Here is a 96,367-nt window from a genome sequence, read left to right on the forward strand (position 1 = left end):
ATCACCGGGCAGTTTTACTGGCCACCAGCGGGCCGATTAACTGGCCGCCCGTGGGCAGAAACAAATGGCCATTGACAGCCGACCTTGCGCCCAGTAGGACTGCTCGCTGAGCCACAGGTGCACTCGGGCACGATCAATCCTGTCCGCGTCGGCGGAGAAAAAATATCGCTCAGTCATAACAACACCCTATGGGGAACGGACAACGTGGTTTCAACAAGAAACGCCCACCTTAAGGGCCGGGCTTTGGAACCAGAGTGGTCCGTGGCGACAGCAAGGGGTTTTCAGTGAAGGGAAACGCTTGGCGGTGCCGCCCCTGACACCGCCAAGCGATGAGACCCATCGGTTGCCCGACTCAAGGCCGCGGTACTACTGGACCCAGTCCCAGCCGCACCCCGGTGCGCCGCTGCCTTTCACGGACAACTCTGGGACACCCGCCTCAAGGAGGGCGGCAGATATCGTCAAGAACTGCCTAAGACCTCCTTCAGAGCCACAGCCGGAACAGCGCCTTGATTCAATCTTGAGCGTTAGGTCTTGTTTTTGATGGGACTTTGACTAACACCGACCGGGTTTCTTGATACGGGACGGGCATTGTTGGCGTTGTCGGAAGGGGAGCCGGCAGCCAATCGGGCCGCAGAAGGCGGTCCGTCCTCAGAGAAAAGGAAGTTTGTCATCATGGGTCTCAGCCTGAACACCACCACCGGTAAAGTCGTCGCCTCCCTGGCCCTGGTCGGCACCGCCGCCGGCGTCGCAGGCCTGGGCACGTACGGTGCGTTCACCTCCAGCACTTCGGCCTCCACCGCGGTATCCTCGGGCACCGTAGCCATAACGTTGGGCGCCCCAGGCGCAGCCAACCGCCTCAGCGTCGCCGCCAGCGGCCTGGTCCCGGGGGACACCGTGCAGCGCGCCGTGACGCTGACCAATGCCACCGGCAACCAGGCACTGGCGGGCATCACGCTAACGACGCTGGCTACCGCCACCTCCAAGCTGGACACCGACCCGGCCCTGGGCCTGCAGCTCGCGATCGACAAGTGCTCCGTGCCGTGGACCGAGGCCGGCACCGCCCCGGCCTACACCTACACGTGCTCAGGGGGCACCGTCACCCAGGTCCTGGCCTCCCGCGCCGTCATCGGCGCGGACCTCGCCCTGGCCGGCCTGAGCTCCACCGCGGCCGGCAACACCGATAACCTCCGGGTGACCCTGTCCCTGCCAGGTGCAGCGGACAACAGCTTCCAGGCCAAGAGCAGCTCCATCGACCTGTCCTTCACCGGAACCCAGCGCTCCGGCGCCAGCAAGTAACCACAGCTTCCTCCGCCGCCTGCCGAAACCGGGCGGCGGAGGAATACCACCCGGAACGGACACTGCCATGACGGCAACCCTCACCCACAGCACCCCTCGAGCCACCACTGCGATTGACACCGCCGCTGCACGGGCTGTAAGCCGCTGGGCCAAGGCGCTCCGATCCACGGCCAGAGCTGCATCAACGATGGCCTTGCTCGCGGCCGTGGCGGCGTTCCTGTTCCTGGCTGTCGGGCCGCGGGTTTTGGGGTACCAGACCAGCACAATGCTCACCGGATCCATGGCCCCGGTGATCAACGTCGGTGACGTCGTGGTATCAGTACCGAAACCGGTCAGCAGCCTCAAGACGGGGGACATCATCACCTATGGGATACCGGTCGAGGACCACCGCGTAGAAACCCACCGCATCATCGAAATTGTCAGGACCGCCGACGGAAACCCGGCCATCCGCACCAAGGGCGACGCAAACAACGGTGCCGATCCGTGGACCGCTACCCTGCAGGGCGGCACGGTCCATGTCCACGCCGCCACCATCCCCCACCTCGGGACGGCCATCCGCGCACTCCGCGAACCGGCGCTCCTGCATAGCCTGATGTACGGCGCACCGGCGGTCCTGGTCTGCATGGTCCTGCTCTCGATCTGGAAGAAGGAACCTTGCGTCAACTCCCCTGCCGTCACGGAGCACCCTCAATGAACACCTTGCCGCCGGGGATCCTGCCCACGGTGCTCGATGACCAGCGGCTGCGGAAGATGGCAGAGGACACCACGTGCGCCGTGGCCGAACAGTTCGCCACCGACTACGGCAGGATGCTCCCCTGCCGGATTCTGCGTATCGGGGGTGCGGTCCATGCCGGGGACCGGGAAGCCGCGCTGGACGCGGCCCTGAGCCTCAAGACGAGTTCCGCCCTCATCGGCGCACTCAGAATGGAACTCATCTGCACCCGCCTTCAACATGCGATCGAAAGGGCCGATAGCCACGAGGCCGAAAAGGCCTTACAGGAAGCACAACACCACCAACCCCAACTGGCAGCAGCCCTTGCCAACACTGCGCCGTCCAAGTACATCATGCTTCCTGCCTAGATGCTGCTTGCTACCTTTCTGGAAATGCCCGATCACGGGGCAAGGAGGGATGCAGACCCCGAGACTGACAAGGAGAGTCCAGACCGTGCGAAACAGCGGAAACACGGGGTCGGGACGACACGTCGGTTTCGCACGGTCCGCGGCGGTTCTGACAGCGGCCGCGGTCCTGATCCTTGCACCCGGGATCGCCCAGGCGAGCTTTACCACCGGCGCCACGGGCCACATGAGCACAGCAACGCTCAGCCTGACCCAGCCAGTCGGTACCGCGGCCACCTCCAGCTGCACCGGCAGGGACCTGACCATCACCTTCACCAACTACGGTTACGTACCCCGCGCAAGCGCCTTCCGCATCGAAATCTTCCGAGACCCCGCCGACACGGCACCGCAGTTCGTGGTGGACAAAGCCCAAAACGACCTGAGCCCGATCACCGTGAGACTCTCAGGTGCAAGGACGCCCAGGCCCTACAACGTTCGGGGACTCTATCCCACAGCGGGAGGAAACACCTGGATCGGGCAGCCCCTGCCAGGCACCACCGTCTCATGCTGAACTGCCAAGCCTTCCCAACAAGCACCATGCCCCCGGCAGCCGTGAACAAGTATCGGACATACCTGAGGAGGAACGGGCTGGCGGCGGAGGACCCATCCCCGCGGACACGCCAGCCTGGGACTTCCGGAACTTCACCGTCGTCCGGCCCCGGTGGCTCGAACTGACCACGCGTTTCCGATGGAGGGCTTGGCTCAAGGCCACACCGAGATATTAGCCGCTGGTCAGCGCGCTTTCACCATGCCGGGCCCCGTTGGTGACGGTAATCCACCCGGGACGCGTTGCACAAAAGATCGAGTACTCACTACTCGTGTTGTCTTCCCTCCGTGGCCCTTAGCGTTGAGGAAACGTCCCAATGGGGCAAAGACTTCGTTGCGATTAGGTGTCAGGGGGCAGGTTATGGATACAAACTAAGTGCGCGCCCGGTGCAGGAGAAGACCGGGGCCAGAGGCGAAGGCAGCTGCGCGGCGTGGTCCCGCGGGCAGTCACCGTCTCCGGCTGCGGCCGCACCCACCCTGCACGGTTCTCGCGTGAGGGAACAAATCCTCGGGGACCTGACAGCGTTGACCGGCTGAGGACGGCTACAGGTGCCGGTGCGTGCATCTCGGGGCACGTCATGGATCTCAGGGCGCTCGGTGTCGAAGGTTCAGGCCAGCTTCTCGCTGCCGCGGCCTCGTCCATTGTGTCGGAGCTAGCCGGGACGTGCCTTTGATGCGGTTGTATCTTTCCCTCACCCTGACGGGTGCCCATGACCGCGGGTTCGAGCCATCAGCCTGTCCCCCTGGTCCCCAGGAAGTTGCGGTCGTGTAGGCCCGCACGACATGCGGTCCCCGCACAATAGCTCGTTCCAGGTCCCCTGATACCGGACTGTTGGCTCCTCCAACCTCCGCGACAGTGAAGAGGTCATCAATGCTTAAACTCACTCGAATTCTTGCTCCCCTCGTTTTCTTGCCTGCGATGCTGCTGCCTGCTGGCGGGGCAACGGCCGCCCCCGCAGACAGGGACCGTTTTGATACATTTGCCGTTGATTTCACTACGTGCGGCGGCGTGTGGGAGTACGTTACGGGGCAAGGCACAAACCAGTATGTTTCGAAGGTGCAGAAGGACGGCACATATATCGAGCACTACAAGCTTCACGCGCAGGGCGTGGGTTCTCTGGGCACTGAGTACGTGATGAATTGGAGCATCACTTTCCGCACCTCCACGAGAAAAACCAAGATCAATCAGCGCATCACGGCGATCAGCAAGGGATCCGCGTCCAATCAGGTACTTGCCTTCCACTATGACTCCACCAGTGGAAAAGCAACCCTCACCGAAGACTGCCGGGGCTGAGTCCATCGAAGCAGCCTTCACTGCACACCGTCTGTAACACCGGCTATTACTCGGAACATCCGTCGCAGTTGACGCTTTACCGTTGAGTCCGAACATTACTTCACCAGCCGCAGCGACTGAGCATGACGCATAGGTAGCAGAGAGTCATCGTCTTCGCAGTGCGTACGACATTGATGCGGCGGAAATGTTCGCCGGACAGGCAGCTGGGGTTCTTCGGCCGGCACTGCGCATCGCCGAGCTCAAGGACACGGTGGAGAACCTTCACGCCGCCCTTGCCAGCAGAACCGTCATCGACACCGCGGTGGGCGTGGTGATGGCCCAGAACCACTGCGGCCACGACGCCGCGTTCGCCATCCTCGTACGGGCCGCCAGCACCAGAAACGTGAAGCTGCGGGACGTCGCGGCGGCCGTCGTCTCCTCGGTCTCCCAAGAGCAACTCACCGTGTACTTCGACCCCTGACCTTACCCTCAACACCGAGGGCACACCCGGCGCTCTTCAGGCAGGACCAAAGCCTCTGCATGCCAGCCCGGCCAAAGGTTGATCCTTGAACTAGCAGCCGGGGACGCGGCCGGGCTCAGTCCACACCATGGCCGGATTCATCCAAGGACGCCATCAGCATCACCAACCGCATTCAAGGGAGTATCAGATGTCTGCGTCATCAGCACACCCGGGCGTAGGTGCCGGCCACCACAGAACAACCATCGAGACCACAACGCTTGCAGCGGGAGCTGTTTTCGCCCTGGCAGGAATCCTCGGGTTCATCCCGGGCATCACCACAAACTACTCGGCAATGACCTTTGCCGGGCCCGACTCCGGCGCGATGCTCCTGGGCATCTTTCAGGTCTCCATCCTGCACAACATCGTCCATCTGCTCTTCGGGGCCGCGGGGCTGGTCATGGGCAGGAACGCGACCCAGTCGAAGTACTTCCTGATCGGCGGGGGCGCCCTTTACCTGGTGATCTGGCTCTATGGGCTCCTCATTGACCAGGCATCCTCGGCCAACTTCATTCCCGTCAACACCGCGGACAACTGGCTGCACGTCGCACTGGGAGCGGTCATGGTCGCCCTGGGAATCTTCCTTGGCAGGGGAACCGCCGGGACGCCAAGCACCCGGTAACAGGGGCGCGGGTCGGCCCGGCCCGACTACTTCCACACCGTGCTCAGGCCGCGCGGATGACCAGTTGCCGGTGGAATCGGCGACAAGGTTTATGCAGTTCCGACGCGGCCCCGTAACTGTTAGGGCTGAAATCTGTAGCCGATACCGGCTTCGGTGAGGAGGTGGCGCGGATTGCTGGTGTCGGGTTCGAGTTTGCGGCGGAGTTGGGCCATGTAGACGCGGAGGTAGTTGGAGTCTTTGGCATAGGCCGGTCCCCACACTTCGGTGAGCAGCTGGCGGTGTGTGATGAGCTTTTCGGGGTTCTTGACGAGGAGTTCGAGGATGTTCCATTCAATGGGAGTCAGGCGCACGTCGGCACCGTCGCGGGTGACGCGGTGCTTGGCGAGGTCGACCGTGAAATTGTCGGTTGCGACTATGGGGTCCGATGGTGGCAGGTCGACGGTCCGTCGTAGCAGGGCGCGGAGTCGGGCGAGGAGCTCGTCGGGTCCGAAGGGTTTGGTGAGGTAGTCGTCGGCCCCGGCGTCCAGGGCCTCGACTTTGTCGTCGGAGGTGTGGCGGGCCGAGAGTACAAGGATGGGGACGCGGTTCCAGCTTCGGAGCTTTCTTATGACGGTGTTGCCGTCGATGTCCGGCAGGCCCAGGTCCAAAATGACCAGTCCCAGGGGGTGCTGGGTTGCGGCGAGGAGCGCGGACCGGCCGTCGGCGGCTGTCGTGACACTGTAGCCGTTGGTCTCGAGGGCGATTTTCAGGATCTTGAGCAGGTGCGGATCGTCGTCGACTACCAGGACACCGGTCATGGCTGCTCCGTCCCTGACGGGTGCAGCGGCGTCCCGTGGATCCGTCCGGCCAGGAAGGACTGCGGGACCAGGGGTGCCTGCTCGTGGCTTTCGTCGGCTGGTGCGCCTGTGGACAGTGGCAGCCGGATGACCATGGTCAGGCCGCCGCCTGGTGTTTGTTCTGCGGTGAGGGTTCCTCCCATGGCTTCTGTGAATCCTTTGGCCACGGCCAGCCCGAGGCCGACGCCGGTGGTCTGCGGAATGTCGTCGAGGCGTTGGAAAGGCCGGAACATTGCTACCACGCTTTCTGCCGGGACGCCCTGGCCGTGATCAATGATACGGAGTTCCCCGGCGGGGCGGCCCTTAAGGGTTTCGGCGCTGAGGCCGCCGGCGGTTCCGACGAGGACGATGTCAGATTCGGGTGCGTATTTCACGGCGTTTTCGACGATGTTGGCGATGACGCGTTCAAGCATCCCCGGATCTGCTTCGATTTCGGGCATGTTGGGCGGTAACTCCGTGCGGACTCGACCCGCGGGGATCCCGTGAAGAGCCGCGGGGATGACCTCGTACCAGCGCAGCGGGCGCAGGAGCGGTGTGGCGGAGTCGGAGGTGATCCGGGACATGTCCAGGAGGTTCCCGACGAGCAGGTCCAGCCGGTCTGAACACTCGTCGATGGTCTGGAGCAGTTCCCTTTCCTGCTCCGGGGTGTAGTGCTGGCCGTTTTGAAGAAGCATGCCGACGGAAAGTTTAATCCCTGCCAGCGGGGTCCGCAGGTCATGGGACACGGCCCGGAGTATGGAGGTGCGCATGGTGTTGCTTTCGGCGAGGCGGAGGACCTGCCGGCGGCTGGCGGCCAGTTGCTGGCGTTCCAGTTGCGCGGCGAGGTGCACGCCGAACGCGCCGAGCAGCCGCCGGTCGCTGGCTGGCAGCGCGCGGCCGAACAGGACCAGGCGGGTGGCGGCGTCGATCTGCTCGGTGTTTTCGGTGCGGAATTCCGGGGGCACGGCGGCAGCATCGCCGCCCGCGGCCGGGCCGGGGATATCGCCGGCGCTGGCGAGGAGTCGCCAGCTCTCCCCGGCCCGGCTGTCCCGGATATCGGCGGCGCCGTACAGGGCGGCCCCACGGACGCCAAAGACGTCCAGGGCCTGGTGCAGGAGGTCTTTGACCGTGTCCTCCGAATTCGCCGCACCCCTGGTGAGGTCCGCCAGGGTGGTGGCTTCCGCGCGGGCGCGGGAGGCTTCTTTGGATCGGCGGGCGGAGAGGTCCACGACGACGGCCACGGCAGCGGACACACCGACGAAGACCAGGAGGGCCAGGACGTTTTGGGGGTCGCTGATGGTGAGGGTTCCAACCGGCGGGACGGAGAAGTAGTTGACGAGCAGGCTGCTGAAGAGCGAGGCGAGGATTGCCGGCCACAGTCCGCCGATAAGCGCCACCGCGATCGATCCGGCGAGCTGAACGAGGACGGCGGTGGCGACGTTCTGTTCCGGGTTCAGGGTTAGAAGCCATTGGAGCAGTACGGGCAGCACGACCGCGAGGATGAAACCGACGGTGACCCTGGTGCGTCCAAGGTCCCGTTGCCGGCGGGGACCGGTGCCGCGTCCGCCGAGCGGGTGGGAGACCATGTGGACGTCGATGTCCCCCGAGTCGCGGACCACCCTGGTGCCGATGCCTCCGCCGAGCAGGCCGCCGAGGATGCTGGCGAGTTTCCCGCGCCGGGAGGTGCCGACAACGATCTGGGTGGCGTTGACGCTGCGGGCGAAGTCCAGCAGGGCGGCGGCCGGGTCTTCCCCAGCCACGATGTGGTAGCTGCCGCCGAGGTCCTGGATCAGGCGGCGCTGGGCTTCCAGCGCCTGGGGCGACTCGCTTGCCACCCCGTCGGCCGCACGGACGTGCACCGCCAGCAGGTCTCCGCCGTTGACCCGGTTCAGGATCCTGGCCCCGCGGCGGATCAGGACCTCACCCTCGGGACCGCCGGTCAGCCCGATGACGATGCGTTCGCGGGCAGGCCAGGTGGCCTGGATGTCATTCTCTGCCCGGTACTTGGCCAGGCCTTCATCGACCCGGTCCGCGAGCCACAGGAGGGCCAGTTCGCGCAGGGCGGTGAGGTTGCCAAGGCGGAAGTAGTTCGAGAGTGCGGCGTCGATCTTGTCCGCGGCATAGATCTTGCCGTCGCCCAGGCGCTGGCGCAGCAGTTCCGGGGATATGTCCACCAGGTGAACCTGGTCTGCCCTTCGGACGACGTCGTCGGGCACCGTTTCGGCCTGCCGCACGTCGGTAATGGAGCCGACGACGTCCCCGAGGGATGCGAGGTGCTGGATATTGACGGTGGACAGGACGTTGATGCCGGCGTCCAGGAGTTCGTCGACGTCTTCCCAGCGTTTGGCGTGCCGGCTGCCGGGGATGTTGGTGTGCGCGTATTCGTCCACGATCGCCGTCGCGGGTTCCCGTGCCAGTACCGCGTCGAGGTCCATTTCCTCGAACTCGGTGCCCCGGTAGGGGAGGCGCCGGGGCGGGATGACTTCGAGCCCGTCGAGCAGCGCCCGTGTCTCGGCGCGGCCGTGGTCCATGACGAATGCGACGACGACGTCCTCGCCGCGCCGGCTGAGGCGGTGGGCTTCCTCGAGCATTTCGTAAGTCTTCCCCACCCCGGGGGCTGCCCCGAGGAAAATCCGCAGCGTTCCACGTCCCATCCCGTCATTCTTTCACTTGAAGCGGTCCGGTTATTGCGGCTGCCGGGACGAAGGCGAGGCTGCGGCCACGTCCAGGTTCAGGGCCGTGACGTTGACGGCGGGCTGCCCGAGGAAGGCCTCCAGGCCGCTGCTGGTGTTCCGGTCTACGAGGTCCTGGACGGTCGCGGTGCTGAGTCCGTTCGCGGCGGCCACGCGGGGCACCTGCAGCCTGGCGTACTGCGGTGAAATGTCAGGATCGAGGCCGGATCCACTGGCGGTCACGGCGTCCGCCGGAACCTCGGCCGGGGTGACGTTCTCGGTGGTGGCGACGGCGGCGCGGTTGGCCGTGACAGCGTCGCGGAGTTTGGCGTCGTTGGGGCCGAGGTTGCTGGCCGAGGACGACGCCGGGTCCCAGGTGACGGCCGAGGGCCGGACGTGGAACCACTTCGGGTCCTGGGCGCCGGCGTCGTCGGCTTTAGCCTGGGCGAGCAGCGCAGAAGCCGCCGGGGCGCCGCCCTCGTCCCTGCTGATGGAGCCGTTGGCCTGGTAGGGGGCGATGAGCTGCCCGATGCCGAAGACTGTTGCAGGGTATGCCAGACCGAGGATGAGGGTGGCCAGGACAAGGAACCTGGCGGCGGTCCCTGCCTGGCGGAAGTAGCCGGTGACAATGTTCATGGTGGGGTTCCTAGCCGATGCCGGGGATGAGCGAAATGATCAGGTCGATGAGCTTGATGCCGATGAACGGGGCAATGAGGCCGCCGAGCCCGTAGATGAGCAGGTTCCTGCCCAGGGCCTGGTTGGCCGACACAGCACGGTAAGTGACGCCGCGCAGCGCCAGGGGCACGAGCGCGATGATGATCAGGGCGTTGAAGATCACCGCTGAGAGGATGGCCGAGGCTGGGGTTGCCAGGCCCATGATGTTCAGCAGGCCGAGCCCGGGAAAGGTGGCGGTGAACAGGGCCGGCACGATTGCGAAGTACTTGGCCACGTCGTTGGCGACGGAGAACGTGGTGAGCGCTCCGCGGGTGATCAGCAGTTGCTTGCCGATGCCGACGATGTTGATGAGCTTGGTGGGGTCGGAGTCGAGGTCCACCATGTTCGCGGCTTCCTTGGCGGCCGGGGTACCTGAGTTCATGGCCACTCCGACGTCGGCTGCGGCCAGTGCCGGGGCGTCGTTGGTGCCGTCGCCGGTCATGGCGACAAGCCGACCGGCGGCCTGCTCTCGTCTGATGACGGCGAGCTTGTCCTCCGGGGTTGCCTCGGCGACGAAGTCATCGACGCCGGCCTCGCCGGCGATGGCCTTTGCGGTGATGGGGTTGTCGCCGGTGATCATCACGGTCCGGATGCCCATTTTCCGCAGTTCGGCGAAGCGGGCGTGCATCCCCGGTTTGACGACGTCGGCCAGGTGGATGGTCCCCAGGACGTCACTTGCCCCGTCGTTGCGGACCCGGGCGACAAGCAGCGGAGTCCCGCCCTGGGCAGAAATTTCCTGCACCCGGTGAGTCACCTCGGCCGGCGTTCTGCCGCCATGACCTGCAACGAAAGCTGAAATCGCGGCTGCCGCGCCCTTGCGGATCATCCGGCCATCCAGGTCCAGTCCGCTCATACGCGTGGTGGCGGTGAACGGGACCACGGTGACTTGGTTGGGGCCTCGTTCGAGGGCGGCGAGATCCGGCCCGGTCACGCCCTTGTCCGCCGCGAGGTCCACGACGGATCGTCCTTCGGGGGTGTCATCGGCCAGGCTGGAGAGCCGGGCTGCATCGATAAGTTCGGTGCGCTCGACGTTGTTGGCCGGGAAGAAGTTCACCGCCCGGCGGTTGCCGTAGGTGATGGTTCCGGTCTTATCCAGCAGCAGCGTGGTGATGTCGCCGGCGGTTTCGACGGCGCGGCCGGAGGTGGCCAGGACGTTGTGCTGGACCAGGCGGTCCATCCCGGCGATGCCGATCGCCGGGACCAGCGCCCCGATGGTGGTGGGGATCAGGCACACCAACAGCGCCACCAGCACGATCGGTGACGGTGTCGCCCCGGCCAGCGAGGCAAAAGGGGCCAGGGACATGGTGACGACAAGGAAGACGATGGTCAAGGACACGAGCAGCACGTGCAGGGCGATCTCGTTGGGGGTCTTTTGCCGGACGGCGCCCTCGACGAGCTTGATCATCCTGTCGATGAAGGTCTGCCCCGGCTCGGCGGTGATGCGGATGACGATCCGGTCCGAGAGAACCTTGGTGCCGCCGGTCACGGAGGACCGGTCCCCGCCGGATTCGCGGATGACCGGAGCTGATTCGCCGGTGATGGTCGATTCGTCGACGCTGGCCAGACCCTCAATGATCTCACCGTCGGAGGGAATGACGTCTCCGGCTTCGCAGATGACGACATCATTAAGGCGCAGCTCCGTGCCCGGGACTTCCTTGGCTGTTCCGTCGGGCAGCCGGAGTTTCGCCTGGACGCCTTTGCGGCTGGCGCGGAGGCTGTCTGCCTGTGCCTTGCCGCGGCCTTCGGCGATGGCCTCCGAGAGGGTTCCGAACAGGACCGTGAGCCACAGCCAGGCGGTGACGGTGATGCCGAACACCGACGGCCGGTACAGGGAAATCGCCGTGCACAGGGCCGCTCCCACCAGCACGGTGAACATGACCGGGGAATGGATCATCTGGCCCGGGGAGAGCTTCCGCACGGCCACGGGCAGCGCCGCGGCGACGCTGGATACCGTCAGTTTCGCGGGGGCCTTGGTGTGGTGCTTGTGTTCGCCGGGGGTTCCGAGGGGGTTGCCGTCCGCGTACGTCTGGGCGGCTTTGTCCGTGGCGGATGCCGTGTTGGACCGGGTCATTTCAGGAGTCCTTCTGCGAGGGGGCCCAGGGCAAGGGCCGGGAAGTAGCTCAGGGCGGTCAGGATGACGGTCACGCCGAGCAGCAGCGAGCCGAACATCGGCCCGTACGTAGGCACGGTCCCGGCGGAGGCCGGGATTCTGGCCTGCCGGGCGAGGGACCCTGCCAGGGCGAGGACCAGGACGATCGGCAGGAAACGGCCCAGCAGCATCGCGACGCCAAGCATGGCCGAGAGGTACGGGCCCGAGCTGGTGATGCCGCCAAACGCGGATCCGTTGTTGTTGGCACCAGAGGTGAAGGCATAGAGCACCTCGCTGAACTGGTGCGGTCCGGCCGCAGGGGCGTTCGCCATGGCGTCCGGCAGCAGCACGGTGATCCCGGCCAGGGCCAGCACCAGGACCGGGGTGACCAGGATGTACATGGCGGCGAGCTTCATCTCCTTCGGGCCGATCTTCTTGCCCAGGTACTCCGGCGTGCGTCCGACCATGAGACCGGCGATGAACACGGAAATGACGGACAGAATCAGCAACCCGTAGAGCCCGGAGCCGGTCCCTCCGGGGGCCACCTCGCCGAGCATCATGTTCACCATCGCGACCCCGCCCGCCAGCGGCGGGAGGGAATCGTGGGCGACGTTCACCGCGCCCGTGGACGTGAGCGTGGTGGACGCGGCGAAGATCGCGCTCGGGGCAGCCCCGAAGCGCTGTTCGAACCCCTCCCCGAGCCCCCCGGCGGCCGCCGTCGCTGTCCCCTGCGCGGAGGCAACCGCCCATCCCGTCAGGGCGGTGGACGCCAGCCAGAGGGTGCCCATGACGGCGGCGACGGTGTACCCCTGCTTCTGGTCGCCCACCATCCGGCCGTAGGCATAGGGCAGGGCCGAGGGGATCAGCAGAAGGAGGAAGACCTGGAACAGGCTGATGAAGACGCTGGGGTTCTCGAACGGGTGGGCGGAGTTGGCGTTGAAGTAGCCGCCGCCGTTGGTGCCCAGGACCTTGATCGCTTCCTGCGAGGCAACCGGACCGCCCGGAATTACCTGCGTGACCCCCGTGGCACTGTTGGTGACCTCGGTGGGCCCAAAGTTCTGCACGACGCCGCCGAGGACCATCACCACCGCCGCGAGGCCGGCCAGCGGAAGCAGGACGCGGAAGGAGGACCTGGTCAGGTCGACCCAGAAGTTGCCGAGCCGGTCGGTCCTGGTGCGGGCGATGCCGCGGATCAGTGCGACGGCCACGACGATGCCGACGGCGGCGGACAGGAAATTCTGGACGGCCAGGAGGAGCATCTGCACGAAGATGCCGACCGTGGTTTCCGGGACGTACGTCTGCCAGTTGGTGTTGGTGACAAACGAAATGGCCGTGTTCATGGCGACCCACGGGTCAACCCCGGAGAGTTCCCCACTGCCTGGCAGCAGACCCTGAAACCGCTGGAGCAGGAACACCGCCAGGATGGACACGGCGGAGAACGCCAGGACACTTCGCAGGTAAACCGGCCACGTCTGCTCCGTGTCCGCGTCAACACCGGCAAGCCGGTAGAACAACCGCTCTGGACGGGTCGAAGCCTTGCCTTCGAAAACCCGCGCCAGATAGGCGCCCAACGGTTTATGCAGGGCCGCGAGCACGGCGATGAGCGCCGCGACCTGGATGAGGAACGATGGGGTGTTAAAGGTCATGCTCCACTCACCACTTCCCGGGACGGATCAGGGCCGCCAGCAGGTACCCGAACAGGCACACTCCAGCTATCACCAGGACCAGCCACATCACCGCGTCGGCGCTCATTGACTGTCCTCCGCCCCGTCACCGGCACCGCCGACCATTCCGGTCAGGAGCTGACCGATCCACATCACCAAACCCATGGAGACCATGAGGATTCCAAGTACAGCCGCGTCGGCCATTGCAGGTTCCTTTCGAACGCACCCCGATGCGGGGCTGCTCCCAGTCAATCCCCGGGGTCGGTCCGGCCGACGCGATCCTGACGAATCCTTAATGCCTTGGCCCGCAATATTGATGCGTTCTTAACGCACCTTCACCGGCCCCGATCGCGCATGTCCGGGCCTCGGCCCGGCCATGCGAAACGGGCCACGGCTGTCACGGTCTATCGACGGACGCCATGGGTGGACTCCACCCGACAGCGGGCTAATCGGCAGGTCTATGATCCGGTGGGCGTCCGGACTGATCGGCGGCGCGTGCGAGGATGTCACGGGCGATGGTGTGCATTGTCTCCTCCGGTTGTTGTGCGGCCGAACTAAGGACCTTCAAGGCTTTGTCCTTGCTGCATCGGTGTTGCAGCATGACCAGGGCGACGGCAGCGTCGATCACCGACCGGGATTGGAGGACTTTGCGCTGATCCGCCGGGAAAGGCTCGGCAAAGTGGACCCGAAGGGCCAGGCGCAGGATGCCGGAGATCGCTGCGGCGTGCTCCTGGATTCGGGCTATCGTGGCAGGCGTAAAAACTCCGGTATCACGGGCGTAGCAGTTCAGGGCGGCCGCTGCGCCGTTACCCGCGGGAATGGGCATGGCCAGCACGGAGGCAATGCCGTTGTTGTCCATGAGGTTGGAGTAACCGCTCCAGCGTGTCTCGGTGCGGGTGTCCGCGACGAGGACGGTGGTGTTGGTTCTCAGTGCGGTGAGGCATGGGCCACGGTGGAGTCGGTACTGCAGGTCATCCAGCGCCCGCGCCGCGGGCGTGCTGCTTGCTACGGTGAATGCGTTTCCGACGCGTTCGACCGTGATGGCGCACAGCATGGGTTGCCTGCCTCCGAGCGCGGCGGCCGTCAGGGTTGTCAGGGACAGCAGGAACTCGGCGAAACCGGGACTTTCCAACAAGAGATCCTGGAGTTGTTCGGCGGAGGGTTCCGAGTTGCGCTGAGACACGCACGCCTCCTCCTGACCCGGACGGGTCCGTTTATGCCGGCAGCCCCGCCCGGGTATAGCAAAGAAGAGGACGGAGGGCGTCTTGCGGGTGGCTCGCGCTTGTCACATTACTCGAAAGGGCGGGCGATAGACACACGTGCCCTGAAGACTTCCCCTTTACATGATCCATCGGTTCCGTTTATCACAAACGCCCAGAGGCCCGGCAAAACGAAGACGATCACGTGGTGGGGCCCGACAACTGAGCCGCTTACGAGCCTAGCTGCGGAAAGAGCCATTTGTGGATGTTGGCGTTAGGTGGCGGCTTTTTGTGTTCGCTCTCTGTCGCTAGTTGCCGATGACGAGGATGCTCGCTGCTGCTTCTACGACGTCGTCGGTGATGGTTTCGAGTTGGTTGATTTTTAGGATGCGTATGATCTGTGGGAATAGCCGTTCGAGGAGCCGGAAGTTGCCACGGGTGATGCGTTCTACTGCAGCGATTGCCTGGGCGTCTGTGAAGTCGTCCGGGTCGAGGGTCCGGCCGAGACGTTTCCAGTGTCGGTCCAGAACGAAGAGGAGTTCGTCTCTGCCGAGGGCGCGGTATCGGTGGGAGAAGCCGAGTCGGCTGTATAGCTGGGGGTAGTGCCGGAATCGTTGGTCTATGCCGGGCATGCCGATGAGGATCATCGGCAGGTGGGTTCGCTCGTGGTTTTCACGGAGGAGTGATTGTGTCAACGTGATCGGAGCCCACTAGGACGGCCCGAACGGTACCCATCAGTCGGACGCCCGGGGACGATGTTGTGAAAGTGCCCAGGTGGTCTGCGTTCTGGCGCTCTGAATCCACTGCCGCGGGTCAAGACGAAGTCCGAGGTCGCGGAAGCTGGCGTCCGTTGGAGGAATGCGTCAGAGGTAGCTGCAGATGCGTCCGGGATCGCAGTTTGCGTCGGTCCCGGCAGCGGCGTTGGCGTGGAGGCCGGCGACGACGGATCGCAACGCCATTAGTTCAGAAATCTGGTGGTCCAGTTCGGCCAGCTGGTTGGAGAGAAGGCCCTGGACGTGGGCGCAGGGGGCTTCTCCGGCGTCACGGAGGCGAAGAATTTCGCGTATTTGCGTCAAGGCGAGGCCTGCGGCCCTTCCGCGGCGGATGAACTCGAGCCTGGCCACGGAGTCTTCAGGGTAGTCCCGGTAGCCGTTAGAGGATCTTTGCGCTGCCGGGAGAAGCCCGCTGTCCTCGTAGAAACGAAGCGTCTTGGTTGTCATCCCTGCCGCTGCCGCGGCCTCACCGATACGAATCATGAACCCATTTCTTAGCAGGCGACCAGGACGGCGATTCCTTGACATTCCAGTATAGGGGAAGGTCGAGAATGGGATGCAGAGCAGGTCTTCGGCTGAAGGCTGCAAATGGCGGTCGGTTGAGCAGCAGGTGTGCTGGCGGCTGCTTCCCTCCCATCTTCAGGAGTCCCTCGTGTCGGCAGCACCATTCGATTATGACCTGGCCATCATCGGTTCCGGCGGGGGTGCTTTCGCTGCGGCCATCCGGGCAACGAACCGCGGAAAGCGGGTCTTGATGGTTGAGCGCAGCACTGTGGGTGGCACGTGCGTGAACACGGGCTGCATCCCGTCCAAGGCCCTGCTAGCCGCCGCGGAAGCCCGCCATGTCGCCGTCGATGCTTCCGGACGGTTCCCTGGCATCAGCACCTCCTCCGCGCCGGTGGATATGCCCGAACTGGTCGCCGGGAAGCGCTCACTGGTCGAAGCCATGCGGTCAGAGAAGTATGTGGACCTCGCCGCGGACTATGGATGGAAGCTGCAGCATGGGACGGCGGCGTTCGCCGGAACCGCGGCCGCACCGGTTTTGAACATCACCGTCCCGGGCGGAACCACCGAGACAGTCAGCGCGGAACATTACCTGGTGGCGACCGGCTCCACCCCCTGGATCCCGGAAGTGCCGGGAATGGACGAGGTGGGTTATCTGACGTCGACGAGTGCGATGGAGCTGCAGGAAGTTCCCGCTTCGATGCTGGTGGTGGGCGGAGGGTATGTGGCACTGGAGCAGGCGCAGATTTTCGCCCGGCTCGGAACGAGCGTGACCATCCTGGTCCGCTCCAAACTCGCCTCGGCCGAAGAGCCCGAAGCCGGGCACGCCATCGCCGGTGTCTTCGCCGATGAGGGCATCCGGGTCGTCACCCGAGCGACAGTGTCCTCGGTCCGGACCGATCAGGCGTCGGGGGATGTGGTCGTGCACGCTTCCGTCTCAGGAGGACACGAGGAGTTCAGGGCCGCGCGCCTGCTCATGGCAACAGGCCGGCGCCCGGTCACGGAGGGTTTGAACCTCTGCATGGTCGGCGTCGAAACCGGGAACCGCGGGGAAGTCCTGATCAACGGGGGCCTTCGCAGTACTAATCCGAGGGTCTGGGCCGCGGGTGACGTGACGGGGAACCCCGAGTTCGTCTATGTAGCCGCCGCGCACGGGGCCCTGATGGTGGAGAACGCCTTCGAGGGTGCCCGGCGCGAGGTCGACTACCGGCACCTGCCCCGGGTCACGTTTACCAGCCCTGCCCTGGCCGCCGTCGGGATGACGGACAAAGAAGCGAACCAGGCAGGGATCCGGTGCACGTGCCGCGTTCTGCCGCTCAAATTTATCCCTCGCGCGCTAGTGAACCGTGACACCCGCGGCTTCATCAAGATCGTTGCCGACGCGGACACGGGTCGGATCGTAGGGATCACTGCCGTGGGTAAGGAAGCCGGGGACATCGCCGCCGCGGGGGTCTACATTCTGGAGGCCGGGATGACCGTTGATCAGGTCGCGAATCTCTGGAGCCCCTATCTGACCATGACCGAAGGCATCAAGATAGCAGCCCAGTCCTTCACTACTGATGTCTCCAAACTGTCCTGCTGCGCAGCATGATGTGGCCACCGACAACCTATGTGTTCGTGGGGGCGACAGCACCCGTCCGGGCCTCAGCGCGCACGGACACGTCAGGTGCTTTCAGTCTGACGCTGCCCGACGGCCGCTACGTCATTAGGGCGACCAATGTCGGCGGTTACGCCTCGACGGCTTCCGAGTCTGTGGTCGTCTCGGACAATCCTGTTCACATCACGCTGATAGTTGATAGCGGGATCCGCTGAGCCACCGGGCAACGCTCAATGTGTGGACCCCGCCGCCATTACCAGTGCACGGGTGACCGCGTTTCTATTGCCAAGAGGACAAGACACCATCTTCTGAAACGATCAGTCTGCAGTCGATAAACGTTCCTGCCGATATACCCGGACGCTGGCATTCAGACATTAGAAGCACCACGTCTAGTGTCTTGCTACAGCTAATAAAGCAGACATAAGTGTTGACACTGTCCACACCCGCTTTGGCAGGACAAAGCGAGAAGATACGGATTCCCGCGGATTCTAAAGTAGCGCTCAAAGAATAATTTCGCCCCGAATTCGGCGATGTCATGCAGTGGCCGCAGCCCCGGACCATGAATAAGTGTTGGCCACCCCCGGCCAACCCGACAGAACGGAACGAGGAAACACGCAACCCCACGACAGCAGGCGGAAGGCCCACCAGCCAGGGACTTGAACCCGCCACCCCACACACCTGAATAGGCTCCGCGGCAGCCAGGCCACAGCCCGCGCATCTAGCGTCAGAGGGACGCCACCACAAGTCATGTCAACACGTTAAAGCAACAACCCCTCTGACGAGGGGATATGCTGTGCCCGAGGTGGGACTCGAACGCGATTCCAGCCCTTGCGAACACTGGGAGCCCGCGAAAACATGCTGAATCCGGGGCAATCGGGCCCCAGTTCGACCCGGTCCGAAGCGGAAAGTGTGTACGTTGTACACACCCCGTTCCTGGCCCTCCAGATCGTCGAGACCAACAGCCGCACCCAAAGCGAACGGGTGCGGTTCTACTTTGTCCTGACATTCTGATTGCACATCGGCAAATTCTTTACCGGCCGAGGAAACCGATATAGACGTGACGCCGCTAGGGCTGCACGCCCCGACCCTGATTCACGGACACTCCGACTCGAGAGTGAGGTCTTGGCTCCTTGGGTGCTGACAGCCCGCGTCTGATTCACACCAAACAGTCGGCGCATCTGAAGTCATGCCGCTGATTTCCCGGGCATCGATGAACAGGCAGAAGTTCCAACGCTGCTTGTCATTCTGATATGTACCCATGATCGCTGGGCGGGACCTCCGCGCAACCAGGGCGCTACCGCGCCGGCCCCGGATCCGAAAACTTCCCAAAGCCAATTCGAAAGGCTCCGGGACGAAGTTTTCGCCCCCGGCGCCGGTCCCCCAAGTTGCACTCCGGCCCCTCAACCCAGCGGATGGTCCCCTACCAGAACGACGCCCACAACCAACAACCGCAGAAAGCACAGCACAACAACCGGTAAGGGGAATAGCTGGATCATGGAAAAGCTCACGATCAAAACACCATCAGATGTCCTCAGCTTCATCGGACACACCCTGGGCTTCTGGCCACAGGAGAGCCTGGTCTGCATCACGATGCACGAGAACAGCATCGGCGCGACCCTGCGCATCGACCTCCCCCGTCAACCAGGGCAGGAACTCCCCTACGCACGGACCGTCGCACACTGCCTGGCCAGCGACAGCACCGCAACCTCCGTTCTCTTCGCCGTCTACACCAGCGAAACCACCCACGCCGGCTCAGCCAGGCCGCAGGCTGGCACCATCGCTGCACTCACCGGGGTCCTCGCCGAACAGGGCATCACCATCCGGGACGGACTCTTCGTCGGCGACGACACCTTCTCCCCCTACGACGGCGAACCCGGCACCAGCCTCGCCCTGCCCGTCAGTTCCACACAAACCAGCGCGATCAACGCCGAATTCATCTACCGCGGCAGCTACGTCGAACCAACCGACCGCATCACCCTCCCAACCACCCGCCAGGACGAGGCCAAAGCAGCCGCCGTCGAACACCACATCGAAAGCATCAGGTCACAGCAAACCGATACTGCACTCGAGCAGGGCAGGAAACTGTGGGCAGACATGCTGGACTCCAAAGACTTCCCCGCCGACGCGGACTGCCACGCCTTGGTGGCCAACCTGCAATTCCCCGCCATTCGCGATCGGCTCATCGCAGACATCCCCGGCGTCGACGAACCCATGCAGCACATCCTCTTCGCCCAAACTGAAGAGGCACCGAAGTGGTCACGCATCGAATGGGCGCAACAACTGCTCCTCCACGCCTACACCCGCACCAGCCCCCAACACGCAGCACCCGTCCTCACAGCCATCGGCTACATCAACTGGTGGGAAGGCAAAGGCAGCAAAGCCCACCAATTCCTCCAACTCGCACTCGACAACGACCCCGCCTACCGCCTCGCCCGCCTCAGCGACCAAATGATCGGCTCCGGCCTCGTCGCCGGCTGGAACATGAACAAGGAAACCGCCTACAAAGCACTGCCCTTCGACTAGACACGGAACGTTAGAGACGCCATAGTTCTGACCGCGTGTGCCCTGGACGAGGTTCCGCGAGAGGTTTACCGCGACGCGTCAACTCGAAAGGGCCACCCGATTGTCCGACAGGCTGTTGGACAATTGCCGTTGAGGAGCACCGGCTTCGTGTGGTGAGACTGCAGGACGATACGCCTTAACTGGCGCCCCTCGGCCGGGCTACTTCGGACCTCCTGGTGCCGCCAGCAACTCCACCTGCTGAGCACAGCTTTACGGAACGTCGGTTATCGGCCTTTTAAAATAGGCGGGGGAGTGCCCCGAAAAGTGGCTGTTCCTGCCCGTCACTTACCGCGTTTTTCCCCAGGCAGCGTACGTCGGAACTTTTCAGCCAGCGTCCGGTTCACGGTGGGAATGTCGAGGAATGCAGGGTCAAAAGGCGCGTCGGAGCAGGTTATGTCCGCGACCCAGGCTGAGTGCTCGGCGTGGTCAGGATGCGTCGGGTCGGCCAGCGCATCCATGATCTCTTCGTACCCGGGAAAACCGCCGGAGTCTTCCAGCGGGCCGCGCCGCGCGCTGTCAATCAGCCGGGCCGTTGGACTGTCTTCGTCCGCCGGCCGGCGGGAAACCAGCTCAAGCCGGTGAAGCCAGCTGTCACCAAAGTCGTACTCGTAAAACGCCTCGGCAGAGCCCAGCGCGAGCAATTGATCCAGGGAGCAATCCTCCTCAGGCCTGTCCGCCGGTTCTTCACATTCCTGCCTTGGGAGCCACTGCAGGACTTCCGGGAGTTCGCCGTCGACCGGCCGCAGCGGCGCGAACGGGTCGCTTGCTACAAACCTGTGCAGGTGCGCGTCCTCCCAGCCAAAGGCTGTCTGCAGCACCTGGTGCACCTGATTCAGAGCCAAGGAGTTCCGAAGCTGGAATAGGCGCCAAATCTCAGGCTCGCTGTCGACCAGCACCACGCGCACCTCCAGAATCGAGTCCTGGTCGGCCCCCGCCCCGGCGTTGAAGATATACATTAAATCCATTCTTACAGGGGCCGCTGCCCTACTTGTAAGTCGGAGTGACCTCTACCCCACGGGGTTTGCCGGCTTGACGACAGGTCGGTTATTGACGTTTTTCACCTGCCGATGAGGGATCTGTCGGCTGGCGGCGGGACTGCCCCCGGGTCCGCGTCGATGCTGTAGATGGTGTCGAAGGTATCAGTAATCCTGGTGATGTCCTCGAGCGTGATGTTGATAAACGCGGACCGTTTCTTCAGGTGCCGGACCAGTTCGGTCTGCGGCCACATCAGCTGGTCGAAGTATGTCCCGAACGATCGTCCGGTGGCCTTGGTGTAGTCCGAGAGCGCCTGCCGGTCTGTAATTCTTCTGCCGTACGTGAGCTCGATGTCGACGTCACCGAGTCGATCGATGCCCGGGCTGAGGTAGCTACCGAAAACCCTGAGCGTGCCGATGAACAGGGGTTTGCCCGGATCGCCGTTGTAGGCGTGCGCCCGTTCCACCAACCCTGCTACCAGGCGGTCTGCGGTTTTTCTGCTGATCGGTTTCCCGAAGCTTGCCATCGCCAGGGCATTGCCCTGGATGGTCGAGTCCCACCAGACGTCGCCGTCAGTGTCGACCCGGACCTTCTCCATGTACCCGGCAGCTTCCAGTTCCGCAAGGACGGCTTCATATTCGTATCCGGTCCCTTCGAGCAGATCCGCCACGGCCTCCGCCACCATTTCACGGCCTCTAAATTTGCGGACAATCGAGCGGGCCAGCACGGCCGGCAGCCCGTCGACGGTGTCGTTCTTTGCAACCCTCATGCCCAAAGCCTAAGCATCAAAAGCGGAAGCATCGACCGGGATGACGGTCCGTGATGCCCTCGAGAACCGCTCACCCTTCCCAGCCAACTTCAAGGTTCAGCCTGCAGGATGTGGAATGGAACTCCGGCCAACCGCTATTTGGCCGGAGTTTCGCCATTTCCGGTACCTGCCACAAGATGCGGAGTGATTCGGCGCGACCCCGTTCTACAAATGCTCCCCCTGCCGGGGCAGCACGGAACCCTGCGCGCTCCCCTTGACCGGCCGCAGTCGTCAAGTTAGCTTGACTTCATGAAGGATGACGCGGGGTCGGTCGAGCAAGCCCTCAGCGGCGGAGATGTCCACGAGCTGCTTAGAGTGTGGGAAGACTTTAACCGCGGTGAGACCTGGCGGGAAGTTTCTGCCACCGGCAGAGACGAAGCCCGGGTGGCGGCCGCGCAGTTCCTCGCGGAGGTAAGGGAAGTCGCAGCGCTGGAGGCGCTGCGTGCAAACGCGAAGGCCGTCGAGCTGCTCACCGCCCGGCGCTGGTACGTCATAAAATCCGCCCGGGAGGCCGGCGCGACGTGGGCCCAGATCGGCGAAGCGCTGGGGATCACGAAACAAGCCGCCCATGACTTCTACCGCCGCAAGATCGAAGAGCAGGAGAAGTCCCTGCCGGACCTTCAAGACGCCGCAGCCGCACGTGCAGTCCTAGAGGAAGCGAAGGAAGACTAGCGGTGTAGACCGCAAAGGCAGTCCGTTCACTGGCCGTGAGCCCCTTCCAAACACTCCCCCAACTCACCAGCTTTACAGAATCTCCATTAACGGCGTTCGGTCAGAGAGCTCATTAGATGAGGGAAACGCTCCTCTGCTCGATCGAGGGGTTGTACTGTCTGGTTACGGCAATTCTTCGATCTATCCGCCTCCATTGCCTTCCAGGCATCTGACGGCCCGTGTCCATGGTGAATGCGGGTCCACGGCTACCGTCCCCCGCCCACACCGCCCCGTCTCGGCACCGGCCTGCCGCGCGGCATCCGCCGCCATCGTCATGGTCAGTACCACCAGCACGGCGACGACGACAAGTGTGCGGCGAAGACGGAGGCGGGATCAGGACCTTCACACTTCCATTACAGGCTCACTACAGTAGTGTGATGGCACTGAATATTTCGCAGCTCTCCGAACGGTTAGGCGTCTCCCCAAACCGTGCACGCAATCTGGTCGCGCACGGCGTCATCAAAGGAGAACGGGTCGGCAACCAATGGGTGATCGAGGAAGCTGAAGCAGCCAAGTACCAGCCCCGTATGGGCCGGCCGCTGTCCTCGGTGAACGCATGGCGCCTAGCGCTCTACTCCTCGGGCGATCAGATCCCCGACGCGCACCCGATGGAACGGTCCCGCCTCCGCGAACACCTCGCATCCCTGCGGCAGGCGCCCGACTCGGCCGCCAAACTCCGCTCGCTGCTTGCCCGCCGTGCAGACAAGGCGGAGTACTCGGTGAGTCCGGCAGACCTTGCGGACCTCCGGGACGACCCGCGGATCCGCCTGTCAGGGGTTTCCCATCCTGACTCGGGGCTGCTGGCTAGCTCAGAGATCGAAGGGTACGTAAACCGTGAAGACCTGGGCTTTCTCGTTCGTGAGTGGTTCCTCGTCAAAGCCCGACCGGGCCAGCGGCCCAACGTGTTACTCCACGTCGCCGAGGATCTCCCCCAGAGTCTTCCTGCCCTGTTCATTGCCGCAGACCTTGCCGAGCGCCCCGGAGTCCGTGAACGGCAGGCGGCGCGCGATCTCATCATGAGGAGTGTTCTCCATGCCGGTTGAGCTGCCCGCGATGCTTGCCGAACAGGAGGAGGCGTGGCAGGCCGTCTTCGAGATCCACGAGGCGATGCCCACAGGCTGGGTGATGATCGGCGGCCAGTCTGTCTAACTGCACGCCGTTGAACGAGGGGCCCCCATCGTCCGAGCCACCAAGGACGCCGATGTTGCCCTGGACATCCGGGCCGACTCGAAAATGCTCTACAAGTTCACCGACCTTCTCCTAAAGCTAGGCTTCAAGTCGGACGGGGAGACCTTCAAAGGGCAGCAGCACCGGTGGGTACGGGGACAGGCGCAGCTGGACGTCCTCATCCCACGGCACCTCGGGGAACACTCCGACAAGCTCAAGGGGGCGACGGGAGGAAGTACTATCGAAGCTCCTGCAACGCAACAGGCGCTCGACCGAGCAGAGACTGTCCACGTGATCGCCGGCCAGTCCTCTGGCAAAGTCAACAGGCCCTCACTGCTGAGCTGTTTGATCGGCAAGGCTGCTGCACTGGTGATCGTTAACGACAAAGGCCGGGAGCGGCATTTCACGGACTTCCTGACCCTGGCCGCCGTCGTGCGCGCCTCCGACCTGAGGAACCCGGACTACCAGCCGGCCGAACGGAACCACCTGGCGAACATGCTCGGACATCTGGCGCTTGATCCCACCCTTTTGGACCTTGTTCCCGAGGGGGCAGACGGGGTAGAGCGTCTTCGCATGTCGCTGGCCCGAGATCCTGGTGCCGACCTCTCCTAACATGCAACAAGAGGTTTCTGCTCCGGTGAGTCCCGCCGACCGTCCGCACGCGTGATCCGCATCACCTCCGTGAACACTATTCTCGAATCGGGCTTTTGAAGCCGGGCTGTTCCGCGGATGCGTTGGCCTACTGGCCACCGCAGGCCGATAAGCCCGCAGCGGTCCCCCATCATGCATCCAGGACGCCGACCCTAGGAATTAGGAGGCCCGCCCTAATCGGCATGTTTCCAAAGTCAGTCGTGAACGGTCTTACACGTGCAGCAACCACTGAAGGACTACTTCTGCCGGCCATTCCAACGTCGATACTTCAGGCTGCTGAAAGACCGTGAGTCTTACACGCGAACCCCCTCCCAGTAAGGGTCCGCGTGCTCTCACCCTATTGCCCAACCCGGCCGCACACGTCATTGAGCTTGAAGTCGGACCATGCGGGGCTCGAGAAGTCCGTGAACCCCTTTGAGGTAGCCGACAATGATGCCAGATCACTGTTCGTCGAATGGCTGCCGTAGCCGGGAGTGACCCCTGGCGGTTCCGCCACATCTCCTAACGGATGGTGCGCAAAAGCAGTCTGGCTTGCACAGTCATACGACTCAACTATCGGATGAATAGTTGCAGAAGCGGCCGGGGCCACACTCAAAGTTCCGGCGAAAGCCACGCCGATAACTGCAAAGAATTTCCGTGTCAGGTTCATGGTTCCTCCTTAAGGATCGGAGCGACGGAGCGGCGCTCCGATCCCTATTAAGCTCTTCTGGCGGAGGCAACCGCAATGGTGGAGTTCCTGCTGTTGAGGCAAGGGCCAGTCTGCTCCACAGGCCCAGCAAAACGGCCCTGCACAGACACCGTGACGCACGATCCAACGCCCTGAATTCTGGCTGTGATCCGCCTGCAGCGCTGACGTTGTGCGTAGCTTTCACCTTGCGGGGGTAGCGGCCGGATTCGCCTGCCGCGTAAACAGATTGCTCGGAGCGGCCAGGGGAAACCGGGTTAGAGTCTTTACCAGTTCCCCGCGACTGCGGGAAAGCCATAATTGTGGTGCTCGAGCAGCTGTCTACGCGGATCGGAGAAAGGCCATGTCGCAGGCACTGATGTGCAAGTTGCCCAGGTGCCGCCATCCGTTGGCGATCAACACCGGCGCTTCGGGAGATCAGGCTCTGGACTTCGCGGACCGCGTCTGGACCCACGCTGGAGCTGCACCACAGGTGTGCCTTGAGGCGATGCGGCGCGCCACTCCTCTAGCTGGCGAAATCACTATTAGCGGCGTTCGATCTGAACGCTCATTAGATGCGAGAATGAACCGGATCGCTCGGAATTAGTGAGTCCTGTCAGTCCAGGTTCACCATGGAGATAAGGGAAATTATTGCTGTGAGCTGACGTGTGAGACGGGGCGGCTGCGATGATCGGGATGAAGGCGCCTGATTTCTGGAAGGCGCATTACGTGACGGCCTCGGATCCTGAAGAGGTGGCAGCCACTCTTCGCCATGACTATTTCGTATCGGCGGGCCGGCAGCTGGAGCTTCTGCACTTTCCTGGCGGCGGTGAGTCGGCCATCCTGATCTCACAAGGCTCCGGTGGTCATCCTTATGTCTTTGCTGAGTTTGCGTTCGCTTTACACCGGCTGGGCCACGAGGTGTTCGTGATGCCTAAGCACGGAGCTGGCTCCGTTCCCGATCTGATGGGCCGTCATAGGGATGCTCTGATCCAAGTCCGGGAAAGCTGCGGTTTCCCTGTAACGCTGTACGGGGAGGGGTTGGGCGGGTATGTGGCTTTTTACCTGGCCCTGGCTCACGCGCCCATGGCCCGTCTGATCTGTCAGAACTCCCCTGCGATTATGACCGAACCGGAGTACCGACGGGCCCTGCTCGCCGACGCAGCGCCTTGGCGGCGTACGGTGATGCGTCGCCGGTTGATGCTGCCCTTGGCTCCGGCCCTTGCGAGGTGGGTGCCCGGACTAAAGATTCCTATTTGGTCTTATCTTCCCTGGCGGGATCTCGTGGACTTCCGTGACGGGCCGCACCAGGTTGAGCACCGGCTGGTGGTGGACGGTTATCTGAGGGACCCGGATTTTGACCGCTGGTATCCGTTGCGGGCCGTAGCGTCCTTAGTAACCACTCCCCCGCCGGGACGCATCGTGGACTTAGAGACGCCCACCATGTTTATGGTTGCCAGTGAAGGCCCGACACCCGGCTATATCCGTGACCTCCATGCCCGGCTTCCGGGCAGCGGGCACCGGCTCGTCGGCGTGCAGGGGAGCGTTTATTGGATGCTTTCCCACCCGTTCGAGGCTGCTGAGCTGGTGCACGGATGGGCGAGGGGAGCTGAGTAGGGCCCACGTCGGCGGTGCGAAACGGGTGGGGAATTGTCATGGCTGGTGTTTTAGCGCGCGGACGAAGGGTGCTTTGCCCAGTGCTGTCCGTTCGAGGTGATTCACTACGTGGACGTCGACAGCTGCTTGCGCAACGCCGGACTCGGTGAGGACCCGGTTCAGTGCAGTATGCACCGTTTCCGGTGTGTTTCCCGGGGTAAGGCCGGCCAGGAGGACCCGCAGTCCCAGGGATTCCTGGATGATCTGCCACCCTGCGAGGGCGGCTTGGTCCAGGACGTGGTGGAACACGATCGGGTGGACGGTTACGCTCCCTGTCAGGCCAGGCAGGTGCAGGACGTCTTCGATGCGGCCTTCGATGTCCTCCAGGAGGGTGAAGGACCGGCCGCAGGGGCAGCCGCGTTCACCGAGGCGCACGGTGTCGGACATTTCGTAGCGGATCAGGGGCAGGGTCCGTGAGAACAGAACGGTGACCAGAAGTTTGGCCCCGGTTGTTCCGGCCGGGACGGGGTTTCCGTCCGGGTCCACAGGTTCGACGATCAGCAGGTCTTCGTAAACATGCCGGTTCCTGAACGTGCATGGCGAGGCGATCCCGGCGGTTTCGGTAGCGGCGTAGACGTCGAAGGGTGCGCTCCCCCAGGCCGCCTCCAGTTCGGCGGCGGTGTGCGGGGTGAGTACTTCGGAGGCGGACATGATGCCCTGTGGTGTGATGTGCAGCCGGCCCGCACGCTGTTCGGCCGCGAGGGGTTTGAGGGCTGAGGCGTAGCCGACGAGGATTCGGGGTTGGAACCGGTTCAGCGCGGCGACGGTTTCGTCCATGGGTGCGGTGACATCCAGGCGGATGGTGGGAACGAGCCGGGAACGCAGGGAAGCTCCCACGACGGCGGACTGGTGGGTGGGGACGCGGGAGCTGACCAGGGCCATTTTCAGCGGCCGGCTGAACCCGGCAGAGATCCCGGCCCAGTCGTTGGCCCGGGCGTAGGAGGCCAGGACGGCCGCCCATTCGCTGCGGTCCCAGACGAAGGTGCCGCGCCGGCCGGTGGTCCCTGCGGTGGCGGCCGCCCACCAGCGGCCATGCCAGGGGGAACCTGGGTCCGCCTGGTGTTCGGTGAGGAACTTTAGATGGTCCTCAAGGCCGGCGAGGTTGAGGTCCGGTGTGGTGATGGCCTCGTCAAAGTGGTCCATCAGGTCGGCCTTGGTGACGGGCGGGAGCTGCTGCAGGGGCGCGTGGTGAAGCCCTGCGTGGTGGCGCCGGTAGAACTCCGAGCCTGCGTACGCTGCCCGCCGCAGTTCCAGCAGCGCCCGTTCCTGGTGGGCCCTGATCCTGGTGGCGTCCCAGTGGTCGCGCCGGCGCCAGGCGGCCCTGAGGTAGAGGACGTGGGAAATGAGCCGCAGGTCCATCCGCTTGGTCCTAGCGGTTCCCTGCGGGGGCCAGGGGCCGGGTGTCGCGTGCGGTGCTGGCTTCGGGGGTTTCCGGCCGGGGCAGGCGCAGCCTCTTGAGCAGGAGGGCGTTCACGGCGACCAGGAAGCTGGAGCCGGACATGGACAGGGCGGCGATCTCGGGGCTGAGGACGATCCCGGCGAACGCGAAGACCCCAGCCGCGATGGGCAGGGCGATGGCGTTGTATCCGACGGCCCAGCCCAGGTTCTGGCGCATTTTCCGCAGTGTGCCTTTGCCGATCCGCAGGGCGATGGGCACGTCCAGCGGATCGGAGCGCATCAGGACGATATCGGCGGTTTCGATGGCAACATCGGTGCCGGCACCGATCGCGATTCCGAGGTCTGCCTGGGCCAGGGCCGGGGCGTCGTTGACACCGTCGCCGACCATAGCGACTTTTCCGCGCTGTTGAAGTTGGGCGATTTTTGCTGATTTCTCGCCCGGGAGGACTTCGGCGATGACGGTATCGATGCCCAGCTGGCCGGCGATCCTGCGGCCGGTGGCTTCGTTGTCGCCGGTGAGCATGACGACTTCGATCCCGGCCTCGTGCAGGGCCGCGACCGCGTCGGCGGCCGTTTCCCGGGCCGCGTCCGCCATTGCGATGACCGCTGCCGCCTGCCCGTCCACGGCCACGAGCACGGCCGTGCGTCCGCTGGCGGCCAGCTCGTCCCGGACACCCGCCAGGGGGCCGAGGTCGATGCTCTGGTCCGCCATGAGTTTGCGGTTGCCCACCAGGATATGGCGCCCGTTCACGGTTGCCCCGGCCCCGTGGCCGGGAACGTTCAGGAACTCGGTTGCGGCCAGGATCGGGACGCTGTTCTCCTGGGCGTGCCGGACGACGGCCTCGGCGAGGGGGTGTTCTGATTCGCGTTCCACGGCCGCGGCCAGTGCCAGCAGTTCGTCGCGGCCGATGCCTTCGACGACGACGTCGGTGACTTCAGGTTCGCCCTTGGTCAGCGTGCCGGTCTTGTCCATTACGACGATGTTGATCCGGGCGGAGACCTCCAATGCCGTGGCGTTTTTGAACAGGACACCGCGCTTGGCGCCGAGCCCGGTGCCGACCATGATGGCAGTCGGTGTGGCCAGGCCGAGTGCGTCAGGGCAGGTGATGACGACGACGGTAATGGCGAACAGCAGGGCCGTCTGGACGCCGGCACCCACTGCGAGCCAGGAGGCGAAGGTCAGGGTCCCGCCGATCAGTGCGACCAGGACCAGCCAGAACGCGGCCCGGTCCGCCAGACGCTGGCCCGGGGCTTTGGAGTTCTGGGCTTCCTGGACGAGGGCGACGATCTGGGCCAGGGCAGTCTCTGCCCCGACTTTGGTGGCCCGAACCCGCATGGTGCCGGTGGTGTTAATGGACGCCCCGATGACTTCGGAGCCGACGGTTTTGCTCACGGGAAGGCTCTCGCCGGTGACCATGGACTCGTCGACTTCCGACTGGCCCTCAACGACCTCTCCGTCGACCGGGATTTTGGCGCCGGGACGGATCAGGAGCATGTCCCCGGTCTGCACCTCGGAGGTCCGGATCTCAACGGTTTCCCCGTCGCGGATAACGACCGCTACCGGAGGGGCAAGCTCGAGCAGGGTGCGGATCGCTTCGTTCGCGCCGCCGCGGGCACGCATCTCGAACCAGTGACCGAGCAGGACGAAGGAGGCCAGCACGGTGGCGGCTTCGTAGAACACTTCCCCGCCCCCGGTCAGCGTGATCCAGACGCTGTAGAGCCAGCCGGTTCCCACCGCGATCGCGACCAGCACCATCATGTCCAGTGTGCGCGCCTTCAGCGCACGGTAGGCGCCGTCGAAGAAGATCCAGGCCGAATAGAAGATGACCGGCAAAGACAGGACCAGGGCCATGACGTCGTCGCGGAGCCCGAACGGGGCCGGGGCGGTGAAGCCGAACATGTCCCGGCCCATGGGGGACCACAAGGTCACACCAACGGAAAGGACCGCGGCGACCAGGAACCGGTTGCGCATGTCCTTGACCATGTCATCCATCGACATCCCGGCATGGTGCCCGCCGTGGCCCATCACGTCCTGGGCCGTCCGGGGCATTGGGGCGTGCCCGCCTTGATGGCCTTCGTGGCCGCCTGCCGGCGGGTGGACATGTTGCAGGCCATGGTCCTCATGCTGTGGGGGCGCCGGCCGCATCGTATCGTCAGCGCCCGGGTGGACGTGCCCGGCGTGCGTGTCAGTGGATGTTGTCCGGCCTGAGGGTTCATGCCGGGAATGCGGCCCGGCGGCCGGGACGTCCATGGGTGAGCAGATATGGTCCGGCACGGATTGGCCCCGGCAGTGGTAGCCGCAGTCCCGTACCCATCCGGTGATTTGCTCCAGTGACGTCACCGATGGGTCGAAACTGACAGTAGCGGTCTGGGCCACCGCGTTGGCCTCGACGGCGACGACACCGGGCCGCTGTCGCAGGACCCGCTCGACTACTCCCTTGGAGGTGGCCCAGTGCAGGCCACGGACCTCCACGATGGCATTTCTGAGCTCCGGTGCCGGAGCGCCTCGATGGGCTGACTTCGGGTGGACTGACATGATCGTCCTTTCGCAGGCGTGTCTGAGGAAGCCAAGCAGGGCTCGTGAGCCCCGCTGCCAGACCTTCACTGCGTGAGGGCGTTGCCCGTGACGTCGTTTTCCGGTTATCTCGAACTTATACCCCCTAGGGGTATCGGTCAAGGTGGGGCCAGGTTGGGAACCGGGTGTCATGTTCTGCGGCGGAGCACGTTGAGGCGGGCCGTGTATTCGGTCTCGTCATTTTCGCCGCGGGCGAAGCGTTCGGCGAGCATACGCTCTGCCTGCCCGGTCCCGGCTGATCCAGTTCCGCGGCTGTCGTAGCGGAGGTTGCCCGCTGCGGTGGATCGGGCCAGGAGGACGAGAGCGGTAATGATGGCACCCCAGAACAGGACGAAACTCGCCACCATGAGGACATACCCCCAAACGCCCATGCTTCCGTCCCAGAGCATCATCGCGGGTTCCTCCTTCCAGGTGCGTACAGGGCTTTGGCTTCACTATCGTTGCGTGGTGCCGGACGCGTCAGAGTCTTTGGTCCCGGCTGTTCTGCTTCCGGGCCGGTGGTGGACCATCCAGAGTGAAACGAGTACCAGGGCTGCGCCCGCGAGGGTGAATGGCGGGGGCTGCTCCGCGGGGAGGAACAGGGAGACGACGGTGCCGATGACGGGGACGAGCATGGTCCAGGCTGTCAGGAGGTCCAGTCGTGAGCGGCCGGCCTCGATGAACCAGACCAGGAAGGCTGCTGCGGTGCCCACGAGTGAGAGGAACAGCAGGGAACCGAGGAATCGCGGGGTCCAGTGGATCACCGGTGCCGGTTCCGCGATGGCTGCCATGACAGCCAGCAGCACCCCGCCGATCAGGAAATGCCAGGCACTGGCGGCGACCAGGTCGGTCCCAGCGAGGCTGCGGGCGAGCAGCGTCCCTGCGGTGACGGCTGCTGCCGCGAGCAGGGACAGCCCGGCTCCGGACCCGCCGCCGCTGCTGAGGCCCACGGCCAACAGTCCGGCAAAGCCAATCGAAACCGCCAGCACCGTCCGGGATGACAGTGATTCCCCGTATAGCCACCAGGCGGGAAGGATGATCATCAGCGGCTGGGCGTTTGCCAGGACCGCTGCGGCACCGATGGTCATGCCCGCGGTGCCGGCGAACATCGCGGCGAACGCGACGGTGACGTTCGTGAAGCCCATCAGCGCGATCAGTGTCCAGGTTCCGCGTCCCCGCGGCAGGCCCCGGCCCTGGATCTGGCAGACCATGAGCAGCGCGGCGGCGGCGAACAGTGCCCGCAGGGTGGCGAACCACAGGATGGGGGCATCCTGCAGGCCGAGCCTGATGGCCAGGAAGCACAGGCCCCACGCCCCGGTAACCCCCAGCATTCTCCATGGGCGGGGCGCTCCTTTGGCCTGTCCGGGGTGCCGGTTCGCGTATGCCTTCATAGCCTGCCGTGTTGACGCAGGTGGCACTGCTGGATCAGGTCCACGGCTTCGTCGATGTCATCGGTGGATCGGAGCAGCCGGATGTCATCAGGGGCGATGAATCCCTGGTCCCGAAGTTGTTCGGTGATCCAGGACATGAGCCCGGTCCAGTGCTCCGTTCCGATCATGATGACGGGGAATTCGTGGATTTTTCCGGTTTGGACGAGCGTCAGGGCTTCAAAGAGTTCATCCAGCGTTCCGAAACCGCCGGGAAGAACGACGAAAGCTGAGGCGTACCGGATGAACATGAGTTTCCGGGCGAAGAAGTACCGGAAGTTCATGGACACGTTCAGGTAGGGGTTCAGGGACTGTTCCCTTGGTAGTTCGATGCCCAGGCCGACCGATGTTCCGCCGCTCTCTGCCGCGCCGCGGTTTGCCCCTTCCATCAGCCCGGGCCCGCCCCCGGTGATCACTGCGAACCCGGCGGCAGCACACCGTGTACCCAGTGTTCGTGCTGTCCGGTAGCGCGGGTCATCCTCGCCGGGGCGCGCCGATCCGAAGACGGCGACGGCTTTGCCCACCCGGTTCGACAGGAGTTTGAACCCTGTCTCGATCTCGGCGCTGATCCGTTCCATCCGGGCAGGATCGTCGGCCGGGTCGGCCATTACGGAGAGGAGTTCTTCATCAGTCATCTTCACCGCGGTGCTGCTCCTGCATGCATGCGGCAGTGCCGGTCGTGTTCGCCGCGTTCTTCGGCGCTCAGGTGTCCGTCTTCGATGGTGATGACCCGTTTGGCGGCAGTCCGGAGCCGGTGGTCGTGGCTGACGATGATGACCGCACGGTTTTCCCGGCAGGCCGTTTCACACAGCAGCAGGGTGACGTCCTGGCCTGTTTGTCCGTCCAGGTTGGCGGTGGGTTCGTCGGCGAGGATGAGCCGGGGGTCGTTCGCCAGGGACCGGGCGATAGCGACGCGCTGTTTTTCTCCCCCTGACAGGTCCCGGGGCAGGTTCCTCAGGCGCTGTCCGAGCCCGAGCTGTTCCAGTGCGGCCCGGGCTTTGGTCCGGGCATCTTTCCCTGGCACACCGGCGGTGAGCAGGGGCAGCATGACGTTTTCCTCCGCCGTCAATGCCGAGAGCAGGTTGAAGGTCTGGAAAACGAAGCCGAATTCGTGCAGCCGCAGCCGGGAGAGTTGCCCGGGCCCCAGGCCCGCGGTGTCCTTTCCGGAGATGAGGATCCGGCCGCTGGTCGGGGACATGAGCGTGCCGATCATGGACAACAGGGTGGTTTTCCCGGATCCGGAGGGGCCCATGATGAGCATGATGTCTCCCGCCTCAATGGTGAGGGAGACGTTACCCACCGCCGTCACGGCGGTGTGTCCGGCGCCGAAGACCTTGGAGGCATTCTCGACCGACACGACGCTCATGACCGGAACACCTCCGCAGGGTCGATGCGGGCCAGCCTTCGGACAGGGATCAACGAGGAGACCACTGCCATGATCAGGGTGACGGCGAAAATCCATGCCGCGTCCAGCCAACGGGTTTCCGTGATGAACTCGGGGACGTAATTTCCGGCTGCGGCGCTGACGGCAAGGCCAAGGGCGGCCCCGACAGCGTACCCGAGCACGGCGGCGGTGAGCGCCTGTTCCACCACGACGGTGTAGAGCTGGCGGTTGCTGACCCCTATGGCCTTCAGGACCCCGTACTCGCGGGCTTTTTCGATGGTTGAGGTGAAAATGGTCAGCCCGATAACGGTCATGCCTACAGCGATCCCGATGAACAGCAGGACCAGAATGATCGGGAGGAAGGTGTCCCGGACGATGTTCGTGTTGTTGTCCACGAACCTGTCCTTGGTGATCGCATCCACGGCCGGGTTGGCTTCGATCCGCGTCGCGACTTCACCGGCGTCGGTGCCGTCGCGGAGGGTGACGAGGAAGAAGTTGGTGGCTCCCGGCAGTTGGAGGATGCTTTCGGCGTCTTCGCGCGTGGTGAAGGCGAAGGAGAAGCTGAGGATATAGCCGCCCTCGGAGTACCCGGTCACTGTCAGGGTCCTGCCGGCGAGCGGAATCGTGTCTCCGATCCGGATGCCCTGGCTGCGGGCGACAACCTGGTCGATGATGATTTCGCCCCTGCCGGGTACGGTTGCGCCCTCCACGACCCGGGCCGGTGCGCCGACCCCGTTCTCCGTGTCGTCGGCAATGACGTACAGGTTGATGTCTTTGCCGTTGTGCGCGAAGGCCACCCGGCGGCCGCTGAACGGTTTGGCGCTGGCCACCCCGTCGATACCGGTGAGGAAGTCACGGACTGTCAGGGGCACCACGGACGGGGTGTGGAACATGTCCGTCGCCCCGGACTGCGTCACCCAGTAATCCGCCGGGACGGTGCGGATATATTCGCCTATTTTGTTGCTCCAGCCCTGGTACAGGCCCTGGATGCTCATGATGAGCAGCACGCTGAATGCCACCCCGCCGACGCTGATCAGCAGCCGGGTCTTTTCCTGGACAAGGTTTTTCACCGCAAGGAACAGCATGGCGGGTTCTTCCGGTTCCGGTGCGGGCGCCCTGCGGTCACCGGCCCTCCGGCAGGCTCTGCCCCGTTCCCGCGCCGCGGCGCCCGATGCGGGGTATGAATCCCGGCACCTGCCGGCGGTAGGCGGCGTAGGCTTCGCCGAATTCGGCCTCCATCATCCTTTCCTCTTTGCGGGCCAACCGCAGGTAGACGATGACCAGGACCGGGAACATCAGCAAAGTCAGCAGCGTGGGCCACTGCAGCAGGAACCCCGCCATGATGGTCAGAAACCCCAGGTATTGTGGGTGCCGCACTTTGGCGTAGAGTCCGCTCGTGGCCAGGCGGTGCTCCCGCTGGGCTGCGAAAAGCACCTGCCAGGACAGGTACAGGACGATGAATCCTGCAGCGATCAGCACATTGCTCTGCAGGTGCAGCGGGCTCAGGTGCGGGTCCCCCGACCACCCGGTCAGGTCCTGCCACAAGTGGCCCGAGTTGTGGTTCAGGAGGTTCCCGCCCGGGATCCGGTCACCCAGCCAGCCCGAGAGCAGGTAGATCGTGAGCGGAAAGCCGTACATCTCAGTGAAGAGCGCAACGATGAACGCCGAAAATCCGCCGAGAGCACGCCAGTCCAGCTTGGTCCTGGGCCGGACGAAGCTGAATGCAAAGATGATGAACACGGCCGAGTTGATGATGACCAGGCCCCAGAGGTCGTACCCATAGTCAGTGGACATGTCCGCCTCCTTGGCCTTCCCGCGTGCCCGTACCGCCGTGCCCGGAGTGTCCGCCGCCCCCATGCCCCCCATGCCCCCCATGTCCGCCGTGCATGAACAGGTGCATGCCCATCATCAGGACCACGCCCAGGTACGGCAGTGCGTCCAGGATGTGCAGCCAGTGGTTGGTAATCAGGTACACGGCGGCCCCGGCGATCAGGACCGTCAGCAGGATCTGCACCCAGGGCCTGGGCGGCTCTGAGGCCGGGGCGCGCAACGGGTCGGAAGGACTGGTCATGGCCACAGTATTGACTCTCCTGCCCCGGGTGGACAGGGCCGAATGGCCCCTCAGTGGACCGGCAGGGTCAATGTCCTCCCGAATGGTCCCCCGTATGCTCGGTAGTGTGTGAAGGTCCCGGCGTCACGTTTGTTCCGGTGCCGCTGATGGCCGGGCCGATGACGAACGCGGAGAGGGAAAACATTCCTGCGAAGACCAGCAGGCCAAGGGCAGGGGCAATCCAGTTGCCGAACCGCCGGTGCAGGTGGACCAGCGCGGGAATGGACGCCAGCAGTCCGAGCGCGCCGAACAGTGCCGTGCCGCCGGATCCTGCGACGAGGGCGCTCCCGGCGAGAAAACCGATGTGGTGCAGCATGTGCGGCACCAGTCCCATCACCAGGCCCAGCGCGCCGGTGACCGTATGCCAGAGCGCCTGGAGCCTTCCTATGAATCCTTGTGCCGTCTTCGCCGTCCCCGGCAGCGGGCGCACCCTGGCATGGTCATGGGACCAGTGATCGCAGGTCACGAAGACGCTAACCTCTGCCGGTTGCCCGTGCGGGCAGCGCTTTCTTTCTCATCCGAAGATGCCCGCCCGGGACCGGGTAGGGACGACCAGCACCGGACACGGTGAATGATGGAGGATCTGGGTCGACACGGAACCGAGCAGCAGACCGGTAAACCCGCCCAGACCGCGGGAGCCGACAACCAGCAGGTCGGCGTCCACGGCCGCCTTCAGCAGCACGGGGGCGGCAGGACCCCGCACCACATCGCCCGTGACACTCACGTCCCCGCTGTCCAGTTTTTTCAGGGCCTCGCCCTGAAGCCTGCGGGCTGCCTGCGGAAAGAGGTCAGGGTCGTGGATCAGACCTTCCATTCCCACGGTCACGGGCGGGAACTCCCATGCCGTCACCGCCCGGACCTGTCCACCCCGCAGCCGGGCCTCGGTGACAGCCCATTCCAGTGCCAGCTGCGAAGCGTCCGAACCGTCAACACCTGCAACAATCCTGAATCCTGCATCCCCGTCCATCAGCCCTCCCGTTGTCCTTGCTGCGCCCGTTGCAGGCCAGTGTGTCTGGGCCAATGTATAACCGGCAAGGGCGGAAAGTCCCCTATGGCCCCGGCCGCCGGTGAAAGACCGTCTTTCAATAGCGCCGAACATGCAGTCCCTACGCTCCTAGGAGGTATTTGCTTTGGTACCCCCGGGGGGTATATTCTTGTGCTGCTGAAAGGAACCCTCATGACTCAGAACATTGACAGCCTCCCGTCAGCCGAGGTTGCGGACTACGGGTACAGCAGCGGGAAAGAGGCTTACCTGCGCCGGTTGAAGCGCATCGAGGGCCAGGTGCGCGGCATCGCCCGCATGGTTGATGAGGATGCGTACTGCATCGACATCCTTACCCAGGTCGCTGCGGTGAACAAGGCACTGCACGCCGTCAGCCTGGGACTGCTGGAAGAACACATAGGACATTGCGTGGTGAACGCCGCGGCCGCCTCCGAGGAGGCCGGTGACGCAAAGGTGAGGGAAGCAACAGATGCCATCGGACGTCTGTTGCGCTAACGACGAAGGAGGAAATCCGCCATGAGCGTGAAGACAACCGTCAATATTTCCGGGATGCACTGCGGCCACTGCGTGGCATCGGTGATCGAAGAGCTGCGGGAAGTGGAGGGCGTCGGGTCCGTGGACGTTGCCTTGAACAAGGACGGCGTCTCGGTGGCCACCGTCACGTCCGCCACGGAGCTGGATCCGGAGCGGATCGATGCGGCGATTGCTGAAGCCGGCTACTCCGTGGTGGCCGGAGGTTAGGGGTGGACACGGAAACCCTGGCACCTGGCACACGGATTATAGAACTCGACATCCAGGGCATGACCTGCGCTTCCTGTGTGGCCCGGGTGGAGCGGAAACTGGGCAAGTTTGAGGGCGTGGACGCCAGTGTGAACCTTCCGCTGGAATCGGCCCGGGTTATCGTCCCGGAGGGCATTTCTGACCAGCAGATCCTCGATACGGTCGCTGCCACCGGCTATTCGGCCTCGCTCAAGGCGGACCGGGCAGGGACGGAAAAATCACATCGGTACGCGGCCACCGCTCAGCCAGCCGACGCGGGCGGTGATGACCAGGCTGCCGCAGCGAAAGCTGTTGCCGGGACCCTGCGGCCCCGCCTCCTGGTGGCAGCCATTTTCACCCTGCCCGTAGTGGTGATCTCCATGGTTCCTGCCGCGCAGTTCCCGCACTGGGGTTGGGTTGTTTTCGCCCTCAGTGCCCCGGTGGTCAGCTGGGCCGCGTGGCCCTTCCACCGGGCGGCGGGCATCAACGCCCGGCACCTGGCCTCCACCATGGACACCCTGGTGTCCATCGGAGTCAGTGCCGCGTTCCTGTTCTCGGCGTGGCAACTCTTTGCCGATCCTATCCTGACGCGGCACCCCGGCATGGACATGAGCGCTCATGCGCTGTACTTCGAAGTCGCAGCGGTGGTGACAACCTTCCTGCTGCTGGGCCGGTATCTTGAAGCCAACGCCAAACAACGGGCAGGAAATGCCCTTCGCGCGCTGCTGAACCTCGGAGCCAAGGAAGCCATAGTGGTCCGGGACGGAGTAGAGTTCCAGGTCCCGGTCGATCTGCTCGTCCCCGGTGATGTCTTTCTCGTCCGCCCGGGAGACAAGATCCCCACCGACGGGTATGTCGTGGAGGGCCAGAGCGCGGTTGATGTCTCCTTGATCACGGGCGAATCGCTGCCGGTCGAAGTCGGCGTCGATGACACGGTCATTGGGGCGACGATCAACGCGAACGGCCGGCTGCTGGTCAAGGCCACCCGCGTGGGCAGTGAGACCACTCTCGCCCAGATGGGCAAACTTGTCAGCCAGGCCCAAAGTGGTAAGGCGGCAATCGCCCGGTTGGCGGACCGGATCAGCGCTGTCTTTGTCCCGGTGGTCCTGGGCATCTCCGCAGTGACCTTCGCAGGATGGATCTTCAGCACCGGTGATCTGCAGGCGGCCTTCACTGCCGCGGTGGCCGTGCTGGTGATTGCGTGCCCGTGCGCACTGGGTCTTGCAACGCCGACGGCGCTGCTGACCGGAACGGGGCGCGGGGCTCAACTGGGCATCCTGATCAAGGGACCGCAGGTGCTGGAAGACACCAGGACCGTGGACATCATCGTGCTGGATAAGACCGGAACGGTCACGAGCGGCAAGCTCTCGGTTTCAACTGTCCAGAGCCTGGGCGGGGTCCGCGAGGACGAGCTGCTCGCCCTGGCCGGGGCGGTGGAGGCGGCCAGCGAACATCCCGTAGCGCGCGCCATCGCCCGGGCCGCAAGGACAAACGGGCCGCTGCCTGCGGTGACGGGCTTTGACAGCGCGCCGGGCGGAGGCGTGCGCGGCACGGTAAACGGCCGTGCCGTGGTCGTGGGGCGGATCGGGTGGCTGCGGGACAACCACATCGACGGACCCATTGGTGGCGAGCAGATGCTGAAGGCGCTGGAGGATTCGGGTGCGACGGTGATCTGGGTGGGCGTCGACGGGAAAGCCGCCGGTTTGATCAGCCTCACCGACACGGTCAGGCCCGGCTCTGCCGCGGCAGTCGGCCGGTTGAAGGAGCTGGGGCTTCGTCCCATTCTTCTGACCGGTGACAACGCTTCGGCGGCATTGGCCGTGGCCGCCCAGGTCGGCATCCCGGCCGAGGATGTGCTCGCCGGGGTCCTGCCCGACGGAAAAGTTGAGGCCGTGCGCCGGTTGCAGGAGTCCGGCGCGACAGTGGCGATGGCAGGGGATGGCGTCAACGATGCCGCGGCCCTGGCCCAGGCTGACCTGGGCATCGCCATGGGCAGCGGCACGGATGTTGCCATCGCCGCGGCTGATCTGACGGTCATGGGAAGCGACCTGGGGCAGGTCGCGGAGGCCATTGAGCTGTCCCGCCGCACGCTGGCCACGATCAAGACCAACCTGTTCTGGGCGTTCTTCTACAACGCGGTGGGCATTCCGGTCGCCGCGCTGGGACTGCTGAACCCGATGATCGCCGGTGCCGCGATGGCGGCCAGCTCGGTCCTGGTGGTCAGCAACTCACTGCGGCTGCGCCGCTTCGGGCGGCCGCACAAGGTGTAGTCCCCTCCTGCGGCGTCGGATGCTGAAGGCCGGTGATGCACTGCCCCCAAGGCAGTGCATCACCGGCCTTCAGTGGCTATTTACCGGCGCGGACGAAAGTGACGGCACCCTTGGAGGTCATCCAGGTCAGCGGGTGGACGGCGGTTTCGTTCTTGCCGTTCAGGCCCGAGCTGAGGACCTGGCCGTTGCCGACGTAGATTCCGACGTGGCCGGGCTGCATGACCATGTCACCGGGCTGGGGATCGCTGACTACAGTCCCGTAGTTCATGAACTGCATGGGGCCGAGGTCTCCGACCGGGATACCCGCGGCGTTAAGGGCGTTTTCCACCAGCCGTGTGCAGTCCTGGATCATACCGATCTGGGCGTAGGCGGAAGAAACCATGATGGCGTTGATGCCACCAGCGGCCGGCGCGGCAACGGGAGCGGCAGCGGCAGGTGTGACGGTAATCTGAGCCTTCGCTGGTGCAGCCGCTGCGGTCAAGGCAGGTGCCGGGGACGCCTTGGGTACCTGGGGGGCGACTGGCTTGGGCGCCTCCACAACCGGAGCCGGGGTGGTCTCCACCACAGGACGCTCGTAGGAGATCTGGACCGTGGCGTCCGCGCTGAGCGGCACCTGAGCCTGGCTGGCGACTTCGAGCGTCGAGGCCGGCTCCGCGTCACGCTGGGCCGGGACCTCTGCTGCCTGGGCAGCTATGCCGCTGGTCAGGACAAGACCGGACGCGGCCGCGATAACCGCTGCCTGACGGCCCGCAACACCGGCGTTGTCGGCTACGGATTTGGACAGGACCGCTAGGGCGCTGGTCTGGACAGGGACCGCGCGGCGGCGGCCATGAGCTTTGCGAATGGGCATGAAAAAGGCCTCTCCCACTGCCTGCGAGGTTAGCTGTCGGATTCGGATGGGAGACACCCGGCCGCGCCGGCACGAAACGCGCCAGGCATGGCTTCACCCCAAGACCTGCCTGAAGCAGGCCAATGTTGGTTTCCCCGTCTCTGCCGGACGAAAGTTGCGAACGGATCCCGGGCAGCGGCAGAGTTAGGCAATCTGCTCGGGAGTGCCGCATTCGGAGAAACCGGCACGGCTTAGACCGTACTTCACAGCAGCACCGTTTGTCACATTTGAATAACGGGAGACATGGGGACACGGGCACACCCGCTTGCTCCCGATACCCCCATGGGGTATACTTTGACTGTTGTCAGTGAAGTGGTATGTCCCGGCCGGTGCCCTAGCGCCGACTCTCACAGCCGTTCAACCCCAGCGCCTTTAGTCCTTCGTCAAGGAACGGAAACTGACATGTGTGGAACTGAAAACCGTACCCAACTGCCGCTTGCATCCTCCCCGACAGGGTGCGGCTGCTGCTCGACCGAAGCCTCGTCTGCCCCCACCGCCTCTGCCGGCACCAGTTCCGTTGAATTCGCTGTGGACGGTCTAATCTGCGGGCATTGCGTGCAGACGGTTGAGAAGCTAGTCTCTGCTCTTGAGGGTGTGGAATCTGCCTTCGTTGACCTCGTCCCGGGCGGCCGTTCCCGCCTGCTGGTCGGAGGCGCACCTGACGCGGCAGCCGTGCAGGAGGCAGTCACCTCCGCCGGCTACACCCTGGCCGGCAACTGACATCTGTACTTTCGCTGAGTTTCCTCCCGGGCCGTTGTGCTTCCCGGAACGGGGATCAAGGCAGGGCGTGCCCGCTGGCACGCGGGCCGACCGGACTTTGCCGCTGAAACAAACGTCGACGACCACACCGATCACCAACGGCCCGTTAGGAACAGCGAAACCGAATAGCGCCCGGGCGCGTTGAACCACAAGGAAGTGACCGGCAGGAACACCTTGCCGGTACCCTTATGACGAAAGAGCCTGCACGGAAAGGAGGAAGAGTTGTGACTGCAGCACCCCATCGTCGCGTCACCGACTTCCTCCTGCAGGCAGGATTCCTGACTGTGGCCCTGGCCATCATTGCCGGCATTTTCGGCATGCACGTCATGACCGGCGCCCACCACATGCCCCCCGGCCCAAGCACGACAGCGGCAGGCACCGGGGCCGGGGCCGCCATGCAGCTGCAGACCATGCCAGCCAGCCATTCCCGTGCAGCGGGGACGCCAACAGGCGGGGTCGCCGGTGACCCGGCGGTCACTGGTTCCTCATCTTCCTGCGCCCCGGCCGGGTCCTGCCCGGAAATGTCCGCCGGTGACGCTGCCTGCGTCCTGGCACCGGGAAACACCACTCTCTCAGCCCCGGTGCCGGGAACAGCCCCTTACGCGCTGCCCGACTTCGGTGCCGCCGCAACAGCCAGCAGCACCTTTTCCTACGCACCGGGCAGCCCCTCCCCCGGTGACCTCTGTATCAGCCGGACGTAAACACTCCCCTGCGCCATGCCCTTGCACGCGCAGCCGTCCAGTCATCGGCGTGCATACAACAGGCCAAGCCCCGCACGGGTTTGCCAGTGCATGCCATCACACCAGCGCCCAGACGCCGCTGATACTTTTGAGGACCTGATTTTCATGACAAAGACACTGACGATCTCGGCTGCCGCCATCGCTGCTGCCATCGCCCTTGCCGGCTGCTCCGCGGGCTCCGGAACCGGCAGTTCCGGGACCGGCAGCATGCCCGGTATGAACCATGGCAGCTCCGGGATGTCATCCACCTCCGCGCCGGCAACCTCAGCAGCAGCTGCGGCTGAGTTCAATGATGCCGACACGATGTTCGCGCAGATGATGATCCCGCACCACACCCAAGCCGTAGCCATGAGCGACATGATGCTCAAAAAGGAGGGCATCCCTGCCTCCGTGACCGACCTGGCCGCCAAGGTCAAGGCAGCCCAGGGACCGGAAATCGAGAAGATGACCGGCTGGCTGCAAAGCTGGGGCCAGCCCACCGAAACGCCCACCGACATGCCTTCCGCGCACAGCATGGAGGGGATGATGGGCGAGGAGGACATGGCCAAGCTCGAAGCCGCCCAAGGCACCGAGGCGGCCAAGCTGTTCCTGACCCAAATGATCGCCCACCATGAAGGCGCCGTCATGATGGCCAAGACCGAAACCACCGACGGCAAGAACGCTGACGCGGTCCAGCTCAGCAAGGACATTGTCAGCTCCCAGGAAACTGAGATCCAGGAAATGAAAGATCTGCTGGCCACCCTGTAGCCAGCCGAAAACCGGTGCCGGTCCCCTCCCCCTCCGGGGGCCGGCACCTCCCCTTCACCTTTCCCGGCCAACCCTGCCCACCCCTTGGAGTTTCCAATGACCTTGCACTCTTCACCCCGCCGGCCTGTCGCTGCCGTCGTCGCGGCCAGTGCCCTGCTGTTTACCGTGTCCGCCTGCAGCCAAGGAACAGCAGGGGCTCCCGGCGCTTCACCCTCCACGACGTCTTCAGGCCTGCCCAGCTCACACGTCCATGGCTTGAGCGTAAACTCCGAAACCGGACAAATACTGTTGGCGGCCCACGAAGGGCTCTTCGACATCTCAAAAAACACTAGTGTCAAAATTGGAGCCACAAACGATCTCATGGGCTTCACTGCGGCCATGGACGAGGGCGTCTTTTATGCCTCCGGCCATCCCGGCAAAGACTCGACAATGCCCAACCCTCTAGGTCTCGTCAAGAGCACCGATGGGGGAAAGACCTGGGAACAAGTCTCCCGGCAAGGGGAATCCGACTTCCATGCGCTCACCACAACCAAAACCGGAATAGTCGGCTTCGACGGAACAATGCGGACCAGCACGGACGGCAAGACGTGGAAGACCGCTGCTGCCGGCTTCGCCCCGGCCGTCCTGGCCGGCAACCCTTACAGCGACACCGTGCTCGCAACGACCCCTGAAGGCGTCCAACGATCGGCCGACGCCGGAAACACCTGGACCCTGGTGCCCGCCGCACCGGTGATTCAGTTCGTCGCTTTCGCCAGCGCAGCGGAAGCCGCCGGAGTCGCCCCGGACGGCACCGTCTATACCTCCGCGGACGCGGGCCTCAGCTGGAAGAACACCGGAAAAATTAACGGCAGTGTCCAAGCAGTCGCAGCCTCCGAGGGATCCAAAGGTAGCCCCTGGATCTGGGCCGCCACGACCGCCGGGCTCGTCGTCTCCACCGACGGCGGAGCCACCTTCCGTCCCGCTGACGCCGCCTGAAACCGATGGACATCGGCGGTTTTTTTGCCTCCACTGTCACCTCCGGTGCGCTGCTAATCGCGATCCCGCTGGCAATGACAGCGGGCCTGGTATCGTTCCTGTCTCCCTGCATCCTCCCCCTGGTGCCGGGCTACCTCGGTTTCGTCTCAGGACTGACCGACCCCACCCAGCCAAAAAACCGCCGCCGCGTCCTGGGCGGCGTGGGGCTTTTCGTGCTCGGATTCGCGGCCGTCTTCACCCTGTACGGGGCGGCATTCGGTGCGATCGGTTCCTGGCTCCTGCGCTGGCAGGACGCACTCATGCGTGGCATGGGTGCGGTAGTGATCCTGATGGGGCTGGCGCTTCTGGGGCTGGTGCCTTGGCTGCAGCAGACCCGCAAAATCAGCCTTGGCAGACGGACCGGCCTGGCAGGGGCCCCACTGCTGGGAATCGTGTTCGGCCTCGGATGGACCCCGTGCATGGGACCGACGCTGAGCGCTGTCCTGTCGCTCAGCGTCACCACCGGCAGCGCCGGGCGTGGAGCGCTGCTCGCTTTTGCGTACTGCCTGGGGCTCGGCATTCCCTTTGCCCTCACGGCCCTGGGCCTGGGCTGGGTCAGTAACGCACTGTCCTTCATCCGCCAGCACATCCGGGTCGTCAACATCGCCGGGGCCGCCATGCTCATCGTCCTGGGCCTTCTCATGGTCACCGGAGTCTGGGTCCAGTGGATCTACCGACTGCAGAACCTCTCCGGAACCTTCCTCACCCCCATCTGATACCGGCGAAGCCGCTAGCTCCGCCACATAAGGAGTTGTTATGTTTACCGACCTGGACCGGCGCCGCTTCCTGGGCTTGTCGGCCGCCACCGCCGCGGCCGCGGCACTGACGGCCTGCACTCGAAGCCCGGACCCGGGGGCTGCTGCACCGGAACGGATCATGCCGGAAGACCCTGTGGTTGCCGAACATGAAGCCGGCCGGCCCTCCTCGGGGAGGACCGTGACCCAAGCGCTGCAGGCCGGTGCCTTCACTGCACCCGTCGCGAACAGAACCGCCACCACGTGGGGGTACAACGGCGGTCTTGCCGCACCAGCGATCCGCGCGAAGGCCGGGGACCGGCTGAGCGTCAACCTCGTCAACGGTCTGACGGACGCCACCAGCATCCACTGGCACGGACTCGCCCTGCGCAATGACCAGGACGGCGTCCCGGGCCTTACCCAGGACGCCGTGGCCGCCGGGACCGGGTTCACCTACGATTTCCGGCTCGCCCACCCCGGCACCTACTGGTACCACTCCCACGTCGAAATGCAACGCGAACGTGCCCTCTACGGTGCTCTGGTCATTGAAGATCCTGCCGAAAAGCTCGTGTACGACCGGGACTGGGTCATCCTGCTGGACGACTGGATGGACGGTATCACCGGCACTCCGGAGGAGGTTCTGAAGGAACTCTCCGGCGGCATGTCCATGTCCGGAATGGAACACGGATCCATGGGATCCGCCCCCTCTTCCCCGGCCGGACCATCAGCCACGGATCACATGCTGATGGGCTCCCGCAGCGACTTTTTGGGCGGTGATGCCGGGGACGTCCGCTATCCTTTCCATCTGTTCAATTCCAAAGCCCCGGACCATGCAGAGATCTTGAACGCGACAACGGGGCAGGTCATCCGCTTGCGGATCATCAACGCCGCCGGGGACACCGCCTACCGCGTCGGGGTTCCAGGCCAGAAGCTCACCCTGACACACACCGACGGCTTCCCCATCCACCACCAGGACGTTGACGCCGTCGTCCTTGGCATGGGTGAACGCATCGACGCACTCCTTACTGTCAGGGAAGGCTTTACGCCCGTCATGGCATTGGCCGAGGGCAAGACCGGCCAGGCGCTCGGTTTCATCAGCGCCGGCACGGGCAGGAAGCCCCTGCCCGCTGTGCTCCCGAACAAACTTGAGGGCACAGTTGTGGACGGCGGCCAGCTGAAGGCCGATCCCACGGTTGCCCTGGGCGATAAGGCGTCGGACCGGATCCACGAAGTCCGCCTTACCGGCGGGATGATGAACTACGACTGGGGTATCAACGGCAAACGCTTTGACATGGACAACCCGTTCAGCAACGCCTTCGAAATCAGGACCGGCGAGCGTGTCGAAGTGAAATTCATCAACGACACCGACATGTGGCACCCCATGCACCTGCACGGACACACTTTCCAGGTGACCGGCGGCGGGGCGCGCAAAGACACAATCATTGTCCGGCCCAAACAGACAGTGACGGTGGTCTTCGACGCCGATAACCCGGGCCAGTGGCTCACCCATTGCCATAACGCCTACCACGCCGAACGAGGCATGATGGCCGTCTTCTCCTACATCAAATAAGGCTGACCATGAACGCCGCTGTCACGACAGACCTGTACTTTCCCTCCCCTACCATCAGTGCCTTCCAGCTCGGGCCGCTGACAATACGCTTTTACGCCCTCGCCATCCTGGCCGGCATTGTCTTCGGGGTCTGGCTCACCGCACGGCGCCTCCGCCTCCGCGGCGGCACCACGGCCCAGACACTGGACATCGTGACCTGGGCCGTGCCTTTTGGCATTGTCGGAGGAAGGCTGTACCACGTCGTTACCGACAACCAGCTCTACTTTGCACCGGGAAAAGACCCTTGGGGTGCGGTGAGGATTTGGGAAGGCGGCCTCGGGATCTGGGGAGCCGTCGCCCTTGGACTCGTCGGCGCCGCCATCGGCGCCCGCCGCGCCAACGTCTCTTTCACCGCGTTCGTGGACGCGGCAGCCCCGGGGCTGCTGATCGCCCAAGCCCTGGGACGCTGGGGCAACTGGTTCAACAACGAACTCTACGGCCAAGCGACCGACCTGCCGTGGAAACTCCGGATCCATGCGATGGACCAGGCCACCGGCCAGGCCCTGACCGGACCCGACGGCAGCGCAGAAATCATCGGTTACTTCCAGCCGACCTTCCTCTACGAATCCCTCTGGTGCCTGGCAGCGGCATCACTGCTGATGTTCCTGGACCGTAAGTATTCACTGGGCGCCGGGTCGGTGTTCGCGCTGTACATCACGTTCTATACCGGCGGCAGATTCGTGTTCGAACTGCTCCGCTCTGATCCCGCCAACACCATCCTCGGGCTGCGGGTGAACACCTGGGCAGCAGCGCTGCTGTTCATCGCCGGGCTGGTCCTCTTCCAGTCCCGCAGGCGCCGGCCGCGCTCTTCAGTGAAGCATGAGCACGGCAACACACCCCAACACACTTCCGACATTGAAAGCAAAGGAACACCGCTATGAGCAATGCAGCCAAGCGACGCAGCGAACACCAGGCGATAGTCGCCTCGATCAAGGCCAGGCAGAAAGCAAAGCAACGCAAATGGAACCTTCTGGTCTATGGAAGTTTTGGCCTCCTTCTGACATCCATCATCACCGCTGTAACCATCACGGTGGTGGGCTCCGTCCAGGAAAGCAACCAAGCCGCGGAAGAAGCCAGGAAACCCATCGAAGGCGTCCAGACGTTCACCGGCCTTTCCCGCAACCACGTCCAGACATCCGTGGATTATCCGCAGGAACCCGGCGTGGGAGGAGACCACGCCGGAATCTGGACGAACTGCGGCGTCTATACCACCCCGGTCAACGAACAGAGCGCGGTCCATTCGCTGGAGCATGGCGCGGTATGGCTGACCTACAAGCCCGACCTTCCCGCCGCCGAGATCGCAGCACTCACAGGCCTTGCCCGGGACAAACCGTACGTACTCCTCAGCCCCGACAGCGCCCAAAAAGCGCCGGTGATGGCTACAGCCTGGGGGACCCAGCTCGCGCTGACAGGAACTGACGACGCCCGTATCCCCGTGTTCATCCGCGCCTATGCGCAATCCCCGAACGCACCCGAACCCGGCGCCGCCTGCACCGGCGGAACCAACGGCTGATCCGCCCCAAAAGGGACATCATGAAGAACTACCGCAAGCCAAAACAAGAGACCGATGCTCAATCACGCCATCGCCGGCACCGGCGGCTGGTCCGCATCGGGCAGATCCTCATGGCACTAGGCGCCCTCGTGGCCAGCGGCCACTGGATCGCCCACCTTGCGGCGACCGGGCAGGGGCCCAGCATCACTGAAGACATCTTCATCGGCTACCCCACCGGGGCTTTGCTGCTCCTTATCGGCGCTGTCATCGCCGGACGCACTGAGACGAAAAAGCGCTAGCATGCCCGGCCCTGTATGTCCTCTTTCCCATCCTGGATCACTTCGGCCGGGCCTTCACCTAACCAGCAAGGGATGATTGTGCACGATTCAACACCCCCTGTTCCTCCTCGGCCTGCATTGGGAAAAACTGCCTTCCTGACGCTGACGCGCCGAGGACTCATTACCTACGCCCTCCTGGCGGCAGCGGGCATCACAGCCCTCGCCGGGTGCGGCTCCAATGACGCTCTGGCCCAACAAGCAAAGGCCGGCGACAACAAGAATTACATCGCCGGAGACGGTTCCGTCACCGAATACTCCCCCTCGCAGCGGACCCCGCCGGTGACACTGACCGGGGAACTCTACGACGGGACGGTCATCAGCTCTGCCGACTGGACAGGCCAAGTCGTCGTACTCAACTTCTGGTACGCCGCCTGCGCCCCCTGCCGGCTCGAAGCCCCGCGCCTTGAGGCCCTCTGGGAGCAGTTTCAACCAGAAAAAGTCCGATTCTACGGGGTCAACATCAGGGACGAGGAACAGACCGCGGCCGCCTTCGAGCGCACGTTCGGCATCACTTATCCGAGCATGCAGGATAAAGACGGCGGGATCCTTCTCGCCATGGCGCACTACGTCCCGCCGCAGGCCGTACCCTCCACGCTCGTCCTGGACAAGCAAGGACGGGTCGCCAGCAGAATCCTCGGCTTGGCAGACCAGGGCATCCTCAAGGCCCTGATCCTCAGCGCACAGGCTGAATGAGAACAGGCGGGAACACGTGGAGTCCAGGCAGAGTCGGCCCGGCTGGGAGGGAGACGTCTTGAATAACCCCTTCCCCGCATCGTCAGAGGGCCTGACCCGAAGTCCCCATCGGACAGGCAGGAATGTATGGAAACTGAGAAAAACATGTGGCGCACAGATGACAGGACGCTGCTGGATGTCGTTGTGGACCGGGCCGGCATGGAGGCGCGGCTCGCCGACTGCACAGCTGTGGAACGAGTATGGGTGCTTACCCTTCTGGGCCATAGCGGCGAGGCGATCAGGGAAGGCCACGCACTCCTGGAAAGCTCAGAGGACCGATTTAAGGCCCTGCTTGTCCTGGCCCATGCCTACCAAAGGACATACCGATGGAGTGAAGCTGCGAGACTTCACGAAGAGGCCCTCCGTCTAGCACGCACCAGAATGAGGGAAGCTCTCGCACGCCATCAGATTGGCAGGCGCCTCTTCGACGAAGGTCTCTACGCGGCCGCCGCTGCCGAATTTGACTGGGCCCAGGATCTGTACCGCCACGCGGGAAGGACCCGCCAAGCCGAAGCGTGCAGACAAGCCAAAGACCGCGCCCTCAAAGCCCATGCGCAGGCCTTCTTTCCCTAAGCCCAGCCTGCCCCCGATTCCGTACCGCCGACCCTTGCAGGCCGCCAGCACCAGCCCTGCAAAGAAAGGAGAAGATACCGCCACCCCCTGAGGCCCATCAACACTGAGCACAACAGTCAGCGTAACCACATCAAAGGAGAGAAAAATGACACATGGCACAACCCACAAGCTCATTGATGCCTACCCCAAGGACCTGGGCGGCATTGACCAGCACAAACTCGCCGAATGCATCGCAGCATGTTACGACTGCACTCAAGCCTGTACAGCGTGCGCGGACGCCTGTCTGAGCGAAGACATGGTTGCTGAACTGGTTAAGTGCATCCGCACGGATCTGGACTGCGCCGACCTCTGCACCACGACAGGCAATATCCTCTCCCGCCACACCGGCTACGACGCCAACATCACCCGCGCCGTACTCCAGGCCTGCGCCACCGCATGCAAGGCCTGCGCCGATGAATGCGAACAGCATGCCAGCATGCACGAGCACTGCCGGATCTGCGCCGACGCCTGTCGGCGCTGCGAGGCAGCATGCAATGAGCTCCTCACCTCGCTCAACTGAGTAATCCCAGCCAGCAGCGGGGCGGGTTGTTCATCAGCGTGCCCCGCTGCTCACAGGGCACTGCCCGGCCAAAACGGTGGTCGGTCCCCGGGTACGGTTTTGCCTGACGATGTGGGCCGGCCGGGAAGAGCTCGTGCGCCGTCTGCCTTGACGACCAGCACTGCGATGAGGGTGGTGACTGGGATTGCAAGCACCAAACCCACGGAGCCAACCAGCGTGCGAACGACTTCCTCCGACATCTCGGCACTGGTCAGCACTTCCCCCAAGGGGCGGCCGTAGAGCATCACAATGATCAGGATGGGAAGGGCGGCTCCGGCATAGGCGAAAGCGATGGTGTATACCGTCGAGGCAATGTGGTCTCGACCGATACGCATGGCGGACGTGAAGAGGTCACGCGCCGGCGTCTCCGGAGCAAGCTCGTAGAGTTCCCACACGGCGGATGACTGCGCGATGGTGACATCATTCAGCACCCCGAGCCCCGAGATGATCAGCCCGCACAGGATGATCGCAGAGATCGAAATGCTACTGGAGATGCTGGACAGGGTTGAGGCTTGAAAACTCGCTTTTCCCCAAAGATTCGCGGCGTCCGTTGACCATGCGGCCAGCAGCGCTGTGATGCCCAGCCCGAACATAGTGCCCAGCAGAGCCGTGGACGTGCGGGCGGAGAACCCATGGGCGAAGTACAGCATGCCCATCATGATCACGGTAGATCCCACGAGCGCCAGCAGCACCGGGGGTTCCCCTTCCACCAGACCCGGCAACACGAAGGCTGCCAGTACCGCAAACGCTCCAACGAGTCCCAAAATAGCCCGCAGCCCGCGCCAGCGTGCGACAACGACCACCACGACGGCATAGAGGATGGCCAGCATCACGATAGGAACCGTACGGACAAAGTCCACAAAAATGTAGTGTGGGGCTCCAGGGTTGGTTGCCACACCGGGGGAAGCCGTGAGATTGACATAGGTGATGTTGTCGCCTGCTTTAACGCCATGGGACTTCGCCACGTCAGGGTTGACGATTACTTTGACGGGACTGCCGCCTTTGTCCGGTTCGGTAAGCGCAAACACACACTCCGGGCTTCCCTGGACCGGACTGTCCTGGGTTACTCCCTGCGTGCACCCTTCCTGAACAACGCGCTGGATCCGGCCGCTCTCAAAGGTGGCCCCGGGTGCACCGGAATAAGGGTTGTTAAGCGTTACATCTTCCCTGCTGCCGGATGGCCACATCCAGATCATGGCCAGCAACGTCACCAGAGCCAGCGGAACCAAGACGGCGAGGAGTAACCGGTTGGCCTGCCGCCGAGTGCTCATTGCAGCCGATGATGAGCCCTGCCCGGCACATGAGCCCTCATGCTCCGGACCCATCAGCAGCTAAACCCCACGTAATTGAACCTTTCGCGTATCGCTTTCTGGAGATTTATTTGGCGGCCCTCACATATTTCAAGCGCCGGGGGTCAACGCCGCAGCGGCTCGGCCGCAACGATGCTAACCCCCGGCTGACGAAATCCTCCGTACCCCCAGTGTCCGCAAAACAGCTGCGGTCACTACGCCTCCGGCCATGATGACCAGACCGCCCACGCCGATGTAGAACAGCGTTGACGCAACGGCAGGAACCTCCTGGGCGGCATCCGCTGCTGCACTCACTGACATCCAGTACCCGGCGGTCGCTGCAGTCCATAAAGTACCGGCGACGCAAACGACCCACGTCACCGGGGAGAACCAGCGACTGCCGGGTCCGTAGGAAAGGGCAACTGCCAGCACAGCTATCCCCGCTGCGGCCAGGATCAGCCCTTCGAACAGGAACCGGCCCGCCAATATCCCAACGAGGATGCAGGCAGCAGCGATCAGGACCAGCCGCCTGGCCGACAGCGGCATGGGCACCTCCCGGCGAGGATCGGGAGAATCCTGAGATTGCTGCTGGTGACTTTCATCCCGATTGATCATGTTTTCCTTGATTCCTTGCCAGTGCTCCAAGGCTGCACCGAAGGCAGTGGGCGTACAGGCGGCACGTGCAATTTTCGTTCCCTGTCCACCCTATAAGAGGATTGCCGTGGAGAGACTTATGGATGGTCGTTAGCGACGGCCCATAATGAGTGTTTCCCGGTTAGGCGGGCTGAGCCAGCGCGTCCAATGTGACTTGGACCAGTCTGGACACAGCATCAAGCGATGCCAGCCGTGCGGCGGCCCCGAGGGCGTGGAAGCAGAAGCCGCCAGCTCATCGGGGGCGACATCGGACCGGAAGCCGCCGACCGCAGAGCCCTCGTGAATTAGCTCAGCCAGGAAGTCCAGAAGGTGCTGCTGGGCCCGCCCAGCATGCCCGCTCTGGTGAAGCCGGGCCCGCCTCGGCTTCCACGTGGCCGGCATGTGACATGAACGAATAGGCATGTAAAACGGCTCCGAGCCGCTCGCGGGCTCCCACCACCTGCTCGTTGATTTTGAGTGACTCGTCAAGGTGGGCTTGGACCTGGTTCTCATGCCACGCCAGCAGGATGGATTCAACATCCGGAAAGTATTTGTACAGTGTTGCTCATCCAATGCCGGCGCCTCTGCGCGATTGCCGACATCGTCACACCAGATACGCCGTGAGCAGCGACGAGGCGGGCCGCGGAGTCAAAAACTGCCTGCCGCACCGCATCCCGGTGGGTTTCTATCGTCGCGTTCCAAAGGCTCGGCATGATCGAAGCATACGATGACAGCCCCACCGACAGCAGGGCAACGCCACGGCACAGGACGCCGCTGTGGGTGAAGGGATTCCTGATCGCTGCAGCTGCCCCGGTAGTAGTCTTCTCGGTCATACACCTCAGCGGTGACAGGGCCATGAACCACACCCCATGAGCTTAGTGAGACCGGCCATCCGCAAGGCGGCCCTGACAATCCACATCCTCCCGTCCGTAGGATGGCTGGGTGCGGTCGCCGGATTCCTGGTTCTGGCGGTCACAGGACTGACCTCCCCCGACACTCAGTTGGTCCGGGCGGCCAATGTGGGCAGGGACCTTATTGGCTGGTCAATCATCGTCCCGCTGAGCCTGGCATCCCTTGCGTCCGGAATCATCCAGGCGCTTGGCACAGCGTGGGGTTTGTTCCGACACTGGGTCGTAATCAAGCTGGTGATAACCGCCTTGGCGACCGTCCTGTTGCTGGTGCATTGCAGCCCGTTACCGCCATGGCAGACATTGCTCGCGCCGTGGACCTGCGACCAGCCGACATGAACGCCATGACGATACAGCTCGTCGCTGCCTCCGGCGCCGCAATTCTCGCGCTCCTCGTCACCACAATTCTGTCCGTGTACAAGCCCCGCGGAATCACCCGGCATGGGGAGTCCGTCAGCAGAGGCAACTGAATGCGGCGCGGGCGGTCAAAGACCCAAGCGCTTAGGCCAAACCCAGGCGGCAAGCAGTCCCACCGGGGAATGCTCCTCAAGATTCTCATTGGTGTTGCAATGGGCCATCGCCTTTGAGAAGTGCTTGACACTTCCGGAGCGTCCAATGAGCCGGTCCCGGTTGTTCAACGGCCACTGTTGGCCATCCCCCGGCTCACCGGTACTGCCTCGCGGATCCAAGTTCCGGGACTGCGTTGGCGTACACGCGGCGGAACGCAAAAACTGCTGTAAAACTGGCTGCAGCCGAAAGGGTTACAACACCCGACACCATCTCCACAGACCATCTGATGGGTTCAGCGGCGCCTACTGCCAACAGCTGGCCGGACCAGAGCAGTGCGGGAAGCAAGGCCGCCAGGACCAGCTCCTGAATTCTCGCGTCGGCTCCGAAATGCCGCAGCCCAAGAAGGATAAGGTCGCCCAGCGCGCCCGCCAGGACTGCAATAACAGCAATGAGGGCGTTGGGAAAATTTGCTAGGACTAAAGCCAGTGTGGCCAGCGAAGAAACCAGGAACAGCACAGTCCCAGGACCGGCCAGGTCGGCCCGGATCAAGTAGGTCAGCGGTACAACAACAACCAGCGATGTTAGAACATAGCTCGCCAAACCAGCAGAGGCGATCGACTCGGCGGCTATGTGTTCAGCCGACCCCTCGGGGAAGTGTCCTACCGTGTGCGTGCTCTCGTCTGCGAGAAACCCCGACAGAAAAATAAGGGCAAACGCTGCGATGGCCGTCATTCCGGTCACTGCCATGATCGACGGCAGGCGCACCAGAAGCGAAGAAGGTGCTCCGCGCAGTCGGTGTGCCCGTACCGGGCCGGAGAGGAGCAATGCCCCGCCGCTAAATAACGCAAGGTGGGTGGGGCTCATCAATGCATCAATGCCGAACTCCACTCCGAAAATCTGGTGCCAGATCATGTCCGCCGCACCACCGGCAGCAAATACCGCAGCCCCGATCAAGGCCCGGGCGTACCCGGCGGGAACAACGGCGAGGCGATCCCCACTGCGACGAACCGCAGCCCGCCGGCAGATGACCGCCAGCCATCCAATCAGGGTCGCGAGGCTGCCGTAAAGAAGCGCGTGCCACGGTGTAAAGAAGGAGTCGGGGAGACCAAGAACATGGGCCCGACCGTCCAGATAGACAGCAGCGACGATGAGCAGCCCTAGAACTGCCGAGACGAAATCCTCTGTCACACTGCTGTACACAGCCAATGAGGGGGCCGTTGGCCTTCCGGACAACGGCCCTTTTCCGGATATCACCATCACACCCATACCTCCGGTGGGCAGGAAGTCACTTCGTATCCCAAATATACCCCTTGGGGGTATGTTCGGATAGTGCATGCCCGCTAGCCAACGGCCTTCAGCAACCGAAAATGGCATGGCTTTCGGGCAAGCTTCAGGGCCCCTTTCCTTGGGACAGCAGGTCCCTGCAGAGGGCCGGCTTTTCCCGCGGTCTGTCCTGTAGCAGCTAACGGCAGGGACACTTGAATGCTCGGAGATGCGGAGCAGGCTCCCACTGAGCCGGCTCACCCGCCGCTTCAGTCAGCGGCAAGGTCGTCCAGGTCAAAAGTTGGAGAGCCGTAATGAGAGAGGCAGGCTCGCGAAGCCGGTAATCTTAGAACGCGTCGAATCTACAAGGAGGCACTATGAGGAGAGGGAAAACCCGTCCCCTTCTCGCCTCTTTGGCCAAACTCGCTTTGCTGGTGTCCGTTCTCGGCATCACCGCCGGGATTCTTGGGATGCACATCGCTAATGCGCCCCACCGCACGTCCCTTCCCACCGCCGGCCCCAACAGCGCGTATTTCATTTCAGCGTCCTCTTCGCATTCTTCCTCAGGCCGGACGACCGTGGATGAGGTTTATATGCACGCGCACCTGAGTAATTCTGCTCCAGAGGCCCCCTGCCTCGACATCAGTTCGTGCCCAAAGATGGGTCATCTGGAGACCAGCTGCGTCCCTGCTCCAAGCGTTACGGGCTGGTCTGCGCCGCAGCCCGGATCGATACCAACACAGATGCACCCGGAGCGTCATTATGCTCCTTCAGGGGCTACAGGGAGTCCCTTCGCACCATGCCCCTCTCTCTCGGAGCTATCGATCAGCAGGACATAAACTTTGCGTGAACGCGTAAGTCTCAGAGGCTGCCACGGCTAGGCGCCGGCGCCGGGCAAGGCTTCCCTATGATCCCGGAACCTCTCGAACCGGTACATCCACACGCAATAAGCACAATTCTGTCCTGCTGATACTCCCTTCAGCCAGCCCGAAAAGAAGTTGAAGTTACAGCGTTCCCTGCGTTCAGACGCGCACGCCGCCTCCTTGGTGCGAGCACCACAAGGGCCCTTCACGCGCCGTGTTCCGAGGAATACCGCAGCGCTTCTGCGCCCGACGAACGTCCACACGGACCAACTTCCCGGCGCCTGGCTCGTCATTACTGAAAGGTTTCCCTTGAGGAATAACCCACTCATCAACAATTCAACCGTGGGAGGAAAGATCAGTGCCTTCCTCGTGGTCAGTGCCCTCGCGGGGGCACTTTTTGCGGGTCTTTTTATCCCGCTGACAGTCGCTGCCGGTGCAGCTGTCAACGGCGCGTCGGCACTGTTCGCGAGCCTCCCGAGCGAACTCGAAGTGGAGCGCCCCTCCCAGTCAACAAAGGTCCTCACCACTGATGGAAAAGTGATCGCCACGTTCTTCGCCGAGAACCGTTCAAGTGTTCCGTTGGCAGAAATGTCCCCCTTCATTAAAGACGCCATTGTTGCCATTGAAGACAGCCGGTTCTACGAGCACGGAGGCGTGGACGGCCACGGCATTCTCCGGGCACTTACCAGCAACCTGACAACAGGTGCCAGGCAGGGCGCCTCGACGCTGACCCAGCAGTACGTCACCAACGTCATCAACGAGTCGCTCGCCGCCAAGGGCCAAGACGATCAGATCATGCTCAACGGGCAAAAGCGTGTGGGTGACAAACTGCGCGAAATGAAACTGGCGATAGCCCTGGAAAAAAAGTTCAGCAAGGAACAGATTCTCGAGGGCTACCTCAACATCGTTTTCTTCAACCGGGACGCCTACGGCATCGAATCCGCGGCCCGCTACTACTACAGCACAACTGCCAAAGAGCTGACGCTGCCCCAAGCGGCCCTTCTGGCGGGACTGGTTAACAGTCCTTCGTTCTATGACCCTGCCACCAACCCTGAGAATGCCCTTGCACGGCGGAACCAGGTCCTGGCCAACATGCTTGCGCAGGGCAAGATCCAGCAGGCCGCGTATGATGCTGCCGTCGCGACCGGCACCGATCTCAGCATTACACCCTCCCGGCAGGGCTGCGCCGCGGCGGAAATCGCTCCGTACTTCTGCAGTTACGTCTCCCGCCTCGTGCTGAACGACTCCACGTTCGGAGCAGATGAGGCCGAGCGGGAACGAAAGCTCTACCGTGGGGGACTGACCATCACAACGACCCTGGACAGCCGGCTTCAATCGGCAGCTCAGGCCCAGGTCGACTCGACTGCAGGAAACAACCCCGGCAGGTGGGGCGCAGCCCTGGTAACGGTACAGCCAGGAACAGGCAGGGTCCTGGCGATGGCTCAAAACACCGTATTCCTGCCGCAGGAGGGCAAGTTCGACACCCATCTGAATTTCAACGTCGACAAATATGACGTCAACGGCGGCGATCTGAACGGTGCCGGAGGGTTCCAGCCCGGCTCGACGATGAAGCCCTTCACGTTCGCCCAGTGGCTGAACGAAGGAAAATCGATTACCGCCACCGTCGATGCTTCAAAACGGGTTTATCCAACCGGCTTTCCGTGGAAATCCAGCTGCGGGAAAGTCCTCGGTGCCTACAGCACAGCGGAAAAAACAGCGGGGCGTGATGCAGCGGAAGACCTTCAAAACGCGGAGGAAGGATTTTATCGGTCCATGCCCGTCAACTACGGCCTTTACAACTCGATCAACACCGCTACTTTCGCTTCAGCAGCACAGCTGGACTTCTGCGGCATCCAGAAGGTCGTCGACTCCTTGGGCCTGAAGAACGGGTTGGACAGCTCGCCGGTCAATATGCACCAAGTGGGGAACCTGCTTGGAGCGATTGGCGTCTCACCGCTGAACATGGCCAACGCATATGCCACCTTCGCAAACGACGGAACATACTGCCCTCCAATTGCCTTGACCGAAGTCACCACCGCCGAGGGAGAGAGACTTCCTGTGCAGCAATCCAGCTGTAAGGCAGTCCTTAAACCGGAAGTAGCACGAGGCGTTAACCATGTCTTGCAGGATGTACTCAAGCGAGGCTCCGGCGTATACATCAGCCCAAAGGTCCAGCAGAGCGCACCTGCGGCTGCCAAGACAGGTACGTCCAACAACAATGGGGCGACGTGGGTTGTCGGGTACACCAGCGGCCTCGCCACCGCCTCATTTTTCGGCGACGCGCTCGAAGGCCAGCAACGGGCCGGCCAAAATGTCACAATCAACGGAAAGTTTTACAAGGGCATCGACGGGTACATGATCGCGGGACCCCAATGGGCCAATTACATGTCCCAGATCGCCGGGCTTTACCCAACAAATGACTTCCCTGCGCCACCTGCATCCATGATGAACTCCCAACCCTCGAGCCCCGCCACCCGTTCGTCGCCGACTGCGCCCAGCGCTGCTGCTTCGACCCAACCCGCCGGCGAATAGCACCCGCCGGCAAAGTTCAACTGCTCCCGCTGGCACCCAACCGCTCCCCCCAACGGGTCCCGGCACGACTACCAAGGACATGCAAAATGCTTACCCGATCAGTAATCGCCGCCACCAACGGCATGGCTTCTCTCACTACATCCCCTTCCCCCGGGCCCGGCAGCGACGGACTCAAGCCAGGACTGACTGCCGATCAAGTAACCCCCGGGTTCCTCGGATTCGCCATGACAGCCTTCATGGTCATCGGAGTCGTACTGCTTATGGTTTCGATGACCAGACGCATACGCAGGGTGCGTTACCGAGCCCAGTTCAGCTACACCGGACAAGCAAGCGAACAGTCAGTGGATGGCGACGAAAAAGATACCCCCAGGGTTGACAATTCCGGCAGACCCCAACATCCAGGGAAACCAGAAAGCGCCCCGCCCGTCACAGGCCCGCCATCAGACGGTTCCTGACGGACCAGTGCTTCCAGCAATCGGGCTGCGACGAGATCCGCAACCAATCTGACCGTTATCAGATGTAGGAGGACGGATCGACGGTCACATCATTGACCAAGACCTCGAAATGGAGGTGGCAGCCAGTGGAAGCGCCGGTTGTCCCAACACCTGCAATGAGTTCGCCCTGCGCAACTGCTTGGCCCAAGGAAACACCAATGCTGGCCAGATGGTTGTAGGTCGTCTTCAGCCCGTTGCCATGCTCCACCACGATTCGGTTGCCGCTGCCATACGGACTCCAGCCAGCCTCGATGATTTTGCCCGCACCGGCAGCGAATACCCCAGTGGAACACGCTCCCGTGAGGTCAATGCCGGTGTGCAACTCAGCGGCGGCTCCGGTGATGGGGCTGACTCGGAATCCAAAAGCGGAGCTGACATTCATCGAAGCCAGCGGAGCCCTCAGGCCCCGGGACGCAACACTGGGGGCGGCCTCAGCAGCCGTGACCACCGGCACTGGTGCTGCCACTGCTCCCGCGGGCTGCGCCGGTTGGGCCGGTGCGGGAGCAGGCTGGGAGGTCACCGCCGGGCTGTCAAAGGTCAGCACCGCACCCGGTGATGCAGATACCGGTGCCTCCGCAACAGGAAGTACGGAAACGGCGGCCCCGTCCCGGACTCCGGCGCCCAAATCCGCATGGGCGGCAGAAAGGGCTGTCAAGGCAATCATTCCGGTCACGGCGGCTGCGACACCCAGCCGCTGGCCGCGGACACGGACGACAGCCTCGTGAAAAATGGGGAGGCGGGGAGGCTTGGAAGCACGAAGGGCACGGCGACGGCCGTGTCCGGACTGGGCAGACAAAATAGAAGTCCTCTCGGCGCCGGCGAAGTTAGCTGTCGGATTCGGACGAATGGACTGTCCGGCCGAGGCGGACGACGCCTTGAACAGCGCCACCAGTCGGCTTCACCCCGAGACGCACCAGTGCGCCGTAAGTGGGTCCTCCACCCCCGCCTTGAGTAGGTCATAGTTCACGGCCGTCGGCGGGGTTTGGCGTAACGGACATGCATACCCTTCGGGGGTATACCCTTTCCAGACTAGCGAATGATTCGCAGATGTTACAAATCCGTTATCTGTAGCGGTGTGCTGGCGCCGGCGCCCCTTGGGTGCCGGCACCGCCCCCCTGAGCATTGTTCAGTCTCAGCAGCATTCTTAGAACGCGGCCGTGCTCCACACACTGCACGCCGGGCGGGAAATTCCCAGAGGAAACGGAGACGTCGTTACCAGAATGTGACAGACTTTGCTGGTTTGAAGTACGGTTTGATTTGTGCTGGCCTCTCCTTGAGGCGGCATTGCCTGGTGCACTTTGCGCCTGAGGCGGCCGGGTGCCTCCCGCCGCACCAACCTCCGGTATCGGCGCTACGGCTGCCTGCTCTCGCACTCCTGAAAAGAAAGACTCACCAGACATGACCGTTCAGAACGACCTCAGCCGTGAAGATGTTGCCTCCTATGAGGCAGAGCTCGCGAAACGGACTCCCTCGCTCTACTCGCGCTATATCGGTGCGATGCTCTACTTCATGGGTGCGGCCCTTATCGCCGGCGCCGTCGTGCACTATCCGGTCAACCCGGGCCTGTACACGATCATCTGCGTCGTCGGTGCGTTCGTGTTCCTCCTCGGCACCATCGTCAATGAGTTCGTGCTCGTCGATGAGCGCCCGATGCTGAGCCGGGCCATCTCGCTCGTCGCGTTCTCGCTCCTGCTCTCCTTCGGCGTCGGCCTGGTCGGCGGCGGAATCCAGCACTTCGAACAGTTCCCGGAGCGCAGCGCCTGGATGACTCCGATTGGCCTAGTGATGTCGTACGTCGCGTTTATCGCCAAGGATGCCAAGGGCGGCCTGCGCCACCTGGTCAGCCCGTTTGCCGCAGGTGTCGTGTTGGTCGCAGCGCTGACGTGGTTCGGTATGTCGGCCCTCGCAAGCACCATCGACTCCGAGAGCCACAGCCACGACTCCACGCCGGCACCGTCACAGGCACCCGCGGAGGCTCCGACCAGCGAAAACCGCACTCCCGACAAGCCGACGGAGGCCCCCGCAGCGCCCGCACCCGACACCCACACGTCGCACAGCCACTAAAGCCGAAACCCGGCATGCTCAACCGCACATGCGTCCGCTCCTATTCCGGGTAAGGGTCTGCCCCGTCAATGTGGGATCGGGCCGGTTCCGCGGTGGCGTAAAGGGAGTTGAGCTGGCGGTAGAGCGTTCGGGTGATGTAGCGCTTGAGGGATCTGCGGATTTCGCGGTAGCTACGGCGTCCCCGGGTGCGTCTGGTGACGTAGTCCCGTATTCCGGAGTCATGGATCCGGGTCATCGTGATGGTGGGCAAGGCCCGGTTGAGGCGTACCCCGAATCCACTAGACGGTCGATGGCCTCGCGAAGGTTGTCCCCGGCCAACCAGGGATCCTCCGGTGTCCAGGGCGTACCCGCCTCCGCCACTTAACACTCCTCACGTTCGGCCGTGTTTATGGACCGCAGTTAAGCAACGGCGCCCGCGGCGTGAACCGCGTGCGCGGCCGGTAGTTCGGGGCTTGTGCACCAAGTAACCAGAGGGTTGGGCTGGCTCCTGAACAGTTACCTGAGACCGAGGCCGGGGAGTCAGCCCCGGCAGACAGTACACCCCAGTGAAGGCTAGAAGGACCCGCCCTATCGAGGCAGCGCACCGCACGGAACTGACGGACGCTTCCGGAGTGCCCCGCACCGTGATCAGCCAGCACCTCGCCAAACTTCGCCTCAGCGGCCTCGACGACACCCGAAAGAACGGCCGCCACATCATCTACTCCCTGCGCGACGGACACCTGATCCGGCTCATCACCGAAGTCATCAACCACGCAGACCACATGGTTACCGGAGAAGCCCGCCACCGATGATCGGCCAGGACGCTGCCAGACCAGCCAGGCGCCCCCGATTTCCGCGACAGCGGCGAGCATGAACAACACGACGGACTTGGCAATGGGCATATTCCCTATCCTGTCATTGGCTGACTCGTCACGGTTTCGGCTCCCACCGGTCGAGGCTGGCTCACGATCCCTTTATATGTTGCGTTGGCGGAAAACTGCCCGGCTTGGCGTCGAAGTCGTAATGCTGGGTCGGGTAGGCATAGACATCGTTAGGCGTCATCAGCGTGGCGAAGAACGGGTTCCATCTGTCCGGGAACGGCATCGAGCGGGAAAGCGTCTGTCGGGTTTCGCGTTCCAACTGCCGGGACAGTGAAGCTATGGTTTTCTCGAGTTTTCGGCCCATCCGCCGCTTGTTATAGACCAGCGAGGCGGCGCGGGAGCCCCCAATAGTTCACGAGTCAAAGGGGGCGAGTTCCCGCATTCAGCACTGCCGCGAAGGCCTTACGGACGGGGCGCGGAGCCTACTGACAGCGCGGCGACGCTGCGATCAGCAGCGCGGCCGAGTCGGCGATCATCACCGTGAAGGTGATGCCGAAAACGATGATCAGTTTGCCGCGCTGGCCGGCGGCGTCGCCGCCGTGGGAGTGTTCGTGCCCGCTGCCCACGGTTCAGTCACTCGGGCGGATGTTCACTGTCAGGGACTGCGGTGGAGTCTCGGACTCGTACCCGGCGCAGCAACCCGACCCTTCCGGGGTGGCACCGCTGCCGGCATCCTTGGCAGTCATGGGAAGGCGTTGTTCCTCCGGCGTCTTGCTAGAAGACGGTGGTGGCGCGCAGCAATCATCCGCCTTCTGTGCCGTGGGTTGCGGCGGCTGCGTGCGGGACGGTGCAGCAGACGTCGCCGCGCGCCAGGCGCTGATGCCTTCCCGGATGGCGATCCCGGCGATCACGAGTGCGGCGCCGGCATCGGCCCACCACCGGCCCAGCCTGCTGTTCAGGACCAGCCCGGCGAGCAGCACCGCGGAAGTCATGGATGTATTCATGCGATTGTGTACTGCCCGGGAGAGTGGTCCGCCTAGGCCTGGACGAGCAGGCCGGTGGTAAACATCACGGCCAGTCCCAGGATGACGCCTGCGGCGGTGAGCGGCGTGAAGGTCTTTCCGGTGTGGTCCTTGAGCAGGGGCAGGAGTTTGACGGCCACCTGGGCTACGGCTCCGGCTCCGATGCCGAGCAGGAAGGCCGCGAGGGCCGGCTGGTAGACGGTCGCTCCGATGAGGGCACCGGCGGCCGCAGGCGCGCCGGCGGTGAGTCCCAGGAGCGCCAGCCGGGCCAGACCGGGGGGCTGTTTGGCCAGCGGAGTGACGATGGCCAGGCCTTCGGTGGTGTTGTGGATGGCGAAGCCGACGATCAGCGAGGCACCCAGGGCCAGTGAGCCGACCGCGTAGGCGGATCCGATCGCGAGGCCTTCGCCGAGGTTGTGCAGTCCGATGCCGATGGCAATCAGCAGCGCCAGGCGCTGCGGCGGCAGAGCTGCTGGCTGGCCGGCAGCGCTGAGTTTCTGGTGCCGGCGCATCCAGGCGTCGGTTCCTTCCAGGATGAGGTAGGCGGTAACGGTGCCGAGGAAGACCACCATGGGGCCGCCGAAGGAGCCGTTTCCGGCTACGAGGTCCACGGCTTCGAGGGTCGCGTCAATGGCCAGGAAGGCGAGCAGCCCGACGGTGAGCCCGAGCAGGACCCGGACCCAGGCCGTTGAGGCGCGGCGGACGAAGGGCATCCAGAGCATTCCCAGGGCTACCGGGATCACGCCGACATAGATCCCCAGGAGCGTCATAAGGCCAAAGAAGGAAGTGCCGCGTTCCGGGCTGAGGGCGGCGGCATCAATGTTCGCAGGGATCTTGCCTCCAATGGAGGTTACGAGCGCGACTTCGTAGGGATCGCCATCCACCCAGTGGTAGCTGATCGTAAGTGTGGACGACTCCAGCGGCGCCATGGTCGCCCGCGTCTGGGTGAACATAGCGTAGTAGTCCGAGACGTTAACCTGCGCGATTGACACCGGGTCCGGGCCTTCGTTGCGGACGGATATCTCGATCTGACCGGGGGTGAGGCGGATGTCCTCGACGGCGACCTCTTCCTTGGGCGGAACACCCTCGGAAAGTTTGGCCAGGCCCGGGGCGTTGAGGAGTGAAAACAGGCCGAGCAGGATCGCGATCAGTACCAACGGTCCTAGGCCGAGCAGCCAGCGGGGCACCGGGGGCCGGCGGTGCAGTTCTGAAGCCTGTGCCGCAGCTGTCTTTTCATCCAGGCTCATGACGCGCTCACCTCAAAGAAGCCCATCCAGCCAAGCTCCGCGAATTCGGTCTTGTGGGCGTGGAACATGTATTTGCCGGGGTAGGGGAAGCGGAGTTCCACGATGCCGCGCTGGCCCTGGACCTGGGAGATGGTGTCCGTATATTCGCTGGGCGTCAGCATCGTCCCGGTCGGGTAATAGTGGAAGAAGTTCCCGTGGACGTGGAACGAGTTGATGGGGTCGTATTCCAGGACGTTGATCAGATGGATCCGCACGAGCTCGTTCTGCCAGACCTGGACGGGGAAGTCCATGAAATGGAAGGGCAGGCCGTTGACCGAGTAGAACTCGTTGTCGTCGCCGCCGTCGGTGTTGTAGCCGTTCATCACCATGACCATCTCGTTGTCGGCCTTCGGCCGGCCCTCCTTGGGCTCGATGATGAACCCCCCGTAGAGACCTTTGGCGATGTGCGGAGCCAATGGTGACTGATGGCAGTGGTACAGATGCGTACCGAACGGGGTCGCATCGAACTCATAGGTGAAGCTCTGTCCCGGGGCGATGGACCCGGCGCCGATGCCGGGCGTTCCGTCCATCGAAGCTTTATGGATTCCGTGGAAGTGGATCGTATGCGGGTGCGCCCCTGCGTTGGTGAAGTGAATCCGCAGCACGTCCCCCTCCCGCGCCCAGAGCGTAGGGCCCGGGATCCTGCCGTTGTAACTCCATCCAGGGAACGTCACACCGGGGGCGATCTCAAACTCTTTGTCGACGGCGACGATGTCCCATTCCCGCAGTGTCCGGCCGTCGGGCAGGATGCTGGTCTTGCCCCGGTCGAAGTCGTGCAGGATCGCGGTGGGGTCGATGCCGGCACGCTCGGGCAGGACCGATCCGCCCGCGAAACCGGCATGCCCGGCATGGCTGACGCCGGTGCCGACGGCCGACGGCGGGTTGCCGGAGTGCCCTGCGCCGGAGCCTGCAGCCGCGCCGGTGCCTGAGTGCTGGTCATGCCCGCTCGACGCCGATGCCTCCAGGGCGGAAAAGGCAGGGACAGCAGCAAAAGCAGCAGCGCCGGACAGCATGGACCGCCTGCTCGGTAAAGGGTCCGACAGATTTTTCGGCATGCCGATTCCTCTTTGCTTCATTATGAGAACTAAATTGTTCGTTAAGCCTAACATTTGGCCTGCCCTTGGTACGATTGATGGCATGCCGGTCTCCGACTTGTCCTCGTCAGCCCAGGACTATCTCAAGCTGATCTGGTCAGCCACGGAGTGGTCCCCTACGCCCATCACGGTCAGCGACATGGCTGAGCGCCTTGGCCTCAGGCCGTCCACCGTCTCGGACGGGATCAAAAGGCTGGCCCGGCAGGGGCTGGTGACACACGCCCCGTACGGGAGCATCGAACTGACCGAGGCGGGGCGGGAGCATGCCGTCGCCATGGTCCGCAGGCACCGGCTCCTGGAAACCTTCCTGGTCCAGGCGCTGGGCTATGGCTGGGACGAAGTCCACGACGAGGCCGAGACCCTCGAGCATGCCGTTTCGGACAGGCTGATCGAGCGCATTGACCAACAACTCGGTCACCCGACACGGGACCCGCACGGCGACCCCATCCCGTCCCCCGAAGGCCTGCCGCACCTGCCGGAAGGTACGCAGCTATCGGCGGCGGCCACCGGCGGCACACTGGCCATCACCCGCATCTCCGACGCTGATCCACGGATGCTGCGCTACTTCACCGAGCTCGGCCTGGCACCGGACACCCGGCTCACCGTCCGGGAGCACCGCCCCTACGCCGATGTCACCACCATCCGGCTCCACGGACCAGAGCGGGATATTGATCTGGGAGCGTCAGCGTCGGAAGCGATCTGGGTCGTCGCGGTCTAGCGGTACGCATGGAGGGTTCCTGTGGACGGAGGTGCGGCAATCATGCCCATTCAGCCGGATCCCTGAACGGCCGCCCCGACAGGAGGGACGGACGAATCACCCAATCTCCAAGGGAGCGCCACGCAGCGGCTAAAAGCCGACCGCGCGGTCAGTTGCCGAGGTTGTCCGTAATGAGCGCCTTCAGTGTTGATCTGTCGGCGACCCCCAGGATCCTGGCAGCGACGCGGCCCTGCTTGTCAAGCACGAGCGTCGTGGGAACCGCCTGCGGAGGAACAAAACTTGCCATGGCCAAAAGGACGCCGCCGTTCCGGTCATAGAAACTGGGGTAGGTCACACCGAACGTTCTCTCGTATGCGGTGGCGGTAGGAACTTCGTCCCTGATGTTCACGCCGTAGAACTGCATCTGCTCCGCCGGGAACGACTGGCTCAGCGACTGCAGGTCGCGCGCCTCCAGCCGGCACGGGCCGCAGGCGGCGTACCAAAAATTGAGCACGGTGACCTTGCCTCGAAACGAGCGGGAGTCCACGGTTTGACCGCTGAACAGCGGGGCCTGGAAAGTCACCGGACTCTGGCGTGAGTCAGGGGTGTATTCGCTGACGGAACCGTCGCCGGCGATGTAGTTTTTGTTGTCCCCCGCCCGTGCCTGCTGGGCGAGCGGATCGGGGGCCGCGCACGCGCTCAAAGAAACAGCAAGAACGGCCGCGGCGGCCATGACCGCAAGGCCCGGTCGGCGCGGCCGTGGACTGGCTCGGCAATCCATGGACTCATTCATCGTCTTCCTCCATTGCTTCCGTCTGGCGCACTCGCCGGCCAGTTCTCCTCTTGCAGGCATAAGAGCCTGCCGCCCCCGCAAGACGAACCGCCGCCGGTTTGGGGGAAACCGGCGGCGGTTCTCCCCAAATCTTATACCTAAACTCCTTAGGTTTTTAGGCCTGGGTGTGACGGCCGGCTCTGCACAGCCGCAGCCACGCCAGGCGGGGCCGGCACCTCACGGCAATGGGAAGGTCCTTCATTGAATGAAGATGTCCGGCGTTCATCCTTGGAGGCGGGTATTCTTTGGGCGGCGGTTCACCGCAAGGAGGCCTGCCGGACTGTCAAGGACCGGCAGGCCTGAGTTGCTGGTGCAGCTGTCTTAGTCGTCATCCTCGCAGCATTCGTCACAACACTCATCGCCGCGACAACCCGTGGCACAGCAGTCGTCGCGGCAGCATCCGGTGTTCATGTAGCTCACCTCCTTTCCTCTTCAGCAAGTCCCGACCTGGGTGGCTTCTCCATCAGGGCCGCGGCGAGAGTCCAACGTCTTCCATGGCTCCAGGCTGGTCCCGCGTCTTCTGATCGGGGGACGACGTTCCCGCGTCAGGCTGTTGGCCTTCGCCGTCGTCGCCGGATCTTGTCTGCAAGGGTCCTGAGCCATTCCGGCGGCGCGTGAGTCGTCCCGCCCCGTCCGAGGGTCAGCGCGTCGGCGTCAGGAAGAGTGGACAGCAGTGCCGGGAGTGCGGCGAACTCGTTCACGGCTGCCGCACAATTGCTGCATTCGACGATGTGTTTCTCGAACGCCCGACGATCGAGTGGGTCCAGAGATCCCAGTACATAGGCCGCAGTCCATTCCAGATAGGCGTCAGTGCCGTTGGCTCCCACCACAGGTCCTCCTTACGATCGCGGCTGCCCATCCGTCGGGAAACCGAGGGCGCTGGCGATGCTGTTATGGCGCTTTGGGCGTCCGATCCTGCAAGACAACTGCGTGTGGCGCGGCTAACCCAGGGTTTCTCACGTCGCCGGCGGTATTCCTCATCGTCGATCTCACCCCGTGCGTAGCATTCATCGAGGATGCTGCGGGCAGAACCAGGCCGGTCCAATGGTGGCCGTCCGCTGTCCCGCGCGGGTCGGAGGATCAACCAGACGAGAGTGACCAGTCCGGCGATGAGCAACACAGACCATCCGAGCATCCATGGCCACATGCTGCCGTGCATCCGTATCCCATCATTGGATTAAGCCTTTTTCTCGTCACTGCAGATCGTCACTGCAAGCTTGAGGACTGCCGAGTCCGCCACGCAGGCCCGCGGGCCCCTCGGTTGCTACTGGACTTTTCCTGGGCCGTCGACGCCGCCGGAACAGGGTGCCCCGGGCTCGGGTGCCGACTTGGCACTGCGGTATTTGGCGATGAAATCTTTAATCCGTGGATCATTCACGCCCGAAGCCTTTAGCTGCACACCCCACGCCGATGCGACGACCGGAGAGGGATCACCGCTGTAGGGCGAGAGGATCGCGTAGGTGGAGGGGATGTCCTTGCGCAGCACGTCCAGCTGGGCGCCGCTGACCGCCGTCGGGTCATAGGTCACCCAGACCGCGCCGTGCTCAAGAGAGTGCACGGCGTTTTCATTGGGCACGGGTTCGCTGTAGACGGCGCAGTTCAGCGGAACCGCCGAGTGGTTCCCGCCCACGGGCGGGGTCTGCGCGTACTTGACCGGGGTGGTGACATGGTTGGAGCTCAGTCCCGAAAAGCTCTGTACTCCGTCGATCGCCGCGGGCGGGCTTTTCGGCAGCGTGCTTGTCACCGCGAAAATGACGAGCCCTGCGGCCACCGCGATGCCGACGGTCCAGGCTGTGATGATGAGGAGGAGCCTGTTGCGCCGGGCCCTGCTGTGCTGGAGTTTGAATCCTGCCAGCTTCCGCTGGATCTCCTCCGCCCGCTGTTGCTTCAGCGTGGGCTTGCCTCCCCCGGCTGGTTGGGATTTGGGTTCGGTGGAGCGGATCCCGCCAACTCCGCCCTGGTTCTTGGATCGGGCCATGTCCTCGTGTCCTTCGATTGCGCGGCACCGTCCCGTGCCCTGAGGCTCCCCCCAGCGGCAGGCCGGCATTTCTGCATCAAACCTAACTCACTTAGGTGTTTAGGTGCAATGGCGTCGCCGATCTCCTATCCTTGATAGGACACAACATGGCCGAGGAGGCAGCATGCCAAGGTTTGGCGATCTGGAGAGCGCCATCATGGAGCAGGTATGGCAGGCGGACCGGCCGCTTCTGGTCCGGGAGGTCCTCGACGGGCTCGACCGCGGGCTGGCCTACAACACCGTGCACACGGTGACGGAGATCCTGCACCGCAAGGGCTGGCTGACCAAGGAACGCGACGGCAGAGCCTACCGCTACGGACCGGCGGCCGGCCGGGACAAATACGTGGCCGGACTGGTGACCGAGGCGCTCTCGCTCACCGAGGACCGGACCGCAGCCCTGGTCGGGTTCGTCGAGGGGATCCGGCCCGAGGAAGCCGACGAACTGCACCGCCTTCTCAGCGCGGCCAGGGAACAGGACCTGACGGCATGATCGTCGCCCTGTCCCTCCTCGCCTACGCCCTGCTGCTGGGTGCGGTCGGCCCGCGGCTGCTGCAGGGAGCAGCCTGGGCCGACAGTGCCCCCCGGCTTGCCGTAGCAGCCTGGCAGGCCCTGAGCGTGACCATCCTGACGTCCGTCGCCCTCGCCGGACTGGCGCTGACCATCCCCACCGTGACCGTCAGCGGCGATCTGGCCGAATTGCTGCGGTCCTGCGTCATGGCCATCCAGGAGCAATACGCCTCACCTGGTGGAGCGGCAGCCGGAGCCACCGGAGCAGTCCTTGCCCTGGCCATCCTGGGCCGAACCCTCTGGTGCCTCATCGCAGGGCTTGCGGGCATGGCACGCGAACGCTCCCATCACAGCAGGATCCTGGACATGGTCGGCCAGGCCGACCACCGCAGAGGCGTGGTCGTGCTCGATTCTAAGGAATCAGCCGTCTACTGCCTTCCGGGCCGGCGCCGGCAGATGGTGGTGACCACCGGCGCGCTGAACGCCTTGGACGACGGGCAGCTGGAGGCAGTCCTGGCACACGAGCAGGCCCACCTCTCCGAGCGCCATGACCTGATCCTTGGCTTTTCCCGCGCACTGGCATCAGCGTTCCCCGCCATTACCATCTTCAGCGCCGCCGCCGAAGAAACCGCCAGGCTGGTCGAGCTGCGCGCCGATGACGCGGCAGCTGCCCGATCGGGCCGGCTCACCGTGGCCGGGGCCCTGCTGGCCGTCGCCTCAGGAGGCGTAGGGCACCTCTCTCCGGCCGTGACCCTGGCGGCCGGAGGCAGCGGAGCCGCCGCACGCGTGCGCCGGCTCATCCCGCCGCAGAACCCACTTAGCCGGACCCGCACCGCCGCCGGCTCCCTGACCGTCGCCGTCCTGCTCGCCCTCCCTGTGCTCGTACTGGGAAGCCCCGCCGCCGCCGCCGCCGGACACACTCTCTGCCCCGACGCCACCACGTCAGTCAACGCTTCAGCCCCCTAAGGTCACCCCCGGGGCTTCCCCGGTAGACACCCGCCAACTATTCTCCTAAACTCCTTAGGAGAATAGTTGGTGACCCGGTTCCGGGTGAAAGGCGGCGTGTCCATGGAAGATCTGCTCTTCGGCGGAACGCTGCTGACCGCACTCCTTGGCGGCATTGTCGCACTGCTCGCCCCGTGCTGCGTCTCCGTGATGCTGCCCGCCTACCTGGCCGCCGGCTTCCGCCGCCGCAGCGGCATCCTGGCCGCGACGTTTGTCTTCGCCGCTGGCGTCGCCACCATCATCGTTCCCATCGGCCTCGGGGCGACGTTCCTGGTCAGCCTGGTCTCGGGCCAGCACGTGCTGGTGTTTTCCGCCGCTGCGACGGCGATGCTGGCCGGCGGGACCGCGATGCTGTTCGGTTGGAAACCCCGGTTGCCGATGCTGCCGGGCCGGGTCCCCACCGGCACAGGTTTCGGTTCGGTCTACGGCCTCGGAGTGTTTTCCGGCGCCGCCAGTTCTTGTTGCGCCCCGGTGCTGGCCGGCGTCGCCGTCCTCTCCGGGGCGACCGCCTCGTTTCCCGCCGCGCTGGCCGTGGCACTGACCTACGTCCTGGGCATGGTCGCACCGCTGGCCGTCCTGGCCCTCGTGTGGGACCGCAGGGACTGGAGCAGCAGCCGGTGGCTGCAGGGACGGCAGGTCACCCTCCGGCTCGGCCGCCTGCGCCGCACGATGGCATTCGGGTCGGCCGCGTCGGCCTTCCTGCTCATCGCGATGGCCGTACTCACCTACGTTCAGGCCGCCCTGGGCCCGGGCATGGGATCGGACGGGATCCTCGTGCAGATAACCGCTGAGCTGCAGCACGCCGCGTCAGTCATCTCCACGTCCCTGGGCTGGCTTCCCGGCTGGGTACTGGGCGGGCTGCTGATTGCTGGACTTGTCTACCTGATCCGCCAGGCCCGACGTCACGCCCAACCCGCGGCCGGCCCGGAAAAACCCGTCGATGACACCGCTGCCGGCCCCGGAAACGACTGCTGCGCCCCCGACAACACCGCCGAGCCCATCCCCGCAAAGGACAGCCGATCATGACCACCACCAAGAGCCGGGACACCAAATCCCGCCCCGCCCGTGGAACGAACCGCCGCTGGCTCCTCTGGACCCTGGCAGCGGTAGCCCTTGTCGTTATCCTCGTCGCCCTCTACGCCATCTTCTCCGGATCCACCGCCACGAAGAACGCCGGGGCCGGGAAGAACTACGATGTCGGCCAACCAGGCCCCGGCGAGGCCGCACCCGCATTTACCCTCGAGGACAACAGCGGCCGGCAGGTGTCCCTGGGCGACTACAAGGGAAAGAATGTCCTGTTGTACTTCCAGGAAGGCCTGACCTGCCAGCCCTGCTGGGACCAGCTGAGCAGTCTTGAAAAGGACAGCACCAAGGTCAAGGCCGCCGGCATCGACGCGGTCCTGTCCATCACGACCGATCCTGCCAACCTCATTGCCCGCAAGACCCGGGACATGGGACTGGGCACACCTGTCCTTTCCGATCCCAGCCTCGCGGTGTCGGAGAAATACAGTGCGAACCGGTACGGGATGATGGGCGCCATGAGGGACGGGCACAGCTTCATCCTCGTCGGGCCGGACGGCACCATCCGGTGGCGGGCGGACTACGGCGGCGCCCCGGACTACACGATGTTCGTTCCGGTCGACAAGCTGCTGGCAGACCTGAAGAACGGGAATAGGCCATGATCAAGCTCATCCTGCTCACACAGGCCGACTGCACCTGGTGCAGCGACAGCAGGCAGCTGCTGGCCAGCCTGTCCCGGGAGTTCCCGCTGAGCATTGACGAAGTGGACCTGAACAGCGGGCAGGGGAGCCGGCTGGCCGCTGCGCACCGCCTCCTCTTCGCCCCCGGGCTCATCGCCGACGGCAGGCTCATCGCCCACGGCCGGCTGTCCGGCCGCGCCCTCCGCCGCGACCTGGCACGCCTCTCCCCCACCCCCGAAAGCTAAGGACATCCCATGGAACAGTTTCTTCTTTTTCTTCCCGCTCTGGCCTGCCCCGTCGGCATGGGCCTGATGATGTGGCTCCTGATGCGCGGCCGCGGCCCCGCCGAAAAGCCCGCCACCCCTGACCAGGAGCAGGAGCTGGCCAGGCTCCACGCCCAGATCGAGGCCCTCCGCCCCGGCAAGACCGGCCCGGAGGACCGCTACCCGACACCGCACGCCGGCGGGACCCCCGTCGCATGAACACGGCGCTGATCGCACTGGCCGCCACCGCCGCGGCCCTCGCCCTGACCTGGTTCTTCTGCATGCGCCCCATGCGCGGGCAAGCCCGCAGCGACAGTGCAGGCTGCTGCCCGCCTCCTGCGCAAAACATCGATGACCGGCTCCGGGCAGCGCGGGAGGAACTCGCCCGGCTGCAGGCTGGCCGACCCGGCAGCGATGCCGAGGGGTTGTTCGCACCTCCGGTGCAGAGCATTGATGACCAGCTCCAGGCAGCGCGGGAGGAACTCGCTCGGCTCCAGGCAGGCCGCCCAGGCGGCGGCCAGGACACCATCCCGCCGCACCGGTGAGGCGGAACCGCCGGCGACGGCGCGGCCTCCGCAGTGCCGCCGCGCTGCTGGCCGCTACGGCCGGGCTCGTATTCGCGGGATTGCTCTCGGCTGTCCCTGCCTCCGCGCACGCCAACCTGCTCTTCACCGCACCGGCCGCCGACTCGACCGTGGCCACAGCCCCGGACACCCTCACGCTGCTCTTCGACCAGCCCGTCACGACCGCAGGGACGCCGGTCAAATTGGCAGGCCCTGCGGGCGAAGGAACTCTCGGCACACCACGGCTCACCCACGAGAACCGCGCCCTGGAAGTACCGCTCTCCGGCCCGGCACCGCAGGGCATCTACACCGTGCACTGGCAGGTCACCGCGAGGGACGGCGACGTCATGAGCGGCACCTACCGCTACGCCGTAGGACCAGCCGTCACGGCACTTACCGCGGGCCAAACCACGGACACGCAGGGATCCTGGCAGACCACCGCCCTTCGGGTGGTGCTGTTCGCGGCCCTCGCACTGGCCCTGGGCGAACGTGCTGGCGCCGTTCTGCTGGGCCGGCTCGGCACGGCCCACGACGGTCCACGGCCGATCACGCTGTGGGCCTGTCTGGCCGGGCTTGCCGCCGCCGGCGGGCTGGCCGTGCTGCTCCTGGGCAGCGGCTCCCTCACGGCCGGCCTGTCCCGCCCCGCCCCGGACGCCCTGACCGGGAGCCGGCCGGGCCTGGTCACCCTCGTCCAGGTCTTCGCATTTGCCCTGGCCGCAGTCGCGGCCGCAGCGCCCAAGCGCGGCTGGATCTGGTTACCGCTGGCGGCCGTCATCGGCGCCGAAGCCCTGCGCGCCCACCCCCAGCTGGCCAATCCCCTCGTCGGAATCCCGCTGACAGCTCTCCACCTGACCGCCGCCACCGTCTGGACCGGGCTGCTCGTCCACCTACTGCGCACCCTCATCCGGTGGCGCCACGCCCGGGACCCCTCCCGGGAAGCCATCGCCGCCTACGCCCGCGCCGCCGCCTGGGTCTTCACCGCCGTGATACTCAGCGGGCTTGGATCCGCACTGATCCTCGTTCCGTTGGAGAGTCTGCTGACCACCGACTACGGACGCATCCTGCTGGTCAAAACCGGACTGGTCATGGCCGCGGCCGGCTTTGCCCTGGCCGCACGCTTCCTCCTCCGCAGGCAATCCGCCCTGGAGAAAATCAGCCGACCGGCACGCGTCGAAGCCGCCACCCTTTTCGCGGTCCTCATCACCTCCGCCGTCCTGACCGTACTGCCCGTCCCCGGGGACAGGAACGCTCCCCTGGCCTTTCCGCCGCCGGCCACCGGCACTGTCGTGCCGGCGGCGGCCCTGGCCGGGGAAATCGGCATCAACGCACGCGCCAGCTCCGGCCAGCTCGTCATCCAGCTGCTGGCCCCGGAAATCACCGATCCGTCCGGCAAGGCAGCCGCCGCACAGTTCGGCCTCACAGGCTCCCTCGCCGGACCCGGCGGCGACACCACCGACCTTGCATTCCGAAGCTGCGGCGAAGGCTGCTTTTTCAGCCCCGCCACCTGGCGCGACGGCACCAGCCGCCTCACACTCACCCCGACCTCCCGGATCTGGACCGCCAAACCCGCCGCACTCGCGATCAACTGGCCCGCCCTCCCGGCCCAGGAGCTGCTGAAAGAGGCCGTGACGGCGATGAAGGCGGTCCCCGCGGTCACCCTGCACGAACTGGTCACCAGCGACACCGCACGCGGCCTGGGAACACCGCGGTCCTTCCCGACCACCGGCAGAGATTTCATCCGGCGCTCCCTGTACGCCAGCGGGCAGGCCGCCACGGCCACCCGGCTACCCGACGAGAACGGCAACCGCCGGTTGGTCCTGTCCTACCCGGCCGAGAACGCTGTCCTCGAACTCACCCTGGACAAGGACGGCCGGATCCTGCACGAAACCCAGACCGCACCCCACCACCTTGTGACCCGAACCCTGGTCTACCCCGCACCGGCAGGCCACCATGACTAGGCCCCTCTAGCTTCTGCTAAACACCAAACCCCTTACCTTTGTTACCCAGCAGCCAGTAGCGCTTCAATACCCCAATGAGCCGCCGTAGCGGTTGCTGTCACGACGGCCATGCGTCTGTTGGCGGGCGGATTTACCAGGAGGGCATCCGACACCGGCCACGCGTGCCGTCGGCAGAGGCCGCGACGTGGCGGTGCCGCATCTGGAAACGGCGACAGATGCGGCCATTGCTTTGGGTGCCACCGAAGCGGCGCACCAGCCCGCTCCTCACCAGTGGCGCGTACTGCTGGAACCGGCCGGTCACCCGTGCTGCCTCACGGTCGTCTGTCCGGACTAACACGGTAGGAACCTGCGCTTATAAAGAGGAAGGTGCCGAGCGTAGCGCGGTTTGGAGATCGCTTTGCGCGGGCAGACCAATTATCCGGGCCGCCCGTGGTAGACCCTGCATGTCAGGGTCGGCGATGCCCCTGGAGGGACACTCTCTCGTGACATTCTTACCGCGCGTGATGGCACGTGGTATCGCATAGGTTGAGGTCTGGCTTCACTTTTCCGTTTCCAGCTGGCCATGATAGCTGGGGACGACGGTGACGGACCCGATGTTGGGCAGCGCGCGGCGGACGGCAAGGGCGATGCGTGCGGATTGTTGGGCCAACCCTGCCATGGAAATGGTTGTCTGGTCTACAGGAATTGTGACCTCGGCGTGCAGGTGGTGACCGGACAAGCGGAGCCGAGAGGTTGTTCCTTCCGGGAAGTGCCTCTGCAGGGCTGCTGTGAGTTTGTCAGTAAGGGCCGGGTCCACGCCGTCCATGAGCCTGCGACCGATGTCCCGGACGGTTCCCCAGAGCAGCACGGCGATTGCTGCGGAGATCAGCAGCCCGATGATCGGGTCGGCGAGGGGGAATCCGAGCCAGATTCCGGTGACGCCGGCGACGACGGCCAGGGATGTGAAACCGTCGGTGCGGGCGTGGATTCCGTCTGCGACGAGGGCGGCTGAGCCGATTCTTCGTCCGACGCGGATCCGGTAGACCGCGACGACTTCATTGCCGACGAAGCCGACGAGGCCGGCCGCGAGGACCCAGCCCAGGTTCTGCACCGGCTGGGGTTCAAAGAAGCGGCGGATGGGTTCGACCGCGGCCACGACAGCCGACAGGGCGATCATTGCGACGATGAAGAGTCCGGCCAGGTCTTCGGCCCGGCCAAAGCCGTAGGTATAGGTTTTGCTCGCGGCCCGACGGCCGAGAAGGAAAGCAACCCATAGCGGCACAGCTGTGAGGGCGTCCGAGAAGTTATGGACGGTATCGGCCAGCAGCGCCACCGAGCCGCTGACGAGGACGATGACCAGCTGGAACACAGCGGTCAGGCCAAGCCCGACCAAGGATATTTTCACCGCCCGGATCCCCTGGGCGCTGCTTTCCAGCGCCCAATCCATGGAATCAGCGGAGTCGTGGGAATGCGGCACAACCAGGTGCCTCAGCCAGTTGAGGAAACCCGTCCCATGACTGTGCCCAGCGTGGTCGTGGTGATGGGGGTGGTCACCGTGGCCGTGGCGTTCCTCAAGGTGGGGCATATGGACATCATGGCCGGAGGGAATCCGCCCGCTCATTGCCCTGCCGCCTCTGCCCCGTGGTGCGGGTGAAGTCGGTGGTGGGGTGCGGTGCCCAAGGTGTGCTCGGCCTGATGGATCGCATCGGCGACGAGCTCCCAGGCGTGCCCGTCCTGCAGGCGGTAGTAGACCTTTGTCCCTTCCTGCCTGGTCGTGACCATCCGGGCAAGCCGCATCTTCGCCACGTGCTGTGACACCGCGGCCGCGGATTTTCCGGCTTTCTCCGCCAACGCGTTTACGGGCAGCTCCCCACGCCGCAAGGCAAGAATCAACCGGACCCAGGTCGCGTCGGCCAGCATGGCGCGAAGACTTCCACAGCCAACTCAACGTACTCACTGTCCGGCGTCAGCGTACAAGGCCCCTTATCTGCATTCATACGCAGATACTTACACATAAGGCCGCACTGTACAAGCTCGGGTGGACGACGCTTAGTTCATGCCGGTGCCTGACATTTGGCCATGTCAGGCTTTTGCGATGGGTGTGCTGAACCCGGTGATTCATTGCCCCCAAGGCATTAAAATCACCGGCCCTAAGCGGACCCTTTCAGCTTGCGCGTACGAAGGTACGGCGCTTTCGGACGTCATTCAGGTCAGGGGGTGGACGGCGGTTTCGTTGCCGGTCAGGCCGGAGCTGAGGATTAGGCCGCTTTCGACGTAGATGCCTACGTGGCCGGACTGGACAACCATGTCACCGGGCTGGGATCGGAGACGACGGTGCCGTAGTTCCTGAACTGCATCGGGCTAAAGTCCAAGCAGGTCTGCATTCAGCAAAGATGTACTCCTATTCCCGCCTCGCAGCACAGGGGAGGAAAGGTAACTCCCTGCGTCAGCATCCATGAGGGCCGGAAGGAACCCCTGGAGACTGCTGTTGATAGTTGCAGGTATGAATAGCACCGCCGTGCCGCTGTTGACACCAGGACAGGCACGACAGCAGGCCATCCCGCTGGCCTTCCTCGCCGGTGCGATCATCGGCTCCAGGCGGCATGATCGGCCTGGGCGGTGCTGAATTCAGGCTTCCCCCTTCGCCCGCTTCAGCAGAGACAAGAGCTTCCCCGTCCTGGGACAAAGCAAACGTTTCCTCATCAGGATGACCTTGGGCTCCATCACCGGAACAATCGCCGTCGACCTGCTCCTGAGAGGCGTCCCAAACCTGGTCCTCATCCCCCTGCTCGTCCTGCTTCTACTGCTCTCGTCGATCAAAGTCTGGAACCACGACTAGGCCACAATGACGCCCTGCGGGGCCAAAAAGCATTTGCTTCAAGCACGACCTGCCCGATCTAACGTTCGGTTAAGGTCCCCAACCCAACTGGAGTACAGACCGTCTCGTAACTCTTGGATACAAGGCGTCTCACCGGCTGTGTGAACGCTCCGCGCATCTGGGCAAACTCCTGACGCGTCGCTCTTTGCAACTATGTATCGCGACTCCCACATTCCATGACCGCGTCCTGTTGCAGCACGCCCCAGCCTGATGTTCGGGCGCCTGGCCAGGGAGGATTCGCCTATCCGTGGAGCTCCGCTCTTGTCCATAGACACCTGCCGACCCGCGAGAGCTGACATCGCCAGCCCCAGCCCAAGCGGTTTCCATAAAGCCCCGATTCTTCGGACACTATTTTCGATAATTCTCGGGCTACCGCACCGCGGCTTTTGCCCGGGGACTGTCAGGATGGGATCTGAGAACATCATGTGCCACTTTCAGTGAAACGGAACTTCGCGCTATTTTGACGCCAACGCAGACCGTCACATCGAATTTCGCGTGCCAGATGAGGACGGCAGACCGGTGCCGACAAGTTGCCCGCGCTGCCCGCCACCCCGTCCAACGCTGCTCTACCGCGGGGCGATCTTCGAGAAGCTGTGCCGGGTGTGGCGTGGAGCGAACCCTCCTGCGGTTTCTGCTCTTCGGATGGGCCGCTAGCTCCTTGACCGAATCTCCTTTATCGGCTCTTTTGGCTTGGCCTGCTCGAAGGGGGCCGAACGACGCCTTCTTGCTGCCCGTTGCTTCGTTGGCCCGCTTCAGTTGTCGGTGACATACCTAGCGAACTTGAACGGTGGGGATGGCCAGTGTGGCATCGCTACCAGCAGGGCGCCGGACTGCACCATTTCGACGAAGAAGCCGCCAATACTCATCAGTTTTTCTCCGACCAGTATGTGAAGCTCCGCTCCCCAGGCAGCCACCTGGCCGGACCTGTATCGGAGGGGTAATTGCATGCCTCAAAGGCCAGAGGTGTCTTTTCGACGTTACGTTACAGCAATGGACGATGACATCACCAATCTACGCTATCATCGTCATATGACGATGGAAACTATGTCTTCTGCCGATCCGTGTCGGCAACTCAGTCCAGCAGCGGCGCTGTTTCATTCCCTCAGTGACCCGACTCGCTTGAGCATCGTCCAGCGCATGGCCGGCGGTGAGGTCCGGGTTGGTGACCTGACCTCGGAGCTGGGCCTGGCCCAGTCAACGGTATCCGCCCATGTGGCATGCCTTCGCGACTGCGGCCTGGTCGAAGGCCGGGTGCAGGGCCGCAGCGTCTACTACTCACTGTCCCGCCCGGAACTGATGGACATGCTGGCACAGGCCGAGATCCTGCTTGCTGCCACCGGCAACGCGGTCAGCCTCTGCCCGAACTACGGGACCGGCAGCACCGGCGCCACCCTGACCCAGGAGAACGAAAAATGAGTGACGCCTGCGGCTGCAGCGACGAGAAAACCCTAACCGGAGAGTCCGAAGAAGCCGAGGAAGCCCTCGGCTTCTGGCAGGTCACCGAGATCCGGGCGGCAGCGGTGTCCGGTGCACTGCTCCTCGCGGCGTGGATAACTTCGCTGGCCAGAGGACCCGAGTCGGTCACGCTTCCCCTGGAAATAGCCGCGCTGCTAGTCGCGGCCTGGACATTCGTCCCTTCCACGCTCCTGCGCCTGTTCAAGGGCAAGATCGGGGTCGGGACATTGATGACGATCGCTGCTGTCGGTGCGGTCGCCCTGGGGGAATTCGAGGAAGCGGCCATGCTGGCCTTCCTCTACGCGATCTCCGAGGGACTTGAAGAGTACTCATTGGCGAAAACGCGCCTTGGCCTGCACGCCCTACTGGACCTTGTCCCGGCCGAGGCGACCGTCCTTCGCAGCGGCAGCGAGGTCACTGTGGACCCGGCAGAACTCGTCCCCGGGGACCGGATGGTTGTCCGCCCCGGGGAACGCCTGGCCACCGACGGCAGGATCCTCACCGGCCGTACTTCCCTGGACACGTCGGCGCTGACCGGTGAGTCCGTCCCGGTCGAGGCCGGACCGGGCAGCGAGGTCTACGCCGGGTCGATCAACGGCACCGGCCCGTTTGAAGTTGAAGTGACCAGCACAGCGGAGAACAACTCGCTGGCACGGATTGTGCACATCGTGGAGGCCGAGCAGTCCCGCAAGGGCCCGGGCCAGCGCCTGGCGGACTCCATCGCCAAAAAGCTCGTCCCCGGCATCCTGATCGCCGCCGCGCTGATCATCGTCTTCGGCTTCATCGTCGGCGAACCGCTGCTGTGGTTCGAACGCGCCCTCGTCGTCCTGGTCGCAGCCTCGCCCTGCGCCCTAGCCATCTCCGTCCCCGTCACAGTCGTCGCTTCCGTAGGTGCGGCCAGCCGCATCGGCGTGCTCATCAAGGGCGGAAGCGCCCTGGAAACCCTCGGCAAAATCCGCACCATTGCGCTGGACAAGACCGGAACCCTCACCCGGAACAAGCCCGCCGTGATCGATGTCGCCGCAACCGGGACCGCGACAAGGGAACACGTCCTGGCCCTCGCGGCCGGCATGGAGGCCCGCAGCGAACACCCGCTCGCCCGCGCCATCCTCGCCGCCGCCACGGACCGGGCTGCCGTCACCGACGTGGACACCGTCCCCGGCGCCGGTCTGGAAGGCCGGTTCGACGGCAGGACCGTCCGCCTCGGCCGGCCGGGCTGGATCGACGCCGGCCCCCTGGCCGCCGAGGTCGAGCGGATGCAGCAGGCCGGCGCGACCGCCGTCCTCATCGAAGAAGACGGCCAGGTCATCGGGGCTGTCGCGGTCCGTGACGAGCTGCGCCCCGAAGCCCGGGAAGTCATTGCCCGGCTCACAGCGTCCGGCTACACCACGGCCATGCTCACCGGCGACAACCTCATCACCGCCACGGCACTGGGTAAGGCCGCGGGGATCACCGAAGTCCATGCCGACCTCCGGCCCGAGGACAAGGCCGAGATCATCCGCACGCTCCAGGGCCGTGCCCCCACCGCCATGGTCGGCGACGGTGTCAACGACGCCCCGGCCTTGGCGACCGCCGACAGCGGCATCGCCATGGGTGCTATGGGCACCGACGTCGCGATCGAAACCGCGGACATCGCCCTGATGGGTGAGGACCTGAACCACCTTCCCCAGGTCCTCGATCACGCCCGCAGGACCCGGAGCATCATGCTCCAGAACGTGGGGCTGTCCCTGGCGCTGATCGCGGTGCTGATCCCGCTCGCGCTGTTCGGCATGCTCGGCCTGGCCGCCGTCGTCCTCATCCACGAACTGGCCGAAATCGTCGTGATCGCCAACGGCGTTAGGGCAGGCCGGATCAGCCGCAAGACCACGTCCAACGCCGCCGCACCGGCCCCGGCACTGGAACCGGCAGCGTGAGCGCCGAAACCGCTCCATGCTGCAGGCCTGCGCGACCGCCTGCAAAGCATGCGCCGATGAATGTGAACATCACGCGGGAATGCACGAGCATTGCAGGATCTGCGCCGAGTCGTGCCGGCGCTGCGAGGCAGCCTGCTCTCATCAGTCTTAGCGCGGCCTCATGCGAAGTCAGTGCAGAAGCAGCTCCAAGGGCATGCAGACAAAAGCGGCCGACTCATCAGGGGCAATGTAGGTGCGGCCACCGCCGCGTCCGAGCCCTCTTCAATGAGCTCCGTCAGGAAATCCTTCGGGTGTTGCTAAGCCCGCCCTGCATGTACTCCCTGATGCACTGTATGCGCACCGTGGACGAAGCGCTGCGTGGGACTGCCAAGATGAGGTTATGACCATCGCGAAGACGATCCTCTTGTTCATCCTGGCCGCGGCCGCCGAGATCGGTGGCGCGTGGCTGGTTTGGCAGTCAGTCAGGGAAGGCCGGCAGTGGTGGTGGGCCGGGCTGGGCGTTGTGGCCCTGGGCATTTATGGCTTCGCGGCCACGCTGCAGCCGGATGCGCACTTTGGGAGGATCCTCGCCGCGTACGGCGGGGTGTTCGTCGCCGGGTCGCTGGCGTGGGGAATGGCCTTTGATGGATTCCGCCCGGACCGGTGGGACATCGCGGGCTCCATCATTTGCCTGCTCGGGGTCGCAGTCATTATGTTCGCCCCCAGGGATACCGTCTGAAACACTGAGGTTATGGACTACGAACTGCGGATCATCCCGGAGTGCCCCAACAGCGCTCCGGCGCTTGAGCTGTTCCGTGCGGCACTGACCAGCGAAGGGGTGCCTGGAGAGGTCCGTGTTCTGGAGTTGGTCAGCGAGGAACAGGCCGCCGAACTGGGCTTCCATGGCTCGCCTTCCTTTATCGCCGGCAACCGTGACGTGTTCCCCTCAACCGCTTCGCCAGCCCTAACGTGCAGGGTCTATCCGGGTAAGGCCGGCCTGGCCGGTTTGCCTGCGAAGGAAGAACTTCAGGCTGCCCTCCGCTCGGCGTCCTCCAGCTCGTAGACCCTTCATGGGGTTGCCGCAGTCAGTGGCGGCTCGGGATGACGGTGACACTGCCGACGTTCGGCAGTGCCGCCCGCGCCGCGTGATCGATACGGCCGGAGAGTTCCTCCAGTTCCGTCATGGTCGTGCTCCCGGATGCAGGTGCCGTGATTTCGGCGTGCAGGGAGTGCCCGGACCAGCGCAGCCGCGACGTGGCTTCATCGATGCCGTGGTCTTGCAGGGCGGCGGTGAGTTTGTCGGTAAGGGCCGGGTCGACGCCGTCCAGGAGCCGGCGGCCGATGTCCCGGACGGTTCCCCAGAGCAGCACCGCGATCGCCGCGGAGATGAGCAGCCCGATGATCGGGTCCGCGAGGGGGAACCCGAGCCAGATACCAATCACTCCGGCGACGACAGCCAGGGAAGTGAATCCGTCGGTGCGGGCATGGATTCCGTCCGCGACCAGGGCGGCCGAACCGATCTTCCGTCCGACCCGGATGCGGTAGACCGCCACGAGCTCGTTCCCCGCGAAACCGACAAGCCCGGCGGCGAGGACCCAGCCCAGGTTCTGCACCGGCTGGGGTTCGAAGAAGCGGCGGATGGATTCGACCGCTGCGACCACGGCCGACAGCGCGATCATCGCGACGATGAAGAGCCCGGCCAGGTCTTCAGCCCTGCCAAAGCCGTACGCGTAGGTTTTGGTCGCGGCCCTTCGTCCGAGCAGGAAGGCAATCCAGAGCGGCACGGCCGTCAGCGCGTCGGAAAAGTTATGGACGGTGTCGGCCAGCAGCGCCACCGAACCGCTGATCAGGACAATGACCAGCTGAAACATGGCCGTCAGCCCCAGCCCCACCAGCGAGATTTTCACCGCACGGATACCCTGGGCACTGCTTTCCAGCGCAGGATCCATGGATTCGGCTGCATCATGGGAGTGCGGGACGAGCAGGTGCCTCACCCAGCCCGGGAAACCTCCGTGGCTGTGCCCGTCGTGATCATGATGATGCAGGTGGTCCGCGTGCCCGTCATGTCTGTGCGCGTCGTATCCGTGCTCGTGGCCGTGAGTATGGGTTCCGTGGCTTGGGTCTGTTGGCCTGCTCATTGTCCTGCCGCCGCTGTGCCCTGGTGCTGGTGGAGACGGTGGTGAGGTGCGGTGCCCAGGGTGTGTTCAGCCTGGTGGATTGCATCTGCGACAAGCTCCCAGGCGTGCCCGTCCTGCAGCCGGTAATAGACTTTGGTTCCTTCCTGCCGGGTGGTGACCATTCGCGCAAGCCGCATCTTCGCCAGGTGCTGGGAAACAGCGGCGGCAGATTTTCCTGCCTTTTCCGCCAGCGCATTCACCGGCAACTCACCGTTCCGCAGGGCCAGGATCAAGCGGACCCTCGTTGCATCAGCGAGCATCGCGAAGACCTCCACGGCCAACTCGACGTACTCGCTGTCGGGCGTGAGCGTACATTCCCGCTTATCTGCATTCATACGCAGATACTTGCACAACTGTCCAGGGAGCTCAAGTCGCCACCTGACCTACGTGCCCGAAAGAGCCTTGGACCATTCCGGCAGTCCGCCTGGCGCAGGATGTGTCCGTGGTCGCCAGCTGCGGCAGACCGAACCTTCGTGTGTGCCTGGGAGTGGAGACGCCCCGGTGCGCCTTCCCAGGGGAGGCCGCCGAAGCTGCCCGGCAGGACTGCGGCGCTGTAGGTTAGTTGGCATGACCGAACCCGTGGGACAGCTTGCATCCATTTCCGTTGATTGCCCGGATACGGAGGTCCTTGCCGGCTTTTACTCACGGCTGCTGGGCCTTCAGGAGGCTTTTGCTACTCCGGACAGAGGGGTTATGGCTTTGGCCGGGGCTGGCCCGATGCTGACGATGATGCGCGTCGACAGCTATATCCCGCCGACCTGGCCAGAGGGCTCGCAGCGCCAGCAACTCCATCTGGACATAGCGGTCGAGGAACTGGACATTGCGGCGGAGGCTGCTATTGCCTTGGGTGCCGCGTCAGTTGCGCACCAACCGGCCCCCGGACAGTGGCGCGTGATGCTGGACCCGGCGGGGCACCCGTTCTGCCTGACGGCCGTCCGTCCCTGAGCCCTGCCGCCGGCCTGCACTGTGCCAAGTTTCGGATCAGAAGACGCCTGAGCGCCGCGGGCCAGATGGGGCGGACAACAACCGGCACCGGTCTTGAAGGAAGGAAAGCACGACGTGGTGACCAAGGCAGAGATCCTGGCCGGGTACACCCGTGCGCGCGCCGACCTGAGCGCATGGCTGGAGGGCTCAACCGCCGCCGATCTTCGCCGCAAGAGCAACGGCACAAAATGGACCAACGAAGAACTGCTCTTCCACATGGTTTTCGGCTACATGGTCGTCCGCGCACTTCTGCCACTGGTCCACATCATCAGCCGACTCCCCAAACCCGCCGGCACAGGCTTCGCCGCGCTCCTGAACGCGGGAACCCGCCCCTTCCACATCGTCAATTACTGGGGTTCCCGCGGCGCCGCCCTCTTCTACAACAAGCGACGGATGGCCCGGAAACTCGATAAGACCCTCCGTGCCATCACCGCCCGGCTGGACCGTGAAAACCCTGCGTCGCTCTCACGGTCAATGTCCTTCCCGGACCGATGGGATCCCTTCTTCATGCCGTCGATGACTCTGAACGACGTCTACGCCTACCCCACAAAGCATTTCGACTTCCACGCCCAGCAGCTGAGCCTGGGCCGGCCCAACGATTAGAAGATCTCCGTAGCGCCATCGGATCGCCCCATACCCCGCAGCCATTCCTGCTAGGGGCGCCTCCGGCAAGCTTGCACCCAGTTCGGCCGGACTGTAACTCTGAATCAGGGGGCTAAGCAATTTGTGGGCACCTGTTACTCGGCTTGTTTCGCACCGGGCTTTAGCCGATGATGTGCAGCGGCGGGTGTTCCCTGTCCTTGTTGGGAGGAGATCCTGGGTCTTCGTCCGGGAGCAGTCGCTAAAGAGGGGGGTGGGGCTGGCTCCCGGTCTCAGCACGTCTGGAGCCGGCCCCGCTATATCGGGTGAGCAATGCCCAGAGTGCAGCGGCATCAGACCAGGGCGTTCGCATTGCGACTGTGGCGTCTTCCACCCTTGGGGTTTCGAGGCGCAGAGCTTTGAGGGACACCGGGCTGGCTAGTAAACGCTGAACGGACGCTCTTAAATCCTCCCGACGGCGACCGGCCGCCGCGGGGACCACCAGCCCGGCAGAAAAGGACCCCGGTGGTGATGGCCGGCTCCCTGCAGCGCATAGTAGAGCACGCCCCAGCTGGTGGTTTGAGTGATGCACAGTGCAGCCAATCCGCCGCGGGGTGCCCCTTCCGCAGCCAGTGTCCGCGACGGCGTCGGGGCAGACATGGTCAGTTCCCGGTGAGCTCCGCGTAGAGCGTTTGGACGCGGGCTTTGATGTCGCCCCGGACCAGGCGCATCCGCTCCATGCCCTCGATGCCGCGTTCGGAGGGCTCGTCCGTTTCCCAGACCTCGAAGCGCTTGCCCTCGACCGGTTCGAGCTTGGCTTCGGTGCCCAGGACGATGACTGCGTCCACGGTGTCCAGGACCTCGTCGGTGACCGGTTTGGGGTATTCGCCGGTGACGTCGATGCCCAGTTCGGTCAGGGACTCCACCGCCTGCGGGTTCAGGTCCTTGGCCGGTTTGGTACCGGCGGAGTAGACGGCAATTTTGTCTCCAGCGAGGTCACGCATAAGGCCTGCGGCGAGCTGGGATTTGCCGCCGTTCTTGCTGCAGACGAACAGTACGGAGGGCGTTTTTTCCTGGGTCATGAGGAGGTTTTTTCCTTTTCGGGTGAAACAGTGGTGAGTGAGCTGACGAGGTTCTTGACCCGTTCGTGGATCTGGTCCCGAATGTCCCGGACGGTGTCGAGGGGCTGGTCCGCGGGGTCTGGCAGGTCCCAGTCCTCGTAGCGTTTGCCGGGGTAGATCGGGCAGGAATCCCCGCACCCCATGGTGATGACCACGTCGGAGGCGCGGACGACGTCATCGGTGAGGGGCTTGGGGTAGTTCTTCGTCAGGTCCAGGCCCATCTCGACCATCACGGTCACGACGCCGGGGTCCAGTTCGGCCGCCGGCAGTGACCCGGCGGATCGGACGTGGACCCTGCCTTTGGCTTCGACGGTGAGCAGGGCGGCGGCCATTTGGGAGCGTCCGGCGTTCTGCACGCAGACGAACAGGACTTCCGGGACCTCTGACCCGACGGTGCCCTTGGACTTCGCCAGTGCGGCCAGCCGGTCGTTGGCGAAGTGTTCTGTGGTGGCGGGAAGGTACGCGCTGATTTTCGCGGTACGGGCCAGCGCCGTGTAGGACTCAAAGACGTACCGCTCGACGGTTTCGACGGCGAAGATCCCGGCGAACCGCTCGGCGAGCCGTTCACTGATGCGGTGCAGGAGCTCGGTGTTGTCCTGCAGGCCAAGGCCGGTGTCGCGGTGTTCAGTCATAACAGCTCTCCAAAGGGTGGGTTCGTTGACCGGATTACGAGCCGGTCGCGCCGGAGCGCCCGTGGGCGAGGCCTGTGGGGAAGCCGACCAGCACCGGTTCGGGTGCGGCGCAGCAACCGGACTCCGCAGCGTCAGAGGCCTGTGCGGCCGATACCGCGGGGACGTCACAGCTGGTTCCGGCGTCGGTGGAGCATACGCCGGTTTCGGGGAGTTCGAGGTGGACCCTGTCAGCTGATTCCTGGTCGCCGGCGATTGCGGCGGCAACGGAGCGGACCTGTTCGTATCCAGTGGCCAGCAGGAAGGTGGGCGCCCGGCCGTAGGACTTCATCCCCACGATGTAGAAGTCTTTGTCCGGGTGGGCCAGGAGTTTTGCACCGTGCGGCGGGACGGTGCCGCAGGAGTGGAATTCGGGATCGATGAGCGGGCCGAGTTCCGTGGGCGCTTCGACGGCGGGGTCAAGGTTGAGACGGAGCTCGCGCAGGATGTCCAGGTCGGGCCGGAAGCCCGTGCAGGGCACCAAGACGTCGGTTTCGAGAGTGCGGCCGTCGACGGACTCGACAACAACTCCGGACTCGAGGGTCTTGAGGGAGCTGATGCCGAAGCCGGTGTGCAGTTCGATTTTTCCGGCTTCCACGAGGCGGCGGACCCGGCCGCCGAGCTGGCCGCGCGCAGGCAGCCCGTCAAGGTCACCGCCGCCGTAGACTTTCGCGGCCGAATCTCCTCTGACCGCCCAGAGGATCTGCGTGTCCGGCTCTTCCTTGGCCAGGTCGGCGAGGTTGATCAAGGTGTTGGCGGCGGAGTGCCCGGCGCCAACGACGAGGACGCGGCGGCCGGCAAAGGCGGCGCGGTCGCGGCCGGTAACGTCGGGCAGCGGTGCCGAGATCCGGTCCGTCGCGGCGTCTTCGCCGATGGCGGGCAGCCCGGAGGTGCCGAGCGGGTTGCGGGTGGACCAGGTGCCGGAGGCGTCGATGACTGCTGCGACGGTGTGGTCCCGGGTTTCGCCGTCACTATGTTCGACCCGGACCACGAAGGGGGTCGTGTCCCGGCCCTTGATGTGGGTCTTGTCCAGGCCTTGCCGGGTGACGGCGGTGACGCGGGCACCGGTCTGCAGACGCGAGGAAATCTCAGGCAGCGAGGCCAGGGGTGCGAGGTAGTTATCGATCAGCTCGCCGCCGTAGGGCAGGGCCGTGGGCCGGGGCGTTTCCCAACCGGTGGTTTCCAGGAGCCGGACGGCAGCGGCGTCGGTATTGAACCGCCACGGTGAGAAAAGGCGGATGTGGCGCCACTGTTCAATGGCCGCCCCCGGTGACGTGCCGGCTTCAAAGATCAGCGGTTCCAGTCCCCGTTCGAGCAGGTGGGCCGCTGCGGCCAGGCCGACCGGGCCGGCGCCGATCACGGCGACCGGGAGGTTCTTCACTGAATCCATGGTGTCCTCTTTCATCCGTAGTGGTGGTGCGGTTCTTGTCGGGGGGCGCCGGCCAGCCGGTGTCGGGGGCCGGCAGGCGCCCGGGGATGGGGTTAGCAGCAGTCCTCGTCGCAGCAGCCGGAGTCACTGCAGCATCCGTTGGTCATGAGGCTCACCCCCTCCCCTGTTCCCGGTTTAGGCGTGGCTGGGTTCTTCGACTAACGCGGTGGCGATGCTGTCCGCATCCTCCAGTGCGGCGAGGTAGCGTTCGGCGTCCAGGGCGGCGGCGCAGCCGGTACCCGCAGCCGTGATGGCCTGCCGGTACCGGTGGTCTACGGCGTCACCGCAGGCGAAGACGCCGCAGAGGTTGGTGACGGTGGTGGGCGAATCGACCTTGATGTAGCCGTCCTCGTCCAGCTCCACCTGGCCCGTCAGCAGTTCGGTGCGCGGCACGTGCCCGATCGCGACGAAAATGCCCGTCGCGGCCTGGTGCCGGGTCTCGCCGGTAACGGTGTCCCTCAGAGTGACACCGGAGACTTTTCCGTCGCCGTGGATGGCCGCGACGGCGGAGTTCCAGGCGAACGTGATCTTCGGGTTGTCCTTGGCCCGCTGCGCCATAATGCGCGAGGCGCGGAGTTCGTCCTTGCGGACGACGACGGTCACGGACTTCCCGAACCGGGTCAGGAACATCGCTTCCTCCATCGCCGAGTCCCCGCCGCCGACCACGATGATGTCCTGTTCGCGGAAGAAGAACCCGTCACAGGTGGCACACCAGGAAATGCCGTGGCCGCTGAACTTCTTCTCCTCCGGCAGGCCCAGTTCCTTGTACGCGGACCCGGTGGCCAGGATGACGGCCGGGGCTTCGTAGGTCTCGCCGCTGCCGGTGACCACGCGCTTGAGGTGGCCCGTCAACTGGACCTCGGTAACGTCGTCGAACTGTACCTTGGCGCCGAACTTCTCGGCCTGCTCCTGGAGCCCGTCCATAAGCTCCGGGCCCTGGATGCCGCCGGGGAAACCGGGGAAATTCTCCACCTCTGTGGTGTTCATCAGCGCACCTCCCGCGGTGACGGATCCGGCCAGTACCAGCGGCGCCAGGCCGGCCCGGGCGGCGTAGATGGCGGCGGTGTAGCCGGCGGGGCCGGAACCGATGATGATCAGCTGTTCGGCCGTGGCCGGCGCTGGGGTTTCGTTGTTGCTGCTCACGAGTGTCTCTCCTGGTGTCCGGGACGGGCTACTTGGCAGCGGGGATGAGGGATTCGATCAGGCCCTCGATGCGGGTCTTGATCTGGTCCCGGATAGGGCGGACGGATTCGACGCCCTTGCCGGCAGGGTCTTCCAGGACCCAGTCCTCGTAGCGCTTGCCCGGGAAGTAGGGGCATTCGTCGCCGCACCCCATGGTGATCACTACGTCCGACTCCTTCACGGCTTCGGTGGTGAGGACCTTGGGGACCTCGGCGGACATGTCGATGCCGACCTCGGCCATGGCTTCGACGGCGGCTGGGTTGATCTTGTCCGCGGGCTGGGACCCGGCAGAGCGGACCTCGATCTGGCCCTGCCCAAGGGTAGTGAGGAAGGCTGCGGCCATCTGGGAACGGCCGGCGTTGTGGACGCAGACGAACAGGACGGAGGGCTTCTTGGCGGTTTCGGTGCTCACTGGTGTCTCCTGGGATTAGTTGGGTGGAACGGTCTGGTTGAAGTCATCACACCCACACATCCACATCCAGAATATTGATGTTGATCGATGTATGGAGTATCCGACGCTTTATTGATGATTGTCAATATAAGAACTGAGGCTGAGGCACTTTTCTTCTGCGCACCGCGCGCGGGGTGCGTTCGGCGTGTCAGGCGGCGTGCAGCCGGGGTGCGAGGCCGTTGATGCGGTGGGAGATGTCGTCGAAGGCGTTTTCGAAGGCGTCCTCGGTATTGATCCGGAGGGGGTCCGGCACTGACCAGTGGATCGCGCCGAGGCTGGTGAGTTCCTCGTGGGCGTTATCGCAGACGGTGACGACGAAATCGCCGCTGGCGACGGCGTCCAGCTTCCTGGGCGGAATTTCCGGCAGGTCCACGCCGTGATGGCGGGCGACGTCGATGGCGCCCTGGGCGATGCGCTCTGCCGGGTGCGTCCCGGCCGAGGTTGACGGAATGTCGCTGACCTGCCGCCAGAGGGCGGCTGCCAGCTGGGAGCGGGCACTGTTCCGCGTGCAGACAAACAGGATGCGGGCGGCGCCGTGCTCGACACCGGGCGCGAGTCCCTCTAGGGCGCCGGCAGCCAGGCGGATGTAGCTGCGGCGCTTGTCCGCCTCGGAGCGGTGCCGGGTTGCCAGGCCCGCTCCCTGCAGGGCGCGCAAGTGGTGGGACAGCAGGTTCGAGGGCATGCCCAGTTCAGCCTGCAGTTCGGTGGGTGAGAAATCCCCGAGGGTCAGCAGGTCAACAATGCGCAGCCGCGCCGGATCGGCCAGGGCTGCATGCTTGGCGACCCGCGACTGGAACACATCTGCTGGTTCAGTATTCATTGACTCAATTTTGACTGAGTTAATATCTTGAGTCAAGCTTGGTGCCATGACTACAAACCAGTCGCCGTTGTGGCGCCGTGCCGTCGCCGAACTCCTGGGCACCAGCCTGCTTGTGATGATCGTCGTGGGCTCGGGGATCATGGCCCAACAGCTTTCCCCCAACGACGTCGGTCTGCAGCTGCTGCAGAACAGCACCGCCACCGTGCTGGGCCTGACCGTCCTGATCCTCGTGCTCGGACCGGTCAGCGGCGCGCACTTCAACCCCATCGTCTCGCTCGTGGACTGGATCCTGGGGCGGCGCAGCGGCGCGGGCCTGACCCTGCCGGAGCTCGGGGCCTACACTGCCGCCCAGACCCTCGGTGCCATCAGCGGCAGCGTGGTCGCAAATGCCATGTTTGAGGTGGCTACGTCCATCTCCGGCAAGGACCGCGCCACCGGCGGGCACCTGCTCGGTGAAGTCGTGGCGACCGCAGGACTCATCCTGCTGATCTTCACCCTGGCGGCGACCAAGCGGGGCGTCCTCGCCGCGCCGGCCGTCGGAGCCTACATCGGTGCCGCCTACTGGTTCACGTCCTCGACCTCCTTCGCGAACCCGGCCGTGACCATCGGCCGGATCTTCAGTGACACCTTCGCCGGGATCGCACCGGCCTCCGTTCCCGCGTTCGTCATTGCCCAGCTCGTCGGCGCCGCAGCAGGCCTGGGCCTGGTGCTCCTCTTCTTCCCCTCCGCCGGCCGCGCTGCCGATGATGTGGTGCTCCCGCACGAAGCGGACAAGTCCAGGCCCTAGCCTGTGAGCCCGGGCAAAAGCAGCGCCGCTGCTGTTGTATTGATGGATGTCAATATTGGCGCATAATGAGTAGATGAATTTGCTGCCCGTTCTTGAGCCGGCCCCTGACACCTCCTGCTGCCCGCCGGCAGGAGACGCTGCTCTGGGTGCCAAGGAAGCCAAGCAGCGGGCGCTGGTCTTCAAGGCCCTGGCTGACCCGAACCGGCTCCGGCTGCTCTCCATGATCAAGGCCTCCCCCTCCGGGTCGACCTGTGTATGCGACCTCACCGCACCCTTGGACCTGGGCCAGCCCACTGTGTCCCACCACCTCAAAGTCCTGGTCGAAGCAGGCCTGCTGCGGCGCGAAAAGCGCGGCACCTGGGCCTACTTCTCCCTCGCCCCCGACGCGCTGGGCCGTGCAGCGAACCTCCTGGCCAACCTGTGACCGCGACCCTGACCGTGCGGGCCATGGAACCGGCGGACTGGACCGGCGTGCAGGGGATTTACCAGGAGGGCATCGAGACCGGCCACGCGACGTTCGAAGCCGCCGCCCCGGAATGGGAGCACTTCGACCTGTCCAGGCTCTCCCGGCACCGCCATGTCGCGGCCTCTGCCGACGGCACTGTCGTGGGCTGGGCCGCCGTCTCGCCCGTCTCCACCCGCCCGGCGTATGCCGGAGTAGTGGAACACTCCGTGTACGTTGCCTCCACTGCCCGGGGACTGGGCATCGGCAAAACCCTCCTCCAAGCACTTATCGACTCCACCGAAAACGCCGGCATCTGGACTATCCAGGCCAGCGTCTTTCCCGAGAACGAAGCCAGCCTCAAGCTCCATTTGGCCACCGGCTTCGCCATCGTCGGCCGCCGGCAGCGGATCGCCCGGATGACCCACGGACCCCTGAACGGGCACTGGCGCGACACCCTCCTCATCGAACGCCGATCACCCGGTATCTAAACAGCCGGTACGTCGGTTCGCTATGAGCCCCAAGACCCGAACCATCGAAGCCGTTCGAGACGAAATCATCTCCGCAGTTGCGAGACGACGGGTCCTGCGTGCCACATTCCCTGACCGCGTCCTGTTGGAGTACACCCCAACCTGACGTCAGGCAGCTCCTCCAATCACGTCAGAATAGGGTGCGAAAGCCAGCTTCGGCACATGTCCAATGACAAGTCTTAGATTCAAACTTGGCTGCCGTCCTTGTTGCTGAGCTTGTATCGACGGGTGCCTGGCAGTTATGCGACAGCTTGTTGCGCAATTGTCCAGAGGCTGTCTGGACAATTAAGGACCCCAGCTGCACCGGCTCCGTCTGTCCGGGCCCTGCGTGTCCTCGAATCTGCGCAATAGTGCCACAAGCTGTGGCACTATTCAGCGGTCCGCCCATCCTCACACGACCACGGTCGATACCGATGCCGCAGTCGGCGTTGGCCTCCCCGCCTGCTCAGAACGAACCACGTCCTCGAGCGAATCAACTCCTCACACCTCTGGCATCCAAGGTTGTAGCGTGAGCTGCGCCCACGGCCGGTCATGTCGGGTGATGGCGTTATTCAGATGAATTCACGTGACCACAATGACATGCGAAGAATGCACCGAGGAATTTCAGCCCACCCGTAAAACACAACGCTTCTGCTCAACTCGCTGCGGCAACCGGCAGCGCGACCGCCGACGTCGGGCTCGCAACGGCATTGCCCAGGCGCCGGAAGCAGACTCGCCCGCTATTGACCTAAAGGCCCAACTGGAGGCTACCCGGCGACAGCTGGAGTCGAAAACAAGATCGTGCCAGCGGCACCGGGAAGTACTCCAGTCCAAGCTCCGGTCCCAAGCTGGCGAGATCGATCAACTCAACGCAGAGAACGCGGAACAAAGAGTTGGCAGCAACCTCCTGCAGGCAGAGGTCGCCCGCCTCAAGCGCGCACAAAGAACTAACGTTCAGGATTTGGCACACATCTCTGCCTGGCTGATTTCCCTCTCGCAGGCGAAGGGCATCGCGCTTGACCAAGCAACTCTGGAAATTTTCCGCCGGCGCGGGTGGCAGCCATCGAAACGGCAAGCAGGAGTGCCGCGACTATGACGATGTCCATCGCCCGGCTCTCGGCACAATCGGGCCTCCGCTACCTATTCAAGACAACGATGATGGACGACCTCCCCACCCCTCCTCCGGACGCCACCACCTACTACATGAAGGCGGGAACTCCGGAAGGTAGATGGGTCGGCAGCGGACTCAAAGGAATCAACAGAACCACAGGAGACCAAGTCACCGAGACGGACGCAAAGGCAGTCTTCGACTCAGCAATCCATCCCGACACGCGCACTCCCCTGGGCCGTCCGCACGGCCAACCCACCGCCGTCGTCAGCAAAACAGGGCCGCCCACGGTGCGGCACGCCGTTGTCGGCTTTGACCTCACCTTCAGCGTGCCCAAGTCCGTGTCCGTCCTCTGGGCGCTCAGCCCCCGCAGCACCCAGGACCTAATCCTGCGGACCCATCACGAGGCTGTCGCAGAAACCCTCACCTGGCTCGAGGAGAACGTCATCCTCACACGCGCCGGACGGAACGGCGTCGCCCACCTCGGCACAAGGGGTGCCATGGCCGCCGCCTTCGATCACTGGGAATCACGCACAGGCGACCCGCAACTGCACACCCATCTGGTGATCGCCAACCGGATCCAGCGCATCACCGACGGAGCCTGGGTCACCCTTGACTCCCGCACCCTGTACAAAGCCGCCGTCGCCGCCAGCGAACACTACAACGGACTCCTCTTTGACGCCCTCCACCGCCACCTCGGAAGCGACACCGACATCCGTATCCCCACCACCAGCACCCGCAATCCCAGCCAGCAGCTCACCGGCATAGACGAAGAACTGATCCGCGAATTTTCAAACCGGTCCCGCCTCATCAACCTCGAAACAGACCGACTCGTGGCGGAATGGATCGCAGAACACGGTTATCCTCCAACCGCAGCAACAACAATCAAGCTCCGTCAGCAGGCCACCCTGGCAACCCGTGTCCCCAAAGCCGAACTCCCCGCTCCCCTGCGCGAACTCTCAAGCCAATGGCGGACACGAGCTACCGGCAAAGGTTTCCAGCCAGCCGACGTCCTCTCCGCCACCATCAACCGATCCCGCAGCTCCCCCTTCTCCGTCACGGACTTCACGCCCGACTGGATTGACGCCGTCGGAACCCTGGCCCGTGAACGGGTCGCCGCCAAGCGCTCAACCTGGAACCGCTGGAACCTGCTGGCCGAGGCCGAAAGGGTCTGCGCGCAGATCCGCTGCCGCTCGGCGTCAGATCGGAACGCGCTGATGGATGCTGTCGCCACCGCCGCTGAGCATCAGTCCGTAGCGCTGAACGAGTACCGCTACACCGTCCCCCAACACGCGGGGCCGGACCTCCAGCTCGGGCACGGCACCGTCTTCGATTTCCACGGATCGCGCCTCTACACCGATACGTCGACGCTCGCCTGCGAGGACGCGATTATGGCGGCAAGGAACGACGACGACGGCCCGGCCGTCCGCGCCGATGTCACCATGGATTCACTCAACCGAGTCCCGCAATCTGGGGTGCCGACGCTGCACTCGGATCAACGCGCCGCCGTCGCTAACGTACTCCTCAGCGGAAACCGGCTCGACGCCATCGTCGGCCCCGCGGGCACAGGAAAGACCACAACCCTCGGCAAAGTCAAAACGGTCTGGGAAGCACAGTACGGCGCAGGCAGCGTAATCGGGCTGGCTCCTGCAGCGGCCAGTGCGGACGTGCTTGGCCGCCAACTCGCTATGGCAACAGAGAACGTCGCCAAGTGGCTGCACGAGTCGGAGGGTCACGGGGCCAGTTCCCGGGCAGAACGCTTCTTCGAGGTTCAAGACCGTCTGACTACCACACACACCAGCGACCGCCGGAGCGTCGCCCTCGCTCAGGCAGCGGCCCGGCTCGCTGCGACGCAACAGAAGTGGTGCTTCCACGCGAACCAACTCGTAATCATCGACGAAGCGTCCATGGTGTCCACCTTCCAGCTCGCGGCCCTCGTCCAGCAGGCAAAAACGGCTGGCGCGAAGATCCTCCTGGTGGGCGACCCCGGCCAGCTGGACTCGATCGATGCCGGCGGCGTCCTCGGCCGGCTCGACCGGCAAGGCAAGACAACCCGGCTCAGCACCATCTGGAGATTCCATCAGCAGTGGGAGCGTGCATCGTCCCTCAAGCTGCGGGCCGGAGACTTCTCAGCGATTGCGGAGTATGACCAGCATCGACGGATCCGGCACGGCATCTACATCGACATGGTCGACCAAGCATACTCGGCGTGGCAGGCGGATACGCAAGCAGGCAATTCATCCATACTCATTGCCGCTGACAATGACACGGTCGGCATGCTCAACGAACGTGCCCAGGCCGACCTCGTCGCCCAGGGCGCCGTGGATCCCGAGTTGACGGTCCTCCTAAGCGATGGCCTACAGGCCGGCTCCGGCGACATCATCATCGCCCGCGGCAACGACCGCAGGCTCGTTGACAGCGAAGGTGACTTTGTCCGCAACGGCACCCTGTTCGCCGTCGGCTGTGTCAGCAGCCGGGATGGCTCAATTCTTGCGGTGCGTCGGGACACCGGAGCGACAGTGGTACTTCCCTCGATATACCTCGAACAGAACGTTGAGTTGGGCTATGCGACCACGGCGCACCGTTCCCAGGGCATCACCGTCGACACGGGTCACACCGTAGTCACGCAAGGCCGGCTCACCCGGGAGCTCCTCTACGTCAGCATGACCCGCGGCCGCTCCGGCAACTTCGCCTACGTCAGCGAAGGCAATGACTCCGAGCATCCTGCCGTTGATCCCTCCCTGCAGCCGTCGTGGCGAAGCATTCTGGGCGAGGTGCTCGCTGCGGAAGGTGCTGAGCGGACCGCCCATGAAGTGCGCGACGCGGAGCGCAATAAGTCAGACAGCCTTGAGCGGCTCTACGCGGAGTATGACTACTTGGCGCAAATAGCAGCCGCTCAGGGTCTGCGGGAGAGCTTTTACAAGTACGACGGCGGCCCGTCAGTCGAGCTCGAAGGGTCACCTCCGTGGGGCACGGCCCTAGCGGCGTGGCGGAAGGCGGCCGCGGTCAGCGTTCAGGGCGCCGAACGCGTCTTGGAGCAGACGATCCGACAAAGCGCTCCTGCACATGATCCCGTTGCCGTACTCAGCTCGCGGTTGAGTCGGTTCGTAAAGGGGATGCCGACGACGCCCATCGACCCCTTAGTCGAGGATCTGCCTCTTGGTCGTCTTGATTTGGCGGAACTGGTCGATCAGGTTCGCGCACGGATCCGGCATAGGACCGACAAAGTAATCATGACTGCCCTCACGGAAGATTTTGACTGGAAACGCAGCCTGACAGCCTCGCTCAGCGATGTCGATAAGGCCGGCGAGCTGCTTCGCGACGTGGCGATATTCAGGGACAGGTGGGGAATTTCAGAGTCTCCCCTGCCATTGGGACCGACCCCCGCGGATTACGAGTGGGAACAGCGGCGTCATAGGGAAAATCTCCAGGAAGCAATGGACAGCGCCTGCAGTCGATCAATGGGCATGGAATCGAAAGCCATGTCTGTGAATTCGAGTTTTTCCGAGCAAGTCGTCCTTACGAGTGCCGGCTGGCAGCTTTAAGCTGAATCGTAGAGGCGCAACTATGGTCATAAACCCGACAGTGAAACCCAGAGTTGTGACGACTGGGCTGGTATCGACCAGCGCGGTTGTCCTGTTGGCGTTCGTCCTCTTCCTGGCATCAGTTCGTACGCCTGAGCTCCCTTCCTTGCTGAAGGTTGCTATCGGCATCGTCTTCCTGGCCGCTGCGCTTCTCGCGGGCGGTCTGTGGTGGAAACGTATCAACCACCGCCGAACTTGGCTGTCCGACGCAACAGCAAAGTGGCTGTCGGTGATGGTCGAAAAGTGAGCCATTGTGACGGTTGAAAACTGAGCCACCCGTTCCAAACGATTGGGTGGGTGA

General features: G+C 64.2%; 102 protein-coding genes, 4 pseudogenes and 2 riboswitches. Of the genes and pseudogenes, 58 read left to right on the forward strand and 48 right to left on the reverse strand.

Going from position 1 to position 96,367, the window contains the following annotated elements; genetic code table 11:
* Window positions 1-672 precede the first annotated feature (672 nt).
* The 7 genes from PV768_RS15850 to PV768_RS15880 all read left to right on the forward strand — a co-directional run bounded on the left by PV768_RS15850 (window position 673) and on the right by PV768_RS15880 (window position 5,370).
* Window positions 673-1,296, forward strand: coding sequence for a TasA family protein (locus PV768_RS15850; RefSeq protein ID WP_421093485.1), 624 nt, complete (start codon window positions 673-675; stop codon window positions 1,294-1,296).
* Window positions 1,297-1,363: 67 nt separating this feature from the next.
* Entirely contained in the window at window positions 1,364-1,990 is a 627-nt protein-coding gene (locus PV768_RS15855) for a signal peptidase I (RefSeq protein WP_421093486.1), read from the forward strand.
* On the forward strand, window positions 1,987-2,376 hold the full coding sequence (locus tag PV768_RS15860) for a hypothetical protein (protein ID WP_421093487.1): 390 nt from the start codon (window positions 1,987-1,989) through the stop codon (window positions 2,374-2,376). The genes PV768_RS15855 and PV768_RS15860 overlap by 4 nt, the downstream gene beginning before the upstream one ends.
* Before the next feature lie 85 nt (window positions 2,377-2,461).
* Window positions 2,462-2,923 carry a hypothetical protein gene (locus tag PV768_RS15865; protein ID WP_421093488.1) on the forward strand — a complete coding sequence of 154 codons (462 nt, stop codon included), beginning with the start codon at window positions 2,462-2,464 and terminating at the stop codon, window positions 2,921-2,923.
* A gap of 906 nt (window positions 2,924-3,829) precedes the next feature.
* Window positions 3,830-4,252 carry a hypothetical protein gene (locus PV768_RS15870; protein WP_421093489.1) on the forward strand — a complete coding sequence of 141 codons (423 nt, stop codon included), beginning with the start codon at window positions 3,830-3,832 and terminating at the stop codon, window positions 4,250-4,252.
* Window positions 4,253-4,436: 184 nt separating this feature from the next.
* The gene (locus PV768_RS15875) at window positions 4,437-4,712 is read left to right on the forward strand and encodes an ANTAR domain-containing protein (protein ID WP_421093490.1); all 276 of its coding nucleotides are present in this window, start codon (window positions 4,437-4,439) and stop codon (window positions 4,710-4,712) included.
* Between the two features lie 187 nt (window positions 4,713-4,899).
* The gene (locus tag PV768_RS15880) at window positions 4,900-5,370 is read left to right on the forward strand and encodes a DUF4383 domain-containing protein (RefSeq protein WP_421093491.1); all 471 of its coding nucleotides are present in this window, start codon (window positions 4,900-4,902) and stop codon (window positions 5,368-5,370) included.
* Between the two features lie 119 nt (window positions 5,371-5,489).
* On the opposite strand, the gene PV768_RS15885 is transcribed toward PV768_RS15880, so the two are convergent.
* The 9 genes and pseudogenes from PV768_RS15885 to PV768_RS15925 form a co-directional block, all read right to left on the reverse strand.
* Window positions 5,490-6,167 (reverse strand): response regulator, encoded by a 678-nt coding sequence (locus tag PV768_RS15885; RefSeq protein WP_421093492.1) that lies wholly within the window; start codon window positions 6,165-6,167, stop codon window positions 5,490-5,492.
* Window positions 6,164-8,839: a DUF4118 domain-containing protein gene (locus PV768_RS15890; RefSeq protein WP_421093493.1), complete on the reverse strand. Its 2,676-nt coding sequence runs from the start codon at window positions 8,837-8,839 to the stop codon at window positions 6,164-6,166. Before PV768_RS15890 ends, PV768_RS15885 begins: the two co-directional genes overlap by 4 nt.
* Before the next feature lie 30 nt (window positions 8,840-8,869).
* Window positions 8,870-9,493, reverse strand: a complete 624-nt coding sequence (locus PV768_RS15895; protein ID WP_421093494.1) for a potassium-transporting ATPase subunit C — start codon at window positions 9,491-9,493, stop codon at window positions 8,870-8,872.
* Between the two features lie 10 nt (window positions 9,494-9,503).
* On the reverse strand, window positions 9,504-11,642 hold the full coding sequence (gene kdpB, locus PV768_RS15900) for a potassium-transporting ATPase subunit KdpB (protein ID WP_421093495.1): 2,139 nt from the start codon (window positions 11,640-11,642) through the stop codon (window positions 9,504-9,506).
* A complete protein-coding gene (kdpA, locus tag PV768_RS15905) occupies window positions 11,639-13,306 on the reverse strand; it encodes a potassium-transporting ATPase subunit KdpA (RefSeq protein ID WP_421093496.1) in 1,668 nt (555 codons plus the stop codon). Before kdpA ends, kdpB begins: the two co-directional genes overlap by 4 nt.
* Before the next feature lie 7 nt (window positions 13,307-13,313).
* Complete coding sequence (locus PV768_RS15910; protein ID WP_421093497.1) at window positions 13,314-13,412, reverse strand: potassium-transporting ATPase subunit F; 99 nt, start codon at window positions 13,410-13,412, stop codon at window positions 13,314-13,316.
* 357 nt (window positions 13,413-13,769) lie between these two features.
* Window positions 13,770-14,507 carry an ANTAR domain-containing protein gene (locus tag PV768_RS15915; protein WP_421093498.1) on the reverse strand — a complete coding sequence of 246 codons (738 nt, stop codon included), beginning with the start codon at window positions 14,505-14,507 and terminating at the stop codon, window positions 13,770-13,772.
* Between the two features lie 324 nt (window positions 14,508-14,831).
* Window positions 14,832-15,170 (reverse strand): annotated as a pseudogene (locus tag PV768_RS15920) (ATP-binding protein); the annotation flags it as partial.
* Between the two features lie 216 nt (window positions 15,171-15,386).
* Window positions 15,387-15,776: a heavy metal-responsive transcriptional regulator gene (locus tag PV768_RS15925; protein WP_421093581.1), complete on the reverse strand. Its 390-nt coding sequence runs from the start codon at window positions 15,774-15,776 to the stop codon at window positions 15,387-15,389.
* Window positions 15,777-15,948: 172 nt separating this feature from the next.
* Between PV768_RS15925 and merA the strand changes: the two genes are divergently transcribed.
* Window positions 15,949-17,391 carry a mercury(II) reductase gene (gene merA, locus PV768_RS15930; protein ID WP_421093499.1) on the forward strand — a complete coding sequence of 481 codons (1,443 nt, stop codon included), beginning with the start codon at window positions 15,949-15,951 and terminating at the stop codon, window positions 17,389-17,391.
* Window positions 17,392-18,891: 1,500 nt separating this feature from the next.
* Complete coding sequence (locus PV768_RS15935; protein WP_421093500.1) at window positions 18,892-19,920, forward strand: DUF4192 domain-containing protein; 1,029 nt, start codon at window positions 18,892-18,894, stop codon at window positions 19,918-19,920.
* A gap of 320 nt (window positions 19,921-20,240) precedes the next feature.
* Here the strand turns inward: PV768_RS15935 and PV768_RS15940 are convergent, their stop codons facing one another.
* Entirely contained in the window at window positions 20,241-20,915 is a 675-nt protein-coding gene (locus PV768_RS15940) for a plasmid pRiA4b ORF-3 family protein (RefSeq protein WP_421093501.1), read from the reverse strand.
* 101 nt (window positions 20,916-21,016) lie between these two features.
* On the reverse strand, window positions 21,017-21,703 hold the full coding sequence (locus tag PV768_RS15945) for a hypothetical protein (protein ID WP_421093502.1): 687 nt from the start codon (window positions 21,701-21,703) through the stop codon (window positions 21,017-21,019).
* Window positions 21,704-21,991: 288 nt separating this feature from the next.
* Between PV768_RS15945 and PV768_RS15950 the strand changes: the two genes are divergently transcribed.
* The 3 genes from PV768_RS15950 (at window position 21,992) to PV768_RS15960 (ending at window position 24,232) form a co-directional block, all read left to right on the forward strand.
* Window positions 21,992-22,414 carry a hypothetical protein gene (locus PV768_RS15950; RefSeq protein ID WP_421093503.1) on the forward strand — a complete coding sequence of 141 codons (423 nt, stop codon included), beginning with the start codon at window positions 21,992-21,994 and terminating at the stop codon, window positions 22,412-22,414.
* A gap of 416 nt (window positions 22,415-22,830) precedes the next feature.
* Entirely contained in the window at window positions 22,831-23,496 is a 666-nt protein-coding gene (locus tag PV768_RS15955) for a helix-turn-helix domain-containing protein (RefSeq protein ID WP_421093504.1), read from the forward strand.
* A 190-nt stretch (window positions 23,497-23,686) separates the two neighbouring features.
* The gene (locus PV768_RS15960) at window positions 23,687-24,232 is read left to right on the forward strand and encodes a hypothetical protein (protein WP_421093505.1); all 546 of its coding nucleotides are present in this window, start codon (window positions 23,687-23,689) and stop codon (window positions 24,230-24,232) included.
* Window positions 24,233-24,608: 376 nt separating this feature from the next.
* Here PV768_RS15960 and PV768_RS15965 read toward each other — a convergent pair whose 3' ends face one another.
* Window positions 24,609-24,920: a hypothetical protein gene (locus PV768_RS15965; protein ID WP_421093506.1), complete on the reverse strand. Its 312-nt coding sequence runs from the start codon at window positions 24,918-24,920 to the stop codon at window positions 24,609-24,611.
* 702 nt (window positions 24,921-25,622) lie between these two features.
* On the opposite strand from PV768_RS15965, the gene PV768_RS15970 reads away from it, so the two are divergent.
* Window positions 25,623-26,552, forward strand: coding sequence for a hypothetical protein (locus PV768_RS15970; protein ID WP_421093507.1), 930 nt, complete (start codon window positions 25,623-25,625; stop codon window positions 26,550-26,552).
* Window positions 26,553-26,588: 36 nt separating this feature from the next.
* Here the strand turns inward: PV768_RS15970 and PV768_RS15975 are convergent, their stop codons facing one another.
* From PV768_RS15975 to PV768_RS16025, 11 genes are all read right to left on the reverse strand, one after another.
* Complete coding sequence (locus PV768_RS15975; protein ID WP_421093508.1) at window positions 26,589-27,950, reverse strand: phenylacetate--CoA ligase family protein; 1,362 nt, start codon at window positions 27,948-27,950, stop codon at window positions 26,589-26,591.
* Between the two features lie 10 nt (window positions 27,951-27,960).
* A complete protein-coding gene (locus PV768_RS15980) occupies window positions 27,961-30,525 on the reverse strand; it encodes a heavy metal translocating P-type ATPase (RefSeq protein WP_421093509.1) in 2,565 nt (854 codons plus the stop codon).
* Window positions 30,526-30,692: 167 nt separating this feature from the next.
* Window positions 30,693-30,956: an SHOCT domain-containing protein gene (locus tag PV768_RS15985; protein ID WP_421093510.1), complete on the reverse strand. Its 264-nt coding sequence runs from the start codon at window positions 30,954-30,956 to the stop codon at window positions 30,693-30,695.
* A gap of 42 nt (window positions 30,957-30,998) precedes the next feature.
* Complete coding sequence (locus tag PV768_RS15990) at window positions 30,999-31,934, reverse strand: DMT family transporter (protein WP_421093511.1); 936 nt, start codon at window positions 31,932-31,934, stop codon at window positions 30,999-31,001.
* Entirely contained in the window at window positions 31,931-32,605 is a 675-nt protein-coding gene (locus PV768_RS15995; RefSeq protein WP_421093582.1) for a TIGR00730 family Rossman fold protein, read from the reverse strand. Before PV768_RS15995 ends, PV768_RS15990 begins: the two co-directional genes overlap by 4 nt.
* Window positions 32,606-32,607: 2 nt before the next feature.
* Window positions 32,608-33,336, reverse strand: a complete 729-nt coding sequence (locus tag PV768_RS16000; RefSeq protein WP_421093512.1) for an ABC transporter ATP-binding protein — start codon at window positions 33,334-33,336, stop codon at window positions 32,608-32,610.
* Complete coding sequence (locus tag PV768_RS16005) at window positions 33,333-34,439, reverse strand: ABC transporter permease (RefSeq protein ID WP_421093513.1); 1,107 nt, start codon at window positions 34,437-34,439, stop codon at window positions 33,333-33,335. The genes PV768_RS16000 and PV768_RS16005 overlap by 4 nt, the downstream gene beginning before the upstream one ends.
* A gap of 37 nt (window positions 34,440-34,476) precedes the next feature.
* Complete coding sequence (locus tag PV768_RS16010) at window positions 34,477-35,148, reverse strand: methyltransferase family protein (protein ID WP_421093514.1); 672 nt, start codon at window positions 35,146-35,148, stop codon at window positions 34,477-34,479.
* Window positions 35,138-35,425 carry a DUF2933 domain-containing protein gene (locus tag PV768_RS16015; RefSeq protein WP_421093515.1) on the reverse strand — a complete coding sequence of 96 codons (288 nt, stop codon included), beginning with the start codon at window positions 35,423-35,425 and terminating at the stop codon, window positions 35,138-35,140. The genes PV768_RS16010 and PV768_RS16015 overlap by 11 nt, the downstream gene beginning before the upstream one ends.
* A gap of 67 nt (window positions 35,426-35,492) precedes the next feature.
* Entirely contained in the window at window positions 35,493-35,930 is a 438-nt protein-coding gene (locus PV768_RS16020) for a hypothetical protein (protein ID WP_421093516.1), read from the reverse strand.
* Between the two features lie 48 nt (window positions 35,931-35,978).
* The gene (locus PV768_RS16025; RefSeq protein WP_421093517.1) at window positions 35,979-36,431 is read right to left on the reverse strand and encodes a universal stress protein; all 453 of its coding nucleotides are present in this window, start codon (window positions 36,429-36,431) and stop codon (window positions 35,979-35,981) included.
* A 210-nt stretch (window positions 36,432-36,641) separates the two neighbouring features.
* Between PV768_RS16025 and PV768_RS16030 the strand changes: the two genes are divergently transcribed.
* Genes PV768_RS16030 through PV768_RS16040 form a run of 3 tightly spaced genes read left to right on the forward strand, consistent with a single transcriptional unit; the run spans window position 36,642 to window position 39,496 of the window.
* Window positions 36,642-36,962 (forward strand): metal-sensitive transcriptional regulator, encoded by a 321-nt coding sequence (locus PV768_RS16030; RefSeq protein WP_421093518.1) that lies wholly within the window; start codon window positions 36,642-36,644, stop codon window positions 36,960-36,962.
* 21 nt (window positions 36,963-36,983) lie between these two features.
* Complete coding sequence (locus tag PV768_RS16035) at window positions 36,984-37,208, forward strand: heavy-metal-associated domain-containing protein (RefSeq protein ID WP_421093519.1); 225 nt, start codon at window positions 36,984-36,986, stop codon at window positions 37,206-37,208.
* A gap of 59 nt (window positions 37,209-37,267) precedes the next feature.
* Window positions 37,268-39,496, forward strand: a complete 2,229-nt coding sequence (locus PV768_RS16040) for a heavy metal translocating P-type ATPase (protein WP_421093583.1) — start codon at window positions 37,268-37,270, stop codon at window positions 39,494-39,496.
* 76 nt (window positions 39,497-39,572) lie between these two features.
* Here PV768_RS16040 and PV768_RS16045 read toward each other — a convergent pair whose 3' ends face one another.
* Window positions 39,573-40,346: an NlpC/P60 family protein gene (locus tag PV768_RS16045; protein ID WP_421093520.1), complete on the reverse strand. Its 774-nt coding sequence runs from the start codon at window positions 40,344-40,346 to the stop codon at window positions 39,573-39,575.
* 4 nt (window positions 40,347-40,350) lie between these two features.
* A riboswitch (cyclic di-AMP (ydaO/yuaA leader) is annotated at window positions 40,351-40,546 on the reverse strand.
* 241 nt (window positions 40,547-40,787) lie between these two features.
* Between PV768_RS16045 and PV768_RS16050 the strand changes: the two genes are divergently transcribed.
* The 12 genes from PV768_RS16050 to PV768_RS16105 all read left to right on the forward strand — a co-directional run bounded on the left by PV768_RS16050 (window position 40,788) and on the right by PV768_RS16105 (window position 49,682).
* Window positions 40,788-41,105: a heavy-metal-associated domain-containing protein gene (locus PV768_RS16050; protein ID WP_421093521.1), complete on the forward strand. Its 318-nt coding sequence runs from the start codon at window positions 40,788-40,790 to the stop codon at window positions 41,103-41,105.
* Between the two features lie 263 nt (window positions 41,106-41,368).
* Window positions 41,369-41,845: a hypothetical protein gene (locus PV768_RS16055; protein ID WP_421093522.1), complete on the forward strand. Its 477-nt coding sequence runs from the start codon at window positions 41,369-41,371 to the stop codon at window positions 41,843-41,845.
* Window positions 41,846-41,989: 144 nt separating this feature from the next.
* On the forward strand, window positions 41,990-42,631 hold the full coding sequence (locus PV768_RS16060) for a DUF305 domain-containing protein (RefSeq protein WP_421093523.1): 642 nt from the start codon (window positions 41,990-41,992) through the stop codon (window positions 42,629-42,631).
* Window positions 42,632-42,727: 96 nt separating this feature from the next.
* Entirely contained in the window at window positions 42,728-43,606 is an 879-nt protein-coding gene (locus PV768_RS16065; RefSeq protein WP_421093524.1) for a F510_1955 family glycosylhydrolase, read from the forward strand.
* A gap of 5 nt (window positions 43,607-43,611) precedes the next feature.
* The gene (locus PV768_RS16070; RefSeq protein ID WP_421093525.1) at window positions 43,612-44,361 is read left to right on the forward strand and encodes a cytochrome c biogenesis CcdA family protein; all 750 of its coding nucleotides are present in this window, start codon (window positions 43,612-43,614) and stop codon (window positions 44,359-44,361) included.
* Between the two features lie 40 nt (window positions 44,362-44,401).
* The gene (locus PV768_RS16075; protein WP_421093526.1) at window positions 44,402-45,949 is read left to right on the forward strand and encodes a multicopper oxidase family protein; all 1,548 of its coding nucleotides are present in this window, start codon (window positions 44,402-44,404) and stop codon (window positions 45,947-45,949) included.
* An 8-nt stretch (window positions 45,950-45,957) separates the two neighbouring features.
* Window positions 45,958-46,869, forward strand: coding sequence for a prolipoprotein diacylglyceryl transferase (gene lgt / locus PV768_RS16080; RefSeq protein ID WP_421093527.1), 912 nt, complete (start codon window positions 45,958-45,960; stop codon window positions 46,867-46,869).
* Window positions 46,866-47,501 (forward strand): DUF3105 domain-containing protein, encoded by a 636-nt coding sequence (locus PV768_RS16085; protein WP_421093528.1) that lies wholly within the window; start codon window positions 46,866-46,868, stop codon window positions 47,499-47,501. The genes lgt and PV768_RS16085 overlap by 4 nt, the downstream gene beginning before the upstream one ends.
* A gap of 20 nt (window positions 47,502-47,521) precedes the next feature.
* Window positions 47,522-47,779, forward strand: coding sequence for a hypothetical protein (locus PV768_RS16090; RefSeq protein WP_421093529.1), 258 nt, complete (start codon window positions 47,522-47,524; stop codon window positions 47,777-47,779).
* A 117-nt stretch (window positions 47,780-47,896) separates the two neighbouring features.
* The gene (locus PV768_RS16095; RefSeq protein WP_421093530.1) at window positions 47,897-48,511 is read left to right on the forward strand and encodes a TlpA family protein disulfide reductase; all 615 of its coding nucleotides are present in this window, start codon (window positions 47,897-47,899) and stop codon (window positions 48,509-48,511) included.
* A gap of 126 nt (window positions 48,512-48,637) precedes the next feature.
* A complete protein-coding gene (locus tag PV768_RS16100; protein ID WP_421093531.1) occupies window positions 48,638-49,123 on the forward strand; it encodes a hypothetical protein in 486 nt (161 codons plus the stop codon).
* Between the two features lie 145 nt (window positions 49,124-49,268).
* Window positions 49,269-49,682 (forward strand): four-helix bundle copper-binding protein, encoded by a 414-nt coding sequence (locus PV768_RS16105; RefSeq protein ID WP_421093532.1) that lies wholly within the window; start codon window positions 49,269-49,271, stop codon window positions 49,680-49,682.
* 50 nt (window positions 49,683-49,732) lie between these two features.
* On the opposite strand, the gene PV768_RS16110 is transcribed toward PV768_RS16105, so the two are convergent.
* Complete coding sequence (locus PV768_RS16110; RefSeq protein WP_421093533.1) at window positions 49,733-50,992, reverse strand: YibE/F family protein; 1,260 nt, start codon at window positions 50,990-50,992, stop codon at window positions 49,733-49,735.
* 174 nt (window positions 50,993-51,166) lie between these two features.
* Window positions 51,167-51,556, reverse strand: coding sequence for a hypothetical protein (locus tag PV768_RS16115; protein ID WP_421093534.1), 390 nt, complete (start codon window positions 51,554-51,556; stop codon window positions 51,167-51,169).
* 798 nt (window positions 51,557-52,354) lie between these two features.
* Between PV768_RS16115 and PV768_RS16120 the strand changes: the two genes are divergently transcribed.
* The 3 genes from PV768_RS16120 to PV768_RS16130 are packed head-to-tail and all read left to right on the forward strand — an operon-like array spanning window position 52,355 to window position 53,021.
* On the forward strand, window positions 52,355-52,516 hold the full coding sequence (locus PV768_RS16120) for a hypothetical protein (RefSeq protein WP_421093535.1): 162 nt from the start codon (window positions 52,355-52,357) through the stop codon (window positions 52,514-52,516).
* Window positions 52,513-52,890, forward strand: a complete 378-nt coding sequence (locus PV768_RS16125) for a hypothetical protein (protein WP_421093536.1) — start codon at window positions 52,513-52,515, stop codon at window positions 52,888-52,890. The genes PV768_RS16120 and PV768_RS16125 overlap by 4 nt, the downstream gene beginning before the upstream one ends.
* Before the next feature lie 5 nt (window positions 52,891-52,895).
* A complete protein-coding gene (locus PV768_RS16130; protein ID WP_421093537.1) occupies window positions 52,896-53,021 on the forward strand; it encodes a hypothetical protein in 126 nt (41 codons plus the stop codon).
* A gap of 193 nt (window positions 53,022-53,214) precedes the next feature.
* Here the strand turns inward: PV768_RS16130 and PV768_RS16135 are convergent, their stop codons facing one another.
* Complete coding sequence (locus tag PV768_RS16135) at window positions 53,215-54,249, reverse strand: hypothetical protein (protein WP_421093538.1); 1,035 nt, start codon at window positions 54,247-54,249, stop codon at window positions 53,215-53,217.
* Between the two features lie 452 nt (window positions 54,250-54,701).
* On the opposite strand from PV768_RS16135, the gene PV768_RS16140 reads away from it, so the two are divergent.
* Window positions 54,702-55,163 (forward strand): DUF6153 family protein, encoded by a 462-nt coding sequence (locus PV768_RS16140; protein ID WP_421093539.1) that lies wholly within the window; start codon window positions 54,702-54,704, stop codon window positions 55,161-55,163.
* A gap of 366 nt (window positions 55,164-55,529) precedes the next feature.
* A complete protein-coding gene (locus PV768_RS16145) occupies window positions 55,530-57,719 on the forward strand; it encodes a transglycosylase domain-containing protein (protein WP_421093540.1) in 2,190 nt (729 codons plus the stop codon).
* A 513-nt stretch (window positions 57,720-58,232) separates the two neighbouring features.
* Here the strand turns inward: PV768_RS16145 and PV768_RS16150 are convergent.
* Entirely contained in the window at window positions 58,233-59,009 is a 777-nt protein-coding gene (locus tag PV768_RS16150; RefSeq protein ID WP_421093541.1) for a M23 family metallopeptidase, read from the reverse strand.
* A 5-nt stretch (window positions 59,010-59,014) separates the two neighbouring features.
* Window positions 59,015-59,181, reverse strand: a riboswitch (cyclic di-AMP (ydaO/yuaA leader).
* Between the two features lie 430 nt (window positions 59,182-59,611).
* On the opposite strand from PV768_RS16150, the gene PV768_RS16155 reads away from it, so the two are divergent.
* Window positions 59,612-60,277, forward strand: coding sequence for a hypothetical protein (locus PV768_RS16155; RefSeq protein WP_421093542.1), 666 nt, complete (start codon window positions 59,612-59,614; stop codon window positions 60,275-60,277).
* 40 nt (window positions 60,278-60,317) lie between these two features.
* Here PV768_RS16155 and PV768_RS16160 read toward each other — a convergent pair whose 3' ends face one another.
* The gene (locus PV768_RS16160; RefSeq protein ID WP_421093543.1) at window positions 60,318-60,527 is read right to left on the reverse strand and encodes a hypothetical protein; all 210 of its coding nucleotides are present in this window, start codon (window positions 60,525-60,527) and stop codon (window positions 60,318-60,320) included.
* 295 nt (window positions 60,528-60,822) lie between these two features.
* Here PV768_RS16160 and PV768_RS16165 point away from each other — a divergent pair, with 295 nt between their 5' ends.
* Complete coding sequence (locus PV768_RS16165) at window positions 60,823-61,068, forward strand: ArsR/SmtB family transcription factor (protein WP_421093544.1); 246 nt, start codon at window positions 60,823-60,825, stop codon at window positions 61,066-61,068.
* Window positions 61,069-61,098: 30 nt separating this feature from the next.
* On the opposite strand, the pseudogene PV768_RS16170 reads toward PV768_RS16165, so the two are convergent.
* From PV768_RS16170 to PV768_RS16195, 6 genes and pseudogenes are all read right to left on the reverse strand, one after another.
* A pseudogene (locus PV768_RS16170) lies at window positions 61,099-61,158 on the reverse strand (hypothetical protein); the annotation flags it as partial.
* Window positions 61,159-61,219: 61 nt separating this feature from the next.
* Complete coding sequence (locus tag PV768_RS16175) at window positions 61,220-61,441, reverse strand: hypothetical protein (RefSeq protein WP_421093545.1); 222 nt, start codon at window positions 61,439-61,441, stop codon at window positions 61,220-61,222.
* A gap of 118 nt (window positions 61,442-61,559) precedes the next feature.
* Window positions 61,560-61,703, reverse strand: coding sequence for a hypothetical protein (locus tag PV768_RS16180; RefSeq protein WP_421093546.1), 144 nt, complete (start codon window positions 61,701-61,703; stop codon window positions 61,560-61,562).
* A gap of 3 nt (window positions 61,704-61,706) precedes the next feature.
* A complete protein-coding gene (locus PV768_RS16185) occupies window positions 61,707-62,069 on the reverse strand; it encodes a hypothetical protein (RefSeq protein WP_421093547.1) in 363 nt (120 codons plus the stop codon).
* A gap of 44 nt (window positions 62,070-62,113) precedes the next feature.
* The gene (locus tag PV768_RS16190; RefSeq protein ID WP_421093548.1) at window positions 62,114-63,346 is read right to left on the reverse strand and encodes a ZIP family metal transporter; all 1,233 of its coding nucleotides are present in this window, start codon (window positions 63,344-63,346) and stop codon (window positions 62,114-62,116) included.
* Complete coding sequence (locus tag PV768_RS16195; protein ID WP_421093549.1) at window positions 63,343-64,440, reverse strand: multicopper oxidase domain-containing protein; 1,098 nt, start codon at window positions 64,438-64,440, stop codon at window positions 63,343-63,345. The genes PV768_RS16190 and PV768_RS16195 overlap by 4 nt, the downstream gene beginning before the upstream one ends.
* 82 nt (window positions 64,441-64,522) lie before the next feature.
* On the opposite strand from PV768_RS16195, the gene PV768_RS16200 reads away from it, so the two are divergent.
* Window positions 64,523-65,197, forward strand: a complete 675-nt coding sequence (locus PV768_RS16200; RefSeq protein ID WP_421093550.1) for a metal-dependent transcriptional regulator — start codon at window positions 64,523-64,525, stop codon at window positions 65,195-65,197.
* 148 nt (window positions 65,198-65,345) lie between these two features.
* On the opposite strand, the gene PV768_RS16205 is transcribed toward PV768_RS16200, so the two are convergent.
* From PV768_RS16205 to PV768_RS16215, 3 genes are all read right to left on the reverse strand, one after another.
* Window positions 65,346-65,909, reverse strand: coding sequence for a TlpA family protein disulfide reductase (locus PV768_RS16205; protein ID WP_421093551.1), 564 nt, complete (start codon window positions 65,907-65,909; stop codon window positions 65,346-65,348).
* A gap of 644 nt (window positions 65,910-66,553) precedes the next feature.
* Window positions 66,554-66,838, reverse strand: a complete 285-nt coding sequence (locus PV768_RS16210) for an anti-sigma factor family protein (protein WP_421093552.1) — start codon at window positions 66,836-66,838, stop codon at window positions 66,554-66,556.
* A gap of 434 nt (window positions 66,839-67,272) precedes the next feature.
* Window positions 67,273-67,986, reverse strand: a complete 714-nt coding sequence (locus PV768_RS16215) for a DUF3105 domain-containing protein (RefSeq protein WP_421093553.1) — start codon at window positions 67,984-67,986, stop codon at window positions 67,273-67,275.
* 163 nt (window positions 67,987-68,149) lie between these two features.
* Between PV768_RS16215 and PV768_RS16220 the strand changes: the two genes are divergently transcribed.
* The 9 genes from PV768_RS16220 (at window position 68,150) to PV768_RS16260 (ending at window position 74,355) form a co-directional block, all read left to right on the forward strand.
* Window positions 68,150-68,515: a BlaI/MecI/CopY family transcriptional regulator gene (locus PV768_RS16220; protein ID WP_421093554.1), complete on the forward strand. Its 366-nt coding sequence runs from the start codon at window positions 68,150-68,152 to the stop codon at window positions 68,513-68,515.
* The gene (locus tag PV768_RS16225; protein WP_421093555.1) at window positions 68,512-69,498 is read left to right on the forward strand and encodes a M56 family metallopeptidase; all 987 of its coding nucleotides are present in this window, start codon (window positions 68,512-68,514) and stop codon (window positions 69,496-69,498) included. The genes PV768_RS16220 and PV768_RS16225 overlap by 4 nt, the downstream gene beginning before the upstream one ends.
* A 102-nt stretch (window positions 69,499-69,600) precedes the next feature.
* Window positions 69,601-70,563: a cytochrome c biogenesis CcdA family protein gene (locus PV768_RS16230; RefSeq protein WP_421093556.1), complete on the forward strand. Its 963-nt coding sequence runs from the start codon at window positions 69,601-69,603 to the stop codon at window positions 70,561-70,563.
* Window positions 70,560-71,219, forward strand: a complete 660-nt coding sequence (locus PV768_RS16235) for a peroxiredoxin family protein (RefSeq protein ID WP_421093557.1) — start codon at window positions 70,560-70,562, stop codon at window positions 71,217-71,219. The genes PV768_RS16230 and PV768_RS16235 overlap by 4 nt, the downstream gene beginning before the upstream one ends.
* Window positions 71,216-71,482, forward strand: a complete 267-nt coding sequence (locus PV768_RS16240) for a thioredoxin family protein (protein WP_421093558.1) — start codon at window positions 71,216-71,218, stop codon at window positions 71,480-71,482. The genes PV768_RS16235 and PV768_RS16240 overlap by 4 nt, the downstream gene beginning before the upstream one ends.
* 9 nt (window positions 71,483-71,491) lie before the next feature.
* A complete protein-coding gene (locus tag PV768_RS16245) occupies window positions 71,492-71,719 on the forward strand; it encodes a hypothetical protein (RefSeq protein WP_421093559.1) in 228 nt (75 codons plus the stop codon).
* Window positions 71,716-72,045 (forward strand): hypothetical protein, encoded by a 330-nt coding sequence (locus tag PV768_RS16250; protein ID WP_421093560.1) that lies wholly within the window; start codon window positions 71,716-71,718, stop codon window positions 72,043-72,045. The genes PV768_RS16245 and PV768_RS16250 overlap by 4 nt, the downstream gene beginning before the upstream one ends.
* The gene (locus tag PV768_RS16255) at window positions 72,042-74,021 is read left to right on the forward strand and encodes a copper resistance CopC/CopD family protein (RefSeq protein ID WP_421093561.1); all 1,980 of its coding nucleotides are present in this window, start codon (window positions 72,042-72,044) and stop codon (window positions 74,019-74,021) included. Before PV768_RS16250 ends, PV768_RS16255 begins: the two co-directional genes overlap by 4 nt.
* Window positions 74,022-74,211: 190 nt before the next feature.
* Window positions 74,212-74,355: a VOC family protein gene (locus PV768_RS16260; protein ID WP_421093584.1), complete on the forward strand. Its 144-nt coding sequence runs from the start codon at window positions 74,212-74,214 to the stop codon at window positions 74,353-74,355.
* Between the two features lie 204 nt (window positions 74,356-74,559).
* Here PV768_RS16260 and PV768_RS16265 read toward each other — a convergent pair whose 3' ends face one another.
* Window positions 74,560-75,621, reverse strand: coding sequence for a cation diffusion facilitator family transporter (locus tag PV768_RS16265; RefSeq protein WP_421093562.1), 1,062 nt, complete (start codon window positions 75,619-75,621; stop codon window positions 74,560-74,562).
* Window positions 75,618-75,997: pseudogene (locus tag PV768_RS16270) on the reverse strand (ArsR/SmtB family transcription factor). Before PV768_RS16270 ends, PV768_RS16265 begins: the two are co-directional and overlap by 4 nt.
* 716 nt (window positions 75,998-76,713) lie before the next feature.
* Here PV768_RS16270 and PV768_RS16275 point away from each other — a divergent pair.
* The 6 genes and pseudogenes from PV768_RS16275 (at window position 76,714) to PV768_RS16300 (ending at window position 81,288) form a co-directional block, all read left to right on the forward strand.
* Window positions 76,714-76,839 (forward strand): hypothetical protein, encoded by a 126-nt coding sequence (locus PV768_RS16275; protein ID WP_421093563.1) that lies wholly within the window; start codon window positions 76,714-76,716, stop codon window positions 76,837-76,839.
* A 1,068-nt stretch (window positions 76,840-77,907) separates the two neighbouring features.
* Window positions 77,908-78,294, forward strand: a complete 387-nt coding sequence (locus tag PV768_RS16280; RefSeq protein ID WP_421093585.1) for an ArsR/SmtB family transcription factor — start codon at window positions 77,908-77,910, stop codon at window positions 78,292-78,294.
* Complete coding sequence (locus PV768_RS16285; protein ID WP_421093564.1) at window positions 78,291-80,246, forward strand: heavy metal translocating P-type ATPase; 1,956 nt, start codon at window positions 78,291-78,293, stop codon at window positions 80,244-80,246. The genes PV768_RS16280 and PV768_RS16285 overlap by 4 nt, the downstream gene beginning before the upstream one ends.
* A gap of 10 nt (window positions 80,247-80,256) precedes the next feature.
* Window positions 80,257-80,397: pseudogene (locus PV768_RS16290) on the forward strand (four-helix bundle copper-binding protein); the annotation flags it as partial.
* Between the two features lie 228 nt (window positions 80,398-80,625).
* Entirely contained in the window at window positions 80,626-80,964 is a 339-nt protein-coding gene (locus PV768_RS16295; RefSeq protein WP_421093565.1) for a YnfA family protein, read from the forward strand.
* A 12-nt stretch (window positions 80,965-80,976) separates the two neighbouring features.
* Window positions 80,977-81,288, forward strand: coding sequence for a hypothetical protein (locus tag PV768_RS16300; protein ID WP_421093566.1), 312 nt, complete (start codon window positions 80,977-80,979; stop codon window positions 81,286-81,288).
* A 22-nt stretch (window positions 81,289-81,310) separates the two neighbouring features.
* Here PV768_RS16300 and PV768_RS16305 read toward each other — a convergent pair whose 3' ends face one another.
* Window positions 81,311-82,363 (reverse strand): cation diffusion facilitator family transporter, encoded by a 1,053-nt coding sequence (locus tag PV768_RS16305; protein ID WP_421093567.1) that lies wholly within the window; start codon window positions 82,361-82,363, stop codon window positions 81,311-81,313.
* Window positions 82,360-82,737: an ArsR/SmtB family transcription factor gene (locus PV768_RS16310; RefSeq protein WP_421093568.1), complete on the reverse strand. Its 378-nt coding sequence runs from the start codon at window positions 82,735-82,737 to the stop codon at window positions 82,360-82,362. The genes PV768_RS16305 and PV768_RS16310 overlap by 4 nt, the downstream gene beginning before the upstream one ends.
* A 232-nt stretch (window positions 82,738-82,969) precedes the next feature.
* Here PV768_RS16310 and PV768_RS16315 point away from each other — a divergent pair, with 232 nt between their 5' ends.
* Together PV768_RS16315 and PV768_RS16320 are read left to right on the forward strand one after the other, a co-directional pair.
* Complete coding sequence (locus PV768_RS16315; protein WP_421093569.1) at window positions 82,970-83,347, forward strand: VOC family protein; 378 nt, start codon at window positions 82,970-82,972, stop codon at window positions 83,345-83,347.
* Between the two features lie 114 nt (window positions 83,348-83,461).
* Window positions 83,462-83,989, forward strand: a complete 528-nt coding sequence (locus tag PV768_RS16320) for a DinB family protein (RefSeq protein ID WP_421093570.1) — start codon at window positions 83,462-83,464, stop codon at window positions 83,987-83,989.
* Between the two features lie 638 nt (window positions 83,990-84,627).
* Here PV768_RS16320 and PV768_RS16325 read toward each other — a convergent pair.
* The 6 genes from PV768_RS16325 to PV768_RS16350 form a co-directional block, all read right to left on the reverse strand.
* Window positions 84,628-85,047 carry a low molecular weight phosphatase family protein gene (locus PV768_RS16325; RefSeq protein WP_421093571.1) on the reverse strand — a complete coding sequence of 140 codons (420 nt, stop codon included), beginning with the start codon at window positions 85,045-85,047 and terminating at the stop codon, window positions 84,628-84,630.
* Window positions 85,044-85,718 carry an arsenate reductase ArsC gene (locus PV768_RS16330; RefSeq protein WP_421093572.1) on the reverse strand — a complete coding sequence of 225 codons (675 nt, stop codon included), beginning with the start codon at window positions 85,716-85,718 and terminating at the stop codon, window positions 85,044-85,046. Before PV768_RS16330 ends, PV768_RS16325 begins: the two co-directional genes overlap by 4 nt.
* A 34-nt stretch (window positions 85,719-85,752) precedes the next feature.
* Complete coding sequence (locus tag PV768_RS16335; RefSeq protein ID WP_421093573.1) at window positions 85,753-87,144, reverse strand: FAD-dependent oxidoreductase; 1,392 nt, start codon at window positions 87,142-87,144, stop codon at window positions 85,753-85,755.
* A gap of 174 nt (window positions 87,145-87,318) precedes the next feature.
* A complete protein-coding gene (gene trxB, locus PV768_RS16340) occupies window positions 87,319-88,326 on the reverse strand; it encodes a thioredoxin-disulfide reductase (RefSeq protein WP_421093574.1) in 1,008 nt (335 codons plus the stop codon).
* Between the two features lie 28 nt (window positions 88,327-88,354).
* Window positions 88,355-88,777: an arsenate reductase ArsC gene (locus tag PV768_RS16345; protein ID WP_421093575.1), complete on the reverse strand. Its 423-nt coding sequence runs from the start codon at window positions 88,775-88,777 to the stop codon at window positions 88,355-88,357.
* A gap of 187 nt (window positions 88,778-88,964) precedes the next feature.
* Window positions 88,965-89,636 carry a helix-turn-helix domain-containing protein gene (locus tag PV768_RS16350; RefSeq protein WP_421093576.1) on the reverse strand — a complete coding sequence of 224 codons (672 nt, stop codon included), beginning with the start codon at window positions 89,634-89,636 and terminating at the stop codon, window positions 88,965-88,967.
* Between the two features lie 46 nt (window positions 89,637-89,682).
* Between PV768_RS16350 and PV768_RS16355 the strand changes: the two genes are divergently transcribed.
* From PV768_RS16355 to PV768_RS16375, 5 genes are all read left to right on the forward strand, one after another.
* The gene (locus tag PV768_RS16355) at window positions 89,683-90,423 is read left to right on the forward strand and encodes an aquaporin (protein WP_421093577.1); all 741 of its coding nucleotides are present in this window, start codon (window positions 89,683-89,685) and stop codon (window positions 90,421-90,423) included.
* A gap of 73 nt (window positions 90,424-90,496) precedes the next feature.
* A complete protein-coding gene (locus PV768_RS16360) occupies window positions 90,497-90,847 on the forward strand; it encodes an ArsR/SmtB family transcription factor (RefSeq protein WP_421093578.1) in 351 nt (116 codons plus the stop codon).
* A gap of 23 nt (window positions 90,848-90,870) precedes the next feature.
* A complete protein-coding gene (locus tag PV768_RS16365; RefSeq protein ID WP_421093586.1) occupies window positions 90,871-91,356 on the forward strand; it encodes a GNAT family N-acetyltransferase in 486 nt (161 codons plus the stop codon).
* A 1,110-nt stretch (window positions 91,357-92,466) separates the two neighbouring features.
* Window positions 92,467-96,027: a MobF family relaxase gene (mobF, locus tag PV768_RS16370; protein WP_421093579.1), complete on the forward strand. Its 3,561-nt coding sequence runs from the start codon at window positions 92,467-92,469 to the stop codon at window positions 96,025-96,027.
* Window positions 96,028-96,082: 55 nt separating this feature from the next.
* Window positions 96,083-96,313: a hypothetical protein gene (locus tag PV768_RS16375; protein WP_421093580.1), complete on the forward strand. Its 231-nt coding sequence runs from the start codon at window positions 96,083-96,085 to the stop codon at window positions 96,311-96,313.
* Window positions 96,314-96,367: the final 54 nt, after the last annotated feature.

This window comes from Pseudarthrobacter sp. CC4, from assembly GCF_048957775.1.
Classification (GTDB): domain Bacteria; phylum Actinomycetota; class Actinomycetes; order Actinomycetales; family Micrococcaceae; genus Arthrobacter.

Coding starts and splice junctions, on each gene's coding strand:
- PV768_RS16325 (WP_421093571.1), bottom strand. CDS start 85,047: ATGACCCAGGAAAAAACGCCCTCCGTACTGTTCGTCTGCAGCAAGAAC.
- PV768_RS16115 (WP_421093534.1), bottom strand. CDS start 51,556: ATGCCGCTGTCGGCCAGGCGGCTGGTCCTGATCGCTGCTGCCTGCATC.
- PV768_RS16315 (WP_421093569.1), top strand. CDS start 82,970: ATGACCGAACCCGTGGGACAGCTTGCATCCATTTCCGTTGATTGCCCG.
- PV768_RS16190 (WP_421093548.1), bottom strand. CDS start 63,346: ATGAGCCTGGATGAAAAGACAGCTGCGGCACAGGCTTCAGAACTGCAC.
- PV768_RS16310 (WP_421093568.1), bottom strand. CDS start 82,737: ATGAATGCAGATAAGCGGGAATGTACGCTCACGCCCGACAGCGAGTAC.
- PV768_RS15890 (WP_421093493.1), bottom strand. CDS start 8,839: ATGGGACGTGGAACGCTGCGGATTTTCCTCGGGGCAGCCCCCGGGGTG.
- PV768_RS16075 (WP_421093526.1), top strand. CDS start 44,402: ATGTTTACCGACCTGGACCGGCGCCGCTTCCTGGGCTTGTCGGCCGCC.
- PV768_RS16015 (WP_421093515.1), bottom strand. CDS start 35,425: ATGACCAGTCCTTCCGACCCGTTGCGCGCCCCGGCCTCAGAGCCGCCC.
- PV768_RS16245 (WP_421093559.1), top strand. CDS start 71,492: ATGGAACAGTTTCTTCTTTTTCTTCCCGCTCTGGCCTGCCCCGTCGGC.
- PV768_RS15970 (WP_421093507.1), top strand. CDS start 25,623: ATGATCGGGATGAAGGCGCCTGATTTCTGGAAGGCGCATTACGTGACG.
- PV768_RS16000 (WP_421093512.1), bottom strand. CDS start 33,336: ATGAGCGTCGTGTCGGTCGAGAATGCCTCCAAGGTCTTCGGCGCCGGA.
- lgt (WP_421093527.1), top strand. CDS start 45,958: ATGAACGCCGCTGTCACGACAGACCTGTACTTTCCCTCCCCTACCATC.
- PV768_RS15980 (WP_421093509.1), bottom strand. CDS start 30,525: ATGTCAGTCCACCCGAAGTCAGCCCATCGAGGCGCTCCGGCACCGGAG.
- PV768_RS16155 (WP_421093542.1), top strand. CDS start 59,612: ATGACCGTTCAGAACGACCTCAGCCGTGAAGATGTTGCCTCCTATGAG.
- kdpA (WP_421093496.1), bottom strand. CDS start 13,306: ATGACCTTTAACACCCCATCGTTCCTCATCCAGGTCGCGGCGCTCATC.
- PV768_RS16175 (WP_421093545.1), bottom strand. CDS start 61,441: ATGGGCCGAAAACTCGAGAAAACCATAGCTTCACTGTCCCGGCAGTTG.
- PV768_RS15855 (WP_421093486.1), top strand. CDS start 1,364: ATGACGGCAACCCTCACCCACAGCACCCCTCGAGCCACCACTGCGATT.
- PV768_RS16360 (WP_421093578.1), top strand. CDS start 90,497: ATGAATTTGCTGCCCGTTCTTGAGCCGGCCCCTGACACCTCCTGCTGC.
- PV768_RS15880 (WP_421093491.1), top strand. CDS start 4,900: ATGTCTGCGTCATCAGCACACCCGGGCGTAGGTGCCGGCCACCACAGA.
- PV768_RS16040 (WP_421093583.1), top strand. CDS start 37,268: ATGACCTGCGCTTCCTGTGTGGCCCGGGTGGAGCGGAAACTGGGCAAG.
- PV768_RS15895 (WP_421093494.1), bottom strand. CDS start 9,493: ATGAACATTGTCACCGGCTACTTCCGCCAGGCAGGGACCGCCGCCAGG.
- PV768_RS16065 (WP_421093524.1), top strand. CDS start 42,728: ATGACCTTGCACTCTTCACCCCGCCGGCCTGTCGCTGCCGTCGTCGCG.
- PV768_RS16355 (WP_421093577.1), top strand. CDS start 89,683: ATGACTACAAACCAGTCGCCGTTGTGGCGCCGTGCCGTCGCCGAACTC.
- PV768_RS15995 (WP_421093582.1), bottom strand. CDS start 32,605: ATGACTGATGAAGAACTCCTCTCCGTAATGGCCGACCCGGCCGACGAT.
- PV768_RS16085 (WP_421093528.1), top strand. CDS start 46,866: ATGAGCAATGCAGCCAAGCGACGCAGCGAACACCAGGCGATAGTCGCC.
- PV768_RS15935 (WP_421093500.1), top strand. CDS start 18,892: ATGGAAAAGCTCACGATCAAAACACCATCAGATGTCCTCAGCTTCATC.
- PV768_RS15940 (WP_421093501.1), bottom strand. CDS start 20,915: ATGTATATCTTCAACGCCGGGGCGGGGGCCGACCAGGACTCGATTCTG.
- PV768_RS16335 (WP_421093573.1), bottom strand. CDS start 87,144: ATGGATTCAGTGAAGAACCTCCCGGTCGCCGTGATCGGCGCCGGCCCG.
- PV768_RS15975 (WP_421093508.1), bottom strand. CDS start 27,950: ATGGACCTGCGGCTCATTTCCCACGTCCTCTACCTCAGGGCCGCCTGG.
- PV768_RS15850 (WP_421093485.1), top strand. CDS start 673: ATGGGTCTCAGCCTGAACACCACCACCGGTAAAGTCGTCGCCTCCCTG.
- PV768_RS16285 (WP_421093564.1), top strand. CDS start 78,291: ATGAGTGACGCCTGCGGCTGCAGCGACGAGAAAACCCTAACCGGAGAG.
- PV768_RS16100 (WP_421093531.1), top strand. CDS start 48,638: ATGGAAACTGAGAAAAACATGTGGCGCACAGATGACAGGACGCTGCTG.
- PV768_RS16225 (WP_421093555.1), top strand. CDS start 68,512: ATGATCGTCGCCCTGTCCCTCCTCGCCTACGCCCTGCTGCTGGGTGCG.
- PV768_RS16215 (WP_421093553.1), bottom strand. CDS start 67,986: ATGGCCCGATCCAAGAACCAGGGCGGAGTTGGCGGGATCCGCTCCACC.
- PV768_RS16305 (WP_421093567.1), bottom strand. CDS start 82,363: ATGAGCAGGCCAACAGACCCAAGCCACGGAACCCATACTCACGGCCAC.
- PV768_RS15950 (WP_421093503.1), top strand. CDS start 21,992: ATGAAGGATGACGCGGGGTCGGTCGAGCAAGCCCTCAGCGGCGGAGAT.
- PV768_RS16220 (WP_421093554.1), top strand. CDS start 68,150: ATGCCAAGGTTTGGCGATCTGGAGAGCGCCATCATGGAGCAGGTATGG.
- PV768_RS16125 (WP_421093536.1), top strand. CDS start 52,513: ATGAGCTTAGTGAGACCGGCCATCCGCAAGGCGGCCCTGACAATCCAC.
- PV768_RS16025 (WP_421093517.1), bottom strand. CDS start 36,431: ATGGACGGGGATGCAGGATTCAGGATTGTTGCAGGTGTTGACGGTTCG.
- PV768_RS16005 (WP_421093513.1), bottom strand. CDS start 34,439: ATGCTGTTCCTTGCGGTGAAAAACCTTGTCCAGGAAAAGACCCGGCTG.
- PV768_RS16045 (WP_421093520.1), bottom strand. CDS start 40,346: ATGCCCATTCGCAAAGCTCATGGCCGCCGCCGCGCGGTCCCTGTCCAG.
- mobF (WP_421093579.1), top strand. CDS start 92,467: ATGACGATGTCCATCGCCCGGCTCTCGGCACAATCGGGCCTCCGCTAC.
- PV768_RS16205 (WP_421093551.1), bottom strand. CDS start 65,909: ATGGCCGCCGCGGCCGTTCTTGCTGTTTCTTTGAGCGCGTGCGCGGCC.
- PV768_RS16350 (WP_421093576.1), bottom strand. CDS start 89,636: ATGAATACTGAACCAGCAGATGTGTTCCAGTCGCGGGTCGCCAAGCAT.
- PV768_RS16195 (WP_421093549.1), bottom strand. CDS start 64,440: ATGCCGAAAAATCTGTCGGACCCTTTACCGAGCAGGCGGTCCATGCTG.
- PV768_RS16070 (WP_421093525.1), top strand. CDS start 43,612: ATGGACATCGGCGGTTTTTTTGCCTCCACTGTCACCTCCGGTGCGCTG.
- PV768_RS16050 (WP_421093521.1), top strand. CDS start 40,788: ATGTGTGGAACTGAAAACCGTACCCAACTGCCGCTTGCATCCTCCCCG.
- PV768_RS15875 (WP_421093490.1), top strand. CDS start 4,437: ATGTTCGCCGGACAGGCAGCTGGGGTTCTTCGGCCGGCACTGCGCATC.
- PV768_RS15955 (WP_421093504.1), top strand. CDS start 22,831: ATGGCACTGAATATTTCGCAGCTCTCCGAACGGTTAGGCGTCTCCCCA.
- PV768_RS16140 (WP_421093539.1), top strand. CDS start 54,702: ATGAGGAGAGGGAAAACCCGTCCCCTTCTCGCCTCTTTGGCCAAACTC.
- PV768_RS16010 (WP_421093514.1), bottom strand. CDS start 35,148: ATGTCCACTGACTATGGGTACGACCTCTGGGGCCTGGTCATCATCAAC.
- PV768_RS16090 (WP_421093529.1), top strand. CDS start 47,522: ATGAAGAACTACCGCAAGCCAAAACAAGAGACCGATGCTCAATCACGC.
- PV768_RS16200 (WP_421093550.1), top strand. CDS start 64,523: ATGCCGGTCTCCGACTTGTCCTCGTCAGCCCAGGACTATCTCAAGCTG.
- PV768_RS15945 (WP_421093502.1), bottom strand. CDS start 21,703: ATGAGGGTTGCAAAGAACGACACCGTCGACGGGCTGCCGGCCGTGCTG.
- PV768_RS15870 (WP_421093489.1), top strand. CDS start 3,830: ATGCTTAAACTCACTCGAATTCTTGCTCCCCTCGTTTTCTTGCCTGCG.
- PV768_RS15885 (WP_421093492.1), bottom strand. CDS start 6,167: ATGACCGGTGTCCTGGTAGTCGACGACGATCCGCACCTGCTCAAGATC.
- PV768_RS15965 (WP_421093506.1), bottom strand. CDS start 24,920: ATGAACCTGACACGGAAATTCTTTGCAGTTATCGGCGTGGCTTTCGCC.
- PV768_RS16105 (WP_421093532.1), top strand. CDS start 49,269: ATGACACATGGCACAACCCACAAGCTCATTGATGCCTACCCCAAGGAC.
- PV768_RS16030 (WP_421093518.1), top strand. CDS start 36,642: ATGACTCAGAACATTGACAGCCTCCCGTCAGCCGAGGTTGCGGACTAC.
- PV768_RS16185 (WP_421093547.1), bottom strand. CDS start 62,069: ATGACTTCCGCGGTGCTGCTCGCCGGGCTGGTCCTGAACAGCAGGCTG.
- PV768_RS16230 (WP_421093556.1), top strand. CDS start 69,601: ATGGAAGATCTGCTCTTCGGCGGAACGCTGCTGACCGCACTCCTTGGC.
- PV768_RS16120 (WP_421093535.1), top strand. CDS start 52,355: ATGATCGAAGCATACGATGACAGCCCCACCGACAGCAGGGCAACGCCA.
- PV768_RS15960 (WP_421093505.1), top strand. CDS start 23,687: ATGCTCTACAAGTTCACCGACCTTCTCCTAAAGCTAGGCTTCAAGTCG.
- PV768_RS16330 (WP_421093572.1), bottom strand. CDS start 85,718: ATGACTGAACACCGCGACACCGGCCTTGGCCTGCAGGACAACACCGAG.
- PV768_RS16035 (WP_421093519.1), top strand. CDS start 36,984: ATGAGCGTGAAGACAACCGTCAATATTTCCGGGATGCACTGCGGCCAC.
- PV768_RS16300 (WP_421093566.1), top strand. CDS start 80,977: ATGGACTACGAACTGCGGATCATCCCGGAGTGCCCCAACAGCGCTCCG.
- PV768_RS16280 (WP_421093585.1), top strand. CDS start 77,908: ATGACGATGGAAACTATGTCTTCTGCCGATCCGTGTCGGCAACTCAGT.
- PV768_RS15985 (WP_421093510.1), bottom strand. CDS start 30,956: ATGATGCTCTGGGACGGAAGCATGGGCGTTTGGGGGTATGTCCTCATG.
- PV768_RS15910 (WP_421093497.1), bottom strand. CDS start 13,412: ATGAGCGCCGACGCGGTGATGTGGCTGGTCCTGGTGATAGCTGGAGTG.
- PV768_RS16250 (WP_421093560.1), top strand. CDS start 71,716: ATGAACACGGCGCTGATCGCACTGGCCGCCACCGCCGCGGCCCTCGCC.
- PV768_RS16235 (WP_421093557.1), top strand. CDS start 70,560: ATGACCACCACCAAGAGCCGGGACACCAAATCCCGCCCCGCCCGTGGA.
- PV768_RS15990 (WP_421093511.1), bottom strand. CDS start 31,934: ATGAAGGCATACGCGAACCGGCACCCCGGACAGGCCAAAGGAGCGCCC.
- PV768_RS16365 (WP_421093586.1), top strand. CDS start 90,871: ATGGAACCGGCGGACTGGACCGGCGTGCAGGGGATTTACCAGGAGGGC.
- PV768_RS16240 (WP_421093558.1), top strand. CDS start 71,216: ATGATCAAGCTCATCCTGCTCACACAGGCCGACTGCACCTGGTGCAGC.
- PV768_RS16060 (WP_421093523.1), top strand. CDS start 41,990: ATGACAAAGACACTGACGATCTCGGCTGCCGCCATCGCTGCTGCCATC.
- PV768_RS16265 (WP_421093562.1), bottom strand. CDS start 75,621: ATGAGCGGGCGGATTCCCTCCGGCCATGATGTCCATATGCCCCACCTT.
- PV768_RS16110 (WP_421093533.1), bottom strand. CDS start 50,992: ATGAGCACTCGGCGGCAGGCCAACCGGTTACTCCTCGCCGTCTTGGTT.
- PV768_RS16295 (WP_421093565.1), top strand. CDS start 80,626: ATGACCATCGCGAAGACGATCCTCTTGTTCATCCTGGCCGCGGCCGCC.
- kdpB (WP_421093495.1), bottom strand. CDS start 11,642: ATGACCCGGTCCAACACGGCATCCGCCACGGACAAAGCCGCCCAGACG.
- PV768_RS16130 (WP_421093537.1), top strand. CDS start 52,896: ATGACGATACAGCTCGTCGCTGCCTCCGGCGCCGCAATTCTCGCGCTC.
- PV768_RS15860 (WP_421093487.1), top strand. CDS start 1,987: ATGAACACCTTGCCGCCGGGGATCCTGCCCACGGTGCTCGATGACCAG.